Origin of the sequence: Paracoccus isoporae (assembly GCF_900101865.1) — a bacterium.
Classification (GTDB): Bacteria; Pseudomonadota; Alphaproteobacteria; order Rhodobacterales; family Rhodobacteraceae; genus Paracoccus; species Paracoccus isoporae.
Window position 1 is genome coordinate 115,344 of record NZ_FNAH01000007.1, and the last position, 81,667, is coordinate 197,010.

At 65.9% G+C, this 81,667-nt stretch carries 75 protein-coding genes, 1 tRNA gene and 2 pseudogenes (1 of these 78 running past the window's edge); 43 read left to right on the forward strand and 35 right to left on the reverse strand.

Features of this window, described 5'->3' with window-relative positions; translation table 11 throughout:
• On the reverse strand, positions 1 to 1,386 hold the 5' end (the start) of the coding sequence (putA, locus tag BLT73_RS11975) for a bifunctional proline dehydrogenase/L-glutamate gamma-semialdehyde dehydrogenase PutA (RefSeq protein WP_090524244.1). 2,025 nt of this gene lie to the left of the window's left edge; only the first 1,386 of its 3,411 coding nucleotides appear in the window; the start codon lies at positions 1,384 to 1,386; the stop codon falls past the left edge of the window.
• Positions 1,387 to 1,496: 110 nt separating this feature from the next.
• Between putA and BLT73_RS11980 the strand changes: the two genes are divergently transcribed.
• A complete protein-coding gene (locus BLT73_RS11980; protein WP_090524245.1) occupies positions 1,497 to 1,958 on the forward strand; it encodes an Lrp/AsnC family transcriptional regulator in 462 nt (153 codons plus the stop codon).
• 105 nt (positions 1,959 to 2,063) lie between these two features.
• On the opposite strand, the gene BLT73_RS17795 is transcribed toward BLT73_RS11980, so the two are convergent.
• Both BLT73_RS17795 and BLT73_RS11990 read right to left on the reverse strand, forming a co-directional pair.
• On the reverse strand, positions 2,064 to 4,094 hold the full coding sequence (locus BLT73_RS17795; RefSeq protein ID WP_090524122.1) for a Hint domain-containing protein: 2,031 nt from the start codon (positions 4,092 to 4,094) through the stop codon (positions 2,064 to 2,066).
• Positions 4,095 to 4,349: 255 nt separating this feature from the next.
• Entirely contained in the window at positions 4,350 to 5,393 is a 1,044-nt protein-coding gene (locus BLT73_RS11990; RefSeq protein WP_090524124.1) for an NADP-dependent oxidoreductase, read from the reverse strand.
• A gap of 333 nt (positions 5,394 to 5,726) precedes the next feature.
• Here BLT73_RS11990 and BLT73_RS11995 point away from each other — a divergent pair, with 333 nt between their 5' ends.
• Entirely contained in the window at positions 5,727 to 7,049 is a 1,323-nt protein-coding gene (locus BLT73_RS11995; protein ID WP_090524125.1) for an aspartate aminotransferase family protein, read from the forward strand.
• Positions 7,050 to 7,385: 336 nt separating this feature from the next.
• On the opposite strand, the gene BLT73_RS12000 is transcribed toward BLT73_RS11995, so the two are convergent.
• From BLT73_RS12000 to BLT73_RS12015, 4 genes are all read right to left on the reverse strand, one after another.
• On the reverse strand, positions 7,386 to 8,006 hold the full coding sequence (locus BLT73_RS12000; RefSeq protein WP_090524127.1) for a nucleoside/nucleotide kinase family protein: 621 nt from the start codon (positions 8,004 to 8,006) through the stop codon (positions 7,386 to 7,388).
• Complete coding sequence (locus BLT73_RS12005) at positions 8,003 to 8,776, reverse strand: ATP-binding cassette domain-containing protein (RefSeq protein ID WP_090524128.1); 774 nt, start codon at positions 8,774 to 8,776, stop codon at positions 8,003 to 8,005. Before BLT73_RS12005 ends, BLT73_RS12000 begins: the two co-directional genes overlap by 4 nt.
• On the reverse strand, positions 8,773 to 9,852 hold the full coding sequence (locus BLT73_RS12010; RefSeq protein ID WP_090524130.1) for an ABC transporter permease: 1,080 nt from the start codon (positions 9,850 to 9,852) through the stop codon (positions 8,773 to 8,775). The genes BLT73_RS12005 and BLT73_RS12010 overlap by 4 nt, the downstream gene beginning before the upstream one ends.
• A 78-nt stretch (positions 9,853 to 9,930) precedes the next feature.
• Positions 9,931 to 10,956 carry a sugar ABC transporter substrate-binding protein gene (locus BLT73_RS12015; RefSeq protein WP_090524132.1) on the reverse strand — a complete coding sequence of 342 codons (1,026 nt, stop codon included), beginning with the start codon at positions 10,954 to 10,956 and terminating at the stop codon, positions 9,931 to 9,933.
• A gap of 142 nt (positions 10,957 to 11,098) precedes the next feature.
• Between BLT73_RS12015 and BLT73_RS12020 the strand changes: the two genes are divergently transcribed.
• The 9 genes from BLT73_RS12020 to hutU all read left to right on the forward strand — a co-directional run bounded on the left by BLT73_RS12020 (position 11,099) and on the right by hutU (position 22,599).
• On the forward strand, positions 11,099 to 12,274 hold the full coding sequence (locus BLT73_RS12020; RefSeq protein WP_143025671.1) for an ROK family transcriptional regulator: 1,176 nt from the start codon (positions 11,099 to 11,101) through the stop codon (positions 12,272 to 12,274).
• A 188-nt stretch (positions 12,275 to 12,462) separates the two neighbouring features.
• Positions 12,463 to 13,527: a methionine ABC transporter ATP-binding protein gene (locus BLT73_RS12025; protein ID WP_090524135.1), complete on the forward strand. Its 1,065-nt coding sequence runs from the start codon at positions 12,463 to 12,465 to the stop codon at positions 13,525 to 13,527.
• Positions 13,517 to 14,191, forward strand: coding sequence for a methionine ABC transporter permease (locus BLT73_RS12030; protein ID WP_090524136.1), 675 nt, complete (start codon positions 13,517 to 13,519; stop codon positions 14,189 to 14,191). Before BLT73_RS12025 ends, BLT73_RS12030 begins: the two co-directional genes overlap by 11 nt.
• Before the next feature lie 23 nt (positions 14,192 to 14,214).
• Positions 14,215 to 14,988 (forward strand): MetQ/NlpA family ABC transporter substrate-binding protein, encoded by a 774-nt coding sequence (locus tag BLT73_RS12035; protein WP_090524137.1) that lies wholly within the window; start codon positions 14,215 to 14,217, stop codon positions 14,986 to 14,988.
• 180 nt (positions 14,989 to 15,168) lie between these two features.
• Positions 15,169 to 16,860, forward strand: coding sequence for a metal-dependent hydrolase family protein (locus tag BLT73_RS12040; RefSeq protein WP_218132536.1), 1,692 nt, complete (start codon positions 15,169 to 15,171; stop codon positions 16,858 to 16,860).
• A gap of 229 nt (positions 16,861 to 17,089) precedes the next feature.
• Entirely contained in the window at positions 17,090 to 18,025 is a 936-nt protein-coding gene (locus tag BLT73_RS12045) for a 3-hydroxyacyl-CoA dehydrogenase NAD-binding domain-containing protein (protein WP_090524248.1), read from the forward strand.
• 130 nt (positions 18,026 to 18,155) lie between these two features.
• A complete protein-coding gene (hutI, locus tag BLT73_RS12050) occupies positions 18,156 to 19,352 on the forward strand; it encodes an imidazolonepropionase (protein ID WP_090524139.1) in 1,197 nt (398 codons plus the stop codon).
• Positions 19,346 to 20,866: a histidine ammonia-lyase gene (gene hutH, locus BLT73_RS12055; RefSeq protein ID WP_090524141.1), complete on the forward strand. Its 1,521-nt coding sequence runs from the start codon at positions 19,346 to 19,348 to the stop codon at positions 20,864 to 20,866. The genes hutI and hutH overlap by 7 nt, the downstream gene beginning before the upstream one ends.
• 35 nt (positions 20,867 to 20,901) lie before the next feature.
• A complete protein-coding gene (gene hutU / locus BLT73_RS12060; RefSeq protein ID WP_090524142.1) occupies positions 20,902 to 22,599 on the forward strand; it encodes a urocanate hydratase in 1,698 nt (565 codons plus the stop codon).
• A 337-nt stretch (positions 22,600 to 22,936) separates the two neighbouring features.
• Here the strand turns inward: hutU and BLT73_RS12065 are convergent, their stop codons facing one another.
• The 7 genes from BLT73_RS12065 to BLT73_RS12095 form a co-directional block, all read right to left on the reverse strand.
• Positions 22,937 to 25,123, reverse strand: coding sequence for a 3-hydroxyacyl-CoA dehydrogenase NAD-binding domain-containing protein (locus BLT73_RS12065; RefSeq protein ID WP_090524144.1), 2,187 nt, complete (start codon positions 25,121 to 25,123; stop codon positions 22,937 to 22,939).
• Positions 25,120 to 25,449, reverse strand: a complete 330-nt coding sequence (locus tag BLT73_RS12070) for a hypothetical protein (protein ID WP_090524146.1) — start codon at positions 25,447 to 25,449, stop codon at positions 25,120 to 25,122. Before BLT73_RS12070 ends, BLT73_RS12065 begins: the two co-directional genes overlap by 4 nt.
• Entirely contained in the window at positions 25,449 to 26,660 is a 1,212-nt protein-coding gene (locus BLT73_RS12075) for an acetyl-CoA C-acetyltransferase (protein WP_090524147.1), read from the reverse strand. Before BLT73_RS12075 ends, BLT73_RS12070 begins: the two co-directional genes overlap by 1 nt.
• Positions 26,657 to 27,298 carry a glutathione S-transferase family protein gene (locus BLT73_RS12080; protein ID WP_090524149.1) on the reverse strand — a complete coding sequence of 214 codons (642 nt, stop codon included), beginning with the start codon at positions 27,296 to 27,298 and terminating at the stop codon, positions 26,657 to 26,659. The genes BLT73_RS12075 and BLT73_RS12080 overlap by 4 nt, the downstream gene beginning before the upstream one ends.
• 282 nt (positions 27,299 to 27,580) lie before the next feature.
• Positions 27,581 to 29,356: an acyl-CoA dehydrogenase C-terminal domain-containing protein gene (locus BLT73_RS12085; protein WP_090524151.1), complete on the reverse strand. Its 1,776-nt coding sequence runs from the start codon at positions 29,354 to 29,356 to the stop codon at positions 27,581 to 27,583.
• A 76-nt stretch (positions 29,357 to 29,432) separates the two neighbouring features.
• Positions 29,433 to 29,804 carry a MerR family transcriptional regulator gene (locus BLT73_RS12090; RefSeq protein ID WP_090524249.1) on the reverse strand — a complete coding sequence of 124 codons (372 nt, stop codon included), beginning with the start codon at positions 29,802 to 29,804 and terminating at the stop codon, positions 29,433 to 29,435.
• Between the two features lie 182 nt (positions 29,805 to 29,986).
• Entirely contained in the window at positions 29,987 to 30,367 is a 381-nt protein-coding gene (locus BLT73_RS12095) for a MerR family transcriptional regulator (RefSeq protein WP_090524153.1), read from the reverse strand.
• A gap of 139 nt (positions 30,368 to 30,506) precedes the next feature.
• On the opposite strand from BLT73_RS12095, the gene BLT73_RS12100 reads away from it, so the two are divergent.
• Genes BLT73_RS12100 through BLT73_RS12110 form a run of 3 tightly spaced genes read left to right on the forward strand, consistent with a single transcriptional unit; the run spans position 30,507 to position 32,777 of the window.
• Entirely contained in the window at positions 30,507 to 30,947 is a 441-nt protein-coding gene (locus tag BLT73_RS12100) for a PaaI family thioesterase (RefSeq protein ID WP_090524154.1), read from the forward strand.
• A gap of 1 nt (position 30,948) precedes the next feature.
• A complete protein-coding gene (locus BLT73_RS12105; RefSeq protein ID WP_090524156.1) occupies positions 30,949 to 31,449 on the forward strand; it encodes a PaaI family thioesterase in 501 nt (166 codons plus the stop codon).
• A gap of 5 nt (positions 31,450 to 31,454) precedes the next feature.
• The gene (locus BLT73_RS12110; protein ID WP_245727311.1) at positions 31,455 to 32,777 is read left to right on the forward strand and encodes an MATE family efflux transporter; all 1,323 of its coding nucleotides are present in this window, start codon (positions 31,455 to 31,457) and stop codon (positions 32,775 to 32,777) included.
• A gap of 1 nt (position 32,778) precedes the next feature.
• On the opposite strand, the gene hemF is transcribed toward BLT73_RS12110, so the two are convergent.
• The gene (hemF, locus tag BLT73_RS12115) at positions 32,779 to 33,642 is read right to left on the reverse strand and encodes an oxygen-dependent coproporphyrinogen oxidase (RefSeq protein WP_090524158.1); all 864 of its coding nucleotides are present in this window, start codon (positions 33,640 to 33,642) and stop codon (positions 32,779 to 32,781) included.
• Positions 33,643 to 33,815: 173 nt separating this feature from the next.
• Between hemF and BLT73_RS12120 the strand changes: the two genes are divergently transcribed.
• Complete coding sequence (locus BLT73_RS12120) at positions 33,816 to 34,232, forward strand: hypothetical protein (RefSeq protein WP_090524159.1); 417 nt, start codon at positions 33,816 to 33,818, stop codon at positions 34,230 to 34,232.
• Here BLT73_RS12120 and BLT73_RS12125 read toward each other — a convergent pair.
• The 3 genes from BLT73_RS12125 to clpS are packed head-to-tail and all read right to left on the reverse strand — an operon-like array spanning position 34,229 to position 36,373.
• Positions 34,229 to 35,032: an SDR family NAD(P)-dependent oxidoreductase gene (locus tag BLT73_RS12125; RefSeq protein WP_090524161.1), complete on the reverse strand. Its 804-nt coding sequence runs from the start codon at positions 35,030 to 35,032 to the stop codon at positions 34,229 to 34,231. The genes BLT73_RS12120 and BLT73_RS12125 overlap by 4 nt on opposite strands.
• Entirely contained in the window at positions 35,029 to 36,051 is a 1,023-nt protein-coding gene (locus BLT73_RS12130; protein ID WP_090524163.1) for a class I SAM-dependent methyltransferase, read from the reverse strand. The genes BLT73_RS12125 and BLT73_RS12130 overlap by 4 nt, the downstream gene beginning before the upstream one ends.
• Positions 36,052 to 36,055: 4 nt before the next feature.
• Positions 36,056 to 36,373, reverse strand: a complete 318-nt coding sequence (gene clpS / locus BLT73_RS12135) for an ATP-dependent Clp protease adapter ClpS (RefSeq protein ID WP_090524164.1) — start codon at positions 36,371 to 36,373, stop codon at positions 36,056 to 36,058.
• Positions 36,374 to 36,598: 225 nt separating this feature from the next.
• Between clpS and BLT73_RS12140 the strand changes: the two genes are divergently transcribed.
• Positions 36,599 to 38,278, forward strand: coding sequence for a D-alanyl-D-alanine carboxypeptidase family protein (locus tag BLT73_RS12140; RefSeq protein WP_090524165.1), 1,680 nt, complete (start codon positions 36,599 to 36,601; stop codon positions 38,276 to 38,278).
• 229 nt (positions 38,279 to 38,507) lie between these two features.
• Here BLT73_RS12140 and BLT73_RS12145 read toward each other — a convergent pair whose 3' ends face one another.
• A complete protein-coding gene (locus BLT73_RS12145) occupies positions 38,508 to 39,500 on the reverse strand; it encodes a 2-hydroxyacid dehydrogenase (protein ID WP_090524167.1) in 993 nt (330 codons plus the stop codon).
• A gap of 171 nt (positions 39,501 to 39,671) precedes the next feature.
• On the opposite strand from BLT73_RS12145, the gene BLT73_RS17830 reads away from it, so the two are divergent.
• Positions 39,672 to 40,463 (forward strand): SH3 domain-containing protein, encoded by a 792-nt coding sequence (locus tag BLT73_RS17830; RefSeq protein ID WP_090524168.1) that lies wholly within the window; start codon positions 39,672 to 39,674, stop codon positions 40,461 to 40,463.
• 221 nt (positions 40,464 to 40,684) lie between these two features.
• Positions 40,685 to 40,759: transfer RNA gene (locus BLT73_RS12155), tRNA-Thr, on the forward strand.
• A 159-nt stretch (positions 40,760 to 40,918) separates the two neighbouring features.
• Here the strand turns inward: BLT73_RS12155 and kduI are convergent.
• From kduI to uxaC, 6 genes are all read right to left on the reverse strand, one after another.
• Complete coding sequence (gene kduI / locus BLT73_RS12160) at positions 40,919 to 41,743, reverse strand: 5-dehydro-4-deoxy-D-glucuronate isomerase (protein ID WP_090524170.1); 825 nt, start codon at positions 41,741 to 41,743, stop codon at positions 40,919 to 40,921.
• A complete protein-coding gene (locus tag BLT73_RS12165; protein WP_090524171.1) occupies positions 41,740 to 42,036 on the reverse strand; it encodes a cupin domain-containing protein in 297 nt (98 codons plus the stop codon). Before BLT73_RS12165 ends, kduI begins: the two co-directional genes overlap by 4 nt.
• Before the next feature lie 11 nt (positions 42,037 to 42,047).
• Positions 42,048 to 43,328, reverse strand: coding sequence for a TRAP transporter large permease (locus tag BLT73_RS12170; protein WP_090524173.1), 1,281 nt, complete (start codon positions 43,326 to 43,328; stop codon positions 42,048 to 42,050).
• A gap of 1 nt (position 43,329) precedes the next feature.
• Positions 43,330 to 43,908, reverse strand: a complete 579-nt coding sequence (locus BLT73_RS12175; RefSeq protein WP_245727313.1) for a TRAP transporter small permease — start codon at positions 43,906 to 43,908, stop codon at positions 43,330 to 43,332.
• 90 nt (positions 43,909 to 43,998) lie between these two features.
• Entirely contained in the window at positions 43,999 to 44,985 is a 987-nt protein-coding gene (locus BLT73_RS12180; protein ID WP_090524176.1) for a TRAP transporter substrate-binding protein, read from the reverse strand.
• 23 nt (positions 44,986 to 45,008) lie between these two features.
• Positions 45,009 to 46,415 (reverse strand): glucuronate isomerase, encoded by a 1,407-nt coding sequence (gene uxaC, locus BLT73_RS12185; RefSeq protein ID WP_090524178.1) that lies wholly within the window; start codon positions 46,413 to 46,415, stop codon positions 45,009 to 45,011.
• 84 nt (positions 46,416 to 46,499) lie between these two features.
• Here uxaC and BLT73_RS12190 point away from each other — a divergent pair, with 84 nt between their 5' ends.
• The 6 genes from BLT73_RS12190 (at position 46,500) to proX (ending at position 52,194) form a co-directional block, all read left to right on the forward strand.
• Entirely contained in the window at positions 46,500 to 47,207 is a 708-nt protein-coding gene (locus BLT73_RS12190; protein ID WP_090524179.1) for a GntR family transcriptional regulator, read from the forward strand.
• 61 nt (positions 47,208 to 47,268) lie between these two features.
• Complete coding sequence (locus BLT73_RS12195; RefSeq protein WP_090524181.1) at positions 47,269 to 47,562, forward strand: putative quinol monooxygenase; 294 nt, start codon at positions 47,269 to 47,271, stop codon at positions 47,560 to 47,562.
• Positions 47,559 to 48,476, forward strand: a complete 918-nt coding sequence (locus tag BLT73_RS12200) for an NAD(P)-dependent oxidoreductase (protein WP_090524182.1) — start codon at positions 47,559 to 47,561, stop codon at positions 48,474 to 48,476. The genes BLT73_RS12195 and BLT73_RS12200 overlap by 4 nt, the downstream gene beginning before the upstream one ends.
• 230 nt (positions 48,477 to 48,706) lie before the next feature.
• Positions 48,707 to 49,909 carry a glycine betaine/L-proline ABC transporter ATP-binding protein ProV gene (gene proV, locus BLT73_RS12205; protein WP_143025672.1) on the forward strand — a complete coding sequence of 401 codons (1,203 nt, stop codon included), beginning with the start codon at positions 48,707 to 48,709 and terminating at the stop codon, positions 49,907 to 49,909.
• Complete coding sequence (gene proW / locus BLT73_RS12210) at positions 49,902 to 51,104, forward strand: glycine betaine/L-proline ABC transporter permease ProW (RefSeq protein WP_090524184.1); 1,203 nt, start codon at positions 49,902 to 49,904, stop codon at positions 51,102 to 51,104. The genes proV and proW overlap by 8 nt, the downstream gene beginning before the upstream one ends.
• Positions 51,105 to 51,177: 73 nt before the next feature.
• A complete protein-coding gene (gene proX / locus BLT73_RS12215; RefSeq protein ID WP_090524185.1) occupies positions 51,178 to 52,194 on the forward strand; it encodes a glycine betaine/L-proline ABC transporter substrate-binding protein ProX in 1,017 nt (338 codons plus the stop codon).
• A gap of 258 nt (positions 52,195 to 52,452) precedes the next feature.
• On the opposite strand, the gene BLT73_RS12220 is transcribed toward proX, so the two are convergent.
• Genes BLT73_RS12220 through BLT73_RS12230 form a run of 3 tightly spaced genes read right to left on the reverse strand, consistent with a single transcriptional unit; the run spans position 52,453 to position 55,455 of the window.
• Entirely contained in the window at positions 52,453 to 53,949 is a 1,497-nt protein-coding gene (locus BLT73_RS12220) for a PhnE/PtxC family ABC transporter permease (RefSeq protein WP_245727316.1), read from the reverse strand.
• On the reverse strand, positions 53,942 to 54,601 hold the full coding sequence (locus tag BLT73_RS12225; RefSeq protein WP_090524188.1) for an ATP-binding cassette domain-containing protein: 660 nt from the start codon (positions 54,599 to 54,601) through the stop codon (positions 53,942 to 53,944). The genes BLT73_RS12220 and BLT73_RS12225 overlap by 8 nt, the downstream gene beginning before the upstream one ends.
• Complete coding sequence (locus tag BLT73_RS12230) at positions 54,598 to 55,455, reverse strand: putative selenate ABC transporter substrate-binding protein (protein ID WP_090524189.1); 858 nt, start codon at positions 55,453 to 55,455, stop codon at positions 54,598 to 54,600. The genes BLT73_RS12225 and BLT73_RS12230 overlap by 4 nt, the downstream gene beginning before the upstream one ends.
• A gap of 290 nt (positions 55,456 to 55,745) precedes the next feature.
• Between BLT73_RS12230 and BLT73_RS12235 the strand changes: the two genes are divergently transcribed.
• Positions 55,746 to 56,147, forward strand: coding sequence for a DUF6636 domain-containing protein (locus BLT73_RS12235; protein ID WP_143025673.1), 402 nt, complete (start codon positions 55,746 to 55,748; stop codon positions 56,145 to 56,147).
• Positions 56,148 to 56,156: 9 nt separating this feature from the next.
• On the opposite strand, the gene BLT73_RS12240 is transcribed toward BLT73_RS12235, so the two are convergent.
• Positions 56,157 to 58,217, reverse strand: a complete 2,061-nt coding sequence (locus BLT73_RS12240) for a bifunctional aldolase/short-chain dehydrogenase (protein ID WP_090524193.1) — start codon at positions 58,215 to 58,217, stop codon at positions 56,157 to 56,159.
• Between the two features lie 107 nt (positions 58,218 to 58,324).
• Between BLT73_RS12240 and BLT73_RS12245 the strand changes: the two genes are divergently transcribed.
• The gene (locus BLT73_RS12245; protein ID WP_090524194.1) at positions 58,325 to 59,299 is read left to right on the forward strand and encodes a sugar-binding transcriptional regulator; all 975 of its coding nucleotides are present in this window, start codon (positions 58,325 to 58,327) and stop codon (positions 59,297 to 59,299) included.
• A gap of 7 nt (positions 59,300 to 59,306) precedes the next feature.
• Here the strand turns inward: BLT73_RS12245 and mtnA are convergent, their stop codons facing one another.
• Positions 59,307 to 60,428, reverse strand: coding sequence for an S-methyl-5-thioribose-1-phosphate isomerase (gene mtnA, locus BLT73_RS12250; RefSeq protein WP_090524196.1), 1,122 nt, complete (start codon positions 60,426 to 60,428; stop codon positions 59,307 to 59,309).
• The gene (gene mtnK / locus BLT73_RS12255) at positions 60,425 to 61,693 is read right to left on the reverse strand and encodes an S-methyl-5-thioribose kinase (protein ID WP_090524198.1); all 1,269 of its coding nucleotides are present in this window, start codon (positions 61,691 to 61,693) and stop codon (positions 60,425 to 60,427) included. Before mtnK ends, mtnA begins: the two co-directional genes overlap by 4 nt.
• A gap of 150 nt (positions 61,694 to 61,843) precedes the next feature.
• Here mtnK and BLT73_RS12260 point away from each other — a divergent pair, with 150 nt between their 5' ends.
• The 13 genes from BLT73_RS12260 to BLT73_RS12320 all read left to right on the forward strand — a co-directional run bounded on the left by BLT73_RS12260 (position 61,844) and on the right by BLT73_RS12320 (position 75,483).
• The gene (locus BLT73_RS12260) at positions 61,844 to 63,376 is read left to right on the forward strand and encodes a sugar ABC transporter ATP-binding protein (RefSeq protein ID WP_090524199.1); all 1,533 of its coding nucleotides are present in this window, start codon (positions 61,844 to 61,846) and stop codon (positions 63,374 to 63,376) included.
• Entirely contained in the window at positions 63,373 to 64,389 is a 1,017-nt protein-coding gene (locus tag BLT73_RS12265) for an ABC transporter permease (RefSeq protein WP_090524200.1), read from the forward strand. Before BLT73_RS12260 ends, BLT73_RS12265 begins: the two co-directional genes overlap by 4 nt.
• 26 nt (positions 64,390 to 64,415) lie before the next feature.
• Positions 64,416 to 65,456 carry a substrate-binding domain-containing protein gene (locus BLT73_RS12270; RefSeq protein ID WP_090524202.1) on the forward strand — a complete coding sequence of 347 codons (1,041 nt, stop codon included), beginning with the start codon at positions 64,416 to 64,418 and terminating at the stop codon, positions 65,454 to 65,456.
• Positions 65,457 to 65,507: 51 nt separating this feature from the next.
• The gene (locus tag BLT73_RS12275) at positions 65,508 to 66,437 is read left to right on the forward strand and encodes a transketolase (protein ID WP_090524203.1); all 930 of its coding nucleotides are present in this window, start codon (positions 65,508 to 65,510) and stop codon (positions 66,435 to 66,437) included.
• Between the two features lies 1 nt (position 66,438).
• The gene (locus tag BLT73_RS12280; protein ID WP_090524204.1) at positions 66,439 to 67,440 is read left to right on the forward strand and encodes a transketolase family protein; all 1,002 of its coding nucleotides are present in this window, start codon (positions 66,439 to 66,441) and stop codon (positions 67,438 to 67,440) included.
• On the forward strand, positions 67,437 to 68,567 hold the full coding sequence (locus BLT73_RS12285; RefSeq protein ID WP_090524205.1) for a RuBisCO large subunit C-terminal-like domain-containing protein: 1,131 nt from the start codon (positions 67,437 to 67,439) through the stop codon (positions 68,565 to 68,567). The genes BLT73_RS12280 and BLT73_RS12285 overlap by 4 nt, the downstream gene beginning before the upstream one ends.
• A gap of 217 nt (positions 68,568 to 68,784) precedes the next feature.
• A complete protein-coding gene (locus BLT73_RS12290) occupies positions 68,785 to 69,516 on the forward strand; it encodes a FadR/GntR family transcriptional regulator (RefSeq protein WP_245727318.1) in 732 nt (243 codons plus the stop codon).
• Entirely contained in the window at positions 69,509 to 70,681 is a 1,173-nt protein-coding gene (locus BLT73_RS12295; protein WP_245727320.1) for a PLP-dependent transferase, read from the forward strand. Before BLT73_RS12290 ends, BLT73_RS12295 begins: the two co-directional genes overlap by 8 nt.
• Before the next feature lie 30 nt (positions 70,682 to 70,711).
• Entirely contained in the window at positions 70,712 to 71,971 is a 1,260-nt protein-coding gene (locus tag BLT73_RS12300) for an ABC transporter substrate-binding protein (protein WP_090524208.1), read from the forward strand.
• A complete protein-coding gene (locus BLT73_RS12305; protein WP_090524210.1) occupies positions 71,968 to 72,900 on the forward strand; it encodes a carbohydrate ABC transporter permease in 933 nt (310 codons plus the stop codon). Before BLT73_RS12300 ends, BLT73_RS12305 begins: the two co-directional genes overlap by 4 nt.
• A gap of 12 nt (positions 72,901 to 72,912) precedes the next feature.
• A complete protein-coding gene (locus BLT73_RS12310) occupies positions 72,913 to 73,752 on the forward strand; it encodes a carbohydrate ABC transporter permease (protein ID WP_090524212.1) in 840 nt (279 codons plus the stop codon).
• Positions 73,753 to 73,763: 11 nt separating this feature from the next.
• Positions 73,764 to 74,837 carry an ABC transporter ATP-binding protein gene (locus BLT73_RS12315; protein WP_090524213.1) on the forward strand — a complete coding sequence of 358 codons (1,074 nt, stop codon included), beginning with the start codon at positions 73,764 to 73,766 and terminating at the stop codon, positions 74,835 to 74,837.
• A gap of 238 nt (positions 74,838 to 75,075) precedes the next feature.
• Positions 75,076 to 75,483 carry a pyridoxamine 5'-phosphate oxidase family protein gene (locus BLT73_RS12320; RefSeq protein ID WP_090524215.1) on the forward strand — a complete coding sequence of 136 codons (408 nt, stop codon included), beginning with the start codon at positions 75,076 to 75,078 and terminating at the stop codon, positions 75,481 to 75,483.
• A 188-nt stretch (positions 75,484 to 75,671) separates the two neighbouring features.
• Here the strand turns inward: BLT73_RS12320 and BLT73_RS17060 are convergent, their stop codons facing one another.
• The 3 genes and pseudogenes from BLT73_RS17060 to BLT73_RS17835 all read right to left on the reverse strand — a co-directional run.
• Positions 75,672 to 76,373, reverse strand: a complete 702-nt coding sequence (locus BLT73_RS17060; protein ID WP_143025674.1) for a hypothetical protein — start codon at positions 76,371 to 76,373, stop codon at positions 75,672 to 75,674.
• Positions 76,374 to 76,392: 19 nt separating this feature from the next.
• On the reverse strand, positions 76,393 to 76,623 hold the full coding sequence (locus BLT73_RS17640; RefSeq protein WP_090524218.1) for a hypothetical protein: 231 nt from the start codon (positions 76,621 to 76,623) through the stop codon (positions 76,393 to 76,395).
• Between the two features lie 315 nt (positions 76,624 to 76,938).
• Positions 76,939 to 77,004, reverse strand: a pseudogene (locus BLT73_RS17835) (hypothetical protein); the annotation flags it as partial.
• A gap of 414 nt (positions 77,005 to 77,418) precedes the next feature.
• Here BLT73_RS17835 and BLT73_RS12340 point away from each other — a divergent pair.
• From BLT73_RS12340 to tnpC, 4 genes and pseudogenes are all read left to right on the forward strand, one after another.
• Entirely contained in the window at positions 77,419 to 78,228 is an 810-nt protein-coding gene (locus BLT73_RS12340; RefSeq protein WP_090524221.1) for a calcium-binding protein, read from the forward strand.
• 49 nt (positions 78,229 to 78,277) lie between these two features.
• Positions 78,278 to 78,670 (forward strand): IS66-like element accessory protein TnpA, encoded by a 393-nt coding sequence (gene tnpA / locus BLT73_RS12345; protein WP_090524222.1) that lies wholly within the window; start codon positions 78,278 to 78,280, stop codon positions 78,668 to 78,670.
• On the forward strand, positions 78,667 to 79,014 hold the full coding sequence (gene tnpB, locus BLT73_RS12350) for an IS66 family insertion sequence element accessory protein TnpB (protein WP_090524223.1): 348 nt from the start codon (positions 78,667 to 78,669) through the stop codon (positions 79,012 to 79,014). Before tnpA ends, tnpB begins: the two co-directional genes overlap by 4 nt.
• Positions 79,015 to 79,073: 59 nt before the next feature.
• Positions 79,074 to 80,573, forward strand: a pseudogene (gene tnpC / locus BLT73_RS12355) (IS66 family transposase).
• Between the two features lie 141 nt (positions 80,574 to 80,714).
• Here tnpC and BLT73_RS17330 read toward each other — a convergent pair.
• Positions 80,715 to 81,667: CFI-box-CTERM domain-containing protein (locus tag BLT73_RS17330; RefSeq protein WP_218132537.1), on the reverse strand; the 953-nt coding region annotated here is incomplete at its 5' end.

An 81,667-nucleotide genomic window follows, 5' to 3' on the forward strand; every position in this document is an offset into this window, starting at 1 on the left:
GTTTTCCAGCAGGCGGCGGACCAGATAGGCGAGCAGATCGCGATGCGCGCCGACCGGGGCATAGATGCGGCAGCGGCGGTCATTGCCTTCCTTCAGCACGATTTCGTGCAGGCGCTCGCCCATGCCGTGCAGGCGCTGAAATTCATATTCGATATCGCCCGCCATATCGAGGATCGCCGCCACGGTATGCGCGTTATGGGTGGCGAATTGGGGATAGATGCGGTCGGCATAGCCGATCAGCTTCCGCGCGTTGGCGATATAGGAGATATCCGTTTCCACCTTGCGGGTGAACAGGGTGAAGCCGGGCAGGCCCTGGACCTGGGCATGCTTCATCTCCGTGTCCCAATAAGCGCCCTTGACCAGCCGGACCATGATCTTGCGGTCGAGGCGGGTGGCGAGGCCGTGCAGCCAGTCGATGGCCAGACCCGCGCGTTTGCCGTAAGCCTGCACGACGACGCCGAACCCGTCCCATCCCGCGAGCGAGTGATCGGACAGCACGGCCTCGATGATCTTGAGCGACAGGACCAGCCGGTCCTGTTCCTCGGCGTCGATATTCATCCCCATATTCGCGGCCTTGGCGGCGCGGGCCAGATCCAGCACCACCGGGACCAGATCGGCGATGGCGCGGTCTTCGTGGGCGACCTCGTATCGGGGATGCAGCGCGGAAAGCTTGATCGAGATGCCGGGATTGTCGCGCACGGTCTCCTTGTCGCAGGATTTCGCAATGGCGCGGATCGCATTGGCGTATTCGCTTGCATAGCGGTCGGCATCGGCGCGGGTCATCGCCGCCTCGCCCAGCATGTCATAGCTGTAGCTGTAGCCCTGGCCTTCCAGTTCGCGGGCATTCTTCAGCGCCGCGTCGATGGTCTGGCCCAGGACGAACTGCCGGCCCATCTCGCGCATGGCGCGGTTGACGGCGGTGCGGATGACGGGTTCGCCCAGCCGCTTGATCGCGCCGCGCAGCGTGCCGACCACGCCGGGCTGGTCGTCGTCCAGAACCTTGCCCGTCAGCATCAAGGCCCATGTCGAGGCGTTCACGAGGCTGGAGGACGCCTCGCCCAGATGCCTGCCCCAATCCGACGGCGCGATCTTGTCCTCGATCAGCGCGTCGATGGTGATGCGGTCGGGCACGCGCAGCATCGCCTCGGCCAGGCACATCAGCGCGATGCCTTCGCGGGTGGAGAGCCCGTATTCGGACAGGAAATGTTCCATCAGCGTCGGGCGGTCCTCGGCCCGGATGCGGCGGACCAGCTTGGCCGCGCGGTCTGAGATGCGGGTGCGGTCGGCATCGCTCAACGCGGCCTGATCGACCAGTTCGCCCAGCACCTCATCTGCGGGGCGGAACTTGGCGTCGGTGGTGAAGGCGGTCAGATCGGTCTCTGGCATGGTCATCCTCCTGTCGGTTGAGGCATTTTATCGGATGGGCAATGGACCTTGTGGCTGAATTGGGGCACAGTTCTGGTCGGATCGACCTTTCTTTCGCCGGAATCCTGACCATGAAGCAGCTCGACACCGTCAACCGCAAGATCCTGGCCGAGCTGGTGGCCAATGCGAGGATCCCGATCAGCGAGCTGGCCCGGAAGGTGGGGCTGTCGAAAACCCCGGTGGCGCTGCGGATCCGCCAGATGGAGGAGATGGGGCTGATCAACGGCTATCGTGCGATCCTGTCGCCTTTGCAGCTTGGCCTGACCCATGTGACCTATATCGAGGCGCGACTGACCGATACCCGGCAGAAGGCGCTGGAAGAGTTCAACGACGCGGTGCGCGCGATTGCCGAGATCGAGGAATGCTACATGATCGCGGGCGGGTTCGATTACCTGCTGAAGGTGCGCTCGCGCGACATGACGCATTTCCGCCAGATCATGGCCGAGCGGATTTCCGATCTGCCGCATATCCACGCCACCACCAGCTATGTCGCGATGGAGGCGGTGGTGGAGCAGAGCTGGACGGAGATCTGACGGACGGCGCATTCTCTGCCCGTGCCGGACCCGTGCGCAGGCCCGGTTGGTCAGCCGGAGGGCGGGCGGACCGCGCAGTTGCGGTCCACCGGGGCCGGTTTCCGGTCAGGCCGAGTGCGGCTGCAGCAGGGGCTTTCCGTTCTCGGCATGGCGCAGGGCCAGCCTGCGCCCCATCCGGCCGGAGGCCAGCGTCCGGGCCGGGTCGCGCACGGAGCCGTCGCGCAATTCCGGGAACAGGGTCAGGATCTCTTCGCGGGCAGCCGCGCCTACGCTGCGCATCGCCTCTGCGCCGGTATGCATCGATTCCGTCTCCGCCCCGTTGGCCCGCACGATCTGATGATCGTCGAAGAGAAAATGGACATAGGTGATCTCGGCCAGATCCTCGGCGGGGGCGATGCCCTCGATCCGGCAAAGCTGCTTGGCCGCAACCAGCACCTCGTCGGTGCCGAACATGCGCTGCGCGATCTTGGAGCGGACCAGCATCCGGTGCTGCGGCGACACGATCAGGTCGCGCTCCGGCAGCCCCGCGCCGAGCGCGCCGGCGCGGATGCGGATCGGGCGCAGATGCGGATGGGCGGCCAGCGTCGCCGCGTCCAGGTGGCGCCGCCCGATCCAGCGGATCGGTTGCAACCCGGCATCGCGGGTCTCGACCAGATCGCCCACGGCCAGATCGCCCGCCGCGACCTCGCCCCCGGCAGTCAGGATCAGGGCGTCGGTGCCGAAGCAGGTCACGTTGGTGTTGTCCCAGGTGAGCTGGTCGCCAGTGACGCGGGCCTCTCCCGCGCGCAGGGTGAAGGTCAGATCCTGCATCTTCGTGCCGTTGATGGTCTGGCCCTGAAGGTCGTTCAGCACCCCGTCATCGTCCTGGTCGGCGCGCATCCAGTGCAGCGGGTTGCGGTATTCGGGCAGGCCCTGCGCGGCGCGCGAGGCGTTGATGAGCGCGAGGTTGGTCTCGTTGTAATAGCTGCTGAGATCGACGAAATCGTTGTCGGACTGGTTCTGGTTGGTGATGTCGTGCTGATCCTGGGTGCGGAAATCGCTGATCGTGTCGTCATCGCCGGCGGTGAAGCGGTCATAGCCATACCCGCCGGTCAGCATGTCCGCACCGCTGCCGCCATCGAGCGTGTCATTGCCGTCGCCGCCCAGCAGGCTGTCCGCGCCGCTGCCGCCATTGAGCCGATCATTGCCGGTGCCGCCATCGAGCGTGTCATTGCCGGCATCGCCGTTCAGCGTGTCGGCATCGGCGCCGCCGAACAGCCGGTCATTGCCGGCACCGCCGTTGAGCGTATCGCGGCCGGTGCCGCCCAGCAGGCTGTCGCCGCCGCCGCCGCCATAAAGCGCGTCCTGCCCCGCGCCGCCATCGAGCGTGTCGGCCGCGCCATCATCGGACCCGTTCTCTCGATACCCGTAGAGCACGTCATCGCCCTCGCCGCCGGTCACGCTGTCCGCGGCATTCCCGGCATAGACGGTGTCATTGCCCCTCCCGGCGCGGATGACGTCCTGATCGCCGGTTGTGCCGGGCAAGACGGCATCACCATTGTCAACAAGGTCGCCGTCACCGTCGTAATATTTGTCCCCGATCAGTTCGCCGGCATCGGTGCCGTCCACATAGCCGTCGCTGAAGGGAAGGGGGGTGCGGTTGGAGAAAACATGGCTGAACTCGGTGTTATAGTTCCCTGATCCCTCCGGGAATCGGATAGACACGATTGGATAATCGGTCAGCTTGACTTCGTTGGTGCCTGCTCCGGACTTGGCGGGCGGCATCAGGAACAGTTGGCCGTCCACATCCTGCATCAATCGAACGGTGACGGTCTCGGTGCGAACTGTGTCTGGGCCGATTAGCTGAACAATTTGGACGTTCTGGATCAGTGCCCCGGAATCAATATCCAAGGTGCGCGATACGCCCCCTACGGTCCGGGTGATGTTGTCATTGGGACCGTAACGCTTGTAATCATCTGTAACGACGTTGCCGTCATTATTGCCGTCATTCAGCGTGACTTCGGTGCTGCGGGCAAAGACCGGATCATTCGAACTGCCGATCACCCTGTTCGCCAAGGTGCCGGAATAGCTATTCTGACCATTATCGAGATCGGCGAACTTGCCGAGATAGAGCATGCGGAACGTCGTGCTGGCCATGCGGAGAACTCCCCCAAAAACGTGACGGGCAGCACGCGTCCATCCGCATGTCAGAGATCGTTTTCGCGCATGCGGCAACAACCGCAAAACCTGCGTCACTCACTACAGACTGCACATCGCGCAAGGCGATGGAATCGACGGGCACCGGCCCAGATGAATTGCTAGCGAAATAGCATTAGCCTATGGGCCAGCATAGCTGTGCTTTTAGACAGTTTTCGTAAACGTCAGGCAGCGGCAGGGCGATAAGCCGATGATCTAGCTGACATTCTCATCATCCAGTCGAATGACAAGTTTCCCAAAGTTTTTGCCTTTGAGCAGTCCAGCAAATGCTTGCGGCGCGTTTTCGAGCCCGTCCACAATATCTTCGCGATACTGGATTTTCCCCTCCGAAATCCAGTCGGACATCTGCTGGCTGAACTCCTGATACTTCTCGGCGTAACTGTCAAAAATTATAAATCCCTTTACCGTCAGGCGCTTGATGAGGATCTGGCTCATCAGCCAGCCCATGCGGTCGGGACCGTCGGGCAGCGCGGTGGCGTTGTAATTGGCCACCAGACCGCAGAGCGGGATGCGGGCATGGGTGTTGAGCAGCGGGATCACCGCGTCCAGAACCTTGCCGCCCACATTCTCGAAATAGACGTCAATGCCGTCCGGCGCGGCCTGGGCGAGACGTTCGGGCATGGCTGCGTCCTTGTGGTCGATGCAGGCGTCGAAGCCCAGCGTGTCGACCGCATAGCTGCATTTCTCCGCCCCGCCGGCGATGCCGATGACGCGGCAGCCCATGATCTTGCCGATCTGGCCGACCGTGGCGCCGACCGGGCCGGTGGCGGCGGCGACGGCGATGGTCTCGCCCGGCTGCGGCTGGCCGATTGCCGTCAGCCCGTGCCAGGCGGTGATGCCGGGCATGCCCAGAATGCCGAGCGCCCAGGACGGGTTGTCCGGCGCCGCGCCGAGATTCTGCACGCCCGTGCCATCCGAGAGGCTGTAATCCTGCCAGCCGCCATAGTTCAGCACAAAGTCGCCCTCGGCAAACCCGTCAACTCCGGAGCGGATCACGCGCGAGACCGTGCCGCCGGCCATGACCTGCCCGATCTGCACCGGCTCGGCATAGGAGGGCGCATCGCTCATCCGGCCGCGCATATAGGGATCGAGCGACAGGTATTCCGCGCGCAGCAGCATCTGGCCCGGACCGGGCTGCGGGATGTCGGATTCGATCATCTTCAGCGTGTCGGCGTCGGGTTCGCCCTTGGGGCGCCGGTTGAGGATCCATTGCCGGTTGGTTGTCTCGGATCGTGCCATATTGCTGCCTTTCGTGTCGGATTGTCCTGTTCTGGCGGCGGCTTCTGCCGCCGCATCATGCGATGAAAGACAACGCGGTGCAGGCGCGGAAGTTCGACATGTGTGATCGATCTGCGGCGCCCTGATCCGGTGCTAAGGACAGGGGTGGCGGCTGCGGGCCGGGCGCGCGGCTCGTCTGACATGCGGGCCGCCTGGGATAGTTGGCAGCGCGGTGGACATGACGGGGGTCTGACTGGTCCTGATCCTGTGTCCGCAACGTGAAGCATTTGTTGCAAAGCCTCCGGGCCGGTGAGACGGTTCCCGCGTCAGCCCATCATCGAATCGGACCACGCCATGACCCGCATCCTGCACCGCAGCATCGGCCCCGAACTGCCCCGCGCCGTGTCGGGCGACGGGGTCTGGATCACCGATGCCGCGGGGCGGCGCTATCTCGACGGATCGGGCGGGGCGGCGGTGACGAGCCTTGGACATGGCAATGCCGAGGTGCAGGCGGCGATGCGGGCCCAGATCGACGCGATCTCCTATGCGCATAGCGCGTTCTTCACCACCGATGCGGCGGAATCGCTGGCCGACCGGCTGGTCGGGCTGGCCCCGGAGGGGCTGGATCATGTCTATCTCGTCTCCGGAGGGTCGGAGGCGGTGGAGGCGGCGCTGAAGATGGCGCGGCAATATTTCGTCGAGATCGGCCAGCCTCAGCGCCGCCATGTCATCGCGCGGCGGCAGAGCTATCACGGCAACACGATCGGGGCGCTGGCGGTGGGCGGCAATGAATGGCGGCGGCGGCAGTTCCAGCCGATCCTGCCCGAGACGCATCACGTCTCGCCCTGCTATGCCTATCGCGATCAGCGGGCGGGGGAAAGTGCGGCGGAGTATGCCGACCGGCTGGCGGCGGAGCTGGAGGCGAAGATCCGCGAACTGGGCGAAGATCAGGTCATCGCTTTCGTCGCGGAACCCGTGGTGGGCGCGACATTGGGGGCGGTGCCGGCGGTGGCGGAGTATTTCCGCCGCATCCGCGCCGTCTGCGACCGCTATGGCGTGTTGCTGATCCTTGATGAAGTCATGTGCGGCATGGGGCGCACCGGCACCATCTTCGCGCATACGCAGGAAGGGGTAGTGCCCGATCTGGTCACCGTCGCCAAGGGGCTGGGCGGCGGCTATCAGCCGGTGGGGGCGGTGCTTTTGTCGGACCGGATCTATCGCGCCTTCGCCGAGGGCTCGGGGCTGTTCCAGCATGGCCATACCTATATCGGCCATCCGGTGGCGGCGGCGGCGGCCGACAAGGTGGTGGAGATCATGTCGCGCCCCGGTCTGATGGCGCATGTGTCAGAGATGGGCGATCTATTGCAGACGCGGCTGGAGGCCGAGCTGGGCCAGCATCCGCATGTCGGCGATATTCGCGGGCGCGGGCTGTTCCGCGGCATCGAGCTGGTGGCGGATCGGGGCAGCAAGGCGCCGCTGGATCCGGCGGAGAAGACCCATGCGCGGATCAAGCGGGCGGCGATGGCGCGGGGGCTGATCTGCTATCCGATGGGCGGCACGATTGACGGGGTCAGGGGCGATCACGTTCTGCTGGCCCCGCCTTATGTCATCGATGCCGGAGAGATCGACGAACTGGTCGGGCGGCTGGTTGGCGCAATTCGCGATGTTCTGGGGTAAGGGCGGCACGGCAGACAGTATGTTGCGGCGTGCATGGCAGTCGCCTCGGGGTGCGGCAAGCATCTTTGCGCAGCCGCAAGGGGGCAGATCGTTGTCATGCGCTGAAGCCCGCCGAGGTAAAGCGGGTGTCCGTGCTAAGCGGGAAGCCTCCGGCCGGGTGGGCGCGGAACGCGCCCGCCTGGGGGCGGGCGGACGCGTGCCTGCCGCCTTCGCGACAGGCGGGCTGAGCGGTCATCTTTCGGCATGATCTCGAAAGCAACTAGCGGTTTCGGAAATACAGGGCGCGGCTTGCTTTGAACCGGCTTCGGTCTCTGCAAGGCGCAGGAAAGATACCCGTCAAGCCGCGTCGTCGTCGTTCCTCAGCCTTAGATCGGCCGGGCGGCTGGCGCGCATCACGAGCCGCGCATTGGGAAGATCGTTTTCCTGCATCTTGCGCTGCGCCTCGGGATGGTCCTGCCAGCGGCGGGCGAGCCGCGTCTCGATCAGGTCCAGCGATGCGGTGACCATGATGGTCAGGTCAAAGAACGGCGCCAGCGCTGTCCACGCCGGATCGTCGAGCAGCAGGTAATTCCCCTCGCACAGGATCAGCCGGGCCTTGGGCGGGATGATCCGCCCGCCCGCCCGCGAAATCTCCAGACCCCGATCAAACACCGGCACGGCGATGTCGCGCCCGTCATCCGCCGCCAGCCGGGCCAGCATATGGGCCAGCCCGTCCACGTCGAAGGTGGCGGGTGCGCCTTTGCGCGGCAGCAGGTCGCGCGCTTCCAGCACCGCGTCATCGTAATGGAACCCGTCCATCGGCAGCACCGCGGCATCGGCGATGCGCTCGTCCAGCCACGCCGCGATCCGGCTCTTGCCCGAGGCAGGCGCGCCCGCAATGGCGACGATGTGCCGCCGCTGACGGTCAAGCCCGCCCAGCCGGGACAGCAGGGCGGCGAGGGTCGTGTCTTCGGTCACGCCGCCTCCGCCGGGGGCTCCTTTGCGCCGGTCATGAAGGCCACCGCGTCGGACATGGTGTAGTCGTCCGGGCGGATCACGCAATGCCGCCGCCCGAGGCGGTGGACATGGATGCGGTCGGCCACCTCGAACACATGCGGCATGTTATGCGAGATCAGCACGATGGGCAGGCCGCGCGACTTCACGTCCTGGATCAGATCCAGCACCTTGCGGCTTTCCTTGACCCCGAGTGCGGCGGTCGGCTCGTCCATGATGACCACCTTGGACCCGAAGGCGGCGGCACGCGCCACCGCCACGCCCTGACGCTGGCCGCCCGAAAGGGTCTCGACCGGCTGGTCGATGTTCTGGATCGTCATCAGCCCCAGATCCGACAGCTTCTCGCGCGCCACGCGGCGCATCTCGGCCTGGTCGAGCTGTTTGAGCCATTTGCCCGCGAAGCCCGGTTTGCGGATCTCGCGCCCCATGAACATGTTGTCGGCGATGGACAGCGCCGGGGAGAGCGCGAGGGTCTGGTAGACCGTCTCGATCCCCGCCTCGCGCGCATCCATGGGCGAGGCGAAGCTGACGGGCTTTCCGTCCAGCTCGATGGTGCCGTCATCGACCTGAACTGCGCCCGACAGCGCCTTGATGAGGCTGGATTTGCCGGCGCCATTGTCACCGATCACCGCCAGCACCTCGCCGGGATAAAGGTCGAAATCCGCCCGGTCCAGGGCCGTCACCCGGCCATAGCGTTTCACCAGCCCGCGGGCCTTGAGAAGAGGCGTGTTCATGCCGAGACCTTTCTGATCCACTGGTCGATGGCGACCGCGAGAATGATGAGCCAGCCGGTCGCGAAGACCTGCCACAGCACGTCCACCCCGGCGAGGCGCAGCCCGGACTGGAACACGCCGACGATCAGCGCCCCGAACAGCGCGCCCAGGATCGAGCCGCGCCCGCCGAAAAGCGAGATCCCCCCGATCACCACGGCGGTGATGGATTGCAGATTGCCTTCGTAGAAGCTCTGCGGCGAAATCGAGCCGACCCGGCCGATGGAGGCCCATCCGGCAATCGCGCAGATCAGCCCGGCGAGGATATAGACCGAGCGCAGCACCTTGTCGGTCTTGATCCCGGCCAGTTCGGCGGCCTCCTTGTCGTCGCCCACCGCGTAGACATGGCGGCCCCAGGCGGTCTTGTTCAGCATCACCCACAGCACGATGAAGATCAGGATCATCAGCAGCGATCCCAGCGTGATCTGCGCCCCGCCGATGGGGATGGAGATGCCGAAGAATTTCAGGAACGGCGCGCTGGCGTCGATATCGGCGCCGCGGATCGATTGTGCGCCCGACAGCCACAGGATCAGCGCGTAGAACACGTTCCACGTTCCCAGCGTGGTGATGAAGGGCGGCAGCTTGACCAGCGTCACCAGCACGCCGTTGAGCCAGCCGCAGGCGGCGCCGAGCAGGAAGGAGACGGGCAGGGCGATGACCGATGGCACGCCCATCGATACGGCGAGCTTGCCCGCCACGACTGAGCTGAGCACCATGATCGCCGCGACCGACAGATCGATCCCGGCGGTGATGATGACCAGCGATTGCGCCGCCGCCAGCATGCCGATGATCGAGACCTGCTGCATGATCAGCGACAGGTTGAAGGCCGAGAAGAAGTTGTTGGCGATAAAGCCGAACACGATCAGCGACAGCACCAGCACGATTACCGGCACCATGGTCGGGTTGCCGTGCAGGAAATGCTGGGCACGGTCCATGAACCCGCCATGGCTGCGCTCGAAACTGGCGACGCTGCGGTCGCTTTCGTCCAGTGAGTTCTCGAAGTCCTGACGCTTGGCGCGCGTCTCGTCGGTTTCGGTCACCGCGTGTCCTCCTCCGCCTGATTGCGATGAACCGGCGGCGCCGTGCCGCCGGTCTGCGATGTCATTCGCGGGGCGGGATCAGCCCCAGCACTGCTCCAGAGCTTCCTCGGAGGTGATCGAGTCGATCCCCTGCACCGGGCTGTCCGTCACCAGCGTCACCCCGGTGTCGAAGAAATCGAGCCCTTCGGTGTTCTCGGGCAGGCTGCCGTCATCGGCATAGGCGCGGATCGCCTCGATCCCCTGTGATGCCATGTCCAGCGGGAACTGCATGGAGGTCGCGCCGATCACCCCGTCCTGCACGTTCTGCACGCCGGGGCAGCCGCCGTCGATCGACACGATGGTCGCCTGATCGGTCAGCCCGACAGCGTTCAGCGCCTCGTAAGCGCCGGCGGCGGCGGGTTCGTTGATCGTATAGACCAGGTTGATGCCCGGATCCTGCTGGAGCAGGTTTTCCATCGCCTGACGCCCGCCATCCTCGTTGCCGTCGGTGACGTCATGGCCGACGATGCGCGGATCGTCCTCATCCCCGATCCGGGTCTCGTCATTCACCTCGATCCCGAAGCCCTGCATGAAGCCCTGGTTGCGCAGGTAATCGACCGAGACCTGCGACGGGTTCAGGTCGAGAAAGGCGATCTTCGCGTTCTCGGCCTCGTCGCCCATGGTCGCCGCCGCCCATTGGCCGATCAGTTCGCCCGCCCGGAAATTGTCTGTGGCGAAGGTGGCGTCGGCGGTGTCGGCCGGCTCGAACGGCGTGTCGAGCGCGATGACCAGCAGGTCGTTGTTGCGCGCCTGCTCGATCGCCGGGGCGAGCGCCCGGCTGTCGGAGGGCGTGATCAGGATGCCGCTGGCACCGGATGCGATGCAGGTCTCGATGGCTGCGACCTGGGTTTCGACATCGCCGTCGATCTTGCCGGCATAGGTGGACAGCTCGATATTGTTCTCGGCCGCCGCCTCGGTCGCGCCCTCCTTCATCTTGGCGAAGAACGGGTTGGTGTCGGTCTTGGTGATCAGACAGGCCCCGACCATGTCCTGGGCCTGGGCGACGCCGCCGGCCGACAGCACCGCGACACTGGCGCAAAGCGCGATTTTCAACTGTGAACGCATGACTTCCTCCCCATAAATTCACTGCATCAGACGATGCGGGTTGACGCGGCGTCTGTCAATAAATCATTTCAGTTGATTTATTCGACACTTGCGGCAGACTGGCCGTGTTGCGCCTTTCGCTGGCGCGCCGGAGGAGAGGATTTTGCCAGAATCAGAGGCGCTTGCCCTGCGCGGCGGCAATCAGAGCAGAACCCGCGCCCATAATGAGCGGCTGGTCATCACGCTGCTTCACCGCAATGGCGCGCTGTCGCGGGCAGAGATCGCTTCGCGCAGCGGGCTGTCAGCGCAGGCGGTGTCGGTCCTGACCCGCAAGCTGGAGGCGGAAGGGCTGATCCTGGGCGGAGAGCCGGTCCGGGGCCGGGTCGGCCAGCCCTCGATCCCGTTTCGCCTGAACCCGGACGGGGCCAGCTTCATCGGCGTGCAGGTGGGCCGCCGCTCGGCGCAGGTGGTGCGCGGCGACATGACCGGGCGGATCCGTGACAAGGTGGCGCGCAGCTATGCCCATCCCGAGCCGGAGCTGGTGGCCGAGTTCGTCATGGATGCGGTGGCGGTGATCGCGGCGCGCGGCGATCTGCGCCCCGCGACCGGCATCGGCATCGCGATCCCGTCCGAGATGTGGAACTGGGCCGGGCTGATCGGATTGCCCGAAGCGCGGATGCAGGGCTGGCGCGACATGCGGCTGGCCGAGCGCATCGCCGCTGAGACCGGCCTGCCGGTCTATACCCGCAACGACGCCACCGCGGCCTGCGGGGCGGAGCTGATGTTCGGCCGCGCCGATCTCCCGGCCGATTTCCTGCATCTCTATTTCGGATATTTCGTCGGCGGCGGGCTGGTGCTGGATCACCGCCTTTATGACGGGCCGACCGGCAATGCCGGGTCCATCGGGTCGATGCCCATCGGCTGGCAGGGCCGGCCGCGGCAGTTGATCGAGCTGGCCTCGATCCACGCGCTGGAACAATCTCTGCCGGATGGACGCGTCCTGACCGATGAGGGCGGCTGGGACATGCCCGCGCCGCTGCTGGATCGCTGGCTGGCGCAGGCGGCGGGCAGCGCGGCCCATGCCATCGCCGCCTGCTGCGCGGTGCTGGACGTGGCCGCGGTGGTGATCGACGGATGGATGCCCGCAACGGTCCGCGCCTCGCTGGCTGGGCGGATCGAGGCGGCGCTGCCGGGGTTCGATTTCTCCGGCATGCGTCGGCCGCAGGTGATCGAGGGCACACTGGGCCGGGCCGCGCGGAGCATCGGGGCTGCCGCGATTCCCTTCGGCGCGCATTTCCTGGTCGATCAGGCGGAGCTGGTTCCGGCAGGCGCGGGGTGAGCGGCCGCGATTCGCCGGGGCCGACATGACAGAGGTCATGGCTCTGCGGCGGGCCTCGCAGGCTCGTGTAAGAGCGGTGTGGCGCATGGCAGCCATGCCCTGTGCGGGCAGGCACATGCGCGTCGGCTTGCCATTGCCGCGGGAATCAGGCTAGGCCCCGCGGCGATTCAAGGAAATCCGCGCCCGTCATGTCCCAGCCCGCCAACCCCACCGCCGCCGCCATCCGTTTCGATGCGGTCGAAAAAGCCCTCGCCGCGCAGGGCAAGGGCCGTGTCGTGGCGCTGCGCGACGTGACGCTGGAGGTGCCGCCGGGCGCGATCTGCGGGATCATCGGGCGGTCCGGCGCGGGCAAATCGACGCTGCTGCGCATGGTCAACGGGCTGGAACGCCCCAGTTCGGGGACCGTCACCGTCGCGGGGCATGATGTCGGCCGCGCCAAGGGGGCGGGCTTGCGCCGGATCCGGCGCGATGTCGGCATGATCTTTCAGCATTTCAACCTGCTGGCCTCTCGCACGGTCTATGGCAATATCGCCCTGCCGCTGGAAATTGCCGGTCTGCCGGCGGCGGAGATCCGGTCGCGCGTGTCCGACCTGATCGCGCGGGTCGGGCTGGAGGCGCAGGCCAAACGATACCCGGCGGAACTGTCGGGCGGGCAGAAACAGCGCGTCGGCATCGCCCGCGCGCTGGCAACGCGGCCCAAGGTGCTGCTCTCGGACGAGGCGACCTCGGCGCTCGATCCCGAAACCACCCAGACCGTGCTGGCGCTTCTGCGCGACATCAACCGCGATCTGGGGCTGACCATCCTGCTGATCACCCATGAGATGGGTGTGGTGCGCGACATCGCGAGCGACATGGCCGTGATCGACGCGGGCCGGATCGTCGAGGCGGGGCCGACCCATGACGTCTTTGTCAGCCCGCAACATCCGACCACGCGCAGCTTCCTGTCCGGCGTCACCGGCATCAACCTGCCCGGCTTCATCGCCGCGAGGATGCAGGACAGCCGTCCCGACGGCCCGGCGCAGGAGGTGATCCGCGTCACCTTCTCCGGCAGCCACGCCACCGATCCGATGCTGGCCCGGCTGGCCTCGGAGATGGGGACAGAGGCCAATATCCTTGCCGGCGCGGTGGAGGAAATCGGCACGAGGCCCTTCGGCAATCTGCTGATCTCCGTCGATGCCGCGAAGGGGGCGGCGGCGCGCGGCTTTCTGGACCGCCATGGGCTGATGACGGAGGTGATGGGCTATGTCCGCTAATCTGATCGGGCTGCTTTACGACGCCACGCTGCAGACGCTGTACATGGTGGCGGTCTCGGCCCTGCTCGGCACGCTGTTCGGCCTGCCGCTCGGCGTGTTCCTGGCCACCTCGCAGCGGGGCGAGCTGATGTCCGCGCCGTGGTGGAACACGGTGCTGGGGCTGGTGGTGAACGCCGCCCGTTCGATTCCGTTCATCATCTTGGTGGTGGCGATCATTCCGTTCACCCGCTGGGTAGCCGGCACCTCCATCGGGACCACGGCGGCGATCGTGCCGCTGACCCTTGCCGCCACGCCGTTCATTGCCCGGCTGGTCGAGAACGCCATCCGCGAGGTCGATGCCGGTCTGATCGAGGCCGCCCGCGCCATGGGCGCCACGCCGGTCCAGATCATCCGCAAGGTGCTGATCCCCGAGGCGCTGCCCGGCCTGGTGCTGGGGCTGACGCTGGCCGTGGTCAGCCTGATCGGCTATTCCGCCATGGTCGGCGCGGTCGGCGGCGAGGGTCTGGGCGATCTGGGCATCCGCTATGGCTATCAGCGCTTCATGCCCGATGTGATGCTGGCCGTGGTGGTGATCCTGATCGTCATGGTCCAGCTTGTCCAATCCGCCGGCGAATGGATTGCCCGGCTGGTGGACAAGCGCGCGCCGCGCAATCGCGGCGGCTGAATTTGCAACGAAGAGAGGTCAATATGCTTCGTCTTACCGCTTTCATCTCCGCCCTGGCGCTGTCCGGCGCCGCTTTGGCCGAGGATATCCGCGTCGGCGTCTCGCCCGGCGAACATGCCGAGATCATGGAAGAGGTCGCCCGCATCGCCGAACCGCAGGGGCTGAATATCGACGTGGTCGAATTCTCGGATTACGTGGTGCCGAACACCGCGCTCGCCGATGGCGATCTGCAGGCCAACAGCTTCCAGCACCGGCCCTATCTGGAAAACCAGATCCAGGATCGCGGCTTCGATCTGGTCGAGGTGGCGACGACGATCACCACCCCGATGGGGATCTATTCCGACCGGATCGAGGACATGGCCGATCTGCCCGAAGGCGCGCAGGTGGCGATCCCCAATGATCCGACCAATGGTGGCCGGGCGCTGCTGCTTCTGCAGGAGCTGGGGCTGATCGGACTCGCCGAGGACACCGGGCTGGTGCCGAGCGTGCTCGACATCACCGAGAACGCGAAGGATCTGGAATTTCTGGAACTCGACGCCGCCCAGCTTCCCCGCGCGCTTGCCGATGCCGATATCGCGATCATCAACACCAACTACGCGCTCGCCTCGGGTCTCAGCCCGAAGGGTGATTCCATCGCGATGGAGGCGGCCGACAGCCCGTATGTGAACATCATCGTGGTCCGGGCCGAGGACGCGGAAGCGCCCTGGGTCGATCAGCTTGTCGCGGCCTATCACTCCGACGCGGTGAAGGCGTTCATCGACGAGAAATATGAAGGCGCCGTGCTGACGAGCTGGTAAGTCGCGGGCGTCGCTGGCGAAAACTTCGTGAAAGCCCCGGCAGGCCGCCGGGGCTTTTTGCTGTCCGGCTGTCCCGTGCAGCCCCGGTGACCATGCGAGTTGCCGCGCAACCCTGCAGGCCAAGGTTGACTCTCGGCCTGTGTGCCCAAGACTGGCAGCCATTCAGGAGGAGGATTGACCATGACGAAGCCAGTTATCATCGGCCTCGCGGCCGCGCTGATGTCCAGCGGGGCGGTGTTTGCGCAGCAGGACACGGCGGCGCAGCCGGACAGCGCCGACCAGACCGGCCAGCAGAGCGCACCGGCCGACGCGCAGGCCGGGGCGGCAGGCGGGGATGCGGACCCGGCGCAGACCGAAATGCCGGATGCCGCCGAGGCGGACATCACTCCGCAGGATGTCGGGGTGGAAAGCACCGCGTCCGACAGCGATATGACAGAGATGTCCGCTGATACTGGCGCGGACGCGGCGGATGGCGCCGATGCGGAGGAGGCATCCGGCACGACTGCGGCGGACACGACAGAGGCGGCGGACGCCTCGGGCAGCGATGCGGCCGAGATGCCGGAGACGCAGGGCGCGTCGGCGCAGATGGCGGATGGCGCGGCCGGGGAGGCCGGTCCGATGGTGATCGTTCATGCCGGCACGCTGCTGACCAATGCCGCCGAGGCGCCGCTGACCGAGCAGTCCATCGTCATTCGCGGCGACCGGATCGAGCGGATCGAGGCGGGCTATATCGAGGAGGACGGGGCCGAGATCATCGATCTCAGCGGCGGTTTCGTGATGCCGGGCATGATCGACAGCCATGTTCATATCACCTCGGAGCTGAACCCGCAGCAGCGCTTGCAGACCGTGGAGCGTGCGGATGGGGATTATGCCCTTGCTGGCGCGGTGTTCGGCAAGCGCACGCTGGAGGCCGGGTTTACCACCGTGCAGGATGTGGGCGGGCGCGGGACGAGCGCAATCTATGCGCTGCGCGACGCCTCGCAGGACTACGATCTGCCGATCCCGCGGATCCGCGCCGCAGGCTGGTCCCTGTCGGTCACGGGCGGGCACGGCGATGGCCGTCAGGGCTATAACGAGGATGTGGCCCATGTGCTGCACAAGGACTCGGTCTGCGACGGTGCCGATGACTGCCGCCGCGCCGTGCGCGACCAGATCCGCAAGGGGGCCGATCTGATCAAGATCACGGCCACGGGCGGTGTGCTGTCGAACACGCTGGCCGGGGTGGAGCAGCAATTCACCGATGACGAACTGGCCGCCATCGTCGATGCCGCCGGGACCATGGGCCGCTATGTCACCGCCCATGCGCATGGCGTGAACGGCATCAACTCTGCGCTCGAGGCCGGGGTTCATTCGATCGAGCACGGCACCTATCTGGACGAGGAGAGCATCGCGCTGTTCACCGAAAACGATGCGGTGCTGGTGCCCACGGTTGTGGCAGGTGATTTCGTCGCCCGCACGGCGCGGACCGCGACATGGATGACCGAGCCGCAGCGCATCAAGTCGCTTCAGGTCGGCCCGCAGATGCTCGACATGCTGCGTCGGGCGCATCAGGGCGGCGTGACCATCGCCTTCGGCACCGATTCCGGCGTCTCGCCGCATGGCGAAAACGCGCGCGAGCTGGAGTTAATGGTCGAGGCGGGCATGTCCGAACAGGAGGTGCTGGAAGCCGCCACCACCACCGCCGCCGAGCATATCCAGATGGCGGAGGATATCGGCACGCTCGAAGAGGGCAAATTCGCCGATCTGATCGCGGTGGGCGGCGATCCGCTGCAAAATATCTCGGAACTGCGCGACGTGGATTTCGTGATGAAGGGCGGGCGCGTCTTTAAGGAAGAGGATCTAGACGGCCCGGCTGCCGCTGGTGCCGACTGACCGATCCGGCAGAGCGGCGGCACCGACCCGCCCGCTGCCTGTCAGATCAGGCCCGCAGCGGTGATCCGCTGCGGGCCGTCGCGATCCGGGCTGCGGGCATGGTCGCGATGCCTCAGATCATTTTTCATGCAAGATCTTGTTTTTCCGCAACCTGCCCCGGAAACTGACCGCGGCTGACCGGACGCGCCGGCGCGCGGCGGACGGGACACGTCCAACGGAAGGGAACAGCATGGACAGACAGAATATCGCGATCCTCGGGGCCGGAACCATCGGGATGAGCTGGGCGGCCTTCTTCGCGGCGACCGGGCGCGAGGTGACGGTATTCGATCCCTCGCCGCAAACCCGGGACCGGCTTGACCGCGTGGTGGCGGAGGCCGCGCCCGCGCTTACGGCCCTGGGCTGGCAGCATGCCGGCGACAGCAGCCGGTTGCGGGTCGTGACCGATCCGGTCGAGGCCGTGAAGGGCGCCGATTTCATCCAGGAGAGCGTGCCGGAACGCCTGCCGCTGAAACACGAACTCTACGCCAGGATCGAGGCGCATCTGAAGCCCGGTTGCATCATCGGCAGCTCGACCTCCGGGCTGAAGCTCAGTGAGTTGCAGGAAGGATTTGCCGCGCCCGGCCGGCTGATCCTGGCCCATCCGTTCAACCCGCCGCATCTGATCCCGCTGGTCGAGCTGATGGCGAATGAGCGGACCGATCCGGGCATTCTGGACAGCGCGACGGAATTCTATGAATCGCTCGGCAAGGTCTGCGTGCGGCTGAACCGCGAGATCCCCGGCCATATCGCCAACCGGCTTCAGGCCGCGATCTGGCGCGAGGCGATCCATCTGGCGGTGGAGGGGGTGGCCAGCGTCGGGGATATCGACAAGGCGGTGGCCTACGGACCCGGCCTGCGATGGGCGGCAATGGGGCCGAACACGCTGTTCCATCTGGGCGGGGGAGAGGGTGGCATCCGCAGCTTTGCCGAACATCTGGGCGCGCCGTTCCAGTCCTGGTGGAACGATCTGGGACGGCCCGACCTGACGCCCGAAGTGGTGGACCAGTTGGAACGCGGCATGGCGGAGGCCAATCCCGGCATGAACATGCAGGATCTCGCCCGCCGCCGCGACGCGTTGGTGCTGCAATATGTGCTGGCCGCGACGGGGCGCGTGCCGCCTAGCTAACCGCCATTCGGCCGGTTCAAGAAGGATTCCAAGAACGATCTGGGCGGGCGAGGCCAGACAGCGATCCTCTCATTTTATGTCTAGACATATAAGCTGAATATGGCTAAACATAAATGGCAAGGAGGGTCCGATGATTCGTTACGTTCTGCGCAATGCGCGACTGCTGAGCTGTGCCGACGGGGCTGACGGCTATATGCTGCAAACCGCCGATCTGGCCGTGGAGGGTGACCGGATCGCGGCGATCGGCGATCTGCCCGCGTCGTTCCGGGACGCCGAACGGCGCGACATGGAGGGGCGGATCGTCACCCCGGCGCTGATCGACTGCCACACCCATCTGGTGCATGGCGGCGACCGGGCGCGGGAATTCGAGATGCGGCTGGAGGGCGCGAGCTACGAGGAGATAGCGCGGGAAGGCGGCGGCATCCTGTCCAGCGTCATCGCCACGCGCGCGGCCGATGAAGACGCGCTCGTCGCCTCGGCGCTGCCACGGCTCGATGCGCTGCTGGCCGAAGGGGTCGGCACGGTCGAGGTCAAGTCGGGCTACGGGCTGACCATCGAGGGTGAGATCAAGATGCTGCGCGCGGCGCGGCGGCTGGAAAAGCTGCGCAAGGTCCGCATCGTGACAAGCTGGCTGGCCGCCCATGCCGTGCCCCCAGAATACAAGGACCGCCCCGACGCCTATATCGACGAGATAGCGATCCCCGGTCTGCGCGCCGCCCATGACGAGGGGCTGGTCGATGCGGTGGACGGGTTCTGCGAAGGCATCGCCTTTTTGGTGCCGCAGATCGCGCGGCTCTTCGATGCCGCGGCGGAGCTGGGCCTGCCGGTCAAGCTGCATGCCGAACAGCTCTCCCATCAGGGCGGGTCGAAGCGGGTCGCGGCGCAAGGCGGGCTGTCCGCCGATCATGTCGAATATGCGACCGAGGAGGATGCGCAAGCCATGGCGCAGGCGGGGACGGTGGCGACGCTGCTTCCCGGCGCGTTCTACACGCTGCGCGAAACGCAATTGCCGCCGATCGAGGCGTTCCGCGCCGCCGGCACGCGGATGGCGCTGGCGACCGACTGCAATCCGGGCACCGCGCCGATGACGTCGATTCTGCTGGCGATGAATATGGGGGCCACGCTGTTCCGCCTGACGCCCGAGGAATGCCTGCGCGGGGTCACGTGCCATGCCGCCGCAGCACTCGGGCTGGAAGATTGCGGCGTGCTGGCGCCCGGATGCCGCGCCGATCTGGCGGTCTGGAATATCGCGCACCCGGCCGAGCTGTCCTATCGCATCGGCTTCAACCCATTGCATGAACGCTATCACGGAGGTGTCAGATGCTGACGCTGGTTCCCGGCGAAGCCACGCTGGATCAACTCGAAACCATCTGGCGCAGCGACGCGCCCGCACGGCTGGACGACGGGGCGCGGGCGGGCATCCGCGCCTCCGCCGAACGGATCGCGGCGGCGGCGGCGGGCGATGCCGGGGTCTATGGCGTCAATACCGGATTCGGCAAGCTGGCCTCGGTCCGCATTGCCGCGGAGGATACCGCCACGTTGCAGCGCAACCTGATCCTGTCGCATTGCTGCGGCGTGGGCGCGCCCCTGGATCTGCCCGCCGTGCGGCTGATGATGGCGCTGAAACTGCTGAGCCTGGGGCGCGGTGCCTCGGGCGTGCGCATCGAGATCGTCGAGCTGATCGAGGCGATGCTGGATCGCGGGGTGATGCCGGTCGTGCCCGAGCAGGGCAGCGTCGGGGCCTCGGGCGATCTGGCGCCGCTGGCGCATATGGCCGCGGTGATGCTGGGGCAGGGCGAAGCATTTTTCGACGGTGCGCGCCTGCCGGGGGCCGAGGCGCTGACCCGCGCCGGGCTGAGCCCGGTCGTGCTGGGTGCGAAGGAGGGTCTGGCGCTCATCAACGGCACGCAGTTTTCGACCGCGCTGGCGCTGATCGGGCTGTTCCGGACCTGGGCCTGCGCGCGCGCCGCCCTGGTGACGAGTGCGATGTCCACCGATGCGATCATGGGCTCGACCGCGCCGATGCATCCCGAGATCCACGCGCTGCGCGGCCATGCCGGCCAGATCGAGGTGTCGGCGATCACCCGCGATCTGCTGGACGGCAGCGAGATCCGCGAAAGCCACCGCGACGATGATTTGCGCGTGCAGGATCCCTATTGCATCCGCTGCCAGCCGCAGGTCACGGGCGCGGCCATCGATCTGCTGCGCTTTGCGGGCCGCACCCTGCTGACCGAGGCCAATGCGGTCACCGACAACCCGCTGGTGCTGTCGGATGGCCAGATCGTCTCGGGCGGGAATTTCCATGCCGAGCCGGTGTCCTTCGCCGCCGACCAGATCGCGCTCGCCGCCGCCGAGATCGGCGCCATCTCGCAGCGCCGCGTGGCGCTGATGGTCGATCCGGCGCTGAATTTCGGCCTGCCGCCCTTCCTGACGCCGCAGCCCGGGCTGAACAGCGGGCTGATGATCGCCGAAGTCACCACCGCCGCGCTGATGAGCGAGAACAAGCATCTGGCCGCGCCGTGTTCGGTGGACTCCACGCCGACCTCGGCCAACCAGGAGGATCACGTCAGCATGGCCGCGCATGGCGCACGGCGGCTTGGGCTGATGACCCGCAACCTGGCGGTGATCGTGGGAGTGGAGGCGATTTGCGCCGCGCAGGGGATCGAGTTCCGCGCGCCGCTGACAACCTCCGCGCCGCTGGCCCGCGTCATTGCCGCCATCCGCAAGAGTGTCGCGACCATGGGCGAGGACCGCTATCTCGCCCCCGATCTCGCCGCCGCACAGACCATGATCGAGGACGGCACGCTCTCCGATGCCGCCGGGATCGGCATCGAGATCTGAGCCGGTCCGAACCAACGAAGATTGAGGAGCTTTCCATGTCAACGAACCCCCGCCACAACGCCCGCGACGTTTATCCCGCCACCGGCACAGAGATCACCGCGAAAAGCTGGCTGACCGAGGCCCCGATGCGGATGCTGATGAACAACCTGCATCCCAACGTGGCCGAGAACCCGCATGAATTGGTCGTCTATGGCGGCATCGGCCGCGCCGCCCGGACCTGGGCCGATTTCGACAAGATCGTCGCCGCGCTGAAGGATCTGGAGGCGGACGAGACGCTGGTGGTCCAGTCCGGCAAGCCCGTCGCCATCGTGCGCACCCATGCGGACGCGCCGCGCGTGCTGATCGCCAATTCCAACCTCGTGCCGCATTGGGCGAACTGGGATCACTTCAACGAGCTGGATAAGAAGGGGCTGGCCATGTATGGCCAGATGACCGCCGGATCGTGGATCTATATCGGGTCGCAGGGCATCGTACAGGGCACCTATGAGACCTTTGCCGAGGCCGGGCGTCAGCACTATGACGGCGATCTGACCGGCAAATGGATCCTGACCGCGGGGCTTGGCGGGATGGGCGGCGCACAGCCCTTGGCCGCGGTGATGGCCGGGGCCTGCTGTCTGGCGGTCGAGTGCGACGAGACCCGCGCCGATTTCCGCATCCGCACCCGCTATTGCGACGAGAAGGCGCAGACGCTGGACGAGGCGCTGGCGATGATCGACCGCTGGACCAAGGCGGGCGAGGCGAAATCCGTGGCGCTGATCGGCAATGCGGCCGAGATCTTCCCCGAGATCCTGCGCCGGATGCAGGCGGGCGAGCCGATGCCGAATGGCCGCCCCGATATCGTGACCGACCAGACCTCGGCCCATGACCCGGTGCATGGCTACCTGCCCAAGGGCTGGAGCGTCGCGGAATGGCGCGCCAAGCAGGAGAGCGATCCGAAAGCGGTCGAAAAAGCCGCCCGCGCCGCGATGCGCGACCATGTCGAGGCGATGGTCGGGTTCTGGAATGCGGGCGTGCCGACGCTGGATTACGGCAACAATATCCGCCAGGTCGCCAAGGAGGAGGGGCTGGAGAACGCCTTTGCCTTCCCCGGCTTCGTGCCCGCCTATATCCGCCCGCTCTTCTGCCGCGGCATCGGCCCGTTTCGCTGGGCGGCGCTGTCGGGCGACCCGGAGGATATCTACAAGACCGATCAGGCGATGAAGGAGCTGTTCCCGGAAAACGAGGGGCTGCATCGCTGGCTGGACATGGCGCGCGACCGCATCGCGTTCCAGGGCCTGCCGGCGCGGATCTGCTGGATCGGGCTGGGCGACCGGCACCGGGCGGGGCTGAAATTCAACGAGATGGTCGCGAGTGGAGAGCTGAAAGCGCCGGTGGTGATCGGCCGCGACCATCTGGACAGCGGCTCGGTCGCCTCGCCCAACCGCGAAACCGAGGCGATGATGGACGGCTCTGACGCGGTGTCGGACTGGCCGCTGCTGAATGCTCTGGTTAATACCGCATCCGGGGCAACATGGGTCAGTCTGCATCACGGCGGCGGCGTCGGCATGGGGTTTTCCCAGCATTCGGGTGTGGTGATCTGCGCCGATGGCACGCCGGAGGCGGCGAAGCGGCTGGAGCGGGTGCTGTGGAACGATCCCGCATCCGGGGTCTGGCGTCACGCCGATGCGGGCTACGACATCGCGCTCGACTGCGCCCGCGAGCACGGGCTGCGTCTGCCGGGGATTCTGGGTTGAGTGCTGTGGGTGCGGATCGCGTAAGCGGCCCGCCACCTACCAGAGAGAGTTCCTGCTTTCACATGACGTAACCCTGTGTTGCGCTCGGCGGGAAGCGTCCGCCTGGGGGCGGGCGGACGCGTGCCTGCCGCTGGCGCGGCAGGCGGGCTGAGCGGGGACGATTCATGATTGTCCCCGTTGGCTCGGAGTTGGTGCCTCCGGTGACTGGCCGATGAATGGCGGGAGCGTCTTCAACGGCAGCCGCCCGCATTTTCAGAGACGTATCTGACGACTGCGCGACAGACAGGCGGAGCGGAATCGTATCGGGCGGCAGGACAAACCCGCCGCCCGATGTGACTTATGCGGCCTTCTTCTGGCTGCCGAAGCGGCCATAGAAGCTCTGATCCTTCTCGGCCATCTCTCGCAGCAGATCCGGCGCGGTGAAGCGCGCGCCATGTTCGGCGGAAAGCTGGTCGCAGATCTCGACCGCGCGGGCCGCGCCCATCATGTCGAGCCAGGAGAACGGCCCGCCCGACCACGGCGCAAAGCCCCAGCCGAGGATCGCGCCGACATCGCCTTCGCGGATGTCTTCCAGCACGCCTTCCTCAAGCGCGCGGACGGCTTCCAGCACCTGCGCGAACATCAGCCGGTGCTGCACCTCCGTCAGTTCGGGCTGGTCGTCGGCTTCGGGGAATTGCGCGTCGAGCCCGTCCCAGAGCCCCTGACGCTTGCCCTTCTCGTCATAGGCGTAGAAGCCGGATTTCGACTTGCGGCCCATGCGGCCCTGATCGGCCATCCAGAACAGCACCTCATCGACCGCACCGTCCGGGTAGGCATCGCCCATCGCGGCCTTGGTGGCCTTGGCGATCTTCACACCCAGATCAATCGAGGTCTCATCGACCAGTTGCAGCGGACCCAGCGGCATCCCCATCATCTTGGCGGCATTCTCGATCAGCGTCGGATTCACACCCTCGGCCAGCATCCGCATCCCTTCGTTCAGATAGGGGATGATGCAGCGGTTCGCATAGAAGAAACGGGCATCATTCACCACGATCGGCGTCTTGCGGATCTGGCGCACGAAATCGAGCGCCTTGGCCACGGCCCGGTCGCCGGTTTCCTTGCCCTTGATGATCTCGACCAGCATCATCTTGTCCACCGGCGAGAAGAAATGGATGCCGATGAACTGTTCGGGCCGCGAGGACGCCTTGGCCAGCTCCGTGATCGGCAGGGTCGAGGTGTTGGTCGCGAAGATCGCCGTGTCCGGGATCTTCGCCTCGGCCAGTTTCGTGACCTCGGCTTTGACGCCCGGATCTTCGAACACCGCCTCGACGATCAGGTCGCAGCCTTCGAGCGCCGCGTAATCCGTGGTCGCGGTGATCCGGCCCAGCACTTCGGCCCTCTTTTCCTCGGTGACCTTCTTGCGGCTGATGCCCTTATCCAGAATGCCCTCGGAATAGGCCTTGCCCTTATCCGCCGAGTCCTGCTTGGCGTCGATCAGCACCACCTCGATCCCGGCATTGGCGCTGACATAGGCAATGCCCGCCCCCATCATGCCCGCGCCGAGGATACCGACCTTCTTGACCTTCTCATCCGGCACGTCAGGACGGTTCGCGCCCTTCTCCAGAGCCTCCTTGTTGATGAACAGGCTGCGGATCATCGCGCCGCTGCTGGGGTTCATCAGCACATTGGTAAACCACCGCGCCTCGATCTTCAGCGCCGTGTCGAACGGCACCTGCGCGCCCTCATAAACCGCGCTCAGCAGCGCCTTGGCCGCCGGATAGACGCCCATGGTCTTGCCATGCACCATGGCATTCGCGCCGACAAAGGTCATGAAGCCCGCCGGGTGGAACGGCTCGCCGCCGGGCATCTTGTAGCCCTTCTGGTCCCAGGGCTTCACGATATCGGCGTCCGAGGCGTTCAGCACCCAGTCGCGCGCGGCGGAGACGGGGTCGTCCACCACCTCATCGATGATCCCCGCGGACTTGGCCTTTTTCGGGTCGTTCAGCTTGCCTTCCAGCAACAGCGGCGCGGCGACCATCGCGCCCATCTTGCGCACCAGCCTTGTCGTGCCGCCCGCGCCGGGGAAGATGCCGACCATGATCTCCGGCAGGCCGATCTTGGCCTTGGGATTGTCGGCGGCAAAGATCCTGTGCGTGGCCAGCGGCAGTTCCAGCCCGATGCCGAGCGCGGTGCCGGGCAGGGCGGCGGCAATCGGCTTGCCGCCCTTGTTGGTCTTGGGGTCCATCCCCGCCCGCTCAATCTTGCGCAGCATGCCGTGAAGCTGCATGACCAGATCGAAGATCGCCTGCGCGCCGCCGGCTTCCTTCATGGAACCCAGCACGTTCAGATCCATCCCGGCGGCGAAATCCGGCTTGCCGCTGGTGATGACGATGCCCTTGACTGCATCATCGGCAAGCGCGTCGTCGATATGGCCGTCCAGCTCGCGGATGCCGGCCTCCGACAGCACGTTCATCGACTTGCCCGGCACATCCCAGGTGATCGTGGCGACGCCGTCGGCGTCCTTGTTCATGGTGAATTCGGTCATGTGTCGTCTCCCTCGAGCCGTTCCCGCGGCTCTGAAATGATCCTGAAACCCGGCTCCGTCCGGTCTTGATCCGCGGTCAGGCGGGCCTCGCGGATCCTCTGCAAGATCGCGTCGGTGCCCCGCGCGACTGTCTCATCATCGACGCGACAAAAAGGCGCCCCCTCATCCGCGGCCCAGCGGTCGAAGATCGAGCCGTCTTCGCTGGCGATCAGCACCCATAATCCGGTCTCCCTGTCCCGAAGCCGCGTGGCCTTCCCTTCGCCGCCGCCAATCAGCTTGAGCGACGGGTCCGCTGCTGCGACCGCCTGGAATGGATGATCGGCCATCACACGCGCTCGATGATGGTGGCGGCACCCATGCCCGACGCGATGCAGAGCGTGGCGAGGCCGGTTGTCTTGTCCTGCCGCTCCAGCTCATCCAGCAGCGTGCCGATGATGATGGCCCCGGTGGCGCCAAGCGGATGCCCCATGGCGATGGAGCCGCCATTGACATTGACGCGAGCCGGATCGACCTGGAACGCCTGCATGAAGCGCAGCACGACGCTGGCAAATGCCTCGTTCACCTCGAACAGGTCGATATCGCCGATGGACATGCCGCTATCCGACAGGATCTTTTCGGTGACGGGCACCGGGCCGGTCAGCATGATCGTCGGATCGGTGCCGATCTTGGCGGTGGCGCGGATCCGGGCGCGGGGCGTCAGCCCGTTGGCCTTGCCGAATTCCTCGTTGCCGATCAGCACGGCGGCGGCCCCGTCCACGATGCCCGAGGAATTCCCGGCATGGTGGATATGGTTGATATGGTCGAGATGCGGGTATTTCAGCATCGCCACCTTGTCGAAGCCGGGCATGATCTCGCCCATCTCCTGAAAGCTGGCCTTCAGCTTGCCCAGATCTTCGGTGGTGGTGCCGGGGCGCATATATTCGTCGCGGTCCAGAATGGTCAGCCCGTTCTGATCCTTGACCGGCACGATGGATTTATCGAACCGGCCTTCTTCCCAGGCCTTGGCGGCGCGTTTCTGCGACTCGACGGCCAGCGCATCGGCCTCCTCGCGGGTGAATCCGTATTCCGTGGCGATGATATCGGCGCTGATGCCTTGCGGCACGAAATAGCTCTTCATCGCCAGGCTCGGATCGACGGCAATCGCCGCGCCATCGCTGCCCATGGCCACCCGGCCCATCATCTCGACCCCGCCGGCCAGATAGCCATTCCCGGCCCCGCCCTGGATCTGATTGGCGGCGAGGTTCACTGCCTCCATCCCGGACGCGCAGAACCGGTTGATCGAGAGGCCGGGGATCGATTCATCGAGATCCGAGGCCAGCACGGCCGAGCGCGCCAGGCAGCCGCCCTGTTCCTTGACCTGGGTGACATTGCCCCAGATCAGATCCTCGACCGCGTGGCCTTCAAGCCCGTTGCGCTCCTTCATGGCGTTCAGCAGCCCGGCGGACAGGGTGAGCGATGTCACCTCGTGCAGGCTGCCATCCTTGCGGCCCTTGCCGCGCGGCGTGCGGGCGGCGTCATAGATGAAAGCGTCGGTCATGAGTCCTCCTGTTGCACCCGGTCGGCAGGGCTGCCGGGCATCAGATCGTAAGGGTGTTTCCAGCCGGGCAGGGCGGCGATGCCGTCCAGCCAGCGATCGATATGGGGCCATTCGGCGCGATCGAAGCCGAAGGGTTCGTCATAGAACAGGTAGCCGCAGCAGGCCGCATCCGCGATGGTAAACGTGGCGTCAGCGACCCAGTCACGTTCCGTCAGATGCGTGTCGAGGATCTGATACGTGGCTTTCAGCCGGCCCTTCAGATAGTCGATCGCGCCTTGCGGGCGTTTCGAGGCGGGGATGAAATTCTGCAGGAACCGCGCCGGGCCGGCCTGGCCCGACAGTTTGTGATTGTCGAACATCAGCCAGCGCAGAATCTCGTTGCGGTCGCTGCCAAGAAATTTCCCGGTCCGATCGGCAATGTGGAGCTGAATCACCGCCGACTGGCTAAGCGTCAGATCGCCCTCGCGAAACACCGGCACCTCGCCCATCTCGTTGAGCGCGCGGAATTCGGCGCCGCGCGCCTCGCCGCCGAAGAAATCGACCCAGACCGGCTGCCAGTCATAGCCGGCCAACTCCATCGTCAGCGCCGCCTTGTAGGCATTGCCGGATTCGCCGAAACACCAGAGCTGTGCGGTCATGCCTCTTTCCTCCTGCCTGCCGGGGGCTGCCCGCCCCCGGACCCCGCGGGGTATTTCCGTGAAGAAGAAAGCCACCCCTTAGGGAAATCGCAACCTTCTCCGGCTAGTTCGTTCGGCGCGGTACAGGCTGGGGAGCCGATGACCGCTGAAGGAGAAAGCCCCGGCCCGCGCCCTGGCATGCCGCCCGGTTCGGGCCGGGGCCGTTTCTTCTTCATTCAAATACCCGCGCCGCAGGCATCGCGCGATGCCGATTGAGCGGCGCGGGCGATGATCTCCACCGGCTCAGAACGCCTCGGCTGCCAGATCCATCACCGGCTCGGCGCCGGATTCGATCCGCGCCAGATGGGTCGCGGTCATCGGCAATTGCCGCTTCATGTAATAGCGCCCGGTGGCCAGCTTGGTTTCATAGAATTCCGTGTCGCCCGTGCCCTCATCCAGCGCCTTCTGTGCGGCCACCGCCATGCGCGACCACATCAGCCCGAGCGCCACATGGCCGAAGAGATGCATGAAATCATAGGAGCCGGCCAGCGCGTGATTGGGGTTCTTCATGCCGTTATTCATGAAGAACATCCCCGCTGCCTGCAGATCCTTCGAGGCGGCCTTGAGCGGCTCGAGGAAGTCGGCCTTCAGACCCATATTCTGCTCGTTTTCCTTGATGAAGCTCTTCACCGTCTCGAAGAACGCCATCACATGCTTGCCGCCATCCTGGGCCAGCTTGCGGCCGACCAGATCCAGCGCCTGGATGCCATTGGCGCCTTCATAGATCATGGTGATGCGGGCGTCGCGGACGAACTGGCTCATGCCATGTTCCTCGATATAGCCATGCCCGCCATAGACCTGCTGGGCCAGCACCGTCGTCTCGAACCCCTTGTCGGTCAGGAAGCCCTTGATGACCGGGGTGAGCAGCGACACCGCGCCCTCGGCCTCGTCATCGCCGGCCTTGGCCTTGTCGATCTGGTGCGCGCCCCAGAAGGACAGCATCCGCGCCCCTTCGAGGAAGCTTTTCTGATCCATCAGCGAGCGGCGGATATCGGGATGCACCATCAGCGGATCGGCGGGTTTTTCCGGCGCCTCGGCCCCGGTCACGGCGCGGCCCTGAAGCCGGTCCTTGGCGTATTCCACCGCGTTCTGATAGGCGGCCTCGGCCACGGCGTAGCCTTGCAGGCCGACGCCGATCCGGGCTTCGTTCATCATGGTGAACATGGCCCGCATGCCCTTGTGCAGATCGCCGAGCAGCCAGCCCTTCGCCGCGTCGTAATTCATCACGCAGGTGGCGTTGCCGTGGATCCCCATCTTCTCTTCGAGATTGCCGACGCTGACCCCGTTGCGCTCGCCCAGCGAGCCATCTTCGTTGACCAGGAATTTCGGCACGATGAACAGGCTGATCCCCTTGGTGCCCTCGCCGCCGCCCGGCGCTTTGGCGAGCACCATATGGATCACGTTCTCGGCCATGTCGTGATCGCCGGCGGAGATGAAGATCTTCTGCCCGGTGATGAGATAGGAGCCGTCATCCTGCGGCTCTGCCTTGGTGCGCAGCATGCCCAGATCGGTGCCGGCATGGGGCTCGGTCAGGTTCATCGTGCCGGTCCAGTCGCAGGAGACCATCTTGGGCAGATAGGTCTGCTTCTGCGCGTCGGAGCCGTGGGTGTGGATCGCCGAATAGGCGCCGTGCGTCAGGCCCTGATACATGTTGAAGGCCATGTTGGCCGACACGAACAACTCGCCCGTGGCCAGACCCAGCACATAGGGCATGCCCTGGCCGCCATATTCCGGGTCGCAATCAAGCGCGGTCCAGCCGCCCTCCTTCATCGCCTCGAAGGCCGCGTCGAAGCCCTTGGGCGTGCGCACCACGCCGTTTTCCAGCACGCAGCCTTCGCGGTCGCCCACGACATTCAGCGGCAGCAGCATGTCGGTGGCCAGCTTGCCGGCGGCTTCCAGCACCGCATCGGTGAAATCCCGGTCCAGCTCGTCATGGCTGGGCAGGCCGGAGGCGGAGACGTCCAGCACGTCGTGAAGGATGAACTGCATGTCGCGGACGGGGGCATTGTAGATGGGCATAATCGGTCCTGTCGTGAATGGGGCGGCGCCGTCCCTCGGGCGGCGTCGCGTTATGGTTGGATTGGTCGGGTGCGGGTCAGCCCCGGCGCCGGTCTTCCAGCATCCGTTCGGCGTTCCCGATCCGCTGGCGCAGCTCGTCGATGGCCACGGTCAGCTCTTCCTGCTGCCGGGTCATGTCCGCCAGCCGCTGGCGCGAGGCCTCGATGGTGGCGGCGATCTGCGTCACGTTGTTCTCGCGCGGATCGTAAAGCTCCAGAAGCTGGCGGATATCCTCCAGGCTGAAGCCGAAGCGCTTGCCTTGCAGGATCAGCTTCAGCCGCGCCCGGTCGCGCCGGTTATAGAGCCGGTGCTGACCGCGCCGTTCCGGCGAGATCAACTCCCGCGATTCGTAGAAGCGCAAGGTGCGCGGCGTCACATCAAACAATTCACACATCTGGCGGATGGTCATCAGATCTTCCGTCAAACCCAGCCCTCCTTCTGGTCAGGCGGATCACCCCGCCTCGTGATAACAAGAACATCGCAAAAGTTGACGCGAACGTAAAGCAAAACGCTGCGTCACGACTGTGGACCGACAGCTTCGATTTTACGCCAATAACCGGAAATGAATTAAGAAACAGATAGCCGGAGGGGTCAGCCCATCCGGCGCAGCTCTTCGGCCGTCTCATCGCGAAGCTGGCGCAGATCCTCCATCGCGGTCTCGATGTCGCGCTTCTGCTCGGCCAGAACGTCAAGCTGACGATTGGCCTTGTCGATCCAGACCTCGAATTGCTCGCGATTGCCCTTGTTGTCGTAGATTTCCAGCCATTGCCGGATTTCCTCGAGGCTGAAGCCGAAGCGGCGGCCGCGCAGGATCAGCGTCATCCGGGCCACTTCGCGCGCGCCGTAGAAGCGGGCGCGGCCTTCCTTGCGGGGGCGCAGCAGCTCGATATATTCGTAGTAACGCAGCGTCCGGGGCGTCACTTCGAAACGCGCGCACATATCCTTGAAGTTAAGTTCTTCTGAACCCGGCATGGAACCCTGCCTTTTCGTCCCTTTCCGCAACGCTAGCCCGGAACCCACGCGCCCGCAACCTTGACGGGCGCGGCAGACGGCTATTGCCGTCCCGGTGCCCGCGGCGCTAACTGCGGGGGCGAGACAGGAAGGGACGGTCATGGCGACAGACGACACGGTATCTTCGGCGACGCGGGACCGCATTGCCCAGCAATTCATCGAGGCGCTGCCCTTCGCCCGCGCGCTCGGGATGCGGCTGGACCGGCTGGACAATGGCGAGGCCGAGATCTCGATGGGCTGGAACGAGGAGTTCATCGGCGATCCGCGCAGCGGGGTGATCCATGGCGGAGTGATCTCGGCGCTGATGGACACCTGCAGCGGGGCGGCGGTGCTGTCGCACGCGACCGCGCCGAAATCGACGGCGACGATCGATTTGCGCATCGATTACATGCGCGGGGCCACGCCGGGCCAGCGGCTGACGGCGACGGCACGGTGCTATCACGTCACCCGCTCGGTGGCCTTCGTGCGCACCCAGGCCTTCGACGACGACCGCGACCAGCCCGTGGCGACCGCCACCGGCGCCTTCACGCTGGAGCGCTGAGATGGCCGATCGCAACGAACCGCTCCAGCAGGTCAAGCTGCGCCGGGACACGGCGCTGAAGGCGTTAGTCGATGGCGTCCCCTATATCCGCTGGATGGGCATCCGCTTCGACCGCCGCGGCGACGAGCTGACCGCGATCATGCCCTTCGACGAGAAGCTGATCGGCAACCCGTTCCTGCCCGCGATCCATGGCGGGGCGACTGCGGCCTTCCTGGAAATCGCGGCCATTGTCGAGATGTCCTGGGTGGCGATGTGGGAAGACCTCGAATCCGGGCGCATCGCGCCGGATGCGGCGATCCCCGACACCACGCCGCGCCTGCCCAAGACCATCGATTTCACCGTGGATTACCTGCGCTCGGGCCTGCCGCGCGACGCGTATGCGCGGGCGCGGGTGGTGCGCTCGGGCCGGCGCTATGCGTCAGTGCATGTCGAGGCCTGGCAGGACAACCGGGCCAAGCTGTTTGCACAGGCGACCGCGCATTTCCTGATGCCGCAGGGCTGATCCTTGTGAGCCGGCGCGACATCGTGACCCATCGCCGGGTGTTGGCGATTGCCCTGCCGATCGTGCTGTCCAATGCCACCATCCCGTTGCTGGGGGCGGTCGATACCGGGGTGATCGGCCAGCTCGGTCGCGCCGCGCCGATCGGGGCGGTGGGGATCGGCGCGGTGATCCTGACCTCGATCTACTGGATCTTCGGCTTTCTGCGCATGGGCACGTCCGGGCTGGTGGCGCAGTCCCACGGCGCCGGGGACCGGGCCGGGACGGGCGCCCATCTGATCCGTGCGCTGGCGATTGCCGCATTGGCCGGCACGGCGCTGATCCTGCTGCATCCGCTGCTGTTTGCCGGCGCGTTCCGCCTCGCCCCGGCCAGCGACGAGGTCGAGCGGCTGGCGCGGCACTATCTGGCGATCCGCATCTGGGGCGCGCCCGCCACGATTGCGCTTTACGCGCTGAATGGCTGGCTGATCGCGATGGAGCGCACCCGGCATGTGCTGGTCCTGCAACTGGTGCAGAACGGGCTGAACGTGGCGCTCGACCTGCTCTTCGTGATCGGGTTCGGCTTCGGGGTCGGCGGGATCGCGGCCGCGACGCTGATCGCAGAGATATGCGGGCTGGCGCTCGGGCTGTGGTTCTGCCGCAGCGCGCTCTCGGCCGCACGCGGTCAGGCGGGGATGTTTGCGCGCGCGCCGATGATGCGCTTCCTGCGGGTGAACTCGGACATCATGCTGCGCTCGGTGCTGCTGCAGGCGGCCTTCACCAGCTTCATGTTTCTCTCGGCCGGGCAGGGTGACGTGGCGCTTGCCGCCAACCAGGTGCTGCTGCAATTCCTTCAGATCACCGCCTATGCGCTCGACGGGTTCGCCTTCGCGGCCGAGGCGCTGGTGGGGCAGGCAGTGGGCGCCGCCCGGCCGGGCGCGGTGCGCCGCGCCGCCATCCGCAGTTCGCAATGGGGCGGCGCGGGGGCGGCGCTGATGGGGGTGGTGTTCCTCGTTGCGGGACCGGCGATCATTGATGTGCTGACCACCGCACCGGGGGTGCGCGCGGCGGCGCGGGACTACCTGCCCTGGCTGGTCGTGGCGCCGGTCCTGGGCATTGCAAGCTGGATGCTCGACGGTGTCTTCATCGGCGCCACGCTGACAGCCCGGATGCGCCGCGCCATGATCGAGGCGGTGGCGGTCTATGTCGCGGCGCTGCTGATCCTGCCGCAGCTCTGGGGCAATCACGGGCTGTGGGCGGCGCTGATGGTGCTGAATGTCACCCGGGCCCTGACCATGGCGCGGTTCTATCCCGAGGCGGAGGCCGAGGCCGCAGCCCCGCGCGCCGCCTAGATCAGACCCATTTCGCCAGAGGCGGCAGGCTCATCAGCACGGCATCGGCATTATGCCCGGTTTCCAGCCCGAATTTCGTGCCGCGGTCATAGACGAGGTTATACTCGGCGTAGAGCCCGCGATGGACAAGCTGCGCCTCCTTGTCCGCGTCGTCCCAGCCCTGCGTGCAGCGCGCCTCGGCCAGCGGCAGGAAGGCGGGCAGAAAGGCCTCGCCCACGGCGCGGGTAAAGGCGAAATCCGCCTGCCAGTCGCCGCTGTTGAGATCGTCGAAGAAGATCCCGCCCACGCCGCGCGCCCGCCCGCGATGGGGGATGAAGAAATACTCGTCCGCCCAATCCTTGAAGCGCGGGTAATACGCGGCGTCATGCGCCGCGCAGGCCGCCTGCATCGTGGCATGGAAATGTGCGGTGTCCTCGGGGTATTCGATGCAGGGGTTCAGATCCGCCCCGCCGCCGAACCACCACGCGCCGGGCGTCCAGAACATGCGGGTGTTCATATGCACCGCGGGCGCGTGCGGGTTCTGCATATGTGCCACCAGGCTGATGCCCGAGGCCCAGAAGCGCGGATCATCCTGCATCCCCGGCACGCCGCGCGCAGCCATCGCCGCCTGCGCCTTGGGCGACAGATTGCCATGCACCTCGGACCAGTTCACGCCGACCTTCTCGAAGACCCGGCCGCCGCGCATCACCGACATGATCCCGCCGCCGCCATTCTCCGCCCGCTCGGTCGGCGTCACCTCGAACCGGCCCGGCGCGTCGTCGCCCGGCCCGCGATCCTCGAGCGCCTCGAAGGCGGCGGTAATGCGGTCGCGCAGCTCGCGGAACCAGTGTGCGGCCTGCTGCCGCGCGTCAGCCATGTCGTTCATCTTGCTCCCTCAGAGATCCGGGTCGCGCATTTCCATGTCCTGCCACGCGCATAAGCCCCCGACGGCGCTGCCGCAACTGCGTCCGATCCGCGCAGCCGTGGCGGAAAGTTGATTTGCCGGGGCGCAGGGCGCTGGCTAGTCTGGCCGCTCACACGCGCCACGGAGACCGCGCCATGTTCCGACGCCTGACCCTTGCCCTTCTGCCGCTGGCCATCCTTGCCGGCTGTGGCACGCCGCAGGAACGCTGCATCCGCGGCAATACCAGAGAATACCGCGCGCTGAGCCGCCTGCTGGCAGAGACCGAGGCCAATCTCGCGCGGGGCTATGCCTGGCAGGAACGCGACGTGGTGCGCACGCGCATCACGATCTGCCAGCGCCCGGTGCGCGACAAGGATGGCGAGATCCGATATGTCAGCGAAAGCTGCTGGCGCGACTACGTGGATACCGAACGCTACCGTGTGCCGATCGATCCGGCCGCCGAACGGCGCGTGCGCGACAATCTGGCCGCCAAGCTGGAGGTGCAGGAGGCCCGCGCCCGCCAGGTCGTCAGCCAGTGCCGCGCCGCCTATCCCGAAGAGGCGGCGGCCTAGAACATCGCCGCCTGCACCGGGTCCAGCAGGCTGCGCCCGCCATCGACATTGATGATCTGGCCGGTCACGAAGCCGGCGCCGTCGCCGACCAGATACATGACCGCATCGGCCAGCTCCTCGGATTCCGCGATCCGGCCCATCGGGGTGCCCTTGATGATCCCTTCGCGCAGCTCCGGGTTTTCCTTCAGCGTCTGCTTCAGCTCCGTCGTCATCACTGATCCGAAGGCCACGGAGTTCACCCGGATCCGCTTCGGCGCCAGGGCGAGCGCCAAGGCCCGCGTGGCCTGATCCTGCGCGGCCGAGGCGATGGAATAGGCCAGAAGCTCGGGATGGGGGCGCTGCGCGGCCAGGGTGGTCAGGTTCACGATGGCCCCCGCCATGCGCTGATCGTCGGCCCCTTCGGCCTGCGCGATCATCCGCTTCGCGACGATCTTGGACATGCGCAGCCCGGCCAGCAGGTTCTGGCGCAGCATCTCCTCCAGATCTGCCTCGCCGCCCTCCAGCGGATCGCTGGGCTTCACCAGCCGATGCGCGTTGACGAGGATATCCACCCGCTCGAACGCGTCGATCGTGGCCGAGAGCAGGTTCGCCATGGACAGGCGCTGCGACATGTCGGCGCTGAAGCTGCGGGCGCGGGGATCGTCTCCGAACCGCGCCATCTCCTGCGCCAGCACGGCATCGTTGCAATCGGCGAACATCACCTGCGCGCCGTGATTGAACAGTTGCCGGGCGATGGCCAGCCCGATGCCGCGCCCGGCGCCGGTGACGATCGCGGTCTTTCCTTCGACGGAATTGCTCATCTGCGTCTCCTGTTGCGGGCCCCGGCGCCGGTGGCGCTGAGGATCTTGAAACGGGTATCGCCGCCGATCTCGGACACGTCGGAGAAATGTTTGGCCAGTTCGGCCTCGTAGGGCAGGTGGCGATTGGCGACCATCCACAGCCGCCCGGCGCCGGTCAGAAGCCCGGCAGCCGCGCCTATAAAGGCCGCGCCCAGCCCGGGATCGGCAGCACGGCCCTGGTGAAAGGGCGGGTTCATGATGACCCCGTTCACCGGATCGGGCAGGCGAAACTGGCGGGCATCCTGCCAGTGGAACTGGGCGCGGGGATCGGTCACGTTTATCCGCGCGCAGGACAGCGCGACATGATCCGCCTCAACCAGGTGCAGCGTCTCGACGCCCGGATGCTGCAGGATCTGCGCCGACAGCCAGCCCCAGCCCGCGCCCAGATCGACGATGCGCGTCGGCAGTTTCTGCGGCAGCGCCGCGGCGAGCGCCGCCGATCCGGGATCGACCGCCTCGGCCGAGAACAGGCCGGGCCGGGTGGTGAAGCCGGGCGCGGGCGACAGCGCCGCGCCGGTCCAGCCGGGCGGGATCGCGCCGGGATCTGCGAGACGCGCGATCTTGCCATGCGCCTTGGAATGCAGCTCGGCAATGCCGGTCATCCCGCGCATCTCCTTCAGCAGCGACTCGATCCCGTCCGTCTTCTGCCCGTCGATCCACAGCATGCCATCGGGGGCCAGCCGTGCCGCGGCCGACGCGATGCGGGCGCGGGCCGCGTTGCGGGACCGGGGCAGGGTGACGAGCGCGGTGTCGAACGGGGCCGGGGCGCCGCCCGCGCCATCAGGGCCGGTCTCGGGGATCTCGGTCGCCAGCGAGAAGCCGCGGGCCTTTAGTGCGGCATGGTGATGCGCCATCGTCTCGACGACCAGGGTGCGGGCGGGATCGAACACGGACAGATCCTCGCCACCCTCGGCGCCGATCAGCAAGGTCCGGCCCGGTGCGCCGTCCGGGAAGGCAAGCGCCAGTCTTGCGGAACGCATGATCTTATTCTTTTTCCATCGTGCATTGCAGCGGGTGCTGCTGACGCCGCGCAAGTTCCATCACCTGCGCGACCTTGGTCTCCGCGATTTCATGCGAGAACACGCCGACCACCGCCACGCCCCGGCGATGCACGGTCAGCATGATCTCGATCGCCTGGGCATGCGACATCGCGAACAGCCGCTCCAGCACATGCACCACGAATTCCATCGGGGTGAAGTCGTCATTCAGCAGCAGCACCTTGTACATGGGCGGGCGCTGTGTCTTGGCACGCGGTTTGACGGCGAGGTCGGTCTCATCGCGATGGCCGGGATCCTGAGGCATTGCGGGTCAATCATGGGGTAAGGAATGGATTTGGCCAAATATAGGCCGCTTTCGCCGCATTGAAACCCCGTCGCAGCGGGCGGTGTCCGGCCGGCCGGTTCGCGGTAAAGTGAAAATCGCTCAAATGCAAGGTTTCCGCACGAATCATGCTGTGCTATGGTCAGTCTATTAACGACGGCCCCGTAAAAATCAGCAGGCCGCACACAGGCAAAAGAGATCGAGACAGTGACCAGATTCAGCACGACGTTCCGCGCAGGATTGCTGACGCTATTGGCGTTCCTGATTCCCTTGGCCGCGATTCCGAAAGCCGCACAGGCCGCGCCGTTTGCGGCCTTTGTCATGGATGGGCGAACCGGCAAGCAGATCCACGCGCAGAACGCGGATACGCGGCTGCATCCGGCATCGCTGACCAAGATGATGACGCTCTACATGGCGTTCACCGCGATCGAGCGGGGGCAGGTCCGGCTGGACACCAAGTTCACCATCTCGACCAATGCCGCGAACGAGGTGCCGTCGCGCCTCGGCCTGCGCGCCGGTCAGCGGATCGAGCTGCGCTACCTGATCCGCGCCGCCGCGATCAAGTCGGCCAATGACGCCGCCACCGCCATCGGCGAGAACCTGGCCGGGTCGGAGGATCGTTTCGCCGCGCAGATGACCGGCATGGCCAAGGCGCTCGGGATGAACAACACCCAGTTCCGCAACGCCAACGGGCTGACCCAGTCCGGCCATTTCTCGACCGCGCGCGACATGACCACGCTGGGACGGCGGCTGTTCTATGATTTCCCGCAATATTACTCGATCTTCTCGCGCCGCTCGGCGGATGCGGGGATCGCCACGGTGCGGTCGACCAACCGCACCTTCCTGGATAACTACTCCGGCGCGGACGGGATCAAGACCGGCTATACCCGCGCCGCCGGATTCAACCTGACCGCCTCGGCGCAGCGCGGATCGAAGCGGATCATCGCCACCGTCCTGGGCGGCACCTCCACCGCGCAGCGCAACGCGACGATGGCCAAGCTGCTGGATATGGGCTTCGGCCGCGCGCCGACACGCGTGCGCGAGATCAAGCCGGAGCCGCCGCAATATATCGTCAGCCGCAAATCCAGCCGCAAGGTGGCGGAGGCGGTGAAGAAATCGGCCGCACCCGCCGCGCGCCCCGCCTCGCTTGCGGCGGCCACCGCGGCGCAGGCCTCGGTCCGCACGGAGAGCCTGAACTCGGCGCTGAACGCGGCGATGGCGCAGGCCGCGAGCCAGCCGCCCAAACCGCAGCCCCAGCAACAAGGCAATGCGCGCAAGGGCCCGGCCCGGCTGGCCAGCAGTGCCCGCCCGCCCGCGCGTCCCGGCGGCGCGCGGCAGGTCGCGCAGGGCGCGGCGACCGATGCGGCGGTGCAGGCGGCGATGGCCGAAACCGGCGCCGCCGCCGGTGCCGTGCTGACCGCCTCGGCCCGCCCGGTGCCATCCCCGCGCCGCGAGGCCACGCCGCGCGCCGTGGCGGCGGCGAGCACGGCGAATGTGGTGCCGGCGGCGGCGTCGCAGACCGATCTGACGCTGAACTCCTCGCCCAAGCCGGAGCGGCGGTCCGATACCGTCATCATCTCCTCGGGCGGCAGCGCCAATGGCGCGCCCGAACCCAAGCCCAGCGAAAAGATCTCTCGCGCCTCCTCCTCGGGCGGGCAGGCCTGGGGGGTCTCTCTCGGCCGCTTCAAGAGCCGGGAACAGGCCGATGCGCGGCTGATCCAGGTCGCGATGCAGGAAAGCGCGCGGCTGCAGAACGCGCTGCGCCATGTGCGCGAAAGCTCGAAGGGATACGAGGCGACGCTGGTGGGGCTGTCAAAGGTCGATGCCAGCGCCACCTGCGCCAGCCTGTCCTCCCAGCAGATGCGCTGCGATGTGACCGCGCCCTGATCCCGGGCCGCCCCGGCCCGTGACGATCGGTCGGGATCATGGGAAAGGCCGAACCTGTTTCCCCCGAAGGCCGCGCCTGTCTGGCGCGGCCTTTCGCATTCCGAAGTGCCGGTGCGGCGGGGGCGCCGGGGTGCCGGATGGCTCAGCGGGTCTCACGCCGACCGGGTTGCGCAGCGTGGGGGCTGTCGCACGAAGGCGCAGCCGACGAAGATTGGCGCGCGCGGCGCTGTCAGATCGTCCAGGGCTGGATCAGATCGGGCGGCGTCTCGCCCGCGGCGTAGGCGGCGATGTTGCGGATCACCTTCTCGCCCATCTCGATCCGGCCCTCCACCGTGGCGCTGCCCATATGCGGCAGCAGCACGACATTGGAGAGGTTGCGCAGCCGCGGATTGGCCTCGTGACCGTGCTCATACACATCCAGCCCCGCCCCCGCGATCTCGCCCGCGCGCAGCATCCGGGTCAGCGCATTCTCGTCGATGACCTCGCCGCGCGAGGTGTTGATGACCACCGCCGAGGGCTTGAGCAGCTTCAGCCGCCGCGCCGAGAGCAGATGGAAAGTCGCCGGGGTATGCGCCACATGGACGCTGATGACATCGGTGCGGGCGAGCATCTGGTCCAGGCTGTCCCACCAGGTCAGCCCCAGCTTTGCCTCGCAATCGGCGGGCAGGCGGGTGCGGTTGTGATAATGCACCTCCATCCCGAAGGCGGCCGCCCGCCGCGCCACTGCCTGACCGATCCGGCCCATGCCGAGAATGCCCAGCTTGCGCCCGCCGATCCGCCCACCCAGAAACGCGTTGGGCGACCAGCCATCCCATTGCCCGGCCTGCATCACCGCCAGACCCTCGGTCAGTCGGCGCGTCACGGCGATGATCAGCGCCATGGTCATGTCGGCGGTATCCTCGGTCAGCACGCCGGGGGTGTTGGTGACATGGATCCCGCGCTCGGCGGCGGCGGCGACGTTGATGTGATCCACCCCCGCGCCGTAATTGGCGATCAGCTTCAGCCGCGGCCCGGCCTCGGCCAGAAGATCGGCGTCTATGCGGTCCGACAGCGCCGGGACCAGCACGTCGCTGCGCTGCATCAGCGCGACCAGATCACCCCGGTCCAGCCGCCGGTCCTGCGGGTTCAGCTCCGCGTCGAACTGCGCCGCCATGCGGGATTGCACCGGATCGGGCAGGCGTCGCGTAACGGCCACATGTGGCCGGGAATTCCCTTCGCCCATGAATTCATCCCTTTCAACCTGAACCGGCTTGCGGCAAACTGCACTTGATCGGGGCGCAGGCACAAGACCCCGAAAGCCGCGCGACAGATGCGGCAGACGCAAGAGGCATCGCGGCGCAGGTCGCGGAACAATGATGCGGCCCCGCGCCGCGCAGAGGGCAGGTTAGGAGAGATGGCGCATATCACCCCATCGGTCCGCCGGGCGTATCGCTCGGCGAAACGGCAAGGATTCGGCCAGTCCGCCACCGGGCGCGGCCTCGGGCTGGCCTGGCAGGCCCTGGGTTGGCCCGGGCGGCTGGTGCTGGGCGGGGCTGCGGTCGCGCTTGCGCTGTCCGTGCTGGCCCCGGCCCATGCCCGCAACAACGAGGATGAACCGGCGCGGCTAAGCGCGGCGCAGGCCGGGGCGCAGGTCGCCCCTTCTACATCATCCGAGGCGCGAGCGGCCGCGCCCGTGGCCGCGCCGCGCCCCGCTGCCCGGCCCGAACGGCTGGCGGCGGTCCAGCCCACCGTCGCGACCCGGCCGGCCCCCGAGATCAAGCGCGGCCCGGTCACGCGTCTGCCGATCCCGCGCTATGTCTCGCTGAAGGGCGACGAGGGCAATGTCCGGCGCGGCCCGTCGCTCTCGCACCGCATCGACTGGGTGTTCCGCCATTCCGGCATGCCTTTGCGCGTGGTCGGAGAGTTCGGCCATTGGCGCCGGGTCGAGGATCGCGACGGGGCTGGCGGCTGGGTGCATTTCCGGCTGCTTTCCGGCGTGCGCACCGCGATCGTCCAGCAGGAGATGGTCGAGCTGCGCTCGCGCCCGGATCTGAATGCGGGGGTCATCGCGCGGGCCGAGGGCGGGGCGATCGTCCGTCTGGGCGAGTGCCAGCCCGACTGGTGCCGCATCTCCGGTTCCGGGGCGAAGGGCTGGGTGCGCAAGGCGGCGATCTGGGGCGTCGATCCGCAGGAAATCCGCGACTGATCCCGGCGCCGGGCGCGACCCGACCCGTTCGCCGGCCGGGATATCCGACCGTTCTCTGCCGCGCCCTGCCTGAGCCGCGCCCGGTGGATCCGCCGCGCCGCGGACCACGCGATCCCGCGGCCCCCGAAATCATGCCACGGCCATGAATTTCTTGCCGCGCCCCCTTGCGCCGTCACGCCGCCTCGTCTAAATCGCGCCTCACGGTCGCAAGACCACCCGGCGCTGCCGTAGCTCAGGGGTAGAGCACTCCCTTGGTAAGGGAGAGGTCGAGAGTTCAAATCTCTCCGGCAGCACCAGAAAATCCCGTCCGCCTCGTGTCCTTTGCGCCGGTTTGCAGCCTGTCGGCCGGGCTGTGCGCACCGATTTTCGGATCGCGCAGCTTATCCGCGACAAACGACCAACGCCGCCCGTTTGGGCGGCGCGATCAGCCTGTCGGAACCGCGCAAGGACGACGGTCAGCGCATGTCCTTCGGCTCGACGAAATCCATGTCGGTATAGTCGATATTGTCGCCCGCCATCGCCCAGATGAAGGTATAGGCCCCGATGCCGGCGCCCGAATGGATCGACCATGTGGGAGAGATCACCGCCTGCTCATTCGCCACGAAAAGATGCCGCGTCTCCTGCGGCTGGCCCATCAGATGCAGCACGCGCGCATCCGCGTCCATGCCGTGATAGAGATACGCCTCCATCCGCCGGTCATGGTGATGGCTGGGGATGGTGTTCCAGACCGATCCGTCCTCCAGCGAGGTGTAACCCAGGACAAGCTGGCAGCTTTCCATCACCAGCGGGTGGATGAACTGGCGGATGGTGCGCTTGTTGCTGGTCTCCACCGCGCCCAGCTTGACCTCCTTGGCCTCGTCCACCGTCACCAGCCGGCAGGGAAGGGCACGATGTGCGGGGGCGGAGACGATATAGAAGCGACCCTCGCCGGAGAACGTCACCGCGCCCGATCCCATGCCCAGATAGAGCACGTCGCCGGTTTTCATGTCCCAGCTGTCGCCCGCGGCCGCGACGGTGCCGGTGCCGCCGATATTGACGATGCCCATCTCGCGGCGCTCAAGGAAGGTCTCGGTCCGTGTCTCGTCGATCCTGTCGAGCGTCAGCTCTTCGCCCGCCGGCACCGCCGCGCCCAGGGTGAAGCGGTCGTAATGGGTATAGACCAGGCGGATCTCGCCCTCCGCGAACAGACCCTCGGCCAGGAAGTGGCGCCGGAGCTCGGCGGTGTCCATCGCCCTGGCGTGGTCGGGATGAATGGCGTGGCGGGTTTCGACATGGGTCATGGGGTCTCCTGTTGCAGAAAATCATCGCGGCGCGGGGTGAAGCTGTCGATCAACTCGCCCGACTCCAGGCAGACACAGCCATGCTCTGCCGCGGAGGGAATCACGAATGCATCGCCCGGCCCGACCTCGAAACTGTCACCATCGAGCGTGAACCGGAACCGTCCCGCCTGCACATAGGTCGATTGCACATGCGCATGGCTGTGCAGCGCACCCTCGTCGCCGGTCTGGAAGCGGAACCGGACCACCATCAGATCGGGGTGATGGGCCAGAACCTCGCGGGTGGGGTCGGGCATGGCAGATCTCCTCAGCGGAACAGCGACGGCAGCCAGAGCGACAGCGCCGGGACATAGGTGACCAGAAGCAGCGCCGCGAAGGCCGCACCGTAGAACGGCCAGATCGTGCGCATCGCCTGCCAGATGCTGATCCGCCCGACCGCGCAGCCGACGAACAGCACCGCACCCACCGGGGGGGTGCACAGCCCGATGCCCAGATTGAGGATCAGGATCACCCCGAAATGCACCGGATCGACGCCGAAGGCCTGCGCAACCGGCAGGAAGATCGGCGTGGTGATGACGATCAGCGGCGACATGTCCATGAACGTGCCCAGCACCAGCAGCATGAGGTTCATCAGAAGCAGGATCACCAGCGGGTTGTCGGACACGTTCTGCAGGAACTCGACCAATTGCGCGGGCACCCGAAGATAGGCCAAGAGCCAGCCGAAACAGGCCGCGCAGCCGATCACCAGCAGCACCATCGAGGTGGTGCGCACCGCCGCCTTCGTGGCTTCGACGAACTCGCCCCAGGGCAGGCTGCGATAGACCACCGCCGTCACCAAGAGCGCATACACCACCGCGATGTTGGAGCTTTCCGAGGCGGTGAAGATGCCCGACCGCACCCCGCCGAAGATGATCGCGATCAGGATCAGCCCCGGCACGGCCGAAATGAACAGGCTGCCCATCATCCGCAGACCGGGGAAGGCCTCGGTCGGATAGCCCTTCTTGCGGGCCACATACCACGCCGCCAGCATCAGCAGCAGCGCCAGCAGCAGGCCCGGCACGATCCCGGCGGTGAACAGATCCGCAATGGACAGCCGCCCGCCTGCGGCGATGGAATAGATGATCATGTTGTGGCTGGGCGGCAGCAAGAGCGCGATGATCGAGGAGGTGACGGTGATGTTCACCGCGTAATCGACATCGTAACCTCGCTCTTTCATCTGCGGCACCATCAGCCCGCCCACGGCACTCGCATCCGCGGCGGCCGAGCCGGAAACCCCGCCGAACATCAGCGAGGCCATGATGTTGACCTGCCCCAGCCCGCCGCGCAGATGCCCGACAAGAGCGCCGGCAAGCGCCACCAGCCTGCGCGCGATATCGCCGCGCACCATCAGATCGCCGGAATAGATGAAGAACGGGATCGCCATCAGCGCAAAGACCGAGATCCCCGAATTCAGCCGCTGGAACACCACCACTGGCGGCAGACCCAGATACAGAACGGTGAAAAAGCTCGACGCGCCGAGGCAGAAGGCCACCGGGGTGCCGATCAGCAGAAGCGTGACGAAGCTGCCGAACAGGATCCAGTATTCCATCTCAGCGCCCCCCGCCGCGATGCGTGTCCTGCAACGCGTCTCCGGCTTGTCCGCCCGCGCCGTGCCCGTCGATCTCGCCATCGGCGGCATCGTCCATCTCGCCGAAGCGCGAGGTGTGCAGACCGGCCGCGCGGCGCAGGATGCGTTCGACCGAGAACAGCACCAGCAGCACGCCGCCCCCGATCAGCGGCGCGAAATCCCAGATGCGCGAGATATTCAGCCCCGGAATGACACCGCTTGCGGCTTTCGCGGCCAGTTGCCAGCCGAAAAAGCTCATGCCCGAGCCGAAGGCCACGACCACCAGGTCGGAGGCACTGTGAAACCAGGGCCGCCATGGGGCGGGCATCATCATCAGCCCGACATCAAAGGACAGGTGATAGCCTTCCTTCACGCCGACCGCGGCCCCCAGAAAGATGAACCAGCCCATCAGCATGACGCTGGCCGGTTCGGCCCAGAACAGGCTGGAGCCGATCACGTAGCGGTAAAAGACCTGTGCAAAGACGAACGCCGTCATCAGCACCAGGCCAATTCCGGCAACCCAGAGCCCCAGCCGCGCGATGACGCCGGTGAGGCGTGCCATTTGTCCCATCACGTCACGCATGACCTGCCCTCCCGCGCAGGCGAGGAAAGGGCCGCCCGCAATCGCCGCGGGCGGCCCTGATCCTGTCGTTTATTCGGTCTCCTGGATCCGCTTGATCAGATCCTGCGCCTCGGGCGTGGTGGCGTATTTTTCATAGACCGGGGCCATGGCATCGATAAAGGGCTGCTTGTCGATCCCTTCGATGATCTCGGCGCCGCCCGCCTCGACCGCCTCTTTCGACGCGGTTTCCTGCTCGGCCCACAACTCGCGCTCCAGCGTTTCGGAGTTCTCGGCCGCGGTGCGGATGATCTCCTGATCCTCGGGCGACAGGCTCTCCCAGGCCTGTTTCGACATGGCGACGATCTCCGGCACCATCAGATGCTGGTCGAGCGTGAAATACTGCGCCACTTCCGAATGGCCCGAGCTGTCATAGCTGGGATAGTTGTTCTCCGCCCCGTCGATCACCCCGGTCTGGATGGCCGAATAGACCTCGCCATAGGGCATCGGCGTGGCGTTGGCACCCAGCGCATCCATCATGTCAACGAACACGTCGTTCTGCATGACGCGGAACTTCATGCCCGACAGATCGTCGATGGATTCGATGGGTTTCTGCGAGTTGTAGAAGCTGCGCGCCCCGGCATCGTAATAGGCCAGGGTAATCAGATCATGCTCGGCAATCGCCTCGGCCAGCTCATCCCCGATCGGGCCGTCAACCACGTTGTACATATGCTGCTGATCGCGGAACAGATAGGGCAGCGAAAAGAGCTGCGTTTCCGGCACGATATCGTTGAACGTGCCCAGCGTCGCACGGACCATGTCGATGACGCCAAATTGGGTCTGCTCGATCGTGTCCTTTTCCTCGCCGAGCTGCGACGACGGAAAGACCTCGATGCAGATGCGGCCATCGGTGTTTTCACGGACCTCCTCGGCCATCGCCTTCACCGCCTCGACCGTCGGATAGCCTTCGGGATGGGTGTCCGAGGAGCGCAGCGTGGTCTCGCATTCCTGCGCTGCTGCGGCGGTGGTCATCGCGGCCGTCATCATCAGGCCAGCAAGGGTCGTCTTGAACAGCTTCATGTTAATTCCTCCCTGAATGAAGCTCAGAATTTATAGGTCGTCTTGGCCAGGCCATAGGTCAGCTCATGGGCCAGCTCATGCGCCTCGTCCTCCCGCAGCCGCCCGGTGGCGACCAGCGTTCCCAGATAGGCGCAATCGACCCGCCGCGCGACGTCGTGGCGCGCCGGGATCGAACAGAAGGCGCGGGTGTCGTCGTTGAAGCCGACCGTGTTGTAGAAGCCGGCCGATTCCGTGGTCATCTCGCGATAGCGGCGCATCCCCTCGGGGCTGTCATGGAACCACCAGGCCGGGCCAAGCCGCAGGCAGGGCCAGACCCCGGCCATCGGCGCCAGCTCGCGCGCATAGGTCGATTCGTCCAGCGTGAACAGAACCACGGTCAGCGACGGCTCCAAGCCGACCGCGTTGAGCAAGGGCGCCAGCGCATCGACGTAATCGGTGCGGCGCGGGATGTCGAACCCCTTGTCGCGCCCGAACCGGGCCAGCACCCGGTCCGACTGGCTGCGTTCGCAGCCCGGATGGATCTGCATCACCAGCCCGTCATCGAGGCTCATCCGCGCCATCTCGGTCAGCATCTGGCCGCGAAACGCATCCGCCTCCTCGGCCGTGCAGTCCCCCTTCAGGGCCCTGTCGAACAGGGCGCGCGCATCATCGGGGCCGAGATCCTCCGTCCGCGCCGAGAGATGGCCGTGATCGGTCGAGGTCGCGCCGAATTCCTTGAAATATGCGCGCCGGGCGCGATGCGCATCCAGATATCCCGCCCAGCTTGATGTATCAAAGCCGGTCTGCTCGCCCATCAGCGCGACATTCTGCGCGAAACCCGCAGCCTCCGGGTCCACCACGCCATCGGGGCGGTAGGCGGTGACGACATTGCCGTTCCAATCGGACTCGCGGATCATCCGGTGCCATTTCAGATCGTCCGTCGCCGGCTCGGTCGTGGCGATGGCCTCGATGTTGAAGGAATCGAACAGGGCGCGCGGCCGGAACTCGGGCCGGGACAGGCAGTCGGCGATGTGGTCGTAATACCAGTCCGCGGTCTCGGCGCTCAGCGCGCGGTCGATCCCGAAGACGTGCTGAAAGCTGTAATCCAGCCAAAGCCGCGACGGGGTGGCGCGGAACAGGTGGTAGTTCCCGGCAAACAGCCGCCAGATCTTGCGCGGATCCTGTTCCACCGGCCCGCCATCCTCGCGCGGCACGCCCAGATCTTCCAGCGCGATGTCCTGAGAGACAAGCATCCGGAACACGTAGTGATCCGGGGTGACGAACAGCCGGGCGGGGTCGGGGAAGGCCGCATCCTCCGCGAACCAGCGCGGGTCGGTATGGCCGTGCGGGCTGATGATCGGCAGATCGCGGATGTCGTCGTACAGTGCGCGAGAGATGGCGCGGACGCCGGGATCGGTCGGCAGAAGCCGGTCCTCATCGAGTAGCGCCATTCCAATCCTCCCCGAATCAGCTTGCTAGGCGTCTAATCATCTAATATGCTAGTGGGCAGGGACGGTCAATGCGAAGGCATCTTCATGTCACAGGCGGAGGAGTTTCGGGGGGCGACATTGCCGGTGCTGGACGAAATCCGGCCACCGACGATCACCGATCAGATCTATGATCTGCTGTATGAGCGGGTCATCAACCTGACGCTGCCGCCCGGCACGAAACTGTCCGAGGCCGAGGTCGCGGCCCAGATGGGGGTCTCGCGCCAGCCGGTGCGCGACGCGTTCTATCGCCTGTCTCAGCAGGGATTCATCAATATCCGCCCGCAGCGCGCGACCACGGTGACGCGGATCTCCGAAGCCGCGATCCTGCAGGCGCATTTCCTGCGCCTGGCGCTGGAAACCGCCTGCATGCGGCGCGCGGCCGAGGTGCTGACGCCGGATCAGCACGATGCGGTGGGCCAGGTGGTGCGGATGCAAAAGGCGGCGCTGGATGCGGGGAATCGCGGGCTGTTCCACCGGCTGGACGAGCAGTTCCACCACGACATCTACGCCTATGCCGGGCTGGATTTCGTCTGGACGCTGATCCGCGACAACAAGGGGCACATGGACCGCGCCCGCTTCACCTCGCTGTCCTATAATGCCGAGAATGTCATCACCGAACATCTGGCGATCTTGGTCGCGCTGCGGGCGCGCGATGCTGACGCGGCCATCGCCGCACTGGACACGCATCTGTCGCGCATCCACGACACGCTGGAGCGACTGCGCAAGGAGCAGCCGGAGATATTGGGGCGCTAGCAATGCGATGCAGCCGGAGCGGATCACAGGCCATCGCCGCGCCGCGAGAGTTGGAGGAAACATGAGTTTTGTCGTCCTGCCGAGTTTCGAGGTCGAGGCGGAACATCTCGACGCCTTTCTTGAGGAGGCGCGCGCGGATGCGACCCAATCGCTCGCGACCGAGCCGGGATGCCGGCAATTCGATGTGATCGTCGATCGGCAGGCCACCCCGATCCGCGTCCTGTTCTACGAGGTCTATGACGACCGGGCCGCGTTCGAGCGGCATCTGCAAACCCCGCATCTGGCCCGGTTCCGCGCCAGCCTGCATCTGTGCCGGCCGGGCCCGGTGCAGCATCTCGAAAGGATCCTGCCATGATCGGACCCGTCGCATTTCTGGGCACCGGGCTGATGGGCGGGCCGATGTGCCGCAATCTGGCCCGCGCCGGGGCAGAGATCCGGGCCTGGAACCGCAGCCCCGAAAAGGCGCAGGCGATCGGGGAGGGGGTCGCAGTCGCCACCTCTCCCGCCGCGGCGGCGCAAGACGCCGCGGCCTGCATCGTGATGCTGTCCGACGGGCCGACCTGCCGCAAGATTTTGATCGACGATGGCGCGGCGGCGGCTTTGGCGCCCGGTGCGCTGCTGATCGTGATGTCCTCCATCGGACATCAGGAGGCGGTGGACCTCGCGGCCGAGGCATCGGGGATGGGGCTGCGCTGGATCGACGCGCCGGTCTCGGGCGGGACGCCTGCGGCGGCTGCGGGAACCCTGTCGATCATGGCGGGCGGCAGGGCGGATGATCTGGACGCGGCCGCGCCGCTGCTGACGCCGATGGGCAATGTCGTCCATATCGGGCCGGCCGGGACCGGGGCGCTGACCAAGCTCATCAACCAGATCACGGTTGCCTCGACCATCGCGACCGTGGCCGAGGCGATGCTGCTGGCCGAGCAGGGCGGGGCTGATCCGCGCAAGGTGCGCGAGGCGCTGATGGGCGGTTTTGCCGCCTCACGCATCCTGGATCTGCATGGGCAGCGCATGATCGAGGGTGATTTCGAGCCCGGCGGCCCGGCACGCTATCAGCTCAAGGACACGCGGGCGGCGCGGGACGTGGCGAAGAGCCTGGGGCTGGACCTGCCAGTGCTCGACCTGGTGGACGGGCTGTTCGACGACCTCGTCGCGCAGGGCGGCGGCGGGCTGGACCATGCCGCGCTGCTGCTGGAGCTGCGCCGGCGCAACGGCCTGGCACAGGGCGTCGAGGCGCTGTCGGGCGGCGCGGCAACCGCGCAGGACTGATCCCGCCGCGCGCCGCCTCTATCGCCCGATCCGCGCTGACCCGGCGGCAGGCTGTCAGAATTCTGTCAGGCCATAGCTTTACAACGCAATAGGAACTGGGGCAGGTTAGGGGCGGTCTCGGCGGCAACCCTCTGGGTTGCGCGGAGACCGCAGGAGTTGAGTGGCTGCATCGCTGGCCGCCTCCCATCGGCGCGTGTCGCGCCCGGAATGAAAAATCGAAAGGGGCAGTTTTGGACGCAGATGCCGCGCTGTCAGTCAGAGACTTGTTCAAGGTATTCGGCGATCGGCCGGACCAGGCCATCAAGCTTTACCGCGACGGGCTGGAGAAGGACGAGGTGTTTGAACGCACCGGCATGACGATCGGTGTCTGCGACGCCAGTTTCGACGTGCGCGAGGGCGAGATCTTCGTGGTGATGGGCCTGTCTGGCTCGGGCAAATCGACGCTGGTGCGGATGCTGAACCGGCTGATCGACCCCTCGGACGGGGCCATCGTCGTCAAGGGGCAGGACATCGCCCGGATGTCGGACAAGGATCTGAACAACTTCCGCCGCAAGCATATCTCGATGGTGTTCCAGTCCTTCGCGCTGATGCCGCATATGACCGTGTTGCAGAATGCGGCCTTCGGGCTGGAGCTTTCCGGCGTGCCGCAGGCCGAGCGCGAGACGCGGGCGCAGGCGGCGCTGGAACAGGTCGGTCTGGGCCAGCATCCGAAAAGCTATCCCAACGAGCTGTCGGGCGGCATGCAGCAGCGCGTGGGTCTCGCGCGGGCGCTGGCGAATGATCCCTCGATCCTCCTGATGGACGAGGCGTTCTCCGCGCTCGACCCGCTGATCCGCACCGAGATGCAGGACGAGCTTCTGGAATTGCAGGAGAAGGAGAAGCGCACCATCATCTTCATCTCGCATGATCTGGACGAGGCGATGCGCATCGGGGATCGGATTGCCATCATGGAAGGCGGCAAGGTGGTGCAGGTCGGCCGGCCGGACGAGATCCTGAACAATCCGGCGAATGATTATGTCCGCTCCTTCTTCCGCGGGGTGGATATTACCGGGGTGATCTCTGTGGGCGACATCGCGCAGAAAAAGCAGGTGACGGTGATTGACGGGCAGGGCAAGGTCCATGCCGCGCGCGAGCGCATCGCCGCAGCGGACCGCAATTTCGCCTATGTGGTGGATGCCGCGCAGCGGTTTCGCGGCGTCGTCTCCGCCGACAGTCTGAAGGCCGAGATGAAAACCGAGGATCCGCAGATCGCGCGCGCGATCCTTCCCGATATCCGCCCGCTTTCGGCGGATGAGCGGATCGGGGACGTGATCGGCGCGGTGAATGCGGCACCTTGCGGCCTGCCGGTGGTGGACGCGGACGGGCGCTATCGCGGCGTGGTGTCGCGGGCGATCCTGCTGGGTGCGCTGGAACGGGAGAGCGAAGATGTCTGATGCCGCAAGCGACAAGACGATCATTCTGGCCCAGGCCGAAACCGGGGCGGCCGAGGATCCCTGGGGGCAGGGCGGCGCCAGCTCCCAAGCCGCACCGGGCGAGGCTCCGGCCGGAGCCGAGGCCGGCATGGCGGGCGACGCGGCCTCCGCCGCGGCCGATGCCGACAATCCCTGGGGCGCGAGTTCAGGCGGCGGCGATGCCACGCCGGACTGGCTGGCCGGTTCCGCCGAGGAGCGCAGCTTCGACATTCTCAATCCGTTCGACCACGCGGTGATCCCGCTGGAAAGCTGGGTGGAAAGCGCGCTCGATTTCGTGGTGTCGAATTTCCGCCCGATCTTCCAGGCCATCCGCTGGCCGGTGGACGGGGTGCTGACCGCGATCGAGACCGCGCTGCTCGGCGTGCCCTCGATGCTGATGGTCGCGCTGATAGGTCTTCTGGCCTGGCAGGCCTCGGGGCCGCGGCTGGGGATCGGGGCGGTGCTGTCCTTTGTGTTCATCGGGCTGATCGGGGCCTGGGACGAGGCGATGGTGACGCTGGCCCTGGTGTTCACTTCGGTGTTCTTCTGCATCCTGATCGGGCTGCCGACGGGGATCTGGCTGGCGCGCAACGACCGCGCGGCCAAGATCATGCGCCCGGTTCTCGACGCGATGCAGACCACCCCCGCCTTCGTCTATCTGGTGCCCATCGTGATGCTCTTCGGCATCGGCAATGTGCCCGGCGTCGTCGTGACCATCATCTTCGCCCTGCCGCCGCTGATCCGGCTGACCAATCTGGGCATCCGCCAGGTGCCCGCCGACCTGATCGAGGCGGCGAAAAGCTTCGGCGCCTCCGACAGCCAGATGTTGCGCAAGGTGCAACTGCCCGTCGCCATGCCGACGATCATGGCAGGCGTCAACCAGACGCTGATGCTGGCGCTGTCGATGGTGGTCATCGCCTCGATGATCGCCGTGGGCGGGCTGGGCCAGATGGTGCTGCGCGGCATCGGGCGGCTGGATATGGGGCTGGCCACGGTGGGCGGGCTGGGCATCGTGCTTCTGGCCATCATCATCGACCGCATGACCCAGTCCATGGGCGTGTCGAAACGCGAGCGCGGCAATGTCGCCTGGAACGAGCGCGGCCCGGTGGGCCATGCCCGGCGGCTTCTAGGTCGCAGCGACAGGCAGCGGGAAGGCCAGACCAACCCGGCCGAATAGATCGCTCCCCCCGCATGGCGCGGGGGCGCAGACCGGAAAACCCTAATCGACTGTTTCAACGGAGGAACGACATATGCTCGACAGATTCACACGCAGCAGCATCGCGGCGCTGACCGCCGCCGGGATCGGCCTGATCGCGGGCGGGGCCGCGCTGGCTCAGGACATGCCGGGCGAGGGGGTCACGGTCACGCCGCTGAAATCCTCCATCGCCGAGGAAACCTTCCAGACCATGCTGGTGATGAAGGCGCTCGAAGAACTGGGCTACGACGTCGAGGATATCCGCGAACTGGAATATGCCGCGGCCCATGTGGCCATCGCGAATGGCGACGGCACCTTCCTGGCCGATCACTGGGATCCGCTGCATATCGACTTCTTCAACCAGGCCGGCGGCGATGAGAAGATCTATCGCGAAGGGACCTATTCGCCCGGCGCGCTTCAGGGCTATCTGATCGACAAGGCCACGGCGGATGAATACGGCATCACCAATATCGAGCAGATGCAGGATCCCGAGATCGCGGCGCTGTTCGACAACAACGACGACGGCAAGGCCGACCTGACCGGCTGCACCCCCGGCTGGGGCTGCGAGCAGGTGATCGAGCATCAACTCGACGCGTTCGAGCTGCGCGACACGGTCACCCACAACCAGGGCTCCTATTCCGCGATCATCGCCGACACCATCACCCGTTACGAGAATGGCGAGCCGATCTTCTACTACACCTGGACGCCCTACTGGATCTCGGGCGTGCTGGTGCCGGGCGAGGATGTGGTCTGGCTGGAAGTGCCGTTCTCCTCGCTTCCGGGCGAGCGGGCGGATGTCGACACGACTCTGCCCAACGGCAAGAATTACGGCTTCCAGGCCAACACCCAGCACATCATCGCCAACCGTGAATGGGCAGAGGCGAACCCGGCTGCGGCCAAGCTGTTTGCGATCATGGAACTGCCGTCCAACGACATCAGCGCCCAGAACCTGCTGATGCAGGAAGGCCAGGATTCCGAGGCGGATATCGAGCGTCACACCGATGGCTGGATCGAGGCCAATCGCGAGACCTTCGACGGCTGGCTGGAAGAGGCGCGCGCCGCCGCACAGTAAGAGCAGACCCTCGGATGAGAGCAGCAATGCCGGCCTTCGGGCCGGCATTTTTATTGTGATGTGACGCGGCTGTTCAAGAAAAGGCCGACATGGAACGGGCGGCGCGGGTCGCACGTTGGGCGGTCCGAACGCTCAGCAGGTAAATCTCGGGCTCGGGGTCACGCAATATGCGTATCGGTTTCTCGCAATCACAGCGCCCGCTCGTCGGCCGGTGACCTCCCTTTGCACGGTGTCCACGCAGCGTCTCCCCCGACGCCCTCAGACGGCGGCGCAATCCGCGCCGGTCACCGGGCGCAGCTTCATCCGGCGGCGCAGATGGCGCGAGATGGCGTCGATCCCGGCACTCAGCAGGGCGATCACGACCAGCATCACTACGGAGCGGTCGATGCGCAATTCGGCAAGCGCGCTGTCGATGAAGAATCCCAGCGTGGCGATGCCAAGAATGCCCATCACCGCGGTCTCGCGCAGGATGATCTCCCAGCGATAGAGGCACAGCGCCAGGAACCGGCCGAACAGCCGCGGCACCAGCTCCCACCCCCAGAGCGACCATCCGCGCGGCGCGTCGGCGCGCAGGACGGGGGTCACGGCGGCGGCCTCGCGGCCCAGAAGATGGGCGATGATGGCGCCGTTATGCAGCCCGAGCGCCAGGATCGCCGGCAAGAGCGACGGGCCGAGGATCTGCAGGAACAGATAGGCCAGCATGTATTCGGGCAGGCTGCGCAGCACCACCAGCCCCAGATGCCCGGCCAGACGTCCGACGCGGCCCGTGACTGCAGCCACAGTCAGCCCGAACCCCAGAAACGCGATGGCCCCGGTCAGCACGAGCGCGATCTGCGTGGCGATGAGCGTGTTCCACAGCCCCGGCAGGATCTCCGTCAGCGTCATCTCGCGCAGCCAGGGGATCAGGCCGGCCAGCCCCTCGCCCGCGCGCAGTGGCGCCGGGATCATGTCCTCGCTCAGCAGCCGCCACACCGCCCCCTCGCCCATCGGCGGGGCGTCGATCCGGGCCAGCAGCACCACCGACAGCGCCAGCCACAGCGGCGCCAGTTTCGGCCGCATCCACAGCCGGATCGTGGCGATCAGCACCACATAGCAGATCAGGATGGCCGAGGCGGCGCCGTAATCGCCCTTGCGAAAGAAGCTGTCGAGCTGGAACCCCAGCGTCGGCAGCCCGATGAAGCCGATCACCACGCTGGCCCGCATCCCGCATTCTAGCCGATAGAGCGTGTATCCCGCCATCGGCGCGCGGATCAGCGGCAGGCAGGCATAGAGATAGCGCGAGATCGCATCGGTGCCGGGCGGCAGCGCATGGCGCGGGCGCGGATCGGCCTCCTCGATCTGCTCGGCATAGATCTTGGCGAAGATCCCGGCATAGGGCAGGGCGAGCGCCAGCACCCCTGCCGGCGCGCCGATCCCGATCGCCTGGATCAGCAGCAGCGCCCAGAAGATCTCGTGAATGGACCGCAGCGCGATGCACAGTGCGCGCACCGGCCAGCGGTCATAAAACGGCGCCATCGCGAAACCCGCAGCCGCGCCGAGCGCCACGGCCGCCACGGCAAAGGCCACGGTCAGGGACAGCGCATGGGCCAGCGTCTCGACCGCGGCGAAATCCGGCCGGGCAAACCCCGCGAGCATCCGGCCCAGAAGCGGCCAGGGATCATGCCCGGCGGTGGACAGATCGGCCACCGGCAGCAGGATCAGCGCCAGCGCCACAAACAGCGTCGTGACCCGCATGGGAGAGAGGCGATCAGCCATAAAGCCGGGCGATCTGGGCATCGGTGACGCGGTCTGCCGCCGCGTCGAAGCGGATGCGGCCGTCACGCAGCCCGATGATCCGCGTGGCGAAGCTGCGGGCGAGCGCCACGTCATGCAGCGCGATCATCGCCGTCGTGAAGCGCGCGGACAGCAGCGCCATGATCTCCGCAGCCTGCATCGCATCGACGGCCGAGACCGGCTCGTCCGCAATCAGCATCCCGCCGCCGCGAAACAGCGCCCGCGCCAGGGCAGTGCGCTGCCGCTGGCCGCCCGACAGCGCCTCGACCGGGCTTGTGGCGTGATCCGAAAGTCCGAGCGGGGCGAGCACCGCCGCGATCTGGTCGCGCAGCCCCCGCGGCAGATAGATCAGCCGCGCGAGATTCCGCACCGCCCCGTGATCGTCCAGCCGGCCCATATACACATTTCGCCTGAGCGACATTTGCGGCACCAGCCCGTGATCCTGCGGCACAAGGGCCACGCGCTCGTCCCGCGCGATCAACTGGGCGTGGATCGCCGCCAGCAGCGTCGTCTTGCCCGCGCCCGACGGGCCGAGCAGCACCACGCGCTCTCCCTCCTGCAAGGTCAGGCTGACATCGCGCAGCACCGTCGCCGCGCCGTAGCCCAGCTCCGCCCCGTCGAGCCGCGCCTTCATTCCAGCAGGCCCAGCTCCTTGCCGACAGCCTCGATCGGGGCATAGTCGTCATTGTCGGCGGGAATGAAGCCCGAGCGCGGGAAGCTGGCCAGCAGATCGGGGTCGTCCATGCCGATCAGCGCATCCTGCACCCGGTCGGTGAACCCGTCTCCGAACCGCGCATCCACGTCGCCGCGAATGGTCCAGTTGTAATCGGGATAGGGCGGGGTCTTCCAGATGATCCGGGCGGTCTCGACCTCCGGCAGCGCCTCGTCCGCCGCCTTGTCATAGACCGAGAAATTCAGCGCCCCGATCTCGTAGGCGCCGGTCGAGACCAGCCGCAGGGTCTGGCTGTGATCGCCGGAAAACCCGACGCGCGAGAAGAATGCGTCCGGCGCCTGCCCGGTCGCCTCGCGGATATGGTATTCGGGCATCAGCCGCCCGGAGGTCGAGGTCTTGGCCCCGAAGGTGAAGCTGTGGCCCGCCATCTCCATCGGGAAGGTATCGGACCCGGTCAGCCCGGTCTCGGCATTGGCGATGAAATAGGTGACGAACTCGCGGTCCTCCACCCCCTGCGCGATGGCCGTGGCGCCGGGCGAGACCATGCGCGCCTGCACCCCGGTCAGCCCGCCGAACCAGGCAAGCTGGATCTGGTCGTTGCGAAACGCGGTGACCGAGGCCGCGTAGCTCTTGACCGGCACGAAGGCGACATCCACGCCCAGCTCGTCCGCCAGATACGCCGCCACCTTGTCGAAGCGCGCCTTCAGCGCCGTATCGTCCTCATCCGGGATGGCGGAGAAATACAGCGTCTCGGCCTGCGCCGAGGACAGGCCAGCCATCAGGAACGCGGCGGAGAGGAGGGTGCGTAGCGACATGAGGTTTCAGGCTCCAATGGTTAAGACGACGCGCCGGACGATCCGGCAGGGCCGGCAATAAGCACCGCCCGCCGGGCAGGCCAGCGGAATCTGCGCAGGTGCGGTCGGATTGGACTGATGGGAGCGCAGTTCCGGGACGAGTGCAAGGCCGGGGTGGCGATACCCGGTTAACCAAAACTGTGTTTGCTCCCTTGCCGCATCCCGGCACTGGTCGGCACTCTGTGGGCGGGCGGCCATGACTGACGCTTCGCAGCCGGCCTGCCAGTGTAATGATTGACGGAGGACTGACCATGAAGACCATCCTCGCCCTCGGTTTCGTCGCCGCTGCAACGGCGGCATCGGCAGATGGCTACGGATTCCGCACCCCATCGGGCAATATCTACTGCAACGGGTCGGTGGAAGCGGATGAAATCCTTTGCAGCATCGTCGAACGCAGCGGTCCGCCCGCCGCGCCGGACAGCGGCGCCTGCCCGGCGGTCTGGGGCCATCACGTCCGGCTTGACCGCAACGGACCCGCGCAGATCATCTGCGGCCCGCCACCGCGGAAATCCAGCTACAGCGATGTCGCAGATTACGGCGTGTCGGCCCGCTTCGGCCAGATCGCCTGCCGCTCCGAAAAGACAGGGCTGCAATGCGAAAACCCGGCAGGCCACGGCTTTCTTCTGTCCCGCGCCGCGCAGCGCATCTGGTAGCGGGCTGCCTCAGCGCAGGGCGGCCTCGATATTGCCACCATCGACGGTCATGACATGGGCCGTGGTGCGCGGCGCGCGGGCGAGCATCACGAAAGCCTGCGCCACGTGCCCCGCCTCGACCTCGCGGCCCAGCAGATTGCCCGCCATATAGCGCGTCTCGTCCAGCCCGCGCGCGGCCGAACGGGTGCGGATCATCTCGTCGGTCAGCAGCCCCGAGCGGATCCGGTCGGCATTGACGCCGTTGACCCTGATCCCCTCCGGCCCGAGTTCAAGAGCAAGCTGGCGGAGCAGAAAGAACGTCGCGGCTTTCGGCAGGCCGTAGGCTCCGAAATTCCGGCCCGGATTCACCGCCTGTTTCGAGACGTTGAACAGGATCTGCCCGGCATCCCGCTCACCGCGCGTCCCACGCCCTTCGGTATGGCGGCGGAACACGGCGGTGGCCGCCTGCGCGATGGCCTGGTGAGCGAAGAAATTCAGCTCGAAACTCTGCCGCAGCGTCTCGTCCGCCAGGGTCGCGATCTCGCCGCCTGTCGCCGCCCCGGCATTGGAGACGAGAATATCCAGCCCGCCGAAACGCGCGACGCAGGCCGCCACCGCCTGCGCCGCCGCGCCATCGGCGGTGATGTCGCAGTGATGGGTTGCGTGGTCGCGGCCAAGCTCGGCGGCGGCGGAGGACAGCGCCTCCGCGTCGCGATCGACGAGGAACAGCGCAGCCCCCTCCGCCGCGAAGGCCCTGGCAGTGGCCAGCCCGATGGCGCCCGCACCGCCCGTCACCAGCACGATGCGACCGCGAAAACCTGGTACTGCGCCCCGGCCCAGCTTCGCCTGTTCCAGTGACCAGTATTCCATGTCGAACAGATCGGCCTCGCCAATCGGCCGGAACTCGCCCGCCGCTTCGCCGTCGGACATGACCCGCGCGGTCTGGCAGCCGATATCGGCGGCGATGCGGGCTGCGGCGGCATTTGCGCCCACGCCGACGATGCCGCGCCCCGCGATCCAGACCAGGCCGGGTATGGGCGGCAGCATCGTCTTTGGACTGGCCGCGTTTGGTGCATTGCGCTCGAAATACGTGGTGTAATCGGTTGCAAAATCTGCCACCGCCTTGCGCATCGCCCCGGGTCCAGCCTGCTGGATCTCATTTGTGATCACAAGCGGATGCCCCTTGGTGCGGATGACATGGTCGGGCGTTGCCACGCCGCGCCCTGCAAGCTCCGCCAGATCATCGCGGCAGGTGAAGCCGCGCATCGCCGCATCGTCACGCAGATCCAGCACCGGCAGTGCCGCGCCCTCCGGCAGGCAGGAGGCGAGCGCGCCCCGCAGCCCCGACAGATCGGGCGGCGGGCCAACAGAGGCCGCCGGGTAAAGCGGCGCCTTGCGCCGCGCGGCCAGCCAGGCCTCGACCTCGTTTGTCTGCGCCACCAGCCGGTCATAGGATGATTTCGCGTCTGGCCCCCAGGTGAAATGCCCGTGATTGACCAGCAGCAGACCCTCCGCATCGGGGTTGGCCGCATAGGCGTCGGCGGCCGCCTTGGCCAGGGCGAAACCCGGCATGATATAGGGCACCAGTGTCAGCCGGTCGCCAAAGATCTCGCGCGTCGCCTCGGCCACTTCGGGCAGGTTGGCGAGCGTCAGGAAGGCGGTGGCATGGGTGTGATCGACATAGCGATGCGGCAGCCAGGCGTGCAGCAGCGTCTCCACCGAGGGGTTCGGCGCCGCGCTGTCGAGCAGGTTCGCGCGCTGCACATTCACCATCGCCTCGTCCGACAGCTCGGCAAGCCCGCGCAAACGCGCCAGCGGGGCCATGCGCACGGCGGGCAGGCCGGCCGCCTCGATCGTCTCCAGATCCCAGCCGGAGCCCTTGATATGCAGCACATCCACCAGATCGCCATAGACATCCCGCGCCTGCGCCTTCAGCGAGGTGTTGCCGCCGCCATGCATGACCAGATCGGGATCACGACCGATCAGCCGGGAGGAATAGACGCGCAGCGCAAGCTCGCGCGCGGCAGGGTCGGGACCGGCCCGGTCCTGAAGCTCGCGCGCCTCGTCCTCGTTCCAGCGGTTCTCGATCATCGGGGCGGGTTCCCTGTGCTGATATCCGTCGGGGCTTGCCCATCGGCTGGCCAGTGCTATTATTTACAAATGTCAAATATGTCTGTCAAACGTAGAACAGCCTTGCGATGAACCAGCTCAGCAAGCGCCGGACGATGGGACGGGTCAGCGGCGAGAACGCCGTGATCGAGGTCGCATGGCTGTATTACCATGACGGGCTGAACCAGAAGGACATTGCCGAGGCGTTCGGCATCTCCCGCGCGACCGTGGTGAATTATCTTCAGGAGGCGCGCGAGAAGGGGCTGATCCGCATCACCCTGGCCGCGCCGGCCTTCACCACCCATCGTCTTGCCGCCGAGCTTTGCCGGAGATTCGGGCTGACCGCCGCCTATGTGGTGCCGGATGAGGGCACGACGCAGGAACAGCAATTCATGCGGGTGGTGCGCGGGGCGGCGCTGTGGCTGCCGGAATTGCTGGCGCCGGGCGACAGGCTGGGCGTGGCCTGGGGGCGCACCGTGTTCGATCTGGCGGCGGCGCTGGAACGCCACGACATTGCGGACATGACCGTGCTGCAGCTTGTCGGCTCGATGGCGACGCCCTACGGGTTCACGGCCGAGGCCTGCTCGACCAGGCTGGCGCAGCGGCTTGGCGCGCGCTGCCTGAACCTGCACGCGCCGGCCATCCTGTCGTCGGCGGATCTCGCCGCCGCGCTGCGCGCCGAGCCGATCATCTCGCGCCAGCTCGCCGGGATCGAGACGCTGAACAAGCTGCTGTTCTCGGTCGGCACCATCCTGCCCGACAGCCATATCATGTCCGCCGGGCTGGCGACGCAGGCGGATCTGGATCATTACGTCGCCGCGGGTGCCGCGGGGGTGATCTGCGGCCGCTTCGTCGATGCCGGGGGCCGCGCCATTCCCGGCCCGATGGAGGCGCGCATGATCGGCATCCCGATGGAGCGTCTGACCGGCCTGCCGATGGGCATTCTGGTCACGCCGGGGAAGGACAAGGTCGAGGCCAGCATGGCCGCGATCCGGGGCGGCTACGTCACCCATCTTGTGACCTGCACCACCGTGGCCGAGGCGCTGCTGAGCGCGGCGGGCTGATGGCGGATCAGCCGCCATGCCTGCGGTCCTGCGCGGCGTTCTTCAGATCCCCGAACATCTGCGCCATGGCGTCGGCATTGGCCGAGCAGATGCCGCGCTCGGTAATCAGCCCCGTCACCAGCTCGGCCGGGGTCACGTCGAAGGCCGGGTTGCGCCCTTCCGTCCCGTCGGGGCTGATCTGCACGGTGGTGATGCGGCCCTGATCGTCGCGGCCCTGGACATGGGTGATCTCTGCCCCGTCGCGCTCCTCGATCGGGATCTCGCGCAGGCCGTCCGTCACCGTCCAGTCGATGGTGGGCGAGGGCAGGGCGACATAGAAGGGCACGTCATTGGCCTTGGCGGCGAGCGCCTTGAGATAGGTGCCGATCTTGTTGCAGACATCGCCGCGCGCCGTCGTCCGGTCGGTGCCGACGATGACCAGATCCACCTCGCCATGCTGCATCAGATGGCCGCCGGCATTGTCCACGATCAGTGAATGCGGCACCCCGGCGCTGTTCAGCTCCCACGCGGTCAGCTGCGCGCCCTGGTTGCGGGGGCGGGTCTCGTCCACGAAGACATGGACGGCGATGCCGGCCTCCATCGCGTGGTAGATGGGCGAGGTGGCGGTGCCCCAATCCACCGTGGCGGGCCAGCCGGCATTGCAATGGGTCAGGATATTGACCGGCGCGCCATCGGGCTTGGCCGCGGCGATCTCGCGGATCAGCGCCAGCCCGTTCTCACCGATGCGGCGGTTGATCTCCACATCTTCCTCGGCGATCTCGTCGGCGCGGCGAAAGGCGGCCGCGGCGCGGTCGCCGGGCGGCAGCGGGCGCAGCACCCGGTCCATCTCGTCAAGCGCCCAACGCAGGTTGATGGCGGTCGGCCGCGTCGCGTGCAGGATCTCCCATGTCTCGGAGAGCGCCGCGTCCGACGCATCGCGCCGCATCTGGCAGGCCACGCCGTAGGCCGCCGTCGCCCCGATCAGCGGCGCGCCGCGCACCCACATGTCGCGGATGGCGGTGGCGAAATCTTCGCGGCTGTCCAGCGGGACGATGCGCAGCTCATGCGGCAGCCAGCGTTGATCGATGATCCGCACCTCGCCCGCATCGTCGCGCCAGATGGATCGGAAAGGCTTGCCGTCGATCTTCACAGGTGATCCTCCGTTCCGGTTCTGCGCGCCAGTTCCAGCAATGCGCCCATGTCGCTGATGCTGTCGCGGCCGTGGATGGCGGCGGTGCCGAGCGCCAGGGCGCGCGCCTCGCAGGTGGCGCGCCTTGCCTCGTCAGAGATGGTCTCGAAATCCGCGTTATGGGCCAGCCCGAGGATGCGGCGGTGCATCTCTACCCCGCAAAATCCGAGCGCGTCGCGCCAGATCGCGTCAAGCCGCCGTGCCAGCGCGACATCGGCCGCCTGGTGATGGCCCTGATCCTCGTAGAGCGTCGCCTGGTAGAGGATGCCGCGGCGCTCCTCGTGCCAGAGGCGCGAGAACGCCTCGGCGAAGGCCGACCAGATGTCGTCGGTCGCGGCCAGCAGCCAGTCCTGGTAGGTGGCGCGATCCCCCGGTTCGCTCTCATGTCCGGGCTGTGACATATAGGCCATGAGGAAATTCGAGATCAGCATGCCGATATCGAACCCCATCGGCCCGTAAAAGGCGAATTCCGGGTCGATGACACGGTAATCGCCGTCATCCGCGACCATGACCGAGCCGGTATGCAGATCGCCATGCAGCAGCGTCTCGGCGCGGGTGGTGAAGTCCAGCTTCAGCTCCTGCGCCGCGACCTTCAGCGCAAGATCGGCGCGCAGCCGCGCCACCGCGGCGTCCAGCCCGGCAGTATGGCGGTTCATCTCGGCATCGAAATACGGGTCGGAGAAGATCAGGTTCTCGGTGATGTCGCACAGCTCGACATTGCCGCAGAACAGGGCCACATCGGCCTTCTTCTCGGGCGCCTTCATCGACAGATCGGAGCCGCGGAACAGCGTGCGCGCGCAGAACCGGCCCAGCATCCGGCCCAGCCCGTCATAGCGCCGGGCCTGGATCAGACCCTGGCGCAGGATGATGTGGCGGTCGAGATATTCCATCACGATCAGCGCCTGGTCCTCGTCAAAATGGAAGACCTCGGGGACCGCGCCGGGATCGCGCGCCTCCTCCCGGATCAGCGCGTGATATTCGAAGAAGCTGCGTTTCAGCGGCAGCGGCCAGGATTCTCCGACCAGCCGGACATAGGGCAGGGCCTGCTTGACCACGGCCGCGCCCGCATCGCCGCGCACGATGAAGACAAGGTTCAGATTTCCGTCGCCCACCTCGGTCACGTCCCAGCCATCGGGCGGGCCGACCCGGTCGGTGAGCGCCGGCAGCGTGCCAAGCCTTTGTGGCAGGGTGCGGGGTGTCAGCGCCTCATAGGCGGGTTTGGTCATGTCTCGCCTCCCTCCGGGTGGAGCGCGTCGCGCCGCACCCGTCCTTCGTCGTCGGACAGGGGCAGGATTTCCGCTCTGAAAGCAAATGTCAAACATTATTGACATTTGTGGAAGCGCGGCGTTAGCGTCGGGACAGAAGGGGGAGATGCCGTGCCCGCGAATGCCATCGCCATTGCCGGTCTGACCAAGTCATTTGCCCGCAACCGGGTGTTGCGCGGCATCGACCTGACCCTGCCCGCCGGTCAGGTGACGGTGCTGATGGGGGCCAATGGCGCCGGGAAATCCACCCTGGTGAAAATCCTCTGCGGGGTGTTCCGGCCCGATGGCGGCAGCGTCATGCTGGGCGGGCGTCCCTTTGCGCCTGCCGCGCCGGTCGATGCGCTGCGGGCGGGCGTGGTGACGGTGCATCAGAACATCAACGAAGGCGTCGCGCCCGATCTCGACGTGGCCTCGAACCTGCTGCTCGACGATCTCGCCTCCGGCTCGGGCTTCTTCCTCAATCGCCGCCGGATGCGGGAGGAGGGGCGGCGGATCGCGGATGCGGTCGGGCTGGATGTCGCGATGGGGCGCGAGGTGGCGAGCCTCAGCCTCGCCGACCGGCAACTCGTCTCCATCGCGCGGGCCATGGCGCACCGGCCGCGCCTGATGATCCTGGACGAGCCGACATCGTCGCTGTCGGCGGCGGAGACCGAGCGGCTTTTCGCGCTGATCGAGCAGTTGAAGGCGGAGGGCGTGGCGATCCTGTATATTTCGCACCGCATGTCGGATATCCGGCGTCTTGCCGACCGGATCGTGTCGATGCGCGACGGGCAGATATCCGGCACGTTCGAGGGGCGGGATCTGGATTACGCGGGCGCGGTGCGCGCCATGCTGGGCCATGAGATCACCGAGGTCGATATCCGCATTCCCGACGCCGGAGGCGCGGTGATCGAGGCGGCCGGGATGCGGCTGCGCGAGGGGGCGCGCCCCTTCGATCTGACGCTGCGCGAGAACGAGGTCGTCGCGGTCGCAGGGCTGGTCGGCTCGGGCAAATCGGCGCTGGCAGAGGCGCTGTTCGGCGTCTCGGCGCCGGTATCCGGAGAGATGTCGCTGGACGGCAAGCCCTTCCGCCCGAAATCGCCGGGCGATGCGGTGCGGCAGGGCGTGTTCCACCTGTCGAAGGACCGGCTGCGCAATGCCGTGATCCCGGATTTCGATATTGCGCGCAACATCACGCTGCCCTTCCTGTCGCGGCATCAGGGGGCGCTTTCGATCATGCGGCGCGGTTCGGAGCGGGCAACCGCCGCGCGGATGATCGACATGATGGGCGTTGTCTGCCAGGGGCCGCGCGACGAGATCCTGACCCTGTCGGGCGGCAATCAGCAGAAGGTGGTGGTGGCGCGCTGGCTGGCCGAGCCGTGCCGTCTGCTGATCCTCGACGAGCCGTTCCAGGGCGTCGATATCGAGGCGCGCCGCGATATCGGCCGCCGCATCCGGGACAGCGCCGCTGACCGCGCGACGCTGGTGCTCTGCGCCGAGATCGACGAGGCGCTGGAGATCGCGGACCGCATCCTGGTGATGAGCGAGCATTCCATCGCCGGTGCGCACCGCAATGCCGAGATCGACCTCGACCTGCTGATGGCGCAGGTGACCGACACCGCCCCGCCGCCGTCCGGGGGTGCGCAGCTGGGGGTTGGAACATGAGCAGGGGGTTCGATCCGGTCGAATTCGGCATCCGCTACGGCTTCCTGTTGCTGATGGCGGGGCTGATCGTCGGATTTTCCGTGGCACAACCGGCCTTCATGTCGGCGCGCAGCGCGGTGTTCATCTTCCAGTCGGTGGCGATCACCGGCATTCTGGCGCTTGGCGTCACCGCGACGCTGGTGGTCGGCGGGTTCGATCTGTCCATCGGCGCGGTCGCCACCTCATCGATGATGCTTGCTGCCTATGCGCAGGTGATCTGGCAACTCGGCGCCATCGAGGCGGTGGCGCTGTGCCTGCTGATGGGGGCGGCGGTCGGCTATATCAACGGCGTCCTGATCGTGAAGATGCGGGTGCCCGACCTGCTGGCGACGCTGGGGATGATGTTCCTGCTGATGGGACTGCAGCGCATCCCGACCGAGGGGAATTCGATCTCGACCGGCATGGCGCTGCCGGATGGCAGCAACGCCACCGGCACCTTCTCGCCCTCATTCCTGATGCTGGGCCGTCACCGGCTGGATGTCGTGATCGAGAATCTGCTGCCGCTGTCGGTGGTGTTCCTGATCGCCATTGCCGTGCTGATCTGGATCTTTCTGGAAATGACCCGGCACGGGCGGATCATGTATGCGATCGGATCGAACGACCGGGCCGCGGCCCTGGCCGGGATCGACGTGAATGGCTATCGCATCCTGGCCTATGTGATCTCCGGCACGCTGGCCTCTTTCGGGGGGATATTGCTGGCCGCGCGGCTGGGACGCGGCGATGTCGCCTCGGGCAACAACCTGTTGCTGGACGCGGTCGCGGCGGCGCTGATCGGGTTCGCGGTTCTGGGCGCGGCCAAGCCCAACGCCTTCGGCACCGCCATCGGCGCGCTGTTCGTCGGCATCCTGCTGCAGGGGCTGACGATGCTGAACGCGCCCTATTACACGCAGGATTTCATCAAGGGCGCGGTCCTGGTCATTGCGCTCGTCTTTACCTTCGCGCTGTCCGGCCGTCGCGGCCGGGCGCGGCACTGAACTTCGGGATAACAAGGGAGGAAGCCATGATTTCCAGAAGAACACTGATCGGACTGATGGGCGGCGCGGCCATGTGGCCCGGGCTGGTGCTGGCGCAGGATGGCGCGCCCGCGCCCTTCGACAATCCGGGCGATGTCAGGATCGCGCTCGTCCGCTATCTGTCCACCGGCGATTTCTTCCAGGCCTATCTTTCGGGCGTGGAGAAACAGGCTGAGGCGCTCGGCGTGGAATTGCAGGTCTTCGACAGCAGGCAGGACGCGGCGCTACAGGCCGATATGGTCGATCAGGCCATCGCGCTTGGCGTGGACGGGATCATCATCCAGCACGGGCTGACCGAATCGATGAAGGAGGCCGCGCAGCGCGCCGTCGATGCGGGCATCAAGGTCGTGGCCTTCGACGTGAATGTCGAGAACGAGGCGATCCCGCAGATCGAGCAGTCCGACCGGGATCTCGCCCGGCTGGCACTGGAACAGGCGATCGAAGACAATGGCGAGGAGTGGGTCGCGGGCTATGTCTATGTCCCCGGCATCGCACCGCTAGACCGGCGCAACGAGACCTGGGTGGAATTCAAGGAGACCTATCCCGGCATCACCGAGAAAGCCGCCTTCGGCACGATGGACAACCCCATCGCCAATTCGGTCGCCAATCAGGCGCGTTCTGTCCTGTCGGCCAATCCCGACATCACGGTGATGTTCGCGCCTTACGACGAATTCGCCAAGGGCGTGAAGATCGCCGTGGACGAGGCCGGGCTGTCGCAGGATGTCTCGATCTACTCGGCGGATATCTCCACCGCGGATATCGCGCTGATGCGCGAGGCGGATTCGTCCTGGAAGGCCACGGCCGCGACCAACCCGGCGGTGGTGGGCGAGGTGTCGGTGCGCACGCTGGCGCAGTATCTCGCCGGTGAAGAGGTCGCCCCGCAGGTCATCGTGCCGCCGACGCTGATTACCCAGGACCAACTCAACGAGCTGGAGATCACCAATATGGAGGAGCTGGGCGCCAAGCTGCCCGAGTTTGTCCATGCCGACGTGTCGGTGTCGGACTGGATGACACTGCCCGAACGCTGATTGCAACCTGCGGGGGCCTGCGGGCCCCCGCTCATCCGAACGAGGTCATCCTTGCGCAACTCCCGCTCGACCGAAGACATCGCCCTGGGCATCCGTCGCCGCGTGTTCGAGCATGCGATGCGCAACAATGGCGGCTATCTCAGCCAGGCCTGTTCGGCGGCTGAACAACTGGCGTTTCTGTATAATGAGGCGCTCAATCTCGGCCCCTCGACCATGCCGATGGTGCCCGAGCCCTTCGGCGGCGTGCCGTCGGCGGAGAACCGGGATTACCGCACCGGGGCCGGATATAACGGCCCCTTCGATGCGGTCCATGACCGGCTGTTCATCGCGCCGGCGCATTACGCGCTTGTCGCCTATGCCTGCCTGATCGAGACCGGGCGCATGGCGGCGGAAGGGCTGGAGATGTTCAACCGCGACGGATCATCCGTCGAGATGATCGGGGCGGAGCATTCGCCGGGCATGGAGGTGCATAACGGCACGCTCGGGATCGGCCTGTCCACCGGGGCGGGGCTCGCCTACGGGCGCAAGCGGCGCGGTGAGACCGGCGAGGTCTGCGTGTTCATGTCCGACGGCGAGGTGCAGGAAGGCCAGACCTGGGAGGCGGTGCAGGCCGCCGCCCATCACCGCATCGACAATCTCTGGGCGCTGATGGATGTGAACCGCCAGCAATGCGACGGTGCCATGGACAGCGTTATGGAGGTGGGCGACATCGCCACGAAGTTCCGCGATTTCGGCGCGGTGGTAGCCGAGGTGGACGCCCATGACCTGGACGCGCTGCGCGAGGCGCGGACCACCCCGCATGAGGGCCGGCCGCTGATCGTGCTGGCCCATTCCAGCCCCACCCAGGGCATGGATTTCCTGATGCGGCGTTTCCCGCGCCTGCATTACGTGCGCTTCAAGACCGCCGAGGAGCGCGCCGAGATGAACGAGGCCATTGCGGCAGAGCTGGGCATCCCGCCCGTCGAGCTGGAGGCGCATTGAGATGGAGATGGTCAACCGCCCCTATGCCGCCGCCTTCGAGGCCCATGCCGTGGCCAATCCCGACGTGCTGTGCCTGTCCGCCGACCTGACTTCGAGCTGCGAGATCGACGGGTTCCGCGACAGGCATCCTGAACAATTCCTTTCGCTGGGCATGGCAGAGCAGAACATGCTCTCCTTTGCCGGCGGACTTGGGCTGGCCGGGTATCGGCCGTTTTTACACAGTTTCGGTGTTTTTTTGTACCGCCGACCCTATGACCAGCTCATGGCCTCGATCGCTTATCCGCGCCGCAAGGTGCGGCTGATGGGTTTCCTGCCGGGCGTGACCACGCCGGGCGGCATGACCCATCAGGCGATCGAGGATCTTTCTGTCATGCGCACCATCCCCAATATGACCGTGCTGGAATCGGGCGACGCGACAGAGGTGGAAAGCATTGTCGCCGCCGCCGACAGCGTCGATGGCCCGGTCTATTGCCGGGTTCTGCGCGGGTCGGTCCCGCGTCTGTTCGACACGCCGCTGGAAATCGGCCGGATGCGGGTGCTGTCCGAAGGCCGCGACGTGCTGGTGGTGACGGCGGGGATCACCACGGAGGAAGCGATCCGGGCACGCGGCGCGCTCGACGCGGCCGGGGTCTCGGTGCGCCATCTGCATCTGAACACGCTGAAGCCCTTCGACGCGGCGCAGATCGTCGATCATGCATCCTCGGTGCGCCACGGCGTGGTGACGCTGGAAAACCACCTGGTCACCGGCGGGATCGGCTCGATGGTGGCCGAGGCATTGGCCGAGGCGGGGCTGGGCCGCCGCCTGATCCGGCTGGGGCTTCAGGACAGCTATGCGCATGGCGGATCGCGCCCCTATCTGATGAAATATTACGGCATGGATGCGCTGACGCTGGTGCGCGCCATCGAGCGGCTGACCGGCGAGGAGAGCGGCATCGACGAGGATGCGCTCGGCGCGGTGCGGCTGGACGCGGTCCATTCGGCGGTGAAGGCCGAGGCGCTGTGAGCCGGTTTTCCGTCACCTACGGGATCCGTGCGTCGGATCCGGCTGATGCGCGCGCGCGGGCCGAGGCGATTGCCCTGGAACAGACCGTCGAAGTGCCGCGCGCCGTGGTGCCGGAGGGCCATATCGCCGATGAGATCGTCGGCCGCATCGAGGAAATCGGCAGCGCGGGCGCGGGTGTGTATCACGCCACGATCAGCTATGCGCCCGACAGCGCGGGCGACGAGATCACGCAGTTTCTCAACGTGATCTTCGGCAACAGCTCGATCCAGCAGGGCATAAGGGTCATCGCGATTGATCCGGGCGATGAGATGGCCCGGCGCTTCCCCGGCCCGCGCTTTGGCATCGCGGGGCTGCGCCGGCTGACCGGACGCCGGTCCGGCGGCATGATCTCCCCGGTGCTCAAGCCGATGGGGCTGTCACCGGGGGCGTTCGCCGAACTCGCCGCCGGTTGCGTGCGGGGCGGCGCGGACATCGTGAAGGAGGATCACGGGCTGGCCGGTCAGCCGACCGCGCCGTTCCGACCGCGCGTGGAGGCGGTGGCGGAGGCGGTGCGCAAGGCGAATGCGGCGGAGGGCCGATCGGCGCTGTATTTTCCCAACCTCTCCGGCCGGGTGGATGAGATCTCCGAAAATCTGCGCTTTGCCAAACAGGCCGGGGCAGGGGGGATCCTTGTCATGCCGGGCCTTTACGGTTTCGGGGTGGTGGACCGCATCGCCCGCGACGCAGAATTTGACCTGCCGGTGATGACCCATCCCGCCTTTCTCGGACCCTATGTGCTGGCGGCGGACACAGGGATCGCCCATGGTGTCATGTTCGGCACGATCCAGCGGCTCGCCGGGGCCGATATCTCGGTCTTTCCGAATGTCGGCGGCCGGTTCGGCTTCAGCGCCGGCGAGTGCCACGAGATTGCCGATCACTGCCGCGACGCGGGCGGGCCGGGGCGGCCGATCCTGCCCAGCCCCGGCGGGGGGATGAGCGTGGACCGGGCCGCCGACATGGTCCGCATGTATGGCCCGGACGTGGTCTATCTGCTTGGCGGCAGCCTGCTTGCCGATCCGCCGCGGATCGACCGCGCGGTGGCTGCGATGCGCCGCGCCGTCGATGCCGCGGATGCGGCGGGGGCCTGAGGCAGCGGGATCGCTGCGCCTCTGCCAGCCAGCCTGACCGGCGACCATCTCCCTGCACGTCGTCTCCAGACTCCGTGACCGGCTCTGCCGCTCGAGGCCGCGTGGCACGACCTGCGGAGCGGCACGTCATGCGCCACAGGAAACTATGTCCGACATAGTTGTTGATTTTGTCAGACATAGTTGTAACCTGCCAGAAGCAGGGAGGAAAACGCCGCCAATGGCCGACATCTCGACATCCGCCGATGCCATGTTGCAGCACGCGAGGCGCATCGAGACCGGGCGCGACATGCTGGAGACGCTGGCCGGGCTGGTCGAACTGGCCGGGCTGAAGGTCGGGGATCGTCTGCCGCCGGAGATCGAGCTGGCGCGGCGGTTGGGGGTCAGCCGCTCGAAGGTGCGCGAGGCGCTGATGTCCTGGCAGAAGATGGGCATCGTCACCCGCAACAAGGGGGCCGGCACGGTGCTGGCCGCCGAGGTGACGAGCGGTTCGATCCACCTGCCGCTGCATCTCAAGATCGAGGCGGAGAGCCTGCTGCGCACCCATGCCGTGCGCCGCCCGCTGGAGATCGAGGCCGCGCGGCTGGCGGCGGAACATGCCACACCGCAGCAGCGGCGCGAGATCAGGGCGCGCATGACCGAATTGCTGGCGGTGTATGAGGCGGGCGAGGATTGGCGCGACAGCGACCACCGCTTTCACAACGCGATCCACGCCGCCAGCGGCAACCCGCTGTTCGGGCAGTTCATCACCCAGATCCAGCGGGCCTTTGACAGCGTCTATACCGCGCCGCTCGGCAAGCCGCAGCTTGGACAGGCGACGATCCCGATGCACCGCCCGCTGGCCGAGGCGATCGTGTCCGGCGACGCGCCGCGCGCCTCCCGGATCATGGCCGCGATCCTCGACCATGTGGCGGAGGATGTGGCTCGCGAAATGGAGGCCGCGCGTGGATAACCCGACCACCCCCACCGATCCGCGCATCGCCACGCTGCTGGCCGAACCCCACCGCCCGGATGGCGGCATCGACGCGGCGGTGCCGCCCATCGTTCAGACCTCGCTCTTCACCTTCGCCGATTACGTCGCCTTCGAGGCGCGCATGTCCGGGCAGAGCGACAGCCCGATCTACACCCGCGTCCAGAACCCGACCGTCGCGGCGTTCGAGGATCTGATGGCGCGCGCCGAGCGGGCAGAGGCCGCGATCGGATTCGCCTCGGGCATGGCGGCGATTTCGGCCACGCTTCTGTCGCTGTTGCGGCCGGGGGACCGGCTGGCCTGCGTCACCCATGTCTATTCCGACGCGTTCCGGCTGATGGAGACGCATCTGCGGCCCTTCGGCATCGAGATCAGCTATCACGATCCCTGCGCCTTCGCGGATGACCCCGAACTTCTGTCCGGCGTGCAGCTGGCCTATCTGGAAAGCCCCGGCTCGATGATGATGCGGATGATGGATCTGCCCAGGATCGCGCGTCACGCCCGGCGGCACGGCACCATCACGGTGATCGACAACACCTGGGCGACGCCGGTGCTTCAGCAGCCAATCACCCATGGCATCGACGTCTCGCTTCATTCGGCCTCGAAATATATCGGCGGGCATTCCGATACGGTGGCGGGCGTGGTCTGCACCAGTGCAGAGATCGCGGCGCGGATCCGCAGCCACGCGCTGACGCTGTTCGGGGCCAAGCTGGCGCCGTTCGAGGCGTTCCTGCTGACCCGCGGATTGCGCAGCCTGGACGCGCGGATGCGCCAGCATCAGCGCAGCGCCGCGCAGTTCGTGGCGGGGCTGGAGACGCGGCCCGAGGTCACGGCGATCCACGCGCCGGGGCCGGCGCCGGAGATGGGGCTGAATGGCCGGTCCGGCCTGCTCTCCATCGAGTTGCGCGAGGCGGTGGATATTCCGCGCTTCGCGGATGCGCTGAAGCTGTTCCGGCTCGGGGTGAGCTGGGGCGGCTTCGAGAGCCTGATCCTGCCGGCCGGGGTCGGGCTGGCGCAGGCTGCGGACCCCAATCCGATGCGCCATTTCGGCGTGCCGCCGCGCCTCGTCCGGCTGAGCCTCGGGCTGGAGGACCCAGACGATCTCTGGCGCGATTTCTGTGCCGCGCTGGATGCGGCCCGGACCTGAGAAAATACATAATCAAAGGGAGGAAACACCATGAAACATCTCGCAATCTCCGCCGCAATGGCGACGATCCTGATGGGATCGGCGGCCGCGGCCCAGACCAGCCTGAAACTCGTCGAGGTGATTACCAGCCCCGAACGCACCGAGGTGCTTCAGCAGATGGTCGATGAATTCGAGGCCGCCAATGACGGCGTCGAGGTCGAGATCGTCTCGCTGCCCTGGGGGCAGGCTTTCGAGAAGCTGGCGACGATGGTGTCGGGCGGCGATATTCCCGACGTGGTCGAGATGCCCGAACGCTGGCTGTCGCTCTATGCCGGCTCCGACATGCTGGTCAATCTCGAGGATCGGATCGCGGGGTGGGAGCATGGCGACACGCTGTCGGCCAAGACGATGGACATGGCGCGCTACGCGGGCGGCCAGGCCTATATGCTGCCTTACGGCTTCTATCTGAGGGCGATGTTCTACAACAAGAGGCTGCTGGAAGAGGCGGGGGTCGCGCCGCCGAAGACGATGGAGGAGTTCAAGGCCGCCGCCGCTGCCGTGTCGGAACTGGACGGCAAATCCGGCTATTGCCTGCGCGGCGGACCGGGCGGGCTGAACGCCTGGGTGATGATGGCCGCGGCGATGAACGGCACCAACGAATTCTTCACCGAGGACGGGCAGAGCCGCATCAACGAGCCCGGCTCGGTCGAGGGGCTGCAATTCCTGATCGACATGTATCAGGAAGGCTATGCGCCGCGCGACAGCGTGAACTGGGGCTTCAACGAGATCGTCGCGGGGTTCTATTCCGGCACCTGCGCGTTTCTGGACCAGGATCCCGACGCGCTGATCGCGGTGGCGGAGCGGATGCCGGCCGAGGATTTCGCCGTGATCCCGATGCCGGTCGGGCCGGGCGGCAAGGCCTATCCGACGATGGGCTTCGTCGGCTGGTCGATCTTCGAGACCTCCGAGCACAAGGACGAGGCCTTCGATCTGATCGCCCATCTCTCGACGCCGGAGTCGAACGCCACCTGGACCAAGCGCGTCGGCGTCATCCCGATCCATGAGGGCGCCGACGAGGATCCGCATTTCAGGACCGATCAGTTCGCCGGCTGGTTCGAGACGATGGAAAGCCCGGATTACGTGCCGACGATCATGCCCAGCTATCTGGAGCAGTTCGGCTATTTCGCCGACAGCATCGTGCCGGAAACCAGCCAGCAGGCGCTTCTGGGCGATCGCAGTGCGCAGGATCTGGCCGATGAATGGGCGGCGTTCCTGACCGAACAATACGGCGAGTGGAAAGCCGGGGAATGAGATCAGCCCGCAAAAATGTCGTGCCCGGTGCGGACCGGGCACGGCGCTCCTTCTACCTGCGCTATCTGCTGGAGCCGTATCTCTATGTCGGTCCGGCGCTTGTCCTGATCGGCGCAGTCATCCTGTTCCCGCTGATCCTGGGCATCTCCTATTCCTTCCAGTCCATTGCGCTGCTGAAGCCGTTCGAGACCGGCTGGGTCGGGTTCGAGAACTACGCCGCGCTGTGGCAGGACGACAAGTTCTGGACCGCGATCGGCAACACCGCGCTGTGGACCTGCGGGTCGCTGTTCTTCCAGTTCTTCCTCGGCCTCGGTCTGGCACTGCTGCTGAACACCTCGTTTCGCGGCAAGCGGCTGTTCCAGGCGCTCGTGTTCCTGCCCTGGGCGGTGCCGACCTTCCTGACCGCACTGACCTTCGCCTGGCTGTTCAACCCGGTGATCGGGCCGTTCCCGCACTGGCTGGCCGGGCTGGGGCTGATCGACGAGCCCTATAACATCCTCGGAGACCCGGATCTGGCCATGTGGGGGCCGATCCTGGCCAATATCTGGTTCGGGGTGCCGTTCTTTGCCATCACCCTGCTGGCCGCGCTGCAATCCATTCCATCCGAGCTCTACGAGGCGGCCGAGATCGACGGCGCCAGCGACTGGCAGCGTTTCAGCAAGATCACCCTGCCATTCCTTGCGCCGATGATCGTCATCACCGTCATGCTGCGCACCATCTGGATCGCGAATTTCGCCGACATGATCTATGTGATGACCGGCGGCGGCCCGGCCGGATCGACCGAGATCCTGTCCTCCTATGTCTTCACCACGGCCTTCCGGAAGCTCGACTTCGGCTATGCCTCGGCCATCGCCGTCGCGCTGCTGCTGATCCTGCTTGCCTATGCGCTGATCCTGCTGGTCGTGCGCCAGAAGCTGGTCAGGACATAAGGACGCGTTGCCATGTCGATGATCGTTCGCCGCTCGCCGCTCAGAACCGCCGGAAAATACGCCGCGATCGGATTCTACCTGATCTTCGCGCTGTTCCCGATCTACTGGCTCATCAAGATCGCGCTGACGCCGGATGCGCTGATCTATACCGAGGGGACGCGGATGCTGCCCTCGGCGCTGACCTTCGACAATTTTGCCGCCGTGCTGCAAAGCGATTTCCTGGGCTATTTCACCAACAGCCTGATCGTGTCGCTCGGCGCGGCGGCGGGCACCACGCTGATCGCGGCGGCCGCGGGGTATTGCTTCTCGCGGTTCCGCTTTGCCGGCAAGCGGGCGATCATCGCGCTGCTGCTCGTCACCCAGATGTTTCCGCTGCTGATGATCATCGCGCCGATCTACAAGATCGTGGCGGGGCTCGGCCTGCTCAACTCGCTCGTCAGCCTGATCGTCGTCTACACCGCCTTCAACATCCCCTTCGCCACCTTCCTGATGCAGTCCTTCTTCGACGGCATCCCCGAGGATCTGGAGGAGGCGGCGATGATGGATGGCTGCACCCGCTTCCAGGCGCTGCGCAAGGTGGTGTTTCCGCTGACCCTGCCGGGGCTGGGCGCCACGCTGGGCTTCGTCTTCACCGCCGCCTGGTCAGAGCTGCTGTTCGCGCTGATGCTGATCTCGCGCAATGACAGCATGACATTTCCGGTCGGGCTGCTGACCTTCGTGTCGAAATTCTCGGTCGATTGGGGGCAGATGATGGCGGCGGGCACGCTGGCGCTGATCCCGAGCTGCCTCTTCTTCATCTTCATTCAGCGCTATCTCGTGCAGGGGCTGACCTCGGGCGCGGTCAAGGGATAAGGAGGGCGATCATGGCCAGGCTGGACCTGAAAGACGTCAGCAAAAGCTACGGAAACGTCGAGGTGATGCGCGACATCAACCTGTCCATCGGGGATGGCGAGTTCATTGTGCTGGTGGGTCCGTCGGGCTGCGGGAAATCCACCCTGCTGCGGATGATCGCGGGGCTGGAGCCGATCACGGATGGCGAGTTCAGCATTGACGGGCAGCGCATGAACGAGCTGCGCCCGCGCGACCGCGACATCGCCATGGTGTTCCAGTCCTACGCGCTCTACCCGCACATGACCGTTGGGCGGAATATGGGGTTCTCGAAGGAAATCGCCCGCGCCCCCAAAGAGGAACGCGCCCGAGAGGTCGCGCAGGCGGCGCAGACCCTCGGCCTCGACCGGCTGATCGAGCGCTACCCGCGCGAATTGTCGGGCGGGCAGCGCCAGCGCGTCGCCATGGGTCGCGCGATCATCCGCGAACCCCGCGCCTTCTTGTTCGACGAGCCGCTGTCCAATCTGGACGCCTCGCTGCGGGTCGAGATGCGGCTGGAGATCGCGCGGATGCACCGCAAGCTGAACGCAACCATGGTCTATGTCACCCATGACCAGGTCGAGGCGCTGACGCTGGCCGACCGGATCGTGGTGCTGGAGGCGGGGCGGATCCAGCAGGTCGGCTCGCCGCTGGAGCTTTATGAACGCCCGGCCAACAAATTCGTGGCCCGCTTCATCGGCTCGCCGATGATGAACGTGCTGCCGGCCCGGCCCGGCGCAGGCGGTCTGCGGCTGCCGGACGGCGCAGTGCTGGACGTTGCCGGTGACAGAAGCGCCGGTGAGGCGGTGGAGATCGGCGTCAGGCCGGAGCATATCGATGTGGTGGCCCCCGAGGCGGGCGACATGGTCGTGAAGGCCGAGATGGTCGAACATCTCGGTTCGGACACGAACATCTATGTCCGCACCGAGTCCGAACGCGGGATCATGGTGCGGGCGCACGGCCATCTGCCGGTCCGGCCCGGCGCGGAGATGGATCTGCATTTCCAGCGCGACAAGCTGCATCTTTTCGCCGCCGACGGCACGACGATCCCCCGGACCGGCGCGCCCTGAACAAGGCCGATCCTGCGCGGGGTTGGGCGTGTCCACGCGCCCGAAACACGCCTTCTGACGGAACCAGCGTCGCCTGGCGAAGTTGAGCGAGACAGGAACAGGGTCGGGAGTCGCTTGACGTATCGCTGCAATCTCTCGGGCCCCGATCTGTGCATATCGGTCAGACTGGCGGAACAACCCAAGCTGCGATGCGGCCCGTCGCGAGAATGTAAAGCTTGACCGGATCGGAGGAACGGAAATGGACAGAAACACGCTCATCGAGGCCATGCGGGACATGGATCTGTGCTTCATGGCGACGCTGAATGGCGAGGGCGGGATGACCTCGCGCCCGATGTCGAACAATGCGCAGGTCGAATGGGACGGGAGCAACTGGTTCTTCAGCAATGGCGACACCCGCAAGGTGGCCCAGATCGAGCAGGACCCGGCGACCGAGCTGAATTTTCAGGGCCGCGACACCTGGATCGCGCTGAGCGGCCAGGCGACGCTGCACCGCGATGACAAGGCGCTGTTTGAAAAACACTGGACCAAGGATCTGGACCAATGGTTCGAGAACGGGCTCGACACGCCCGGCCTGACCCTGATCGAGGTCGTGGCCGAGCGCGCGGAATGCTGGGGCAAGCCCGGCGACGGGGTGATCGAGTTGTAGGACTGGCGGCGTGCCTGTGGCATGACGATCTGCCAGCTTTGCGCAGGTCACGACGACATGGATTTCGACCGCACGTCACGCCTCGAATCGGGCGGTTCAGTGGTTTGCTGAGAATGGCGGAGAGGGTGTCCTTCGCTCAAGTTGAAGATAAACCGCCTATCCCCTTCATTTGCTGGACGAAACGCAAATCACCAACTCGGCGTGTGCTGTATTTTGTGCAGTAAATTGTGCAGTAGTTTGTGGTCCGGCCTGTTCGCCGCATCCGATGCAGATTTCGGCCTCGGCTCCGCCAAATTTCTAATAACCTGCCGCGCCCATGTCACCCCATGAGCTTCGCGGTGAGCGGCATCGTCAGGATCTTGCGAATCGCCCGTGTTCTTGGAAGGTTCCAACGCATGCACAGATGGGCATTGCACAAAGAGAGCAACATCAGCTGGACGGTTTTGAAGGACGGTCGGCCGGTCGGCCGGATCACCATAACCTCGGGCGGGCTGTGGGATTGGTCCTGCGACGCCACGGGTGAATACGGCCAGACCTATGATCGGGAGCAGGCGGCGGATCTGGTTCGCGCCTGGCTCCGCGCGCTTGCGGCGCGTCTCCAGATGCGCCAGCCGCTCTCGATAGATGCGCGCGGCGTGTTCGGCCTCGTCGCGGCGCGTGGCGGGCAAGAGCTGACGCAGCAGCGTCGTGCGACCGCTCAGCGCGCCGGGCTCGTAACTGTCCGACCACAGCTGACGATGCGCACCATCCGGTGCTACGGCCGCCAGCGACACGATCTGGACCCGCTCCGAGACCTCTTTGGACAGCTCCATCTCCACATCGCCCATGCGGAAGCGGATCGCGGCCCTGTCGCCCTTGGCCTCTGACAGGTCCGCCACGATCTTCTGCATCAGCCGGACCCAGCCGGATTTATCGGCCACGCATGACGACAGCCTTGATCGCGGGCCAGCCATGCCCTTCTGCCTCGGCCTCCTTCTTCGTCAGCCGCCTGACGCTGGTGATCTGATAGCCCTCGGGCATTGCGGGATCGGCGTCGCCGGATTCGTCGATATCGGACCAGTCCTGCTTGCGTTTTCTGCGTTCCGGGGCCTGTTCGGCCTCGTCTGCGAAATCGCTGACCGCAAAGTCGAATACCTCCATCTGTCCTTGCGGCTGAACGTAGATGCGCCCCTTGCGACCGTTGATGCGAGGCGATCCGCTGGGTGTAATGAGCCCCAGGAGCGGCTTGCCTTCCCCGACTTCCCATTTCGTGCCGTCGCGCTCGAAACCGGCGGTGGTCTCGCCCCGCGCGATGACGCTGCGCGCTGTTTCTCGCGCCGACGAGGCCGGAGCGAGCGCAGTGCGGCGGAAGGGATGGGCCAGTTTCCCGACCGGCTTGGATTTATCGCCCTCGGCCAGCCAGTTCTTGAGCGTGGCGACATTGACCTCGGTGATGTTGCCGATGCGGTCCTCGCCCCTTCCGTCAGAGAAACCGTTCAGATACAGATCCAGCGCCGCGCCGCGCGCGGTAGTGCCGAGAATGACCTTGTGTTCATCGAAGCGGCCGGTGTCGGCATCGACTCTACATCAAAGTGAGGGAAGTTCCGGGAGGCAGGTCATCGCCAACATCCGATAACCCCGCCGCCGCCGAAACTACGTTCGCCCTGAGAGGCGACGACTTCGAGCGTTTCATGATCGGCGATCTCCCTGCTATCGCGCTTCGCGACAACACGGGCAGCCGAACGCCCCGCTCGCGAAGTTCAACCGGATAGGCCGGGGTGAATCGTCACTTTGTCATAAGGGCCCATCCTGTGAGTGTTTTACTCTACGGCAAACCCGGCGCGGTTCAGTTCATCTGTCGACTAGAATTAACCGCTCATCAACAATATGAGCTCATGCCAACTGACATTGTGTTACTCATACCAGGCTAGGGGATAAGGCTAATTATGGTGTGTGATGAGTGTTTTGACATTGCTTGGCGTAACGATGGTGTTCTCGGCCGTTGCATGCTTATTGGATGGCGCTGACGAAGACGAAAATGTAATCCACGACCAGGCCGACGGTGAATCGGATCTAGGCGAGAGTTACTCTCTTCAAGAAAATTCAACTGGAGAAGGTGAAGAGTACGGAGAAGCCAGAACACTTTTAGATATGATCTCCGGCCGGGTCACCACGGGTTCATCGTTGGCGTCTGACAGCATCTTGACGAATGGTGACCATGCATCGCTTCCGGCCTCGCAAGGTGGGGATGAGCTGATCGGAACCAACCTCGCCGATACCATCATTGGAACAGGATTTTCCGATTACATCGAAGGCGACCCAGTCGGCGAAGCTGTTGGGGATGACGTTTTGCTTGGAGGAGGAGGAGATGACTGGATAAACGCTGGCGCAGGGAACGACGCGGTCAGTGGTGACACCGGCGACGACACGATTTTTGGTGGTGCGGGCGCGGACACGCTGTTAGGAGGCGCAGGCGATGATGAAATCCACATCGGGGCGCTCGACCATGTAGACGGCGGTGCAGGACATGATGTCCTGATCTTGGATCGTACAGAAGAAGGCGTCGCGACGATCAGCAACTTTGATGCATCGCAAGACAGGATCCAGATCACACTCGATCCAGAGGCACACGCCAATGCGGAACTGACGTCCTTAGTCGACGGATCAGGACACACCATCATAGAAGTTGGTGGAACGCCGATCGTCCGCCTCCTAGATATTCAGGATTACGACCTTGCGCTTCTCGAGGTAAAATTCCAAAGCTAAGGTAAGCGTCCGGCCTGACCGCTCTGCCGCGCGCAGGTAGTGATGGTTAGTGTCCACCAAGGATAGTGGACACTATGGTGCTTTGGCTATGCGTCGGACGAGGCGGCTCTGGACGGACGAGGAGAAGCGGTCGATCTGCCTGCAGACAGTCGCACCGGGCGTTTCGGTTGCGCAGGTGGCGCGTCGTTACGCTGTGAATGCGAACCTGATCTTCAAATGGCTGCGTGATCCCCGCTATGCGCCGGATGCGGCGTCGGTTCCGCCTTCGCCCGAAGGATCGCGCTTTCTGCCGGTTGAGATCGTTGACGCGAAGCCTACCCCGGCCACCCGTGTTGCGCAGAACCTGATCGACATCGAACTGTCGGGCGGACCCCGGATGCGGATCAGCGGCAGCTATGATCCCGATGCCCTTGCCCGGCTGCTCCGGGGGCTATCGGTGTGATCCTCGTTCCGGCCAATACGCGGGTCTGGCTGGCGGCAGGCGTGACCGATATGCGAAAGGGGTTTCCATCCTTGGCGGCGCAGGCCGAGGCGGTGCTGCAGCAGGATCCCTTCGCCGGGCATCTGTTTGTGTTCCGTGGTCGCCGTGGCGATCTGGTGAAGGTCATCTGGTGGGACGGCCAGGGAGCGTGCATGTTCACCAAGCGGCTGGAGCGGGGCCGGTTCGTCTGGCCCTCGGCGAAGGAGGGCAAGGTGGCGTTGACGCCTGCGCAGCTTGCCATGCTGCTGGAAGGGATCGACTGGCGGACGCCGCAGCGCAGCTGGCAGCCGCTGATGGCGGGATAATCCGCCGATCCGGAACGAGCGGGATTCCCACAAAACCCTTTGCAGGGTAAGCTTTTCCCATGCTGGACGAGCCCGTGACCATCCCCGACGACCCCGAAGAACTGCGCAGCTTCACGGCGCGGCTTCTGGATGAGGTGAAGGCGCAGGCGGTCCTGATCGAAAAGCTGCGGCACCAGTTGGCCGGGCACCGGGCCCATCGGTTTGGCGCCTCGTCCGAGACGGTCGAGCAACTGCAACTGGCACTGGAAACCAGCGAGATCGCGGCCGCGGCAATGACCGCCCGGATGAAGCTGCCGGATATCGAGGAAAAGGGTAAGCCGAAGCGCAAACCGATCCCGGATCACATTCCCCGGATGGAAGTGGAACTGACACCGGGTTCTGACGCCTGTGCCGATTGCGGCGGGCATCTGCGGCGGATCGGCGAGGACGTGACCGAAGAACTGGAATATGTGCCAGGGCGCTTCATCGTGAATCGCATCGTGCGCCCGCGCTTTGCCTGCGCTTGCTGCGAAGGCTTCACGCAATCGCCGCTGCCCTCGCGCCCGATAGAACGTGGTCGTCCAGGGCCGGGACTGCTGGCCCATGTGCTGGTCAGCAAATATGCCGATCACCTGCCGCTTTACCGTCAGAGCCAGATATTTGACCGCGATGGCATCGATCTCGACCGGTCCACGCTGGCCGATTGGGTCGGCAAGACCACCGCCCTGCTGGAGCCCCTGGCCGATGCCATCGGTCGCCATGTGTTGGCAGGCGATGCAATCTTTGCTGACGACACCCCGGTCCGCATGCTGGCACCCGGCACCGGCAAGACCCGGGCAGCGCGGATCTGGACCTATGTCCGCGATGAACGCCCATGGGGCAGCGATACGCCACCGGCTGCTTGGTATCGGTTCTCAGGCGACCGCAATGGACAGCATCCAAAGGATCATCTCGCCCGATACCGAGGTTAGATGCATGCCGACGGTTATGCCGGGTTCGAGGAACTGTATCGATCAGGCGCTGTCCGCGAAGTCGCCTGCATGGCGCATATCCGGCGCAAGTTCGTCGACATTCATCGCGCACAGGGCTCAGCCATCGCCGAAGAAGCCATCACCCGGATCGCCCAACTCTACGCCGTCGAGAAAGAAGCCCGAGGATCACCACCAGACCGCCGCACCGAACTGCGAAAGGCCCATGCTGCCCCGGTCTTCGATGATCTCGAGGTCTGGCTGGCTATGCAACTGACCAGAATATCAGGCAAATCCCCGCTTGCAGCCGCCATCCGATACGCCCTGACCCGGATGGAGCGCCTGCGACCCTATCTCGACAACGGCATGCTGGAACTGGACAACAACGTCGCCGAACGCGGCATGCGCGCCATAGCCCTCGGCAGGAAGAATTACCTCTTCGTCGGGTCTGAAGCCGGCGGCAAGGCCGCCGCCATCGCCTATACCCTGATAGAGACCGCCAAGCTCAACGGCACCGATCCCTTCGCCTGGCTTGCAGACACCATCGCCCAAATCCCGGACTATAAGATCAACAAGGTCGATGATCTGCTGCCGTGGAAATCGAACCGGTAGCGGTCAGACCGGACGCTTACAAGCTAAGCTACTCGACTTCGCATTGAATTTGAAACTCCGTGGGCGGAGGCCAGCGCGAACATCCACTGATGACGAGGTCTGATCAAACTCTGATGATGAACTTTATCGGATGTCTTGCTCCTATCGCATTGTCCTTACGAAATAGGTCAGCAGCAATCTGATAATTTTAGCATGCGCATGGTGCTCTGAAGTTATTTTCGCGATCATTGGACCAAATATGTTATAGGCATGGATGAAGAGGCGTCCGAGCAGATAGCGGCGCAATACCCTTTCCCTGAACCTCCTCAACTCCATTACGTCTGGGTGAAAGGGATTTCCGTATACCGCCGTCGCAATGAAGCACCCGGTGTTTGTCACTGGATTGTCGTCAAGTTCATTGTAAGGCCAGCGATCAGACGGTGCGAAGAGATCCTCTTCGTCTTCCTCGTCGGTTTCATGACGTTCTCGTTGGCCCTTCTTTGAGGCAGAGCTATCGGTCTGGTTCGCTAGCATCTGCTCCCCCTGATTTTTATTTCCGCGGATGCCCGTATTATCAACAGTTTGCGCTGCATCACTTCTGAGTTTGGGTATCAACGCCGCGCCTAAATCGCCGTAGACGGTCTGCAGTGCTTCTTCGGCCTCGGACAGCTGCTGACCAGCGAGGCTTGACTTGATCTCCGGCGTCTTGTCGCCGTTCGCGACGTTAGGGTTGCTGGCTCGGTCGAGCTGGTCCGCAACCGCTAAATCAATCACCTGCCCGGCGAGAGAGGATGCCAGCGATGCACCTCCCACTATAGTGATCTGACCGGAACCAGGCATCTCTAGTACGAGGTCTTTTCCTGCGATCCTGCTCGCCGCCTCTAATTCGTTGCGGTCTGCAAAAGCTCCGCCTAGAAACAAGAAGTCACTCGCATCCATGTCGCGTATTATGAGATGACCGCTGTGCGTCGCAGCCATGGTGTCTGCGCCGCCGCCCAACGAAATTATGTTGGGGTAAAGGGTAATCCTCCCCATGGTTAAGGGGATGCGGAAGTAGAATTTTCTCGGCAGACTCGATGAGGAGATTCTGATGAAGAAGACGAGATTTACCGAGG

Coding starts and splice junctions, on each gene's coding strand:
- BLT73_RS11980 (WP_090524245.1), top strand. CDS start 1,497: ATGAAGCAGCTCGACACCGTCAACCGCAAGATCCTGGCCGAGCTGGTG.
- BLT73_RS17795 (WP_090524122.1), bottom strand. CDS start 4,094: ATGGCCAGCACGACGTTCCGCATGCTCTATCTCGGCAAGTTCGCCGAT.
- BLT73_RS11990 (WP_090524124.1), bottom strand. CDS start 5,393: ATGGCACGATCCGAGACAACCAACCGGCAATGGATCCTCAACCGGCGC.
- BLT73_RS11995 (WP_090524125.1), top strand. CDS start 5,727: ATGACCCGCATCCTGCACCGCAGCATCGGCCCCGAACTGCCCCGCGCC.
- BLT73_RS12005 (WP_090524128.1), bottom strand. CDS start 8,776: ATGAACACGCCTCTTCTCAAGGCCCGCGGGCTGGTGAAACGCTATGGC.
- BLT73_RS12015 (WP_090524132.1), bottom strand. CDS start 10,956: ATGCGTTCACAGTTGAAAATCGCGCTTTGCGCCAGTGTCGCGGTGCTG.
- BLT73_RS12025 (WP_090524135.1), top strand. CDS start 12,463: ATGTCCCAGCCCGCCAACCCCACCGCCGCCGCCATCCGTTTCGATGCG.
- BLT73_RS12030 (WP_090524136.1), top strand. CDS start 13,517: ATGTCCGCTAATCTGATCGGGCTGCTTTACGACGCCACGCTGCAGACG.
- BLT73_RS12035 (WP_090524137.1), top strand. CDS start 14,215: ATGCTTCGTCTTACCGCTTTCATCTCCGCCCTGGCGCTGTCCGGCGCC.
- BLT73_RS12040 (WP_218132536.1), top strand. CDS start 15,169: ATGACGAAGCCAGTTATCATCGGCCTCGCGGCCGCGCTGATGTCCAGC.
- BLT73_RS12045 (WP_090524248.1), top strand. CDS start 17,090: ATGGACAGACAGAATATCGCGATCCTCGGGGCCGGAACCATCGGGATG.
- hutI (WP_090524139.1), top strand. CDS start 18,156: ATGATTCGTTACGTTCTGCGCAATGCGCGACTGCTGAGCTGTGCCGAC.
- hutH (WP_090524141.1), top strand. CDS start 19,346: ATGCTGACGCTGGTTCCCGGCGAAGCCACGCTGGATCAACTCGAAACC.
- hutU (WP_090524142.1), top strand. CDS start 20,902: ATGTCAACGAACCCCCGCCACAACGCCCGCGACGTTTATCCCGCCACC.
- BLT73_RS12065 (WP_090524144.1), bottom strand. CDS start 25,123: ATGACCGAATTCACCATGAACAAGGACGCCGACGGCGTCGCCACGATC.
- BLT73_RS12070 (WP_090524146.1), bottom strand. CDS start 25,449: ATGGCCGATCATCCATTCCAGGCGGTCGCAGCAGCGGACCCGTCGCTC.
- BLT73_RS12075 (WP_090524147.1), bottom strand. CDS start 26,660: ATGACCGACGCTTTCATCTATGACGCCGCCCGCACGCCGCGCGGCAAG.
- BLT73_RS12080 (WP_090524149.1), bottom strand. CDS start 27,298: ATGACCGCACAGCTCTGGTGTTTCGGCGAATCCGGCAATGCCTACAAG.
- BLT73_RS12085 (WP_090524151.1), bottom strand. CDS start 29,356: ATGCCCATCTACAATGCCCCCGTCCGCGACATGCAGTTCATCCTTCAC.
- BLT73_RS12090 (WP_090524249.1), bottom strand. CDS start 29,804: ATGACCATCCGCCAGATGTGTGAATTGTTTGATGTGACGCCGCGCACC.
- BLT73_RS12095 (WP_090524153.1), bottom strand. CDS start 30,367: ATGCCGGGTTCAGAAGAACTTAACTTCAAGGATATGTGCGCGCGTTTC.
- BLT73_RS12100 (WP_090524154.1), top strand. CDS start 30,507: ATGGCGACAGACGACACGGTATCTTCGGCGACGCGGGACCGCATTGCC.
- BLT73_RS12105 (WP_090524156.1), top strand. CDS start 30,949: ATGGCCGATCGCAACGAACCGCTCCAGCAGGTCAAGCTGCGCCGGGAC.
- hemF (WP_090524158.1), bottom strand. CDS start 33,642: ATGAACGACATGGCTGACGCGCGGCAGCAGGCCGCACACTGGTTCCGC.
- BLT73_RS12120 (WP_090524159.1), top strand. CDS start 33,816: ATGTTCCGACGCCTGACCCTTGCCCTTCTGCCGCTGGCCATCCTTGCC.
- BLT73_RS12125 (WP_090524161.1), bottom strand. CDS start 35,032: ATGAGCAATTCCGTCGAAGGAAAGACCGCGATCGTCACCGGCGCCGGG.
- BLT73_RS12130 (WP_090524163.1), bottom strand. CDS start 36,051: ATGCGTTCCGCAAGACTGGCGCTTGCCTTCCCGGACGGCGCACCGGGC.
- clpS (WP_090524164.1), bottom strand. CDS start 36,373: ATGCCTCAGGATCCCGGCCATCGCGATGAGACCGACCTCGCCGTCAAA.
- BLT73_RS12145 (WP_090524167.1), bottom strand. CDS start 39,500: ATGGGCGAAGGGAATTCCCGGCCACATGTGGCCGTTACGCGACGCCTG.
- BLT73_RS17830 (WP_090524168.1), top strand. CDS start 39,672: ATGGCGCATATCACCCCATCGGTCCGCCGGGCGTATCGCTCGGCGAAA.
- kduI (WP_090524170.1), bottom strand. CDS start 41,743: ATGACCCATGTCGAAACCCGCCACGCCATTCATCCCGACCACGCCAGG.
- BLT73_RS12165 (WP_090524171.1), bottom strand. CDS start 42,036: ATGCCCGACCCCACCCGCGAGGTTCTGGCCCATCACCCCGATCTGATG.
- BLT73_RS12170 (WP_090524173.1), bottom strand. CDS start 43,328: ATGGAATACTGGATCCTGTTCGGCAGCTTCGTCACGCTTCTGCTGATC.
- BLT73_RS12175 (WP_245727313.1), bottom strand. CDS start 43,908: ATGGCACGCCTCACCGGCGTCATCGCGCGGCTGGGGCTCTGGGTTGCC.
- BLT73_RS12180 (WP_090524176.1), bottom strand. CDS start 44,985: ATGAAGCTGTTCAAGACGACCCTTGCTGGCCTGATGATGACGGCCGCG.
- uxaC (WP_090524178.1), bottom strand. CDS start 46,415: ATGGCGCTACTCGATGAGGACCGGCTTCTGCCGACCGATCCCGGCGTC.
- BLT73_RS12190 (WP_090524179.1), top strand. CDS start 46,500: ATGTCACAGGCGGAGGAGTTTCGGGGGGCGACATTGCCGGTGCTGGAC.
- BLT73_RS12195 (WP_090524181.1), top strand. CDS start 47,269: ATGAGTTTTGTCGTCCTGCCGAGTTTCGAGGTCGAGGCGGAACATCTC.
- BLT73_RS12200 (WP_090524182.1), top strand. CDS start 47,559: ATGATCGGACCCGTCGCATTTCTGGGCACCGGGCTGATGGGCGGGCCG.
- proW (WP_090524184.1), top strand. CDS start 49,902: ATGTCTGATGCCGCAAGCGACAAGACGATCATTCTGGCCCAGGCCGAA.
- proX (WP_090524185.1), top strand. CDS start 51,178: ATGCTCGACAGATTCACACGCAGCAGCATCGCGGCGCTGACCGCCGCC.
- BLT73_RS12220 (WP_245727316.1), bottom strand. CDS start 53,949: ATGGCTGATCGCCTCTCTCCCATGCGGGTCACGACGCTGTTTGTGGCG.
- BLT73_RS12225 (WP_090524188.1), bottom strand. CDS start 54,601: ATGAAGGCGCGGCTCGACGGGGCGGAGCTGGGCTACGGCGCGGCGACG.
- BLT73_RS12230 (WP_090524189.1), bottom strand. CDS start 55,455: ATGTCGCTACGCACCCTCCTCTCCGCCGCGTTCCTGATGGCTGGCCTG.
- BLT73_RS12235 (WP_143025673.1), top strand. CDS start 55,746: ATGAAGACCATCCTCGCCCTCGGTTTCGTCGCCGCTGCAACGGCGGCA.
- BLT73_RS12240 (WP_090524193.1), bottom strand. CDS start 58,217: ATGATCGAGAACCGCTGGAACGAGGACGAGGCGCGCGAGCTTCAGGAC.
- BLT73_RS12245 (WP_090524194.1), top strand. CDS start 58,325: ATGAACCAGCTCAGCAAGCGCCGGACGATGGGACGGGTCAGCGGCGAG.
- mtnK (WP_090524198.1), bottom strand. CDS start 61,693: ATGACCAAACCCGCCTATGAGGCGCTGACACCCCGCACCCTGCCACAA.
- BLT73_RS12265 (WP_090524200.1), top strand. CDS start 63,373: ATGAGCAGGGGGTTCGATCCGGTCGAATTCGGCATCCGCTACGGCTTC.
- BLT73_RS12270 (WP_090524202.1), top strand. CDS start 64,416: ATGATTTCCAGAAGAACACTGATCGGACTGATGGGCGGCGCGGCCATG.
- BLT73_RS12280 (WP_090524204.1), top strand. CDS start 66,439: ATGGAGATGGTCAACCGCCCCTATGCCGCCGCCTTCGAGGCCCATGCC.
- BLT73_RS12290 (WP_245727318.1), top strand. CDS start 68,785: ATGGCCGACATCTCGACATCCGCCGATGCCATGTTGCAGCACGCGAGG.
- BLT73_RS12300 (WP_090524208.1), top strand. CDS start 70,712: ATGAAACATCTCGCAATCTCCGCCGCAATGGCGACGATCCTGATGGGA.
- BLT73_RS12305 (WP_090524210.1), top strand. CDS start 71,968: ATGAGATCAGCCCGCAAAAATGTCGTGCCCGGTGCGGACCGGGCACGG.
- BLT73_RS12310 (WP_090524212.1), top strand. CDS start 72,913: ATGTCGATGATCGTTCGCCGCTCGCCGCTCAGAACCGCCGGAAAATAC.
- BLT73_RS12315 (WP_090524213.1), top strand. CDS start 73,764: ATGGCCAGGCTGGACCTGAAAGACGTCAGCAAAAGCTACGGAAACGTC.
- BLT73_RS12320 (WP_090524215.1), top strand. CDS start 75,076: ATGGACAGAAACACGCTCATCGAGGCCATGCGGGACATGGATCTGTGC.
- BLT73_RS17060 (WP_143025674.1), bottom strand. CDS start 76,373: ATGCAGAAGATCGTGGCGGACCTGTCAGAGGCCAAGGGCGACAGGGCC.
- BLT73_RS17640 (WP_090524218.1), bottom strand. CDS start 76,623: ATGGAGGTATTCGACTTTGCGGTCAGCGATTTCGCAGACGAGGCCGAA.
- BLT73_RS12340 (WP_090524221.1), top strand. CDS start 77,419: ATGAGTGTTTTGACATTGCTTGGCGTAACGATGGTGTTCTCGGCCGTT.